This is a genomic window from Methylosinus sp. PW1, from assembly GCF_000745215.1.
Lineage (GTDB): Bacteria > Pseudomonadota > Alphaproteobacteria > Rhizobiales > Beijerinckiaceae > Methylosinus.
This window is the reverse complement of sequence record NZ_JQNK01000004.1, coordinates 2,501-117,843: the sequence shown is the minus strand read 5'-3', so window position 1 is coordinate 117,843 and position 115,343 is coordinate 2,501. Positions and strand designations below refer to the sequence as shown.

General features: G+C 64.9%; 62 protein-coding genes and 2 pseudogenes (1 of these 64 cut by a window edge). 47 read left to right on the top strand and 17 right to left on the bottom strand.

Going from position 1 to position 115,343, the window contains the following annotated elements; translation table 11 throughout:
- Positions 1 to 56, bottom strand: partial view of a glycosyltransferase family 41 protein gene (locus K369_RS03900; protein ID WP_084570459.1) — the 5' end (the start) only. It extends 2,197 nt beyond the left edge of the window; the window shows 56 of its 2,253 coding nt (coding positions 1–56); the start codon lies at positions 54 to 56; its stop codon lies beyond the left edge, outside the window.
- 140 nt (positions 57 to 196) lie between these two features.
- The gene (locus K369_RS25200; protein ID WP_198033014.1) at positions 197 to 1,021 is read right to left on the bottom strand and encodes a substrate-binding domain-containing protein; all 825 of its coding nucleotides are present in this window, start codon (positions 1,019 to 1,021) and stop codon (positions 197 to 199) included.
- A 688-nt stretch (positions 1,022 to 1,709) separates the two neighbouring features.
- Between K369_RS25200 and K369_RS03890 the strand changes: the two genes are divergently transcribed.
- The 10 genes from K369_RS03890 (at position 1,710) to K369_RS03845 (ending at position 43,234) form a co-directional block, all read left to right on the top strand.
- Positions 1,710 to 5,072 (top strand): S-layer family protein, encoded by a 3,363-nt coding sequence (locus K369_RS03890; RefSeq protein ID WP_051948971.1) that lies wholly within the window; start codon positions 1,710 to 1,712, stop codon positions 5,070 to 5,072.
- A 33-nt stretch (positions 5,073 to 5,105) separates the two neighbouring features.
- Complete coding sequence (locus K369_RS03885) at positions 5,106 to 6,833, top strand: ShlB/FhaC/HecB family hemolysin secretion/activation protein (RefSeq protein ID WP_036288037.1); 1,728 nt, start codon at positions 5,106 to 5,108, stop codon at positions 6,831 to 6,833.
- A gap of 68 nt (positions 6,834 to 6,901) precedes the next feature.
- Positions 6,902 to 7,564: a hypothetical protein gene (locus K369_RS03880; RefSeq protein WP_036288034.1), complete on the top strand. Its 663-nt coding sequence runs from the start codon at positions 6,902 to 6,904 to the stop codon at positions 7,562 to 7,564.
- A 349-nt stretch (positions 7,565 to 7,913) separates the two neighbouring features.
- Positions 7,914 to 34,433: a LamG-like jellyroll fold domain-containing protein gene (locus tag K369_RS03875; protein WP_036288031.1), complete on the top strand. Its 26,520-nt coding sequence runs from the start codon at positions 7,914 to 7,916 to the stop codon at positions 34,431 to 34,433.
- A gap of 117 nt (positions 34,434 to 34,550) precedes the next feature.
- Entirely contained in the window at positions 34,551 to 34,871 is a 321-nt protein-coding gene (locus K369_RS03870) for a DUF3467 domain-containing protein (RefSeq protein WP_198033013.1), read from the top strand.
- A 31-nt stretch (positions 34,872 to 34,902) separates the two neighbouring features.
- Positions 34,903 to 36,798, top strand: coding sequence for an efflux RND transporter periplasmic adaptor subunit (locus K369_RS03865; RefSeq protein ID WP_156967679.1), 1,896 nt, complete (start codon positions 34,903 to 34,905; stop codon positions 36,796 to 36,798).
- A 9-nt stretch (positions 36,799 to 36,807) separates the two neighbouring features.
- The gene (locus K369_RS03860) at positions 36,808 to 38,955 is read left to right on the top strand and encodes a PqqD family protein (protein WP_036288028.1); all 2,148 of its coding nucleotides are present in this window, start codon (positions 36,808 to 36,810) and stop codon (positions 38,953 to 38,955) included.
- 85 nt (positions 38,956 to 39,040) lie between these two features.
- Positions 39,041 to 40,945 carry a prepilin peptidase gene (locus tag K369_RS03855; RefSeq protein ID WP_245278084.1) on the top strand — a complete coding sequence of 635 codons (1,905 nt, stop codon included), beginning with the start codon at positions 39,041 to 39,043 and terminating at the stop codon, positions 40,943 to 40,945.
- 7 nt (positions 40,946 to 40,952) lie between these two features.
- Complete coding sequence (locus tag K369_RS03850) at positions 40,953 to 41,795, top strand: efflux RND transporter periplasmic adaptor subunit (RefSeq protein WP_036288021.1); 843 nt, start codon at positions 40,953 to 40,955, stop codon at positions 41,793 to 41,795.
- A complete protein-coding gene (locus K369_RS03845; RefSeq protein WP_051948967.1) occupies positions 41,792 to 43,234 on the top strand; it encodes a TolC family outer membrane protein in 1,443 nt (480 codons plus the stop codon). Before K369_RS03850 ends, K369_RS03845 begins: the two co-directional genes overlap by 4 nt.
- Positions 43,235 to 43,318: 84 nt before the next feature.
- Here K369_RS03845 and K369_RS03840 read toward each other — a convergent pair whose 3' ends face one another.
- Both K369_RS03840 and K369_RS03835 read right to left on the bottom strand, forming a co-directional pair.
- Positions 43,319 to 43,876, bottom strand: coding sequence for an RES family NAD+ phosphorylase (locus K369_RS03840; RefSeq protein ID WP_371033289.1), 558 nt, complete (start codon positions 43,874 to 43,876; stop codon positions 43,319 to 43,321).
- 68 nt (positions 43,877 to 43,944) lie between these two features.
- Positions 43,945 to 44,571: a helix-turn-helix domain-containing protein gene (locus tag K369_RS03835; protein WP_036288198.1), complete on the bottom strand. Its 627-nt coding sequence runs from the start codon at positions 44,569 to 44,571 to the stop codon at positions 43,945 to 43,947.
- A gap of 253 nt (positions 44,572 to 44,824) precedes the next feature.
- Here K369_RS03835 and K369_RS03830 point away from each other — a divergent pair, with 253 nt between their 5' ends.
- The 5 genes from K369_RS03830 (at position 44,825) to repC (ending at position 50,621) form a co-directional block, all read left to right on the top strand.
- On the top strand, positions 44,825 to 45,904 hold the full coding sequence (locus K369_RS03830) for a bifunctional nicotinamide-nucleotide adenylyltransferase/Nudix hydroxylase (protein WP_036288196.1): 1,080 nt from the start codon (positions 44,825 to 44,827) through the stop codon (positions 45,902 to 45,904).
- 2 nt (positions 45,905 to 45,906) lie between these two features.
- Positions 45,907 to 46,539 (top strand): hypothetical protein, encoded by a 633-nt coding sequence (locus K369_RS03825; RefSeq protein ID WP_051948963.1) that lies wholly within the window; start codon positions 45,907 to 45,909, stop codon positions 46,537 to 46,539.
- Between the two features lie 369 nt (positions 46,540 to 46,908).
- Positions 46,909 to 48,102, top strand: a complete 1,194-nt coding sequence (repA, locus tag K369_RS03820; protein WP_036288015.1) for a plasmid partitioning protein RepA — start codon at positions 46,909 to 46,911, stop codon at positions 48,100 to 48,102.
- Complete coding sequence (gene repB, locus K369_RS03815) at positions 48,099 to 49,085, top strand: plasmid partitioning protein RepB (RefSeq protein WP_198033012.1); 987 nt, start codon at positions 48,099 to 48,101, stop codon at positions 49,083 to 49,085. Before repA ends, repB begins: the two co-directional genes overlap by 4 nt.
- A gap of 201 nt (positions 49,086 to 49,286) precedes the next feature.
- Positions 49,287 to 50,621, top strand: a complete 1,335-nt coding sequence (repC, locus tag K369_RS03810) for a plasmid replication protein RepC (protein WP_084570453.1) — start codon at positions 49,287 to 49,289, stop codon at positions 50,619 to 50,621.
- A 43-nt stretch (positions 50,622 to 50,664) separates the two neighbouring features.
- Here the strand turns inward: repC and K369_RS03805 are convergent, their stop codons facing one another.
- Positions 50,665 to 51,579 carry a recombinase family protein gene (locus tag K369_RS03805; RefSeq protein WP_036288008.1) on the bottom strand — a complete coding sequence of 305 codons (915 nt, stop codon included), beginning with the start codon at positions 51,577 to 51,579 and terminating at the stop codon, positions 50,665 to 50,667.
- Between the two features lie 122 nt (positions 51,580 to 51,701).
- Here K369_RS03805 and istA point away from each other — a divergent pair, with 122 nt between their 5' ends.
- Complete coding sequence (istA, locus tag K369_RS03800) at positions 51,702 to 53,231, top strand: IS21 family transposase (RefSeq protein ID WP_156967678.1); 1,530 nt, start codon at positions 51,702 to 51,704, stop codon at positions 53,229 to 53,231.
- Positions 53,221 to 54,003, top strand: coding sequence for an IS21-like element helper ATPase IstB (gene istB, locus K369_RS03795; protein ID WP_036286363.1), 783 nt, complete (start codon positions 53,221 to 53,223; stop codon positions 54,001 to 54,003). Before istA ends, istB begins: the two co-directional genes overlap by 11 nt.
- Before the next feature lie 115 nt (positions 54,004 to 54,118).
- Here the strand turns inward: istB and K369_RS03790 are convergent, their stop codons facing one another.
- Both K369_RS03790 and K369_RS03785 read right to left on the bottom strand, forming a co-directional pair.
- Complete coding sequence (locus K369_RS03790; protein ID WP_036288006.1) at positions 54,119 to 54,394, bottom strand: hypothetical protein; 276 nt, start codon at positions 54,392 to 54,394, stop codon at positions 54,119 to 54,121.
- Positions 54,391 to 54,813 carry a putative toxin-antitoxin system toxin component, PIN family gene (locus K369_RS03785; RefSeq protein WP_036288004.1) on the bottom strand — a complete coding sequence of 141 codons (423 nt, stop codon included), beginning with the start codon at positions 54,811 to 54,813 and terminating at the stop codon, positions 54,391 to 54,393. The genes K369_RS03790 and K369_RS03785 overlap by 4 nt, the downstream gene beginning before the upstream one ends.
- Before the next feature lie 326 nt (positions 54,814 to 55,139).
- Here K369_RS03785 and K369_RS03780 point away from each other — a divergent pair, with 326 nt between their 5' ends.
- The 5 genes from K369_RS03780 (at position 55,140) to K369_RS03760 (ending at position 61,093) form a co-directional block, all read left to right on the top strand.
- A complete protein-coding gene (locus K369_RS03780; RefSeq protein WP_036288002.1) occupies positions 55,140 to 56,258 on the top strand; it encodes an RHE_PE00001 family protein in 1,119 nt (372 codons plus the stop codon).
- A gap of 1,022 nt (positions 56,259 to 57,280) precedes the next feature.
- Entirely contained in the window at positions 57,281 to 58,249 is a 969-nt protein-coding gene (locus K369_RS03775; protein ID WP_036288188.1) for an aliphatic sulfonate ABC transporter substrate-binding protein, read from the top strand.
- 11 nt (positions 58,250 to 58,260) lie between these two features.
- Complete coding sequence (ssuD, locus tag K369_RS03770; protein ID WP_036287999.1) at positions 58,261 to 59,409, top strand: FMNH2-dependent alkanesulfonate monooxygenase; 1,149 nt, start codon at positions 58,261 to 58,263, stop codon at positions 59,407 to 59,409.
- Between the two features lie 8 nt (positions 59,410 to 59,417).
- Positions 59,418 to 60,275, top strand: a complete 858-nt coding sequence (locus K369_RS03765) for an ABC transporter permease subunit (protein WP_084570465.1) — start codon at positions 59,418 to 59,420, stop codon at positions 60,273 to 60,275.
- Positions 60,272 to 61,093: an ATP-binding cassette domain-containing protein gene (locus tag K369_RS03760; RefSeq protein ID WP_051948961.1), complete on the top strand. Its 822-nt coding sequence runs from the start codon at positions 60,272 to 60,274 to the stop codon at positions 61,091 to 61,093. Before K369_RS03765 ends, K369_RS03760 begins: the two co-directional genes overlap by 4 nt.
- A gap of 126 nt (positions 61,094 to 61,219) precedes the next feature.
- On the opposite strand, the gene K369_RS03755 is transcribed toward K369_RS03760, so the two are convergent.
- The 3 genes from K369_RS03755 to K369_RS03745 all read right to left on the bottom strand — a co-directional run bounded on the left by K369_RS03755 (position 61,220) and on the right by K369_RS03745 (position 65,213).
- On the bottom strand, positions 61,220 to 62,443 hold the full coding sequence (locus K369_RS03755; RefSeq protein ID WP_036287996.1) for a PepSY domain-containing protein: 1,224 nt from the start codon (positions 62,441 to 62,443) through the stop codon (positions 61,220 to 61,222).
- A gap of 115 nt (positions 62,444 to 62,558) precedes the next feature.
- Entirely contained in the window at positions 62,559 to 64,814 is a 2,256-nt protein-coding gene (locus K369_RS03750; RefSeq protein WP_036287994.1) for a TonB-dependent siderophore receptor, read from the bottom strand.
- A gap of 72 nt (positions 64,815 to 64,886) precedes the next feature.
- A complete protein-coding gene (locus tag K369_RS03745; protein WP_156967677.1) occupies positions 64,887 to 65,213 on the bottom strand; it encodes a hypothetical protein in 327 nt (108 codons plus the stop codon).
- A 359-nt stretch (positions 65,214 to 65,572) separates the two neighbouring features.
- Between K369_RS03745 and K369_RS03740 the strand changes: the two genes are divergently transcribed.
- The 4 genes from K369_RS03740 (at position 65,573) to K369_RS03725 (ending at position 72,633) form a co-directional block, all read left to right on the top strand.
- On the top strand, positions 65,573 to 66,265 hold the full coding sequence (locus K369_RS03740) for a response regulator transcription factor (RefSeq protein WP_036288179.1): 693 nt from the start codon (positions 65,573 to 65,575) through the stop codon (positions 66,263 to 66,265).
- Complete coding sequence (locus K369_RS03735; protein WP_036287988.1) at positions 66,262 to 67,632, top strand: cell wall metabolism sensor histidine kinase WalK; 1,371 nt, start codon at positions 66,262 to 66,264, stop codon at positions 67,630 to 67,632. The genes K369_RS03740 and K369_RS03735 overlap by 4 nt, the downstream gene beginning before the upstream one ends.
- A gap of 346 nt (positions 67,633 to 67,978) precedes the next feature.
- Positions 67,979 to 71,092, top strand: coding sequence for an efflux RND transporter permease subunit (locus tag K369_RS03730; protein WP_036287986.1), 3,114 nt, complete (start codon positions 67,979 to 67,981; stop codon positions 71,090 to 71,092).
- 170 nt (positions 71,093 to 71,262) lie between these two features.
- Positions 71,263 to 72,633 carry an amidase gene (locus K369_RS03725; protein ID WP_036287983.1) on the top strand — a complete coding sequence of 457 codons (1,371 nt, stop codon included), beginning with the start codon at positions 71,263 to 71,265 and terminating at the stop codon, positions 72,631 to 72,633.
- Between the two features lie 10 nt (positions 72,634 to 72,643).
- On the opposite strand, the gene K369_RS03720 is transcribed toward K369_RS03725, so the two are convergent.
- Genes K369_RS03720 through K369_RS03710 form a run of 3 tightly spaced genes read right to left on the bottom strand, consistent with a single transcriptional unit; the run spans position 72,644 to position 75,599 of the window.
- The gene (locus K369_RS03720) at positions 72,644 to 73,615 is read right to left on the bottom strand and encodes a HEAT repeat domain-containing protein (protein ID WP_051948959.1); all 972 of its coding nucleotides are present in this window, start codon (positions 73,613 to 73,615) and stop codon (positions 72,644 to 72,646) included.
- Between the two features lie 5 nt (positions 73,616 to 73,620).
- Entirely contained in the window at positions 73,621 to 73,854 is a 234-nt protein-coding gene (locus K369_RS03715) for a ferredoxin family protein (protein WP_036287980.1), read from the bottom strand.
- A gap of 8 nt (positions 73,855 to 73,862) precedes the next feature.
- Positions 73,863 to 75,599, bottom strand: a complete 1,737-nt coding sequence (locus K369_RS03710; RefSeq protein WP_036287977.1) for a fumarate reductase/succinate dehydrogenase flavoprotein subunit — start codon at positions 75,597 to 75,599, stop codon at positions 73,863 to 73,865.
- A gap of 76 nt (positions 75,600 to 75,675) precedes the next feature.
- Between K369_RS03710 and K369_RS03705 the strand changes: the two genes are divergently transcribed.
- The 3 genes from K369_RS03705 to K369_RS03695 are packed head-to-tail and all read left to right on the top strand — an operon-like array spanning position 75,676 to position 78,832.
- Positions 75,676 to 76,527, top strand: a complete 852-nt coding sequence (locus tag K369_RS03705) for an ABC transporter ATP-binding protein (RefSeq protein ID WP_036288173.1) — start codon at positions 75,676 to 75,678, stop codon at positions 76,525 to 76,527.
- Positions 76,524 to 77,372, top strand: a complete 849-nt coding sequence (locus tag K369_RS03700) for an ABC transporter permease (protein WP_084570447.1) — start codon at positions 76,524 to 76,526, stop codon at positions 77,370 to 77,372. Before K369_RS03705 ends, K369_RS03700 begins: the two co-directional genes overlap by 4 nt.
- Before the next feature lie 44 nt (positions 77,373 to 77,416).
- Entirely contained in the window at positions 77,417 to 78,832 is a 1,416-nt protein-coding gene (locus K369_RS03695; protein WP_051948991.1) for an ABC transporter substrate-binding protein, read from the top strand.
- Here the strand turns inward: K369_RS03695 and K369_RS03690 are convergent.
- Positions 78,786 to 82,022, bottom strand: a complete 3,237-nt coding sequence (locus K369_RS03690; RefSeq protein WP_245278080.1) for an efflux RND transporter permease subunit — start codon at positions 82,020 to 82,022, stop codon at positions 78,786 to 78,788. The two genes, K369_RS03695 and K369_RS03690, sit on opposite strands and share 47 nt — an antisense overlap.
- An 810-nt stretch (positions 82,023 to 82,832) precedes the next feature.
- Between K369_RS03690 and K369_RS03675 the strand changes: the two genes are divergently transcribed.
- The 5 genes from K369_RS03675 to K369_RS03655 all read left to right on the top strand — a co-directional run bounded on the left by K369_RS03675 (position 82,833) and on the right by K369_RS03655 (position 94,622).
- Positions 82,833 to 84,434 carry an efflux transporter outer membrane subunit gene (locus K369_RS03675; RefSeq protein WP_051948958.1) on the top strand — a complete coding sequence of 534 codons (1,602 nt, stop codon included), beginning with the start codon at positions 82,833 to 82,835 and terminating at the stop codon, positions 84,432 to 84,434.
- Between the two features lie 2 nt (positions 84,435 to 84,436).
- Positions 84,437 to 85,777: an efflux RND transporter periplasmic adaptor subunit gene (locus K369_RS03670; protein ID WP_036287968.1), complete on the top strand. Its 1,341-nt coding sequence runs from the start codon at positions 84,437 to 84,439 to the stop codon at positions 85,775 to 85,777.
- A gap of 44 nt (positions 85,778 to 85,821) precedes the next feature.
- Complete coding sequence (locus tag K369_RS03665) at positions 85,822 to 88,944, top strand: multidrug efflux RND transporter permease subunit (protein WP_036287965.1); 3,123 nt, start codon at positions 85,822 to 85,824, stop codon at positions 88,942 to 88,944.
- Positions 88,941 to 92,204 carry an efflux RND transporter permease subunit gene (locus K369_RS03660; protein WP_036287962.1) on the top strand — a complete coding sequence of 1,088 codons (3,264 nt, stop codon included), beginning with the start codon at positions 88,941 to 88,943 and terminating at the stop codon, positions 92,202 to 92,204. Before K369_RS03665 ends, K369_RS03660 begins: the two co-directional genes overlap by 4 nt.
- Positions 92,205 to 92,486: 282 nt before the next feature.
- Positions 92,487 to 94,622: a DNA topoisomerase gene (locus K369_RS03655; RefSeq protein WP_036287960.1), complete on the top strand. Its 2,136-nt coding sequence runs from the start codon at positions 92,487 to 92,489 to the stop codon at positions 94,620 to 94,622.
- Positions 94,623 to 94,639: 17 nt separating this feature from the next.
- On the opposite strand, the gene K369_RS03650 is transcribed toward K369_RS03655, so the two are convergent.
- Together K369_RS03650 and K369_RS03645 are read right to left on the bottom strand one after the other, a co-directional pair.
- Positions 94,640 to 95,137, bottom strand: a complete 498-nt coding sequence (locus K369_RS03650) for an RES family NAD+ phosphorylase (protein ID WP_036287957.1) — start codon at positions 95,135 to 95,137, stop codon at positions 94,640 to 94,642.
- An 8-nt stretch (positions 95,138 to 95,145) separates the two neighbouring features.
- A complete protein-coding gene (locus K369_RS03645) occupies positions 95,146 to 95,496 on the bottom strand; it encodes an antitoxin Xre/MbcA/ParS toxin-binding domain-containing protein (protein WP_018268367.1) in 351 nt (116 codons plus the stop codon).
- Between the two features lie 141 nt (positions 95,497 to 95,637).
- Between K369_RS03645 and K369_RS03640 the strand changes: the two genes are divergently transcribed.
- From K369_RS03640 to K369_RS03575, 13 genes and pseudogenes are all read left to right on the top strand, one after another.
- Complete coding sequence (locus K369_RS03640) at positions 95,638 to 96,057, top strand: hypothetical protein (protein ID WP_156967676.1); 420 nt, start codon at positions 95,638 to 95,640, stop codon at positions 96,055 to 96,057.
- 201 nt (positions 96,058 to 96,258) lie between these two features.
- The gene (locus K369_RS03635) at positions 96,259 to 98,532 is read left to right on the top strand and encodes a TonB-dependent siderophore receptor (protein ID WP_036288158.1); all 2,274 of its coding nucleotides are present in this window, start codon (positions 96,259 to 96,261) and stop codon (positions 98,530 to 98,532) included.
- Between the two features lie 10 nt (positions 98,533 to 98,542).
- A complete protein-coding gene (locus K369_RS03630; protein WP_036287949.1) occupies positions 98,543 to 98,806 on the top strand; it encodes a hypothetical protein in 264 nt (87 codons plus the stop codon).
- A 2-nt stretch (positions 98,807 to 98,808) separates the two neighbouring features.
- Positions 98,809 to 99,093 carry a hypothetical protein gene (locus K369_RS03625; RefSeq protein ID WP_036287946.1) on the top strand — a complete coding sequence of 95 codons (285 nt, stop codon included), beginning with the start codon at positions 98,809 to 98,811 and terminating at the stop codon, positions 99,091 to 99,093.
- Between the two features lie 9 nt (positions 99,094 to 99,102).
- The gene (locus K369_RS03620; protein WP_084570445.1) at positions 99,103 to 100,767 is read left to right on the top strand and encodes a PepSY domain-containing protein; all 1,665 of its coding nucleotides are present in this window, start codon (positions 99,103 to 99,105) and stop codon (positions 100,765 to 100,767) included.
- Positions 100,760 to 100,969, top strand: a complete 210-nt coding sequence (locus K369_RS03615) for an MbtH family protein (protein WP_026597790.1) — start codon at positions 100,760 to 100,762, stop codon at positions 100,967 to 100,969. Before K369_RS03620 ends, K369_RS03615 begins: the two co-directional genes overlap by 8 nt.
- Before the next feature lie 51 nt (positions 100,970 to 101,020).
- Positions 101,021 to 108,202, top strand: coding sequence for a non-ribosomal peptide synthetase (locus K369_RS03610; RefSeq protein ID WP_245278079.1), 7,182 nt, complete (start codon positions 101,021 to 101,023; stop codon positions 108,200 to 108,202).
- A complete protein-coding gene (entS, locus tag K369_RS03605; RefSeq protein WP_156967675.1) occupies positions 108,199 to 109,530 on the top strand; it encodes an enterobactin transporter EntS in 1,332 nt (443 codons plus the stop codon). Before K369_RS03610 ends, entS begins: the two co-directional genes overlap by 4 nt.
- A gap of 123 nt (positions 109,531 to 109,653) precedes the next feature.
- A complete protein-coding gene (locus K369_RS03600; protein ID WP_036287939.1) occupies positions 109,654 to 110,841 on the top strand; it encodes an isochorismate synthase MenF in 1,188 nt (395 codons plus the stop codon).
- The gene (locus tag K369_RS03595) at positions 110,838 to 112,454 is read left to right on the top strand and encodes a (2,3-dihydroxybenzoyl)adenylate synthase (protein ID WP_036287936.1); all 1,617 of its coding nucleotides are present in this window, start codon (positions 110,838 to 110,840) and stop codon (positions 112,452 to 112,454) included. The genes K369_RS03600 and K369_RS03595 overlap by 4 nt, the downstream gene beginning before the upstream one ends.
- A 20-nt stretch (positions 112,455 to 112,474) precedes the next feature.
- Positions 112,475 to 113,344, top strand: coding sequence for an isochorismatase family protein (locus K369_RS03590; protein ID WP_036288148.1), 870 nt, complete (start codon positions 112,475 to 112,477; stop codon positions 113,342 to 113,344).
- A gap of 28 nt (positions 113,345 to 113,372) precedes the next feature.
- Positions 113,373 to 114,143 carry a 2,3-dihydro-2,3-dihydroxybenzoate dehydrogenase gene (dhbA, locus tag K369_RS03585; protein ID WP_198033011.1) on the top strand — a complete coding sequence of 257 codons (771 nt, stop codon included), beginning with the start codon at positions 113,373 to 113,375 and terminating at the stop codon, positions 114,141 to 114,143.
- Positions 114,144 to 114,680: 537 nt separating this feature from the next.
- Positions 114,681 to 115,022 (top strand): annotated as a pseudogene (locus K369_RS03575) (UDP binding domain-containing protein); the annotation flags it as partial.
- A gap of 50 nt (positions 115,023 to 115,072) precedes the next feature.
- On the opposite strand, the pseudogene K369_RS03570 reads toward K369_RS03575, so the two are convergent.
- Positions 115,073 to 115,243: pseudogene (locus tag K369_RS03570) on the bottom strand (ATP-binding protein); the annotation flags it as partial.
- Between the last annotated feature and the right edge of the window lie 100 nt (positions 115,244 to 115,343).

The following is a 115,343-nucleotide window of genomic DNA, read 5'->3' as shown; positions in this document are numbered from 1 at the left end:
TAGGAAATCTGCGGATAGATCGACCGAGGCCGCGACAAGCCGGTTTTCCTGGCCATTTCGACAATTCCGATTATCTAGAAAAACGCGAGCGAGCGAAAGAACCATTATTGTCGAACCCGTGCGCCTCGGATGATTTCGGGGCGTGCTCACACTATGTCCGCGGCGAGAGACAAGCCCTCGCCGCAGACATGTTGCGTCACGGATAAGTGTAGCAATAGCTGCGGATTATGCTCTGCGCTGTCGAATTGTTCAGAATAAAGTCGACGAGCTTGTCGAGCTCATCTTGCTGATCCGGCGTGCGCGACGAGATGGCGATTTCGACGCCATATTGCGAAATCGGATCATATCCGGTCGTATACGAATGATGAGAATTGCCGGTGAAGGTGTACGTTGTTCCGTCAAAGCTACAGATCTGCGATTTCGCGACGAAACCGTACGCATAGGTGTGAGCTTGAATTGCAGCGTATGTGTTGTCGATATTCGAAGCGGTATGGACATAGCCGCCCGGTATCGCTGACGTGTAATACCAAGGAGATCCCGCCAGCAATTGCTGCGCTGCATGTCCATATGGCGCATTCGTCGGGTCGGCGATCACGAAATCCGTATTGAACGGGTTGGGGAGCCCCGAAGACACATTCGTGTTGTCCGAGTATAGCTCCAAGGCGCCAGAAGCATAGTGGAACTCGTAAAGACTGCTTGGAGACGTCGTATAGGGATATACGAGACTCGAGTGAGTTGTGACCAGGTCGTCGACATGCGACTTGTCCGCGGCGAGAAACAAGTCATAAGGTCCGGTCGTGCCACCGCTGATAATATCCGACTCGAGCGCTCCAGTCGACTTTGATATCGTATTGACCGCAAAATCGTATGACGGATAGTAGTAGTTGTGGAACGCCGTAATGATGGAACTGAGCGGTCCGGAAAAGTTCGCTGCAACTCCGACCGTGATTGTCGTGGTGGCCTGAGCTGGCGAATGCATCGCCAGCACCGCTGCCGACACGCCGGCCGCGAGCACGCTCATTCTGTGATGTGACATTTCTGTACCTCGCTTTAAAAAAGAGCCCAATATAGGCTACGGAGGTGTGCGTCGAAAAAGCGGCAAATCGCATGGCGATCCACCAGAACCACTCGGGCTGGTTCGAATACATAGAATAGCAGGCATGAAAAGGAGTCAAGACTCAAATATGTACAAAAAATATATGACGTAGGCATCGGGTCGCGCATAGCGCGCCTTCGCCAGAGGGAATATGCGTCACGCGACAAGATCACGTCAGAAAGGCGTCGAATCGGCAGGAAATAGTTGCGGCCCTCGTGGAAGCGCCGCCGCTGCAGCGCGCCTCGCTCGAACCCTGATGAATTTCGGGTCGAGCGCTCACCTCGCCGTCGAGGCCGTCTAACTTAGAGCCCTGTCGATATTTGTGATGGTTTTATATGATCTTTACTCGATGCCGCAAATTTATCCCATTTGCACCATTTTTTTGCACCTTCTTTTGTAAATTGCGATATAAACAAGATACATAGCTCGGGCCTCGCAGAGCGAACGCCCGAGAGGAAAGCGCCGTCGCCAGCCGGCTTGTGGACCTCGCGGTTCATCTCGGCGCTATTTGGACAAAAGGTTTATGGATATGAGCGGCCCCAGGATCGAGAAGCAGAGAGTCGAGACCCTCTCGATTGTCGATAAAGCAATCCGCAGGCGGAATGCTCCCGCGATGACGGCGATCGCGGCAGTGCTGGGCCTGCCCGGCTTCGCGCTCGCGAATCCGACGGGAGGCGTCGTCGTCGACGGGGCCGCGACGATCTCCGCCGCTGGCAGCGTCACCAATGTCGCGCAGTCGACCAGTCGCGCCATCATCAATTGGCAGAGCTTTTCCATCGGCCTCGGCCAGACGGTCAATTTCTACCAGCCCTCGGCGCTTTCCGTCACGCTCAACCGCGTGGTCGGCAATGAGCAGAGCGTCATCGCCGGCGCGCTCAACGCCAATGGCAAAGTCTTCATCGTCAACTCCAACGGCATCCTCTTCACCAAGGACGCGCAGGTGAATGTCGGCGGCCTCGTCGCCTCGACTCTGGATATCTCCAATTCCAACTTCATGGCCGGGAATTACACTTTCTCCGGCTCCTCCGCCGCCGCAGTCGTCAATAAGGGCGCGATCGACGCCGCCGACGGCGGCTATGTCGCTCTGCTCGGCAAGACGGTTTCGAATGAGGGGACGATCGACGCCAAGCTCGGGACCATCGCCCTCGCTTCGGGCGAGGCGATCACGCTCGATTTCGGCGGAGACTCGCTGCTCGACGTGACGATCGACAAGGGCGCTTATAATGCGCTGGTCGCGAATAAGGGGCTGATCAAGGCCGACGGCGGCCAAGTGGTGATGACGGCGAAGGCCGCCGATGCGGTCCTTTCCGCGCAGGTGAACAATAGCGGCGTCATCCAGGCTCGCACGCTCGCCGATCTGACCGGCGGCTCCTCTTCGAGCGGCGGAACGGTGCGGGTCGGCAAGATCAAGCTGGTGGCCTCGGGCGGCACGACGAAAGTTGCCGGCGCGCTGGACGCCTCGGCGCCCAATGGCGGCAAGGGTGGAACGATCGAGACGTCTGGAAACAAGGTGACGATCGCCGACAGCGCCGTCGTGACGACCGCTTCTTCGACAGGCGAGACGGGAACATGGATCATCGACCCAGACGGCTTCACCATCGGGCCGAATGGCGACATCACCGGAACTCTTCTCGGCAGCCTGCTCGCGAACAACAATATCACTTTGGCGTCGACGAGCGGCAGCGGGTCGGATGGCAATATCGATGTCGACAGCGCGGTGAGCTGGTCTGCCAATACGATTCTGACGTTGAATGCGACAAGCAACATCAACATCAACGCGCCGATCACGGCGACGGGCGCTAGCGCCGGCCTCGTGATGAGCTATGGCGGCTTCGCGACGACGGGCGGCGCGACGTCCGGAACGAATTACAACATCAGCACCGCCAATGGCGCCGAGGTCACGCTGAGCGGCGCGAGCGCCAGCCTCGAGATCAATGGCGCCCGCTACACCCTGCTTCAGAGCATGAGCGCGCTGAACGCGTTCGCCAGCGTGACGGCGACCGGACTTTACGCGCTAGGGCAAGACCTCGACGCCAGCGGCGCGACCTATGCGAAACCCGTCATCGGCACGCTCACCGGCACGTTCGCGGGCCTCGGCCACACGATCAGCAATCTGACGGGCTCGGGAGGAAAGAGCACTGCGGTCTCGCTCATCGGAACGATCGGCTCCGCGACGGCGCGAACGGCCACTGTCCGCGATATCGGGCTGGTCAATGTCGCATTGACAGGCGTCGGCACCATGGGCGCTCTCGTCAATTTGAACTGGGGCTCGATCAACAACGCCTATGTCTCCGGGGGAACCGTGACAGGCGCCTCCGGCGTCGGCGGCCTGGCGGGGTTCAACTTCGGTGGGACGATCGCCAATTCCTGGACCAATGTGACGGTCGCCGGCATAAGCACGGTCGGTGGACTGGTCGGCACGAATTCCGCCATGAACGCTTCCGGCGGCGCTCCCGGAGCCCAAGGCGTCATCACGAATTCCTATGCCTTGGGGACCGTGAAGCCTGTCTCGCCGTCCACCGTTACCCGCAACATTTTCGGCGGCCTAGTAGGCATCAACAATGGCGGCCTCATCCAGAACTCCTACGCCGCTGGAACGCTGAATTTCGGAGCGCCCAACACCTCTTCGGGCGACGGCAACTATATCGGCGGATTGGTCGGGGAAAACGTCTACAACCCGAACTCCTCGACTGTCGGCACGATTCTCAACTCCCACGCGGCAGTAGATGTGACCGCGCCGGGCTCCTACATCGGCGGTCTCGTCGGATACAACAATGGCGGCAATATCGACGGCTCCTACGCGACCGGAAATGTCTCCAATCCTTATGCCACCACGACGTCGACCTTCCAATATGTCGGCGGTTTGGTCGGATACAATATACCGATGTCGACGTCGACGAGAGTGAATGGCGTGCTGGTCTTCACAAACCACGGTGGAACTATCGGCAATAGCTATGCGACCGGCAATGTGAACGCCCCTAACGTGAGCTATGTCGGCGGGCTGGTCGGGGCCAATATCGGCGGCGCGATAAGTGGTTCTTATACCACAGGGAACGTGACTGGCTTCAACGGCGTCGGTGGGTTGGTGGGAACGAGCAGCGGCACGATAAGCAACAGTCGCGCGTCAGGAGACGTGACCGGCCGTTTCTGGACTGGCGGATTTATCGGCTCCAACGGAGGGACAATTACAAGCTCTTCCGCCACCGGCGCTGTCTTTGGTGGAGATAGGACCGGCGGTTTCGCCGGCGGCAATGCCGGGACCATCGACAGTTCGAGCGCCAGCGGCAATGTCTCGGGAACCACCAATGTCGGCGGCTTGGTCGGGTTCAATCAAGGCGGCCAAGGAGCGTCCGGCGCCGGCGCGATCTCCAATTCCGCCGCGTCCGGCGATGTGAGCGGCTCCAGCAACGTCGGCGGACTCGTCGGAAACAACGCTGCGGCCAGCGATTGCTGTAATGCCGGCTCGGTGACGGGCTCTTCCGCGACCGGTTCCGTTTCGGGATCAGGCGACAACTCTGGTGGCCTTGTCGGACTGAACGCCGGGACCCTCGCCAATAGCAGCTATCACGATGTGAAGGCGGAGGCGCGCGCCGCGGCGCAGCTCGCGCAGACGCGCCAAGCGGCGTTCTCGGCCGGCAATGTGATCTCCAACACCGCGGAGGTCTCCGCGGCGAAGCCTCCGAATGCGGCAGCCTCGACAGCCGGCGGAAGAGCGGCGGTCGCCGCAGCCAATTCCTCGACAGACGTCGAGGATAATGTGACTGGCCAGCAACCTTCGCAGACGCCGTTGCCGGCCGCCCGCGCCCGCGTGCCTCACGCATCCGCGACGACCGCCGGCGGCGGAACGCATAAGGTCCATGCCTCGTCACCCGGCGCCCACTACCGCGCCCGCATTCGCAGCATCGATGTCGACGGCCAACATTTCGATCTGGGGACAGACGGCAAGAACTCCGCGCCCTCCCCGAAGGCCCAATAAAGACGCACCCGGACCAGAAAGGTCGATCCTCAGATGAATTCCCGCCGTCTGCTCCTCTCCTGCGCCGCCGCCCACGCGCTCCTGCTCGCCGCGCCGCAGGCCTTCGCGCAGAGCGCGCCTACCCCTGTGCTGCCTTATAATGTCGGCGCCGCCGTCCGCGAGGCGGATGACGCGCGCCAGGCGCCGCCGCCGCGTGAGAGAGCGGCGCCCGTGCTGCCGCAATTCGCCGAGGCGCACTTCACTCTCGCCAGCAAGGAGACGCTCTTCGTCAAGCATTTCATCGTCGAAGGCCCGATCCTCGTCGACGAAACGGAGCTGCGCGAGATTCTCGCGCCCTATGAAGGGCGCAAGCTCACGCTCGGCGACATTTACGCCGCCGCCGACAAGGTCACTCTGCTCTATCGCGCCAAGGGATATCTCGTCGCCAAGGCCTATGTGCCCGCGCAGGACGCGCGCCACGGCTCTTTGAAGATCGAGCTCGTGGTCGGCAAATATGGCAGCGTGCTCGTCAAAAGCTCTTCCGCTATCGACACGCCCTTCCTGCAAGGCGTCGTCGATACTGCGCTCGAGGACGAAGGGCTCATCCACAAAGACGCGCTCGAGCGCGCCTTGCTGCTCGTCTCCGATCTGCCCGCCGCCGGCGTGCCGCGCATCATCGTCTCGCCCGGCAAAGGCCAGGAGACCTCCGATTTCCAATTCGCCGTGCCGGAGGGAAAGCTGGTCGCGGGCTATCTGCTGGGCGACAATTTCGGCTCGCCCTATACCGGCCGCGACCGCCTGAACGGCGGCTTCAACATCAACTCGCCGCTCGGCTTCGGCGATCGCCTGACGGGCTCCGCCATCGTCTCGGAGCGCGCCGCGCTCGCCAATGGCCGCGTCGCCTATTCGTTCCCTCTCGGTTATGACGGGCTGCGCGCCGAGATCGGCGCCTATCGCACGACATATGCGCTCGGCGGCGTCTATAAGGACCTCGACGCTACCGGCAGCGCCTATGCGGTCGCCGGAACGCTGAGCTATGCGCTGATACGCCAGCGCGAGGAAAGCGTTTCGCTCTGGGCGAATTTCACCCACAAATGGCTGAACGACGAGATCGCGGGGACGTCGACCGCCAATCGCAACATCGCGCTCGGCACTTTGGGCGTGACGCGCGACACGGCGCAGGATCTGTTCGGCCTGCCGCTGGCGACGAGCTCGACACTCTCCTTCACCTCGGGCTATGTCGATTATCTCGACCTCACACAGAAGATTCAGAACCGCGCCGGCGCCGATACGGTGGGCAATTTCTACCGCATCAACCTCTCGGTGAACGCGACGATCGCGCTCGACGAGAAATTCTCGCTGTCGACCTATCTTCGCGCGCAGAAGTCGCTCAACGGCAATCTCGACACCAGCGAACAATTCAGCCTCGGCGGCTTCTGGGGGGTGCGCTCCTTCGACGAAGGCCTCGCGGGCGACAGTGGCTATATCGTGACGCCCGAATTGAAATATGCGCTGCCGCAGATCGAGAATTACCGCCATGCGCTGGGCGTCTTCACCGACATAGGCGCCGTGTGGCTGGAGAACGGCTCCTATACGACGACGCAGCGCAGCTATACGGGTGTGAACGATCTCGGCGTCGGCTATTATGCGACCTATGACATAGGCGGCGGCAGCCTTCTGGTGCTGAAGGCGCAAGCCGCGCATACCTATGGCGCGAACAGCGGCGCGACCGCCTATGACCGGCATACGAAGGGCTTGCTGCAGGTCGGATTCACCTTCTGAAGGACGGCCGCGTCGGACGCGAGACGAACAAGGGAAGATCGGCGCCCGACAAGAGAAATGGGTGAAGCGTGGCGTATCTCCTCGGTCAGCATAGCGAACGAGTCGATCGGAGCTTTCTCGCCGCGAGCGAGCAAAAGCTCGCCGACGTGATCCTCGCGGCGCTGCCAGACTCGGTCACGCCTCTGCGCCTGACCAAGGTCGGAGTCATAGGCGCCGTCATCGCCGCAGCGGCGCTGGTCGGCTGCCGCTGGTCGCCCGCGTGGCTGCTGGTCTTCGTCGCCGGAATATTCCTCAATTGGCTCGGCATGGCGCTCGACGGCCCGCTCTCCCGACGCCGCAAGCTGACGCATCCTCGGCTCGATGTCATCGGCCAGTCCAATGATATGATGTCGCAAGTCCTGCTGATCGTGATGTTCGGCGCGTCGCCATTTCTATCGCTTCAGTCGGCCTTGGTCATTCTCGCCTGCTATCTGCTGTTCTCGGCCTATAATTACGTGCGCACGATCGCGCTTCACGCGCGGCCGATGACCTATATAGGTCTCGGCCCGACCGAGTTCCGCATTCTCATGGCCGCCTGGCCTTTCATCGCTCACGCCAGCGGAATCGATGCGACGGCGCCAGGCGGCGCGGCCCGGCTGGACGCCGCGATACTGATCCTCGCCGCAATCGGAGTCGCAGGCCTCGCCGTCAAGGCTTTTTCCGACGCCCGGCAGGTCGCGGCGGAGGAGTGACTCCGGAGGGCCGCCGGGTCGAGGTAGCCAGTGCCGTCGAGCGCGGAGACTTGCGTCCGCGAGCTCCAGGGAATCCGGCGCGGTTCACCCTCGCGCCGCAAAAGATCGCGCAGCATTCGCGCCCCCGCAAAGGGATGTTCGAGATGCAATTCGTCGAGGCATGACGGAGGCCGGCGATCCGGGTCGCCAAAGCGAGCGCCCGAAGGGCCGGGCCATTCGGCGGAATGGCGGCGTTCCACCGTCAAAAACCTGCAATATGAATGACGCAAAGCGAAGCTAAGCTATTCCCGTTTTCATGCGGGGTCGGCTGATGTCTATGGCGGAGTCATTTCAAGATCGCGGGCGGCGTATGTTCCTTCGGCTGCTTCGGCCGCAAGCGCCCGCCAGTCGAAAATCGCAGCTCGAGAGCTCGACCGCTCTCGTCCCCCCGCCGCCGAGCCGGCGCGCGAAAATCATCTTCGACACGCTCGAGCCGCGCGTTCTGCTGAACGCCGACGTCCTCGCCGTGAATCTGGCGGCGGCGGCCCCGCAGCAGCAGGCCCATGACATCGTCGTTCAGATGGTCGATCCGGGAAGCGCTCCGCAGACGGCCGCGTCGCAATCGTCATCGACCCCCGCCTCGCCGGCCGGCCCGCAAGTCCAGGTCGTGGATCGAAGCAATTCCGTCATCCTCGCCCGGGCCGATCTTCTCGGCCTCGATCAGGTGACGATCATCGGCGGCCTCGGCGCGGACAAGGTGACGATCGACGCCCGGTCCTTCGCCGGCCATGACGCGCCGCATTTCACCTTCCTGGGCGGCGAAGGCGCCGACACGTTGGCGCTGGCTTCCGGCGATCCGGCGACCTGGACGCTTCACGCCGATGGCTCCGGCGCCGTCGCCGGCGCGGCGAATGTGAGCTTCGACGGCGTCCAAAATCTCATCGGCGGCGGCGCGGACACGCTGATCGGCGCCGTGACGGATACGAATTGGCGGATCGATGGCGCGGGCGCGGGCTCGGTCGGCGCATTCGCCTTCAGCGGTTTCGCCAATCTCACGGGCGCCGCGGATAATAGCGACACCTTCTCCTTCTCCGCCAGCGGCAGTCTCGCCGGCGCAGTGGATGGCGGAGCGGGCGGGTTCGACACTCTGGTTCTCGACGTCGGCGTGGCGCAGAGCCTCGTTTCGACGGCCACGGGGCCGGACAGCGGCACGATCGTCTATGACGGTCGTATCGTCGCCTATCGAGGCCTCGAGCCCGTCACCATCAGCGGCCAGGTGGCCGATCTTTCCTTCGATCTTGGATCGCTGGCGGGCGGCGCGAGCGGCGTGCAGGCGCGGCTGAAGGACACGGGGACGGCGATCGACGGCGTCATGACGCTCGAGAGCCTCAATGGCAAATTCGAGAGCCAGACCTTCAACGCCCCGACGCATTCGCTCGAAGTGAAAGGCGGCTCGGGGACGGACAGCGTCGACATCGCCTCGCTCGACAGCGCCTTCCATGCGGCGCTGTCGGTGAACACGCTGCTCTCGGGCTATGATCCGTTCGACGAGGGCGGCCTGCTGCCCGGAGACAATCATCTGACGCATAAGAGCGTCGTCAGCGTCTCGGGCGATATTTCGCTGCATGGCGGCGCGCTGACGCTGCAGGCCGACACGATCTATGTCGGCACGGTCGCCGATCAGACCGGCTCCAGCGGCTCCTGGACCGCCGGCGCGAGCTATGCGCATGTGGCGGCGACCGGCGGCGCCGGAGCGGGCGCCGAGGCCGCCATTATCGTCGATGCGGACGGCGTGGCGACGGCGCGGCTCAGCTCCGCAGGTGCGGGATACCGCGTCGGCGACGTGCTGACCTTCGCGCCGAGCGGCGGCGGCTCCGTGACGATGACGCTGCGCAATGTCGCGAGCTCCGCGATCGTCTCGACAGAGCTCGCGGGCGGCAACGCCGGCGAGATTCTCTTCGGGCGTCAGAAGACCAACGCCGACGGCACGACGAGTCTCGCCGGCGGCGCCCGCATCGCGCTCGGACCCGATGCGCAATTGCTCGCAGAGGCCGATACGGCGCATGGACGCAAAGCCGGCAAGATTTCGCTCGCGACCTCCGATGTCGCGACGCGTCTCGTCAGCTGGCCGGGCGATTTCACGGCGAAGGACGCCGCCATCGATATTAGAGGCGCGACCCTGCGCGGCGGCTCGATCAAGGTGAACGCCACCGCAAAGGACGTAAATCTCAACAGCGACGCGCCGGCGTCGGCCGCCGGCTTCACCGGCTCGCTGACGAGCTTGCTGGGGCAGATTCCGGGCGTCGTGCTCAGCGCCGCGACGGGCATCGATCTCTCGGTGATTCTGCGCGGCGCCGACGCCAAGATCAATGTCGACGACGCGACGATCGTCGCCGAGGGAACCGTCGACATAAAGGCGGAAACCAAGGTCGACACGCAGGTGTTCGCGATCGCTTCGGCGCTCGGCGGCGGCGGCCTCGCGAAATATACTGGCCTCGAATTCGCCGGCGGCTATGGCCTCGCGCAGAGCGACGTCGAGGCGAATATCGGCGGCTCCACCACCATCGACGCCAGTGGCAGCGTCACCATCACGGCCAAGGGCTCGACCGCGACAAAGACGGTCGCGCGCGCCTCCTCCAATATCGTCAGCACGGTCGATCCGAACGCCTCGTCCATCGCCATCGCCATAGCGCATACGGATCTGACGGCGTTGGCGACCGTGGGCGTCGATGCGGCGATCACCTCGCATAGCGGCAATGTCAATGTCATCGCCAATGGCGCGACCAAGACGACCCCGGACGCCAGCACGATCAGCGCCATCGACGGCCGCGCCGGCGTCGGCGTGGCGCTCGCCTTCGAATTCGGGACGGTGAAGGCCTCGCTCGACGGAACGATCAAGGCGGCGGGCACGGCCGCGAGCGAAAGCGAAGACACGAAGACCTTCGATCCGGTCGGCGGCGTCGACCCTTCCACCGACATCATCACGCTTCCCAAGCATGGCTTCGCCAATGGCCAGGCCGTCGTCTACACGCCCTATCTCGTCAACACATCGGTCGCCGGCTCCACCGTTCTCGCCGTGCAGGGCCAGCAGAGCGATGCGGTCGGCGGGCTCGAGAAGGGCAAGACCTATTACGTCATCGTCGTCGATCAGGACCATATCCAGCTCTCCAAGGAGCCCTCGATCGATCTCGACCCGACGGGCGTCGATCCCACCGCGACGCAGACGCTGAACGCGGTCAAAGCCAAGCTGTTCGACATAGACGCGATCGATGCGAGCGCGGATGCGATTCATATCGCCGCGCACGGCTTCGAGACGGGCGATCAGGTCTCCTATGACGCCGGCGGCGCCACGGCGATCACCGGCCTCGCCGATAAAGCTGTCTATACGGTCGACAGGGTCGATGATGCGAGCTTCCGTCTGAAGGACAGTTCCGGCAATGTCATTCAGATCGCCCAGGGCTCGGCGCTGGGAAAGCAGAGCTTCACGCGCGCGTCGGACAATAAGAAGGCCGAGGTCACGCTCGCCAGCGTGGACGCCAATGGCCGCATTCACGTCAAAAATCACGGCTTCGCGATCGGAACGCCGGTCGACGTGACCTATGATTCGCTCTCTGAAGACGATGTGACGCTCGGCGGCGTGCGGGCGGCGCATCAATATAAGCTGGTCGCCACCGACGCCGATACGTTCGAATTGCGCGACGCGCAGACGAATGCCCGGATCACGCTGACCGATCCCGGCTCCGCGGCCACACATGCGCTCGCCTATATCGGCGCCGTGAAGAGCTTCGACCCGAGCACGGCTGTCGATGGCTCGCTCGACACGATCGCCATCGCCAATCATGGCTTCAAGAGCGGCGACGCCGTCATCTATGCCGTCGACCCGACCAAATCGACGACGCTGTCGCGCGCCTTCGAGCTCGACGCGATCGACGCCACGGCGAAGACGATTCATATCGCCGGACACGGCTTCTCGAGCGGCGATCAAGTCACCTATGACGCAGGCGGAAGCACGCCGATCGGCGGACTGACGAGTGGCGCTGTCTATACGGTGCAGAAGGTCAGCGACGATCTGTTTCAGCTGAAGGATACGAACGGCGTCCTCGTCTCCGTGGCGCAAGGCGCGGCGCTCGGCGCGCACAGCTTCGCAAACGCCGCGACGCAAACGACGGCGAGCGTCACCCTGGCGCGCATCGACACGACGACAAATCGGATCTACCTGCAGAGCCACGGATTCGTCGCGACTGCGGCCGATCCGCTGCTCGTCGACTACGCCTCGCTGGAGTCGCTCGGCGCCCACGCCGTCGGCGGATTGCAGAGCGGTCATCAGTATAAGCTCGTCGTCGTCGACGCCAATTCCTTCGAGCTGCGCGACGCCACCACCGGCGCGCTGGTCACGCTGGCCGATCCGGGCGCGGCGTCCATGCATGTCATAGCCGATGATCGCGTCTATCGAGCGTCGCAAGGCAATGTGCGCGACCTCACCGCCGGCGACCGCGAGATCCGCGGCCTCACCGCGGGCGAGCAATATTACGTCGTCAAGGTCGACGACAATCACATCCGTCTCGTCGAGGACGCGAGCGAGGTCTCCGCGGTCAAGCCGATCGATCTGACCAGCGATGGCAAGGGCGACGGTCACGCTCTGGCGGCGAGCACGAACACGATCGGCATAGGCGTTCAGGCGATCCTCGACTCGCAGACGCGCGGCAAGGCCAAGCCGGAAGTCGGCGGAAAGTTCAATCCGACGAAATATAAGGACATCCTCTCCAAGCCCGACATCGCGCTCGCGACGATCTTCGGACAGGCGTCTGCGACGAGCGGCAAGAAGACGGTCACTGATCCGAACACGGGCAAGGACGTCACCAAGGACATCACCAATGACGGGCTGAGCGCCGGCGGCGCCATCGCCGTCAATGTCGTCATCAATGATGTCGAAGCGACGATCGGCAAGAACGCGACCGCAGCCAAGCCGACGACGCTGCAGACCGATCACAATGTCGAAGCGCTGGCGACGAGCACGCAGCGCACGCAGCTGATCTCGCAATCGGACGTCTCGAAATCGAAGACGAAATCGACGACCGCCAAAGCGGTCGATCTCTCCTTCGCTGTCGGCGTCTATCTCAACGACGCCAATGCGATCATCGCTGGAAACACGATCATCGACGCTGGCGAGACGGTGAAGGTCGCCTCCTCGCTCTCTTATCCCTTCCTCATCAATCCGCTCGATCTCGTTCTCGGCATTCCGCAGGATATCGTCACGCGCGGCGTCAGCGGAGTGACCGATCTTCTGGACGGCACTTTCGGCGTCAGCTCGAAATTCATGAACACTTGGGTGATGGCGCGCGCCAAGGCCCAGGACACGCAAGCGACCTCCGTCTCCGGCTCCATCGCCGTCAACGCCTATATCGATCACAGCACGGCGGTCATTCAGTCGGGCGCCCGCATCAATCAGGCGCCTCCTTCCACGACATTCAATCCATCCGCGACGCAATCGGTCACTGTCACGGCCGATGTGATGATGCAATTCGCCGAAATGGCGGGCATAGGCAAATGGTCGCTGAGCGAAAGCCCGTTCGGCAAGGCGAAATATGAGAATAAGAAAGCCGGCGAGCTGCTGCGCGGCGGCGATGTCGTCGATGTCTTCGGCCGCTCCGGCTCCAAGGCGATCGGCGGCTCCATTCTCGTCGACGATATCGAGAACACCGTCTATGCGCGTATAGAAGGCGATGCGAAAGTCGGCATCGGCGCGAGCGGCGCGCTGACCATTCATGCGACCGAGGATATTTTCCGCCTCGCCATTGCGCAATCGGGCGGCAAGACCGATGACGGCGGCCAATTCGCCTTCGCCGGCAGCGGGCTCGCACTGCGCCAACGCAGCGACGTCGAGGCCGGGCTGGTCGCGACGGCGAGCTTCGGGCCGACGATCACAGGCGGCGGCGCCGTGGACATCTCGGCGACGACCGGCGGAACCGAGGTGGAGATCGCGGGAACGATCATCGTCGCCGGCAAGGGCTCGAACGGGCTCGGCATGTCGGCGCTCGTCAATGACGTCGAGCGCAAGGTCTATGCTTTCATCGGCTCCGATCCGAGCAATGGCGGCGATCCGAATGCGACGCCGGCCGGCGCCGTGTCGATGAATGTCGGCGACACGTCTCTTTCGGCGACGACGACCGGCGTCGTCGTCGGCGTCGTCGGCACGGCGACGGTGCTGACCGGTCCGCAGGGCGCGCCGCAGAACCTCGGCTCCTCGGCGAATGATCCGCTCGACGGCATTTCGCTTCCCGCGCTGTTCGAGGAAGCGCCCAAGCCCAAGAGCGGCTATGGCGTCGCTGGAAGCGCCGGGATCAATTTCATTCGCGACACCGATCTCGCCTACATCAATGCGCGCGGCGCCATGTCGGTCGGAACTTTGTCGCTCACCGCCGATGACACGCAGACGATCGTCGCCATCGTCGGCGGCGTCGCTGTTTCGGTCAACGCCGGCACAGGGCTCGGCGGCGGAACGACGATCGGCGGCGCTTTCGCGCTCAATCAGCTCACGGCGGATACGGAAGCTTTCATCGCCGATCGGCTTGATGCATCCGGCTCGCCGGACGCCAATGGACTCGTCATCGCCAGCCATGCGGCGGCGCTCTCGACGCGCGATGAAATCTCGTTGAAGGCGACGCGCGGCGGCACGCTGGCCAGCTTCTCGGCGGCGGTCTCGGCCAATACCAATGAGCAGGGCGACGCTTTCGCCGGCTCGGTCTCGGTCAATCGCATCGTCGACACCACAAAGGCGACGATCGACGGCGCCAAGGTCAGCGCCAATGGCGATGCGGCGCTCACCGCGCGGGACGAGGCGCAGCTCATCGCCATCGGCGGCGGCGCCAGCTATACGGCGGGCGCCAAGGGCGTCGGCGCCTCGCTCGGCTTCAATCAGCTCAGCGTCAGCACGGTGGCCGGCGTGCTCGGCGAGAAGCGTCGCAGCTCGCTGACGCTCGGCGATAATCTTTCAATTCTCGCGATCGATGATCAGAAATTATGGGCTTTCGCCGTGTCGCTCGGAATTGCGACCGGCGGCGGCGTCGACAGCAAGGCGGTGGCGTTCACGCTCGGCATAAATGTCATCTCGACCGATCAGAAAATCTTCACGCGCGACAATTCCGCGCCGATTCTCGCGACGATCCAGAACGCCGATGTGATCGCCTCGGGCGTCTCGCTCGAAGCCAAGGACAATTCGGTCATCTATGCGGTCGCCGGCGCGCTCGGCGTCGGAGCGCAGGGGCAGGCCTATGGCGTCGGCCTCGGCTGGAATCAGGTCGCGCTGCAAGTGCGCGCCACGGTCGACAATTCCTCCATCACCGCAGGCGCGGGCGGTATCAGCCTGACGGCGCATTCGACGCAGGACGGGCCGATTTCCATCGCAGGCAAGATCGCGGCCGCCGCATTGGGCGGCTCGAAAGGCAATGGCGCGACGGTCGGCGCGAGCCTTTCGGTCAATGGCGTCTACAACACCATCGAGGCGATCGTCTCCAACAGCTCCACGCTGCGCACGACGGCCGGGTCCGGCGGCTCGGTGAGCCTGCGCGCGAGCGACGAGTCGACGATCAATGCGCTGACCGGCGGCGTCGCCATTTCCAGCTCTGGAAGCGCCGTCGGCGCGGCGATCAGCGCCAATTACATCGCCAATCAGGTGACGGCGAAGGTCGACGGCTCGACCATCGACTCGAATGGCGACGCCATTATTCGCGCCGAGGAGACGGCCGCGATCCATTCGCTCACGCTCGGCGGCGCCGGCGGCGACAATGTTTCCTTCGCCGGCTCGCTGTCGATCAACGTCATCGACAATAGGGTGACGGCGGCGGTCGTCGGCGCGACGTCCAATCTCTCCTCGCGCAATAATCTGCGCGTGATCGCCGATGACACGGCCAATATCGTCGCCATCGCCGGCGGACTCGCCGTCGGCGGCGACGCGGGCGTCGGCCTCGCGGCGACCAATGTCACCATTCTCGACACGACCAAGGCCTATGTCGACGGCGCCGCGACGCTGCAGGCCGGCGGCGCCGGCAACGCCTTCACCGATGCGCTGGGCCAGTCGCGACATGGCCTCTCGATAGAAGCGAACGCTGGAGAATCCGTCGTCATCATCGGCGTCGGCGGCGCCTTCGCGGGTGACGGCGCCGGCGCTGGAGCGCTCACCCTCACCTATATCGACGTGAGCGCCCTCGCCTTCGAGGATGCGCCGAGCGTGACGCCGGCGGCGGGCGCCGCGGGCCTGCATTCGGATCACGATGTCGATATCGTCTCGCATGGACATTTGTCATTGGTCGGAGTCGCCGGCGCCATCGCCGGCAGCGAGGTCGGCATTGGCGCGGGCGCGGACGCCGGCTATGTGAAGCGCCGTCTCGAGGCCTATGTCGGCGCGGGCGCGACGGCCAAGGGCGGCGACAATGTGATCGTCAATGCCCAGGGCGATATGACGATCACTTCGGTTTCGGCGGCTGTCGCCGGCGCCAGCACGGGCGCGGGCGGGCTGACCACGGGCGTCTCCGTTCTCGATCTCGTCGCCAAGGCGCATATAGACGCGGGCGCCGTCGTGCGCTCGGACGGCAATGTTCTGGTTTCCGCCGAGGACGACACCACGCTCGATCAAGTCTCCGGCAATATCGCCGCCGCGGGCACGGGCGCCGGCGGAATCGCCGCGGGCGTCGGCTATGTGAAGAAGACGACCGAGGCCTATATCGCCACCGGCGCTTCGGTGACAGCGCTGGCGAAATCCGGCAAGAGCGGAATCGTCGCCGATACGGGCGAGTTCGGCGCTCCGCCGGCGACCGCCAATGCGCAGCAGCAAGGCGTCTCCAAGGATTTCGCGACCTCCGCCGTCGACTACGGCGCCGATGCGATGAATGTCGCCGGGCATGGCTTCAGCACCGGCCAGGAGGTGATCTACACCGGCCAGTCGCTGGCGCTCGGCGGTCTGCAGACGGGCGGGCATTATTTCGTCATTCGCATCGACGACAATCATTTCGCGCTGGCGGCGGACAAGAGCGCCGCGCTGAACGGTCAGAAGATCGATCTCCTCGACACGGGCGTCGCATCGACGGCCCGCCATGTCGTGCAGACGCTGAACAGCACCGGCGTTCCGTCGGTCAGCAATAAGAATTTCAACGATCCGACGCTGGCGAATAATCGTGACCGCAAGCCGCTCGTCGCCACGCAATCGGGCGTGATCATCGTCGCGGTCAGCGTCAATGATCTGACCAGCGCCGGCGTCGGCGTCGCCATCGCAGGCGAAGGATCGGGCGCGCTCGCCGGCTCGGTGAGCGTGCACGAGATCGACACGCTCGCGCATATCGACCAGGGCGCGCGCATAAATGCGGATGAGGATGCGGGCGCGGGCGCGGGGCAAAATGTGCTGGTCGCGGCGGGCCGCGCCTATAATGGCCTCGCGATCGGCGGCGGCCTCGCGGGCTCGGGAGGCGTCTCCGTGGCGCCGGCCTTCGCCGCGCCGGTGCTCAAAGGCGCGACGGAAGCCTTCGTGCAGGGTGCGACTACCGGCAATGCTTATGACACGATCGTCAACGCCGCGGGCGATGTCGCCGTCGTCTCCCATGCGGTGACGGATGTGCTCAGCATCGCCGCGGGCATTGCCGCTTCGGGAGAAGTCGGCCTCGCCGGCTCGGCCGCGGTGATCGTCATCGACACATCGACGATCGCCTCCATCTCCGGCCGCGTGCGCGTGTCGGCGACAGGCGATGTTCTGGTCGCCGCCAAGGACGACACGACGACCTACGCCATCGGCGGCGCCGTGGGCGTCGGCATAGGCTCGGGCGGCGGCGCAGGCGCCGTCGACGTCACCTCGATCGAGAAGACGACGCTGGCGACCATCGGCGATCATGCGATCGTCGACGCCTACGCCAATAGCGCCTCCTTCATCTCCGACGCGCCGGACGGGACCTATTCGAGCAATGGCGGCTTCTCGCAGAAGACCGCGCGCGGGGTCGCCGTTCTCGCGACGACATCGGAAAAAATCGTGTCGGTCGGCGCGAGCCTCGGCGCCGGCGCCTATGCCGGCATAGCCGGCGCGGTGACGGTGGAGCTCGTCGACTCCGACACGCTCGCGACGATAGGCGACGGCGCGCAGATCAATCAGAACACGGCCGCGACCGCCGCCAATTCGCAGAGCGTCATCGTCGCCGCCACCAACAAGCTCGATCTGCTCACTTTCGCGGGCGGTCTCGGCGCCAGCCTCGGCGCCGGCGTCGGCGCCTCTGTGGATGTCGGCGTGCTGCGCAATGACACGCAAGCGCTGATCGGCGCGGCGAGCGTGCGCGCCAAGGGCGACACGGATGTGTTCGCGCTGTCGCGCTGGACCGTGAACGCCAACGCCATCAGCGCCGGCGCCGGCCTCGTCGGTCTCGGCGGCGGCATCATCGTCTATTCGATCGGCGGCAATTTTACCGACAGCTATTCGACCTCGGACGGCTCCTCCTCGGCCCTCAGCAGCGACAAATCCACCGTGCTGACTTTCGTCGAGAGCACGGTCGGCACATTGTCCGGCCGCATGCAGACGAGCGACGCCGCGTCGCCTGCGTTCGATCCGGCGCAGAAGGTGAACGGCGCCGCCGAGACGATCGATCTTGGCGCCGATCGCGGGCTGAAGACCGGCGACGCCGTCGTCTATGACGCGGGCGGCGGCAAGGCGATCAAAGGGCTGAAGGACGGCGAGGTCTATTTCGTCATCGTCGACAGCGCGCATCCGCAGCTGGTGAAGCTGGCCGCCTCTTATGAGGACGCGCAGGCGGGCCATGCGATCGATATAGACGCGGCCGGCGCCACGGGCGCGCAGCATCGTCTCGCCGCGGGCAATGCGCAGATCGCCAATATGGCGCGGAGCGCTTCGTCGGCGAACACGCCGGCGGGCCGGGTGAATTCGGCGACCAAGGCGACGAGTGGCGTCACCAGCGGCACGACCGCCGGCATATTGCAACATGCGGACATAGCGACCGGCAATCTCGATGTGATCTCGCGTGAGGCGCTCGATCTCACGGCGCGCGCCGGCGGCGTGGCGGGCGGCGCGGCGGCGCTCGGCGTCGGTCTCGCCATTGTGAGCATAGACGCGGATTCGACGGCTTTCGTCGCGCCGCAGACGACGATCACCGGAACGAATCCCGCTTCCGGCGTGCTCACCGTCTCCGCCAATCTCGACTCCAATGCGCATGTGCTGGGCTTTGCCGGCGCCATCAGCGGCTTCGTGTCGCTCGGCGGCGCGGTGTCGCTCATCGACGACACGAGCTCCGCGCGCGCCATGCTCGGCGCGACGCCCGGCGCCTCGCATGACGATTCCTCGACGATCGAGGCCTCCGCGCTGTCGGATGCGACGATCGTCACCGGCTTCCACGACGTCAGCGTCAAATCCGTCGCCAATGTGAATCATTTGCTCGCCGACGGCGCCTGGTCGGTGTCCGGCGTCGCCGGTCTCGGTGCGGCGGTGAGCAAGCTCACCATAGCGGGGACATCGCAGGCGATCGTCGGCAAGTTCACGCAGATCGGCTCCACTGCGGCGCAGATCGCCGGCGATGTGAAGATCGACGCGCAGCGCACCGTCACGGTCAATCCCTTCGACGCCAATCAGCCCATGGGCGTCGCCATTGGCGGCGGCATTGTCGGCGCGGCCGCGGGCGTGACGCTCATCACTGTCAATGGCGCGGTCGCCGCGCGCATCGGCGATGATGCGGCGGTCTACGCCGGCGGCGAGGTCGATGTTCACGGAACCAGCACGACGACCGCGAACAGTCTCGAGATCGACGGCGGCGCCATAGGCGGCATTGCGGTCGGCGCCGTGATCGCGCAGGCGAAATTCGCGCCCGTCATGGCGGTCGGCGTCGGCAAGCGCGCAATCATCCGCAGCCGCACGACGGATGTCAAAGCAACGCAGACGACCTCCGTCAAGCTGCTCGGCTATGCCGCCGGCGGCGGCTTGGCGAGCGGACAGGGGCTCGACATAGAGCTCGAGATCGATCCGACGACGACGACGACCATCGACGACGGCGCCGATATCGCCGCCACGCAATCGGCCTCGGTGCAGTCGGTGACGAATACGACCTCCTTCGCGACCGGCGACGCCGGCAATTATGGCGGCGTCACCGTCATCGAGGGCGGAAGCACGAGCACGCTGAAGAACGCCAACAGCCTGAGCGTCGGAACCGGCGCGCATATAGCGGCGGGAACGGGCCTGACAGTGCTCGCCGACACCACCAATAATGCGAAGGCCGATGGCGACGGCGGCGCCGGCGCGGTGGTCTCCATCATCGGCGCGACCTCGACGGTGAAAGCTTCCGATGCGACGACGACGACGATCGGCGGCGGCGCGCTGCTCTCCGCGGGCGGCGATCTCTCGGTCGAATCGCGCACCTCCAGCACGGCCAAATCCGCGCCGCACGCCTCGGCCGGCGGTCTCGGCGCCGATACGCGCGTCACCGGAAATCTCACCTATGGCGGCGCGACCAAGACGGATGTCGGCGCCTCGACGCTGACCGCAGGCGGCAAGCTCGACGTTCTCGCGCGCGTCACGACGCTCGATCTCAAAATCGACGCCGTCGCGGAATCGAGCGCGCTCGGCGCCAATTCCGAAGCGCATGCGACGCTGAGCCGTCCAGAGTCGGCGCCGGGCTCGTCCAGCCCCACATCCGATGCGCTGGTCGATCTGCACAGCGGCGCCACGCTGAATGGCGGCGGCTCCGTCAATGTGAAAGCGCGCCAGGAATCCGTCACCAGCCTCGCGAGCGCCGACGCCACCACCAATGGCCTCGGCGCCTCGACCAACAGCTATGCGAAGAATGATTTCGATGTGACGACGCGCGTCGTGGCGGAGAGCGGCAGCGCCGTCCATACGCGCGCGCTGACGGTCGAAGCCTATGGCTCGCCCAATGTGTCGGGCTTCGTCGATGCGAGCTCGCATGGCGCTCTCATCGACACGGGCTCCGAGCATCCGTCGCAGACGATCGCCTATCGGCGCACGATCGATTTCAACGCCGATGTGTTCCTGTCCGGGCCGCCGGCGCCCGAGCTCGTCATCGACGCCGCCGGAAATATCGTCAAGCAGCAGGGCATAGGGACGGTCACATTCCAGAACGGCGTCTTCATCGTGCCGGATATCGTCAACACTTCGACCGCCGCCGGCACGGCGACCTTCTCCATTCCGAGCTGGGGGCAAGATCCGACGCCTGCAGGCTATGGCGTGACGCCGGGCGAGGATTCGATCAAGGGCTCGCCCAAGATCACCTTCCTCACCGCTTTCGATCATGTCCTCATTCAGAATGCGTCGAATTTCGATGTTCGGATCGGGCTCATCAATCCGCTGGCGGCGACGCCCAATTTCGCGCAGAACGTCGTCGTCGATGTGACCTATAAGAAGGACTTCCTGCCGGTCACGACGGCCGATCCGGGCCACACAGCCGTCACCATCGCCAACACCTCGACCGCCGCGCGCACCAAGGTGACGCTGAACGACGCCATTCTCGACGCGCTCGGCCCGGTGTCGATCACGACCGCGAATGGCGATATCGTCGCGAATGCGAATGGCCGCATAGAGGCGACCACTCTGTCGCTCTCGGCGCCGAAGGGCGCGGTCGGCGCTTCGGCCGCGCCGATCCGCGTCGCTTCGACGCGCCTCGACGCGCTGGCGCGCGATGGAATCGTCATCAGCGAGACGGGCGATCTAGAGGTCGGCTCGGCGAGCTCGACGGGCGGGACCGTGAGCCTTTCGGCGACCGGCTCCATTCTCGACGCCGACGCCAGTGTCGCGGTCAATGTGAGCGCGCCCAATCTCATCCTCAACGCCGGCGGCGGATCGATCGGCGCGAAGGCGGATGCGCTGCGCATAGACGCGGCGCGCGCGGCCGGCTCCTTCATCGGCTCGGCCAAGGGCGATGTGGTCGCGACGGATGTCGCGGGCGGCCTCGGAATCGGGACCGTCGCCTCGACGACGGGCGACATCGTCGTCGCGACGCGCGACAGCAATGCGGTCGGCGAGGACATCATCTTCGGCGCGACCTCCTTCATGAGCGCGACATTGGGCGCTGCGTCGCTCGCCGCCGGCGACAATATCGTCATGGCCGTCGGCGCGACGTTGAACGCCGCCAAGACCGCGACATTGACCGGCGACGTCGGCGACTCCGATTCCGGGGTCGGCGCGCTGATCGATCTCGAGGGCGCGATCACAGCGGCGGCCGTGTCGGTCGTCGGCGGCGCCGATCGCGACACCATCGTCATTCGTGGCGTGTCGGCCAATGCGCCCACGACGGTGACGACCGGCGGCGCGGAGAATGTCATCCTCATCGGCAGCCGCGCGAGCGCGACGACCAATGCGAGCGGCGAGCTGATTGCAACGAGCAATGCCGGCGGCAATCTCACGACGATCGTCGGAACGCTGACCGTGACCGGCGCGAATGACAAGCTGGCGTCGCTGGATCTCGACAATTCCGGCTTCGCGCAGGGCGTGACGGGAACCGTCTCCGATAGCGAGGTCGCCGGCTTCGGCATGACCGGCAAGGTCGTCTATAGCGATCTTCGCTCGCTCGCGCTGCATCTCGGCGCCGGCGCCGACACGGCGACAGTGCGCTCCACTGCTGCGGCGACCATCACCTCGCTGTTCCTCGGCGATGGCGCCGATTCCGTCATCGTGTCGGGCGCCGACGCGACGGTGAACAAGCTCGCGGGAACACTCATTCTCGACGGCGGCGCCGGCGCCGACACGCTGCTCGTCGACGACAGCGGCGATACGGGGGCCAATGCGGGCGTCATCGGCGGCGCCAATGGCAATCAGATCTTCGGCTTCGGCATGGGCGGAACCGATCAGACCGTGGTCGATCCGAACAAGGGCGTCACCTATGGCGATTTCGCCACTGTGACGGTGAAGGCCGGCTCCGGCGCGGACTCCATCTCGATCGCGGCCAGCTCGACGGATACGATCGTCGATGCGGGCGCCGGCGCGGACGCCATCACGCTGGGGCCGAACCTCGCCAATATTCGTGGCCATGTGCTCGTGCGCGGCGGCGGCGATGCGGGCGACGCTTTCTCGGTGAGCCCGACGGTCGACTCCAATCTGACGCTCGACGCCGCCTCGGCGACGCGCAGCCGCATCACCGCGGTCGGAATGGCGCAATCGGTCGAATTCGAAGGCGTCGCGGCGACCACGATCGCGCTCAGCGGCGCGACGATGAACAATGTCACGATCAATGGTTCGGCGACGCCGATCATCGTCGACTCCAATGGCGCGGTGGACAAGATTTTCGTTCATGGCGCGGGCAAGGCGACGACGATCAATCTCGGCGCGGGCGACGATCAGGCGATCGTCTATGGAACGAGCGCGCCGCTGCTGGTCACCGGCGCTGGCGCCGCCGACAAGCTCACTGTCGATCTCTCCGGCGCGCCGGCCGCCACGACGACAGGCGTGATCCATGACGGCGCCGCCGTCGGCGAGGGAATCGTCTCCGGTCTCACCGCCGGCGACGTCGCCTTCCGCTCTCTGGCCGAGGTCGATGTGAAGCTCGGCGACGGCAATGACACATTCACGCTCGACGTCCATGCGGCGACTCTTCCGGCGACCATCGTCGGCTTGTTCGGCGGCGGCGGCGATGATCTGATCGAGGCGCGCAGCGTCAGCACGGCGCGCACGATCGTCGATGGCCAGTCGGGCAAGGATACGCTGCAGGTCGAGATCGCGGCGCAGCCGATCGCCAATCAGTTCACCTCCATCGACAAGACGGTGGAGCAGCTCATCGTCGATAATTCGGCCAATTCGACGGTCGCGATCGCTTGGACTCTGCTCGACACCGACCTTCAGGCCGCGGCGCTCCCTTCCGGGTCGCCGGTCTCGGTGATCTCGACGGCCGGCGCGGATTTGACGCGCATTCTCGGCGGCAAGACGGGAACGGACACGCTCGATGTCGTGTCCACCAGCACGGCCAATGTGAATGTGGCGATCGACAATAATCGCATCACGCTGCAATCGGGCCTCGTCGTCGTGACTCAGCCTGATCCCGCGAATGATTTCGACACTTATCGCAATTACGACAAGGCGCTGAATTTCGATGGGCTGAACCAGGGCGACATCGCCTATGCGTCGAACGGCTTCCGACTGTCGACCTCCAACGCGCTCGGCCTCATTCGGTCGGACGCCATCAGCCCGGCGGCGCAAGCGCGCACAAATAGCGATGTGCTGACGTTGCAGGCGGCGCGCGCCGACGGAACGCCGAATGGCGACGGCTTCACGCTCTATTCGCTCGAGCTCGCCAATACGGCGGCGAGCGGAACGGCGGTCGTCGTTCTGACGGGCCATACGCTCGGCGGACAGTCGGTGAGCGCCGAGCTGAGCCTCGCCGCCGGCGCTGGCTTCCAGCGCTTCGACACTTCGCTCGCGAGCTTCTATGGGCTCGACAGAGTGACGCTGACGGCGAAGGACGCCTCGACGCCCTTCGGCTCGATCCTCGTCGACAATATCGTCGCGGTGGACGATCTGCCCAATGCGGCCGCGACCGTCGCGCCGGCGACCGTGCCGACCTATACGATCTCGAATGATTTCTCGATCGACACGACGGTCTATTCGGGCCAGTGGGTCTGGATCCACTCGGGTAAGATCGAGGTCAATTACAATAATGGCGGAGCGTCGGTCGACGACACGCTCGATTTCACCAATGGCGGCTGGTGGTATCTGGGCTATAGCCAGTCCGGCTTCTCGATCACCGCCGACGCGAGCGCCACGGGCGCGAACAATGGCATGGTGTCGGTGAATTTCGCCGGCGATCTCAGCCTGCCCGCCGGGCTGAAAGTATCCGCGGCGGGCGCCAATGCGCTGTCGCTCAATGTCGCGAACAATGTGCAGCTCGCCGACAATGTGACCTTCGATCTCTCGGCGCATAATCAGACCGCGGGCGCCGGCGGCGGCGCGGCGGGCGGCTTCGGCGGCGCCGGGTCGGGCGCGGTCGGCGGCTATGGCGGCGGCGGCGGATCCAATGGCAGCCTTCCGTCCAACTTCACTTTCCAGGGAACGACCGCCGCGGGACAGGGCGTCGGCGGTCCCTATGGCACGGGCGACAACCATGGCGGCAGCGGCGGCTATGGCTCCCCGAGCTATTACGGCGGCGGCGGTGGCGGCGGCGGCGGCGGCGGCGCCTGGGATGGCTTCGGCCGCGGCGGCGGCATAGGCGGCGACGGCGGCTGGGGCTATTACGGCAATTGGGGCGGGTCCGGCGGCGCGGGCGGGCTCGGCGTCGGCAATCAGTATAATGGTTCGGCCGGGGGTGGCGGCGCCCAGGGCTATGCCGGCTATGGCGGCTCGGGCGGCGGCGGCGCCTATGGCGCCTATGACATCGTCAATGGCCAACGCCTGCGCGACGGCGACGGCTATGACGGCCAGGGCGGCGGAACCGGCGGGACCGGCGGAACCGGCGGCGATGGCGTCGGCGGCGCCAATTCGGCGACCGGCCTCGCTATCTCCGGCGGCATGGGCGGCGGCGGCGGCGGTGGCGGCGGCGGCGGCGGCTCGGGCGGCGGCGGCGGCGGCGGCGGCGGCGGCAATGGCCGCCATTGGACGAGCGGCTTCCTCGGCCTCACCGATAATTACATCGGCGGCGGCGGCGGCGATGGCGGCGGCGGCGGCGGAGTCGGCGGCAATGGCGCTGCGGGCGGCCTGGGCGGCGCGGGCGGCGGCGCATTCCAGCTGGTCGCGCAGGGTCAAATTCGGGTCGGCAATAGTGACGCCTTCACAGCGGTCGGTGGCGCGGGCGCGACCGGCGGCTCCGGACAGAGCCCCGATCCGAATCGCGGGCCGACCTCGAGCGGCGGCGGCGGCGGCGACGATTCCGACGCTCATCACGGCGGCAATGGCGGCCCCGGCGGCGCCGGCGGCCCCGGCGGCGACGGCGGCGACGGCGCGGGCGGCTCTGGCGGAACCATCAAGCTCTATGCGACCGATCTCACCAATGGCGGCGCGACGCTGAAGACCTCCGTCACGACGTCCGGCGGCGTCGGCGGCGGAACCGCGCCGAAAGGCGGCGAGGGACGCTTCATTGTCGGCAGCAACACCTCGCTCACCTTCTCGAGCGGCGGCGCGGTGTCCGGCAATGGCGGCCAGACGGCTTTCGCCGCGACCGATCCGGGCGTCGAGCATTTCACCGGCCCGCGTCAGTCGAACGCCTATATCGCCGGCGCGCCGCTGACGCCGACCATCGTCGGTCTCGCGGGCGGCGCGGACATATATGGCGTCGTCTCCGGGCTCGACGCCGCCTCGATCGACTTCAACACCACGACGCCGCAGCTCGATCATGCGCCGTCGGACGCGCTGCTCGCGGTCATGCTGCTCGACAAGGGCGTCGGCTCGCTGAGCCAGGATTACACTGGCTTCGATGTCCTGCTCGTCGCCAATGTGTCGACGATCAATGTCGCCAATCCGACGCTCAGCATCGACGGCGCCACGGCGCAAGCGCTGAAGACCAATGGCGTCGGCGCCGATCAGGCGCTGACGAGCCTCGCTCCGGGCCAGGTGTGGGCGACGCTGGTTCCGGAAGGCAGCGCGCATAATCACACATTCACGGCGTCGATCGGCGTGAACGCCTCCGGCGCGACGACGCTCACCGGCAATACGCTGTCGCTCGGCGGCAATGTCCAATATCTCTCCATTGCGCGCCCATCGGCGCCGACCGTCGCGCAGCTCACCGGCTTCGACGCCATAGCGGCCGATCCGGGCGCCGATCACATCTTCGGCGTCTCCACCGCGACCAGCTCGCTCGTCGTCGTGAATGCGCACGATGGATCGCAGCGCCAATTGTTCAAGGAGGCGCAGAACGGCGTCTCCGGCCTCTCGAGCGTCTCCAATGTGCTCGTCACCGGAGCCGACGGTTTCGTCATCACCGAGAGCGCGACGACCGGCAGGCTGGCGACATTCAAGCTCGCCTCGGCGACCGGCGATCTTACCTTCGCGCAATCGCAATCGGATGGCGGCGCCTATTACGACTCGATGCGCTATGACGCATCGACAAAGGTGCTGACGACGACGGGCTCGGCCGGCCTGCGCAGCTATTCGCTGAACACGACGACCGGCGCGCTCACTTTGATCTCCACTCAGTCCGGCGCGAGCAGCGCCGCGACGGAAACGATCGCGCAGAATGGCTTCACCTATTCGGTGAACGCTTCGACCGGCAGCCTCACCGCTTCCAATGCGACGACCGGCGCCTCGCAGACGCTCTCCGGCGCGGCCAATGGACTCGTCGGCGTCTCCGATGTGGCGGCGAGCCCGGACGGCGGCTTCGTCTATGTTACGAGCCAGAGCGGCAATACGCTCTCTGTCTTCCAGGTCACGAATTCCAAGACGCAGCCGCTCGTCTTCGTCGAGACTCTGCGCAATGGCGCCAATGGCGTGCGCGGGCTCGACGCGCCGACCGATGTCGCCGTCACCGCCGATGGCCAATATGTGCTGGTGACGGCGCGCGGAGCCAATGACATCTCCGTGTTCCAGCGCGACCAGCAAACGGGCGCGCTCGGCTTCGTCCAAGTCGTGCGCGACGCCGTAGGCGGCGTGCGCGGCCTGCTGACGCCGACCTCGCTGATCCTCGGGCCGCAGAACGGCTCTTCGCTCACAGCCTATGTCGGCAGCCTCGGCTCGGCGACGCAGCAGGGCGGTCTCGCGACATTCAATGTCGATCTCTCGCCCAAGGCGCCGCCGATCGCATTCGCGACGGAGCACACGGATATAGAGTCGATCGGCGTCACGACGGGCGTCGGCGACGACACTGTGTCGCTCGTCTCCGCGCCGCCGGCGATCGTCGGCGCGACCAAGGTGAGCACGGGCGAAGGCTCCGACCATGTCGTCGTCGCCGATTATCGCGGCGCGACCAGCGTCGATCTCGGCGCCGGCGCGGACAGTCTCGATCTGCGCGTCGTCAACGCCAAGACGGCGGCCGACACGCTCGCCATTCATGGCCGAGCGGACGCCGACACGATCGATGTGCAGAACACGGGCGCAGGCGCGACGACGACGATCGACGGCGACGCCGGCTCCGATGTGATCACGATCGAGAAGGTGGGCGCCGCGACGCATACCACCGTCTCCGGCGACGCCGATGCGGATATTGTGCGCATCTCGCTTTCCAATCTGCCCGCCGATGCGGCGACGACGCTGCATGGCGACGCGCCGGGCGTCGCGCCCGGCGACACGCTGATCGTCGATCCGCAGGATCCGAACGCCTCCATACTCGTCGGCGGAGTCGCCGGCCTGCCGATCCCGCAGACCAATGGCTCGATCAGCCTCGCCGGCAAGGGGGCGGTCGCCTATGACACTTTCGAGGGACTGACGGTTCTGTCGTCGCCGATCGTGTCCTTCTCCGCGCCGAGCTACTCGACCTCGGAAGGTTCGAGCGTGACGCTCACCGCCAATGTTCAGGCGCTAGGCTCCACCAATTCGTTGTCCGGTCCGGTCGCCTTCGACATAGACGGCGACGGACAGTTCGGCGAAGTGACTGGAACCGCTCTCGGCGGCGGCGTCTATCGCGTGACGCTGCCTTGGGATCGCCTCGTCGATCTCGGCCTCGCGGACAATGGCGTCTATACGATCGCCGTGCGCGCGACCAATTCCGACGGGCTCTCCACGACGGCCGTGTCGAATATCCAGATCGCCGACACGCCGCCGGCGGTCGTCGTTTCCGGAGCATCGCATTCCGCATCGGTCGGAACGCCCTTCACCATCGGCTTCACCGCCACCGATCCGTCGCCGATCGATCGCGTGCTCGAATGGCGCGTCGATTGGGGCGATGGTTCCGCTGTCGAGACTTTCGGCGCCGACGCCACACAGGCGAGCCATGTCTATGTCGCGCCCGGCAATGTCGCGATCCGCGCCACTGCGGTGGACAAGGACACGGTTCCGACCGGGGCGACCTCCGCCGCCTATGCGGTGACGGTCGGTCTCACGGCGAATAATATCGATACGGGCGGCCCCTATCGCATCGCGGAGGGTCAGTCGCTCACGCTGACCGCGCAAGCGACCGGCGCGCCGCTCTCCTATGGTTGGGACATCAATAATGATGGGACGATCGACAAGAGCGGCGCGACGGCGAGCTTCTCCTGGAGCGAGCTGACGGCGCTCGGCGTCAATGACAGCGGCGTCTATTCCAACCCGCATGTGATCGTCGGCTATGCGACGATCGGCTCGGCGACGCCGACGACGATCTCCAAGGCGGTCGGCGTGACGGTGGACAATGCGCCGCCGAGCTTCGTCTCATTCGTCAATAGCGGCCCGGTGAGCGAAGGCGCGGCCTCCGCGACAGTGACATTCTCCGGCGTGACCGATCCGTCGCCGGTGGACGCGGCGTCGCTGACCTATCGCTATGATTTCGACAATAATGGAACCTTCGATCTCGTGCAGGGCGCGGGGCCGGCGACGGTTCCCGGCCAATATTTGCGGCAGAGCGGCGCGCTGCTCGTTCACGGCCAGATCGTCGACAAGGATGGCGGCGTCGCCGACGCCTATACGACGATCACCATCAATGAGGTTGCGCCGACGCTGACAGTCGCCGGCGCCACGACGGCGGATGAGGGCGCGATATACAGCTTGTCGCTGTCCGCGACCGATCCGGGCGCCGATAAGATCAAATGGTGGGATGTGAATTGGGGCGATGGCGCGCAGGATCACATTCTGATCGATGCGGCCGCCGCCAATGGCAATGTCGTCGCCACGCATAGCTATGCGGATAATGGCGCCTATACGATCAAGACCGGCGCGACCGACAATGACGGCGCCTATGTCGCCGCCGACAAAATCGTGACCGTGCTCAATGTGGCGCCGACGCTGCAAAATGTCGTCGTCGCGCCGGCCGCGGGGCCGGGATCGGCCGAGATCGCCGAGAACGCGTTCGCGCGCCTCAGCGGCCGCATCGTCGATCCGGGAACGCTCGACAGCTTCCGGCTCAATGTCGCCTGGGGCGACGGGCAGAGCGAGATCGTCGATCTTGCCGCCGGGGCGCTCAATTTCGATGTCGCTCATCGCTATGTTCAGGACGGCGTCTATACGATCACGACCAATATCGTCGACAAGGATCAGGGCGCCAGCGCGCCGACGGTTCTGAGCCTGACGGTCGACAATGTCGCGCCCGTCGCCGGCGCATTGAGCGTCGTTCCGAGCACATCGCAAGAGGGCTCCTCCGTCACCGTCTCTGGCGTCTACACGGACGCGGGACCGCTCGATCTCCATACGATCGCGATCGATTGGGGCGATGGCTCGAGCTCCGCGAGCGCGGGCGCCGGCGCGACGATTATCGTCGATGCGGTCAATCGCGCCTTCACCGCGACCCATGTCTATCTCGACAATCCGGCCGCGGGCGGCAACTACACGATCTCCGCGATCGTGACCGACGACGCCGGGGCCAAGAGCAATGTCTCGACCGCCGCTGTCATCGTGACGAATGCGGCGCCGATCATCGCCGATCTCACGCTGAACAGCGTCGCCGCGCAAAAGCAGACGATCGGCGGCGCGCTCGCTTCCAGCCTCACTATCGACGAGAATGGGACCGTGACCTTGCTGGGCCGCTTCGCCGACGCCGGCGTCCTCGACACGCATTCGGGCGCTGTGGTCTGGGGCGACGGCGGCGCCTCTGCGCTGACGATCGACGAGGCGAGCCATACATTCACGGCGACGCATCGCTATCTCGACGACAATCCGACGGGAACCGCGGCCGATGATTATCGCATCGATCTGACGCTTTCCGACAAGGATGGCGCCTCGGCGACGATCAGCGCGGCGGTCACTGTGGCGAATGTCGCGCCGGTCTTCGCCACCTTCACCAACAATGCGGCGGAAGTCGGCAATGTGCTGCCGGGCGAGCCGGTCGTGCTCACCGGCGTCTTCGCCGATCCGGGAACGCAGGACAGCTATACGCTCATCGTCGATTGGGGCGATGGGACGGCGGCCGAGACGCTCGCCTATGCCGCGGGAACGCGCGACGTCCAGCTGACGCATAATTATCGCGATCCGGGCTTCTGGGCGATCTCGGCGCATCTTTCCGATGATGATCTCGGCGTCGCGACCGCGACCACCGAGGCGCGGCTCACCGGCGTCGCTCTGCTCGACGGCGTGCTGCGCATCGCCGGCACGCCACAGGACGACACGGTGATCGTGCGCAAGCCGCTCGAGCCCGTCGCCTATTGGAACTTCAACGAGACGAGCGGAACCGCCGTCGCCGACAGCGCCGGAGCGCCGCAGAATGGAACGCTCTATACGAATCGCGCGCCGGATCGCGCCGATCCGGGGCCGTCCGCCGCTTTCGCGCCCTTCGGCGCGGCCAATTCGATCGAGTTCCACGACGACAAGAAGGAATATGTCGCCGTCGCCGACGATGCGGTCTTCAATCTCGCGAGCGGCGCGGTGCAGCTCTGGTTCGACGCCAATGATCAGGATCATGGCTGGGGCGACACGCAGGTCTTGTTCTCGAAGAGCAAGAGCGGGCTCGGCGCCGGCCAGCTGACCATCGGCCTCGATCATGGGACGCTGTTCGCCGAGCTCGAGGGCGTCGATGCGACCGGGCGGCTCGACGTCTTCCGCGTCGAGGGCTGCGACGACGTCGCCTGCGGCGATTGGCATAATGTCGCCTTCACCTTCGGCGAAGCCGGCATGAAGCTCTATCTCGACGGCGCGCTGGTCGGCGAGAACGCCTATACGGGCGGATTGCAGGGCAATCACGAGGCGATCGTCATCGGCGCCTCCAACGCCGATAATCGCAACACCTCTGGCAATCTCTCCAAGCTGACGATCAGCGATCCTTTCTCCGGTCACATAGACGAGGTCTCCGTCTATGGCCGCCAGCTGAGCGATCAGCAGGTTCGAGATGTGATGCAGAAGGGCGCGCGCGGCGCCAATGATCCCAATGGCGCGACCATCGAGGTCTATGCGAGCTTCCTGCCGATCATCGGGCAGAATGTGATCAAGACGTTCAACGCCGCCGATGTGAAGTCTATCATCATCGCCACGGGCGGCGGAAACGACATTGTGACTGTCGATGCGAGCGTCGATGCGCCGCTGACGGTGAAGGCCGGCGACGGCAATGACACGGTTCGGGCGGGCTCGGGCGCCTCGGCGCTGCTCGGCGGCCTCGGCGACGACACGCTGGTCGGCGGCGCCGCCAGCGACGTCATTCTGGGCGGCGACGGCGCCGATTATATCGTCGGCGACGGAGGGAATGATTTCATCGACGGCGGCGACGGAATCGACACGGTGTCCATGCCGATCGTGCAGCCGACCGCCTATTGGTCCTTCGACAATGTCGCGAATGGCGTCGTCGCCGACGCGGTCGGAACGCCGCAGAACGGGACCTTCTATGGCGCGTCCCTGCACGGATCGGACGACGGCGGCGCCGGCGCGACATTCCATGGCGATGCGCGGCAATATGTGGCGGTCGCCGACGATGCGGCGCTGCATTCGGTGAATGGGACGATCGCCTTCCTGTTCGACGCCGGCGACGATGGACGCCACAGCGATCAGGTGCTGTTCGCCAAGAACGGCTATGGCAATAATGAGGGCGATCTCACCATCGGAATCGCCGACGGCCGCGTCTATGCGCGGCTCGAGACGGGGACGACCTCCTATACCGTCGCCAGCTGCGACGATATCGGCTGCGGCTGGCGTCAGCTCGCCTTCAGCTTCGGCGCCGACGGCATGAAGCTCTATATCGACGGCGCGCTGGTCGACGCCAATTCCTACAGCGGCGGCCTCGCGAATAATCGCCAGGCGATCGTGATCGGCGCCTCCGACGAAGCGAACAAGAGCCAGACTGGCGATCTCTCCAAGCTGAGCATCACCAAGGCGTTCCGCGGCTCCCTCGACGAGGTGGCGGTGTTCGGCCAGGCGCTGAACGGCGACCAGATCCGGCGTCTCGTCGTCTCGGGTCCGCGGCTGGCCAGCGCCGGCCCCGGCCTCAGCGGCGCGCTTTCGGATTATCAGCTGTCCTTCGTCGGCGGCGCGCTTCAAGTCGCCGACACGCGGCCGGCGCTGCCGCAAGGCGTCGCCTATTGGTCGCTCAATGAGGCGCGCGGCTCTACCACGCTGGCGGATAGCGCCGGCGCGCCGCAGAACGCCACTTTCGTGACGAAGCTCGCTTCGGACCTCGGCAACGCCGGGCCTTCCGCGAGCGCGGCGCCGTTCGGCGCGAGAACATCGGCGGCCTTCCACAAGGATCCGCGCGGCTATATCGCCGTCGCCAATTCCGACGATTTCGCGCTCGACAATGGCGCGATCCAGCTCTGGTTCGACGCGAGCAGGACGCAGGGAACGCAGACCTTGTTCTCGAAGGACGGCGCGCGGGCGGAGGACGGGCTCACCATCAGCCTCGTCGGGCAGCGCCTCGAGGCGAGGCTCGACGGCCATGTCGTCGACACGCTCAATATCGTCTCGGCCAACACGTGGAACCAGCTCGCCTTCACCTTCGGTCAGGGCGGGATGAAGCTCTATCTCAATGGCGTGCTCGTCGGCGAGGATTCCTACACCGGCGGCCTCGCCGGCAATCATGATGCCATTGTGATCGGCGGCTCCAACGCCAGCAATTCCGACGCCTCCGGCGATCTCGCCAAGCTGCGTGTGACCAACGCCTTCGGCGGGCTCATCGACGAGGTGGCGATCTTCGGCGGTTCCGTCGATCAGGCCTTCGTGCGTCGGCTGATGAAGGAGGGCGCGCAAAAGCTGATCGTAGAAGGCGCGGCCGGGCCGACGATCGACGGCACGGATCAGCTCGAAGGCGTCGAGCGTCTCGTCTTCGGCGATGGAACGTCCGCCTATGTGCTCGGCGGCGCCAACCCCGCGACGCTGAGCGCGGCGGATGTGCAGGCGCTCGCCGGCAATGGCCAGCTGGTCGTGCTCGGCGACGGCGGCCAGCCGCTGCATCTCTCCGGCGCCTGGGGCGATATCGGCCAGCGCGCCATCGGCAATGTTCTCTACGACGTCTATCACAACAGCGGCGCGCAGCTGCTCGTGCAGTCCGGCGTGCAGGTGACGGCCGATCAGCAATTGCTGACGCCGATCGCCTATTGGACCTTCGACGGCGCCGGCTCCACCGTCGCGGACAGCGCTGGCGCTGCGCAGAACGGCGTGTTCTACGCCAATGGCCGGCCCGATCGTGACGACGCCGGCCCATCGACGGCCATCGCGCCCTTCGGCGCGGGAATGTCGGCCGACTTCCACGACTCCAGTCGCGAATATGTGGCGGTCGCGAATGATCCGGCTTTCGCCGTCGCCAATGGCGCGATCACCTTCTGGTTCGACGCGCGCTCGACCTTCGGGCAACAGACGCTGTTCGCCAAGGACGGCGCCGGTCTCGGCGGCGGCCTGACGATCGGCCTCGATGGAAATCATCTGGTCGTGCAAATGGAAGGGCCGAGCGGCGTCTACTCGATCCGCTCGACCGCGACGGTGGCCGCCGGGGCGTGGCGCAATCTCGCTTTTACCTTCGGCGCCGGCGGCATGAAGCTCTATCTCGATGGCGCGCTCGTCGGCTCGAACGCCTATGCCGGCGGTCTGACCGCGAACCAATCCGCGATTGTGATCGGCGGTTCAGACGAGGCCAATGTCGGGGCGGCGAGCGATCTCTCCAAGCTGAAGATCACCAAGTCCTTCGACGGCCATATCGACGAGGTCGCCTTCTTCGGGCAGGCGCTCACCGCCAATCAAATCCAGCAGGCCGCCGTCGCGGGGGCCTTCGGCGTGGCGAGCGTCGATGTTCCGATCACTTTCGTTCCCCCGCCGCCGCCGCCCGCCCCTGGTCCCCATTGCTCGGACCTCGACGATTGGCTGTGGCTCGAAGCCGAGCACAAGCGCAATCACGCCGATCACGGCGGACACGCGCTGGCGGACGATGGCTGGCGGTTCGATTGGTAGCGGCGTGGGAGGGCCGCGCAGCGCTGTAATATGACCGTCATACAATGATGCGAATCGTGACCTGCGCTTTAGAAGCATGAAGTAGAGCGTGCTGGTTTTCAAAACGGAGTGGTGGTTATGGATCAGGTCGAGTCGAATGTGCAGCCCGCCGCCGATATTGTAGACGGCGTCCGCCAGTCGGCGGTGCTCTGGGACGACCGCAACATGGTCACGCATTTCGCCAATGTCGTGAACATTCAGAGCACGCTCGAGCAAGTGGACCTGTTCTTCGGCACCAATAAGACCTGGAACATCGGCAACGAACGTCAGGTGCATGTCGAATTGACCGATCGCGTCATCCTCAGCCCTCATGCGGCCAAGCGTCTCAGCGTCGCGCTGGCCGGCGTTCTCAAGGAATATGAGAGCCGTCACGGCGCGTTGAAAATCGACGGGCGCTGAGCGCGCCGCACCTTTGGCGCGGTGGTGACGCGTGACATTGCTCGCGAGCGCAGAGGGGGCCGGCGGTCCGCGGCCCCCTGAGAGAGCGCGGCTGCTCGACGAGGAGCGCGTCTCCGTCCTCGAGCAGGCGCTGTGGAAGCGCCTGGACGACGCGGCCGATCTGGATGCTGTTCTCGCCGCATGGCTGGCCCTGCAATGCGGAATGATCTCCTTTGCGACCTGCGGCGCGGTCGCCCTGCGGGATCATAGCGGCAATCGCAAGATCGCCTCATGGCCCGAAGGCGTCGACGCCGTCTCGCGCCTTCATTCGACGATCGACCTCGCTGTCACGCAGCGCCGCGGCGTGGTGAGCAAGCCCGCCCTCGAATCCGGCGCGCCGTCGCCGGTCGCGCAAATCGCTTTTCCGATCATCATCGACGATAAAGCGCTCGGCGCCGCGGCCATCGAGATCCAAGGCGATGCCCCTGCGCAAGCGCGGCTCGCGGCGCGGCAGCTGCAATGGGGCGTCGCGCGGGTCCGCGAACGTCTGCGCATGGACGCCGCTGCGGAATCGACGCATCGGCTGCGCCGCGTGAGCGGAGTTCTCGACATGCTCGCCGTGGCGCTCGAGGAGGAGGGTTTCGCGCTCGCCTGTCGCGCCTGCGTCACCGAGCTCGCGTCGCTCTATGCTTGCGAACGCGTGAGCGTCGGCTTCGCACAAGAGTCGGGCGTGCGCGTCGTCGCGATCTCCCACAGCGCTCATTTCGGAAAAGACCTCAATCTCGTCCGGCTCTTGAACGGCGCGATGAACGAGGCGGTCGATCAGCACGCGATCGTCCTCTACCCGACGCGCGCGGACGAATCGACGATCGTCCGCGCGCATGCCGAATTGGCGGAGGCGCATGGCTGCGCCGCCATTCTGACGATGCCGATGTTCGCCAAGGACCAATTCATCGGGGCCTTGAGCTTCGAGCGCGGCAAGGACCGGCCGTTTCAGCCGGACGAAATCGCTTTTCTCGAATGTCTCGCCTCCGCTCTCGGTCCCGTGCTCGACATTCGCCGCCGCGATGACCGCTGGCTGATCGTCAAAGCGTGGGAATCGCTTCGCGCGCAGGCGCATGATCTCGTCGGGCCGGGTCATGTCGGACGCAAGCTCGTCGCTCTCGCGCTGATCGCGTCCACCATGCTTCTCTATCTCGTGACCGACGTCTACCGCGTGAACGCCAACGCCGTTATCGAGGGCCGGGTGCAGCGCGCGATCGTCGCGCCCTTCAACGGGTTCATCGAGGAAGCGCATGTGCGCGCCGGCGACGAGGTTCGCAGCGGAGAGGCGCTGGCGACGCTCGACGATCGCGAATTCGCGCTCGAGCGCTTGCGCTGGGTCACGGAGAGACAGAAGAAGCAATATGAATTCGAGCGCGCCGGCGGCGCGCGCAATCGCGCCGACGCGCGCGTGCTCGGCGCCGAGATGCAGGAGTCCGAGGCGCAGATCAAGCTCGCCGACGAGCAGCTCGCGCGCACGAAATTGCGGGCGCCTTTCGACGGCCTCGTCGTCTCCGGCGACCTCAGCCAGTCTGTCGGAGCCGCGGTGCAGCGCGGTCAGCTTCTGTTCGAGATCGCTCCGCTCGATGATTGGCGGGTCGTTCTGGATGTCGACGAATCGCAGGTGAACGAGATCGTGAAAGGGGCGCCCGGCGAGTTGCTGATCGCGGCGCTCCCCAACGAGACGTTTCCGCTCATCGTCGAAAAAATCACCCCTGTCGCAAAGGCCGATGAAGGCGCGAACACGTTCCGCATCGAGGCCGCGCTGCGGGCGAGCTCGCCGAAGCTGCGGCCCGGCATGAGAGGCGTCGGAAAAGTGGAGGCGGGCCGAAGACGCATAGGCTGGATCTGGACCCGATCGCTGGCCGATTGGCTGAAGGTCTGGTCATGGCGATGGCTGGATTAGGAGCGCCGCATGGTCGCGCCCCTGCGCAGCTCCTCCTGGTATCGCGTCGCCGATCTCAAGCCGCGATTGCGCTCGCATGCGCGAATCCATCGCCAGCGCCATAGAGGCCAGCTGTGGTACGTTCTGCAGGACCGGCAGAATGGGCAGTTTCATCGACTGTCGCCCTTGGCGCATCATATCGTCTGCCTCATGGACGGTCGCCGCACCATCGACCAGATTTGGGAGATGATGGGCGAGCGCTATGGCGACGATCAGCCCACGCAGGACGAAACCATTCGTCTTCTCGCCCAGGTTCATGCCGCGGATCTGCTGATCGGCGACGTTCCGCCGGACATGGACGAATTGGCGCATCGGGCGGACAGGCACAGTCGCCGAAGCTTCGTGCAGAACATTCGCAATCCGCTGGCGATCCGCATTCCGCTCATCGATCCCGAGCGATTCCTCGCCGCGACGGCGCCGCTCGGCCGACTCTTGTTCAGCTGGTGGGGCTTCGGCTTCTGGCTCGCGACGATCGCCATCGGGCTCGCGCTCGCCGGCATGCGATGGACCGCGCTCACGCATAATGTCGCCGATCGCGTCCTGTCCGCGGAGAACATCGTTCTTCTGCTGCTGGTCTATCCGCTCGTCAAAGCGCTGCATGAGATCGGCCATGGCATGGCGACGGCGCGCTGGGGCGGCGAGGTGCATGAGCTCGGCGTCATGCTGCTCGTGCTGATGCCGGTCCCCTATGTCGACGCCTCCGCCTCGGCCGCATTTCAGGAAAAGCGGCGCCGCGTCATCGTCGGCGCGGCGGGAATCATGGTCGAAATGTTCCTCGCGGCCGTGGCGATGATGGTCTGGGCGCTCGTCGAGAAAGGCTTCGTGCGCGCCGCGGCGTTCGACGTCATGCTGATCGGCAGCGCCTCGACATTGCTCGTCAACGGCAATCCGCTGCTGCGCTTCGACGGCTATTACATTCTCGCCGATCTGATCGAGATTCCCAATCTCGGCGCGCGCGCCAACGCCTATGCGCTCTATCTGCTGCAGCGCCACGCCTTCGGCCTCGCGCATCTTCCATCGCCGGCGACCTCGCCGGGCGAGGCGCGCTGGCTTCTCGCCTATGCCGCGGCCTCGTTCCTCTACCGAATGACAGTGACCTTCGGCATCGCTCTGTTCATCGGCTCGCGATTCTTCATCCTCGGCATTCTGCTCGCGCTATGGGGAGTCGTGACCGGCGTCGCGCTGCCGCTCGCGAAAGGCTTCAATCGCCTCCTCACCGATCCGCAGCTGCGGAGCGTGCGCGGACGAGCGATCCTCGTCTCCGGTCTGGCGACGGCGGCGCTCATCGTCCTCGCCACTGTGGTTCCTGTTCCTTATGCGACCATGGCCCAGGGCGTCGTCGTCGTCCCGGAGAAGTCCACGCTTCGCGTGCGCGCCGACGGCGAGGTGATCGACGCGCTTCTCGCCGACGATCTCTATGTCGAAGCCGGAACCCGCGTCGCGACGCTGGCGGACCCGATCCTCGCCGGCGAGACCGCTGTTCTGGAGGCGCAGACGGAGGCCTATCGCCTGCGGCTCGAAGCCGTCGCCAACTCCGATCTCGTGCAGGCCAATATTTTTCGCGAGGAGCTGCGTCGCCTCGAAGGAGCCTTGGCGCTGAACCGGCGCCGCATGGCCGATCTTTCGATCCTCGCCGAGACTTCCGGCCGTCTCATCTTGCCGCGCGCGTCGGATCTTCCCGGAAAATTTCTGAAGAAGGGCGATCTTCTCGGCTATGTCATCGCCGAAGGCGATCCGGTCGTGCGCGTCGTGGTTCCGCAATCGGATATCGATCTCGTGCGCAGCCGGACGATGAAGGTGGAGATTCGATTCGTCGGCCGCGTCGATCGCGTGATTCCCGCCGTCGTCGCGCGCGAGGCCCCGGCGGCTCTGGACGAATTGCCGAGTCTCGCGCTCAGCAAGCGCGGCGGCGGCGACATTGCGATCGATCCGACCAAGACCGATGCGCCGCGCGCGCTCGAAACGCAGTTCCATCTCGACCTTCATGTCGCGCCGCAAGAGGAGCGAATGAACATAGGCGAGCGTGTCTATGTGCGTTTCGATCACGGCGCCGAGCCCGTCGCCTGGCGTATCTGGCGCGCCGCGCGCCAACTGCTGTTGAGGCAGTTCGGTGTCTGACGCGCTGGCGCAGGCGCGCCCTCCCCTGCCCCGACCGCGGATCTATCCCGAGCGCCGCTGGCCACGATCCGGCGCGTTCGAACGCATGGCGGAAGCGGCGGTGGCGCGATTTGCGCCAGCGATCGGATGGCTCGCGGGGCGCGGCGCCGGCGGCATTGTGGAACGTGTCGCCGAGCATGAGGCGGAGCTGCGCGCGCTGTCCGACGCCGAGCTGCGCCTGCGTGGCCGAGCGCTGCGCGGAACGCTGTATCGCTGTCGCGCGCGCGACCCGAAGGCGATCGCGGAAGCATTCGCGGTGATCCGCGAGGCGTCGGATCGCGTGCTGGGAATGCGACATTTCGACGTGCAGCTGATCGGCGGCGATATTCTTCTCGGCGGCATGATCGCCGAGATGGACACGGGCGAAGGCAAGACGCTCACGGCGACATTGGCGGCCGCGACCGCGGCGCTGGCCGGAGTCCCGACCCATGTCGTCACGGTAAATGACTATCTCGCGCGCCGCGACGCCGATCTGATGCGGCCGCTCTATGAATTTCTCGGACTGCGCGTCGGCGTCGTCACGCAGGAGATGGCGCCCGAGCAAAAAGCGGCCGCCTACGCCTGCGACATCGCCTATTGCACGAACAAGACTCTCGCCTTCGATTATTTGCGGGACCGCTTGGCGCTCGGGCGGCGGAGCGGCGATCTCCGGCACAAGCTCGCGCGGCTCGCGGCGCCGGCGGTGCCGGAGCGCGATCTCCTGCTGCGGGGCTTGCACTTCGCCATCGTCGACGAGGCGGACAGCATACTCATCGACGAGGCGCGCACGCCGCTCATTCTCTCGCGCGAGCTGCAATCGACCTCCGAGCAGGAGGATTTCGTTCGAGCGCTCAAGATCGCGGAGCGGATGAGTGAGGGACGTGACTATCTGATCCGTCTCGACGAGCGTCGTGTCGAGCTGACCGCCTCCGGCCGCGCATTGCTCGCCGAATTCGCGCAGCCGCTCAAAAGCCGTTGGCGCATGACGGCGCAGCGCGAGGAATGGGCGGTTCAAGCGATCACGGCGATGCGCCTCTTCCACCGCGACGAGCATTATATCGTGCGCGGCGGGAAGGTGGAGATCGTGGACGAGCATACTGGACGCGTCATGGCCGACCGCTTCTGGAGCGATGGGCTCCATCAGATGATCGAGGTCAAGGAAGGATGCGCGATCTCGGGCGTGCGGGCGACGATCGCCAGAATGACCTATCAGCGCTTCTTCCGACGCTATCAGCGTCTCGCTGGAATGACGGGCACGGCCGCCGAGGTCGCGGGCGAGCTGTGGAGCGTCTATCGGCTCGCCGTCGCGCGCGCGCCGACCAACAGGCCCTCGCGACGCGAGCTGCTTCGAGATCGCATCGTCGCGACGGAGTCGGAAAAATGGCGCGCCATCGTGGAGACGATCGCGGAGCATCATCGGCGGGGCGCGCCGGTTCTGCTCGGCGCAAGGTCGGTGGCTTCTTCGCGCAGAGCGAGCGAATGTCTCGCTACGGCGGATTTGGCGCATGTCGTTCTCAACGCCGCGCAGGACGCCGCCGAGGCGGAGATCGTGGCCGCCGCCGGGCGGCGCGGCCGCATCACCGTCGCGACGAACATGGCCGGCCGCGGGACCGACATCAAGCTCGACGACGATGTGAGCGAATTGGGCGGATTGCACGTCATAATGTCGGAGCTTCATGACGCTCGCAGAATCGATCGACAGCTCGCTGGACGATGCGCGCGGCAAGGGCAGCCCGGTCGCTTCCAATCGATCTTATCGCTCGAGGACGGCCTGACGGACACCAACGTTTTACCCTTCGAACGGCACCTAATGTACGTAATGATTCGTGCCGGCTGGTCATGGCCTGCGCGTTTCGCTCTTCGCGCTGCGCAGCGTCGCGCGGAACGGCTTCATGCTCATATGCGTCGCGAATTATTGGATAGAGACGAGACTCTCGATCATGCGCTCGCCTTCACAGGAAAAGCCGAATAATCCCCGAATGTCGATCGCGCGAACCGTCATCGCCGCGGCTCTGGCGATGTGCAGCGCTTCGTCGGCCGGCGCGGCGCGCGCCGAAAATCGTCGGATCGATTGCGTCATCGATCCGACGATGACGGTCAAGCTCGGCAGCCCGACTGCGGGATTGGTGTCCGAGGTGCTCGTCGATCGCGGAGACGTCGTCGTCGCTGGCCAAGTGGTCGCGCGGCTCGAGTCGAGCGTCGAAGCCGCGACGCTCGAATTGAATAGAGCCCGCGCTGCGAGCGCGGCGCGCGTCGAGGCTCAAGCCGCGCGGCTGACGCTCAGCCGAGCGCGCATGGGCCGCGCGCGAGAGCTGCTCGCGCGCAACAGCTTCACGCGTGACAAATTCGACGAGCAGAGAGCGGATACGCGCGTCGCGGAAGAAGATCTGGCGCGTGAGAAGGTCGAATTGCGGCTTGCCGAGCTCGAGGTCGAGCGCTCTCGCGCCGTGCTCGAGCAGAGGACCATTCGCAGCCCTATCGCGGGGGTGATCGGCGAGCGCAAGCTATCGCCGGGCGAGTTCGTCCATCAGGACACTTTCATCATGAGCGTCGTGCATCTCGATCCGCTGCATGTCGAAGCGTTTCTTCCGGTCGCCATGTATCCGAAGATCAAGCTCGGCGAGGCCGTCATGGTGTCGCCGGACGAGCCCGTCGGCGGGAGCCGTCTCGCGACGGTCTCGGTGATCGATCGCGTATTCGATCCGGCGAGCGCGACATTCGGCGTTCGCCTTCTCTTGCCGAATCCGGACAATCGGCTGCCGGGCGGCCAACGCTGCAAGCTCGATTTCGACGAGGCGGCGCGTGAGAGGGACGCGCAATGAACGCGGCGCGCGCGCGGCGCCTTTGCGCATTCATGTCGTGCTTCGTGGCGCTCGCGGCGCAAGAGAGCCGTTCGGAGACGTTGAAGAGCGCTCTGGCTTCGGCCTACGCCAATAATCCGGACCTCGAGGAACAGCGCGCGGTCGTGCGGATTCGTGATGAGGACGTGTCCAAAGCTGCGGCGGGACATCGGCCGAAGGCTGGCGCGTCCTTCAGCGCGGGGCCGCAAAAGTCGAGCGTCCGTCAACCGGGCGGTCGCGATCAGCTGAGGAACCGCCTCTACACCGATGATGAGAATTTCGGCCATCCGCGCAGCGGCACGCTGAATCTGTCGTTGACGGTGTTCGACGGCTGGCGTTCGGATAATTCCATGCGTCAGGCGGAGTCCGGCGTGCTCGCGGCGCGCGCGATTCTGTCGGCCGCGGAGCAGGAAGTGCTGCTGCATGCGGCGACCGTCTATATGGATGTGCTGCGCGACACTGCGGCGCTGGGTCTGCGCAAGCACAATCGGGCCGTTCTCATGGAGCAGCTGCGCGTGGCGCGCGATCGGGCCGAAATGGGAATGGCGACGATCGCCGATGTCGCGCAGGCCGAAGCGGCGCTGGCGCAAGCCGAGGCCGACCATGTCGGGGCGCGCGAATCCTTGCGGGCGAGCGTCGTCGAATATAGGGAGGTGATCGGCCATGCGCCCGAGCGGCTCGAGCCTGCGAAAGGCTGCGAGCGTGATCTGCCGACGACGGCCGAGCAGGCTGTCGAACGGGCCGTCGCCGCGCATCCGCAGGTGATCTCGTCACTTCATCAAGTGGATGTCGCGACGATGGCGGTGAAGGTCGCCGAGGGCGCGCTCATGCCGTCGCTTTCCGTAGGCGGGCAAGTCTTCCAGCAATATGATTCCTATCTCGGCTATCCCGGCACGCGGCAGTTTTCGGCGCAGGTGACGGGAACGCTCAATGTGCCATTGTATGATGGCGGCGCCGAATATTCCGCGGTCAGGCAGGCCAAGCGGCAGCTCGGTCAGGCGCAGGCGCATGTCTCGGCTCAGCGCAGCGTCGTTCGCGCCAAGCTCGCCGCGAGCTACAGCCGTCTTGCGACCGCCAATGCGGCGCTGCATTACGGCGGAACGGTGGTGAGATCCTCGGAAAGGGCTCTCCAGCAAATTCGCAACGAGGCGGAATTCGGCCAAAGAACTTTTCTCGATGTGCTGAATGCGCAGCAGGCGCTATTCGACGCTCGGGTGAAAATGGTCTCGGCGCAGCATGATCGTGTCGTCGCCTCCTGCTCCGTTCTCGCCGGGATCGGCGGCCTATCCGCCGAGAGCTTGAATCTCGACGTCGAACGATATGATCCGGCGAAGAATCTGGAGCAGATACGTGAGCTTTGGATCGGCCTGGACACGCCGGAGGCTGCTGCGTCGCCGTCGACTCCGCGAATCTCGAATTAGGCGGATCATCCTCCGCTTTTCTTAGGACCAAAAATCGACCCCGTGGAACAGCCGCGCTTCTTTCTGCAGCTGGCGGCGTCTTTGTCAGAGCGGAGTCGGCGCGAGCGATTTTCCGTAGGCGCCGAGTATTTTGGCGACCTCTGGAAGCTGGTCGACGAGACGCACGGCTGGTTCGGCGTCGAAGGAGTCCCCTGCCCTCTCGAAAATCGCCAGGCACAGCTGGTCGGGATCGTGCCGGGAGCGGAAGGCGAGGCCATCCGGCGCCTCAGGATGCGCCCACAGCGCGTCGGCCCAGGCGCCGCAAGGCGCATAAGGTCCGGTCGAGATGGAATTGTCGAGGCCGAGAATCTGTAGCCCGGCGCCGTGCAATTGAACGATACGCAGCGCGCGCCGACAGCGCAGGACGCTCGAAGCGCGCGCTTCGATGTCGGCTTGAGCGACCATTTTCCTGCGTGGATTGCGCAGCAAGGTCTCGACCAGCGCGCCGGCGAAGCGAAACGCGACATACAGCACGCCAAATGAGGCGGAAGCGCTATCGAAACGATAGGTCGGCGGCGCTTCGGGACCCGGACCGAAGAATATCGGCTGATGCTCCGTCCGATGCACGCGATGGAGCTCCGTCCGAGCTGGCAAAATCTCGATCGGTAGCGCCGCAGTGGCGAGCGCGGTTGGAGGGAAAGTTGCGACGCCCGAAGGGCCTCGGACCGGGCTCACGCGAAGCCGTCGCCTTGTTCGATCCGGGCGAGTCGCTCCAGCTCCGGCGTCAGTCCCTCGCGCCGCAGCCTCTGCATCGGCGTCTCGCCTCCGAGAGCGTCGTCGGGCGCCAACAGAAAATCCATCGCGACCCAAGGACCGGCTTTGGCGAAGACGTCGAGTATCGTCGCCAGCCCGGCGACGACCGTCCCCTCGGCCTCGTCGAGCTGGCAACGCGGATAGCGCCAATCGCCGCCCATGCGCACGGCCAGCAGCCTATTGGCGCGACGCCGCTTTTCGATCGCCTGCCGGCTGACGCCGAGCTGTTGCGCGACCTCGGTCGAGGAAAGCGCGCCTCCAGCGGCGTCGAGGAGCTGGACGCGATGTTCCGCATTCCGCGCCACGAGCGGGGCGAGCGGGTCCAGATCGACAAGCGAGGCTTCGGCGGTCGCGGCGTCCGCCAGCACGCGCGCGAGGGCGCCGAAACCTGTGGAGGCGGCGAGCGCTTCGGAGAGTATTTTCAGATCGGCATGCGCGGCAATCCGCGTGATGGTGTCCATGGAGCGACGGAGAAACGCCTCGCGCAAAGGGTCGGCGCTCGCGGCGTCGCGGAAGGCGGTCTCGTGCGAAGATGGGGCTTTCATCGGCGCCTCGGTTGTCTTCAGAAGAATATAGCGTAGCGCATACATGGTCAACCACGGCTCGGCCGACAGCGACCGAACCGACGATGCGCCCGCGATGGAATTCGTTCGCCAGAGCTGCGCCGTCGCTTTGCCGCGCGACGATCGAGCCGAGACGACGGTCGCGACAAGGCCATTGACCGTCGCCCTAGTCTTCGCTAAGTTGGGCATGTCTCGGGGAGTCCGAGACAGCAAATCGTTCAGGGGAGACCTGAATATGAGCGCATCGGCGCAAAAGCACGATTATCTCGTGTTCATCGGGCGTTTTCAGCCCCTTCACAATGGCCATCTCCATGTCATGCGTCAGGCGCTCGCCGCCGGGCGCAAGCTCATCGTGCTGGTCGGCTCGTCGAATGCGGCGCGGTCGCCGCGCAACCCTTTCACCTATGAGGAGCGGCGCGACACGATCCTGGCCGCCCGTGGCGCGATCGAGGCTGCGCCCGATCGCATTCTCGTGCGGCCGCTGCCGGATTTTCTCTACAATGATCGCGCCTGGATCGCCCATGTTCAGCGCAGCGTCGACGAGGCCATCGCCGCGGACGGCGGCTCGGAACGCGCTTCGGTCGGCCTCATCGGCCACAGCAAGGACAAGTCCTCCTATTATCTGCGCATGTTTCCCAATTGGGATGCGGTCGATGTGCGGACGCAGCATGGCACGCTCAATTCGACCGATCTGCGCGAGGATTATTTGCGCCGCGCGCCGCGCATTCCCGACGCGCCGCTCTGTCCTGCGGAGACCAGCGAGTTTCTCACCCGCTTCATGCTGACCGACGCTTTCAAATGGCTGGTCGGGGAGACGGAGTTCTATCGCGACTACAAGGCCGCCTGGGGCAAGACGCCCTACCCTGTCTTCATCAATTGTGTCGATGCGGTCGTCGTTCAGTCGGGCCATATTCTTCTGGTGGAGCGCGCTCGCCGTCCCGGCGCCGGGCTGCTCGCCCTGCCCGGCGGCCATGTCGATCCCAATGAAAGCTTTCGCGACGCGGCCGTGCGGGAATTGAAGGAGGAGACCAAAATCTCCGACCAGAAGGGCGAGATCCCTCCGGCCATGCTCGCCTCCTTCATCGACGAGACCAAGACGCGGCTATTCGACCATCCCGACCGCTCCGAGCGCGGCCGCGTCGTGACCCAGGCCTTTCTCTTCGACCTTCCGGCGCGCAAGCCCATGTTCTCGGTGCGCGGCGACGACGACGCCGCGAGCGCCTGCTGGCATGAGCTCGGCCGTCTGAGCGCCGACCAGCTTTTCGAGGACCATGCGGCCATCATCCGCGAGATGACGGGCGCGTTGATCGACTGATTTTGGGGCCGGGAAAGGTCGTCGCGGTCGTCTCCGACAGCTATGACATCTATCGCGCGACGGCGGAGATTTGGGGCGGCAGCCTCGCCTCGCAGCTTCGCGAAACGGGCGGAACGCTGGTCGTGCGGCCCGACTCCGGCGATCCGACGACGACGCCGGTGGAGATTGTCGAAATCCTCGCCGAGAAATTCGGCGCCGTGACGAACTCCAAAGGGTTTCGCGTGCTGCCGGATTGCGTCCGCGTCATTCAGGGCGACGGCGTCGATGAAAGCTCGATCACGGCGATCCTCGTCAATCTGCGCGGGAAAGGTTTCGCGGCCGACAATATCGCATTCGGCATGGGCGGCGCGCTGCTGCAGAAGCTCGATCGGGACACGCTCGAATTCGCGATGAAGACGAGCGCCATCCGCATCGGCGGTGAGTGGATCGACGTGTTCAAGCAGCCGATCGGCGATCCGGGCAAGGCCTCGAAGAAGGGCCGCCTTGCGCTGGTTCTCAGGGACGGCGCGCCGCGCACCATTCGCGCGGAGGAGCGTCGGGACGGCGAGGAGAATCTGCTCGAGGAGGTTTTCGTCGGCGGCCATTTGATTCGTGACGAACGCCTCGAGGATATTCGTCGTCGATCCTGGCGGTGAGCTCGGGACAGCTCATGGATGTTGCGAGCTAGCAACATTCATGAGCCTCTTGGGCGCGCTTCTCGATCAGTCTCGTTGATGCGTCATGAGCACGTTGCCTCCAAATGTTGTGAGCTCGCAACACTCCTAATCCAGTCCTCAGGCAACCTAGCTCGAAAATCACCACGACAATCCTGCGATCCGCGGAGATGGCGTCAACATCACTCACGGGCCGCGACGACAGGCGAAACATGCTCGGCTTCCAAGGGCGCGGCTTACTTCTCAATTTTCGTTAATTCTTTTTTTCTTGCCCTTCGCGACAGAATCGTCGACGCTGACGGTATTCCTCATCGAAGGACGTCAAATCCGTCATACGGGAATTTAGGCCACATGGACGCTATGTCGGATACGACGGCAAAAATCGATCGCTTCACAGCCGCTCTCTCTCAGGAGCTGCTGTCGCTGCGAACTCGGCTATACCCTCCGTCGTCCCAAAAAGCGTTCGGGCGGACGTTCTCGACAAACGACCTCGTGCGCCTCCTCAAGGTTCCCGAATCGACCCTCCGATCGCTCACACTGGAAGGCAAGGGACCTCAACCCGCGCGCCTCGATAACAATCGGCGCGTCTACACACTTCAACAGGTCTCCGAGCTGCGGACCTACCTCGCTGAGGTCAGGCCAGAGGACGCCCTGGCTCTCAAACCATGGAGGCGGCCGAGCGAGCCACTCCAAGTCGTGACCTGCACGAACTTCAAAGGCGGATCGTCCAAGACCACCTCGAGCATCCATCTCGCCCATTACCTCGCAATCCAGGGCTATCGCGTGCTCTGCGTGGACCTCGATCCGCAGGCCTCGCTCACGAGTCTCTTCGGACTGCAGCCCGAATTCGACGTTGGCCATGACGAAACCGCTTACGCCGCCATTCGATACAATGGCCATAAGCCCTTTCGCGCAGTCATTCGGGATACCTACATCCCCGGCGTCTCGATCGTGCCGGGCAATCTCGAGCTGATGGAGTTCGAGCATGACACCGCACGGGCTCTCGCATCGCGTGAACGCGATGACCTCGGCTTGTTTTTTATGCGACTGAAAAAATCGATCGACCAAGTCGCTCGTGACTTCGATATCGCGATTCTCGACACGCCGCCCAATCTCGGGTTCGGCACTCTCGCTGGTCTCTTTGCCGCTACAATCCTCATCATCACGGTCCACCCGGCGATGCTGGACGTTGCGAGCATGAATCAATATCTGATTATGCTTCGAGATCTCACAGATGAGCTCGCGCGCTATGGCGCCCGGCTCGAGCAGAATTGGATACGTTTTCTCGTCACGCGCCATACGCCCAGCGACGGGCCGCAAGCACATATCGTCGGGCTACTGAGGCACCTCTTCGAGGAGCACGTCTTCGTTTCGACGGCGCTCGAAAGCACAGCCGTCGCAGCGGCGGGTCTCGCGAAGAAATCGCTCTACGAGCTCGAGCCCGGCGAGGTGCCACGAGAATCCTGGAAGAGGGCGCTCGAGAGCATGGATAGCGTGAACGCAGAAATTCTGGCGCTCATCCACAAATCATGGGGGAGAGCTTGAAAAGACCGTCCATTCTGAGCAAGCTCGGATCCACGGAAGCCGCCATCGATCCGCCACAGCTGCACAGTGTGGCGTCGCAGCCACGTCAGCGTGTCGTTTCCACGGCGATCACCGGGCTGAGCCGCAGCCTCGACGATCTCACAGCGGATTCCGTCACGACTCTCGACGCTGGCCTTATCGATCCGTCTCCCTTCGGCGATCGCCTCGAGCAGGATCAAGAGGCGCTCAATCTGCTCGTCGCTTCGATCGAAGCAGAAGGTCAAAAAATCCCTGTTCTCGTCCGACCGCACCCGAAAATGGACGGCCGGTATCAGCTCGCATACGGCCATCGTCGCCTTCAGGCTCTCAAGTCCCTGGACCGGAAGGTTCGGGCCTTCATTCGACCGCTGACCGACGCCGAGCTGATCCTAGAGCAAGGGGCGGAAAACGGTAGCCGAGAAGCGCTGACATGGATCGAGCGAGCGCTTTTTGCAAAGGAAATGGAAGCGCAGGGGCTCACTTCGAAAGCGGTTTGGACGACGCTCGGCGTCGATAGAACGGGGCTTTCGAAAATGAGATCCGTCGTCGAAGCCGTCCCCAGAGACGTCATTCGTGCGATCGGACGCGCTCCCGGCGTCGGGCAGCCCCGATGGCAAGACCTCGCGACCGCTTTTTCGACGGACGGCGCTCTCGATAGAGCCGCCGCGATCATGGCGGGAAGCAGTTTCGCCAGCATGGCGTCCGACCAGAGATTTCTCGCGGTCCTGAAGGTTTTCGAAGAGGACCGGGCCTCCGCGGCATATGCCGAGCGCAAGGAGATCACGAGTACGAACGGCAGACAAATCGCCTATGTTTCTTGGACAGCCAAGGGGCACACCTTCGCAATTCACAAAAGCGAACGGCGGTTCTCGACCTGGCTGACCGAGAACTTGCCGGACCTGTACAAACGGTTTCAGGAAGGGAGCGGGTCGGAATCCCCCGATGTTGAGAGCTCGCAACATTGAGGTGTCGCCCCTGACTGACGAGTTCGAGCTCGACTGAAACATCGGAGATATCGCAAAAGAAAAAGGCCCCCGAAACGTCACCGTCCCGGAAGCCCTTCTCAAAGTCTGACACCTTAGAGAATCACACTTCCGCGAATCGCTGTCAAGAGTCGGCGCCGTTTCGGCGAGCGGATTTCTTTTGCCTGAACGAGGCAAAGGAACATGCAGACACGTCCAACGACGCCCTTCGGGCGGCGGCCACTGTCGCTCGCCATGGTAGCGAGCCAGGCCGCGACCGAGAATTTCGCCGCAAAGCCGGGCGCGTCCGAAACCGTCGTCCACAAATGGCGATTGTTTCGCGCGCTCACCGAAGCCAAGGAGCCGCTCGGCGTCACTGAGCGTGCGCTATCCGTGCTGCACGCACTGCTGAGCTTCCATCAGGAGACAGCGCTCAGTCTGCCGGAGATCGATTCGATGTCCGCCGAGGCGGGCTCGGCCGGCGCCGGCATCGTCGTGTTTCCTTCGAATCGGGAACTCTCGATTCGCGCCCATGGCATGGCGCCGGCGACGCTCCGCCGGCATCTCGCCTGTCTCGTCGACGCCGGCCTCATCATCCGCCGTGACTCTCCGAACGGCAAACGCTTCGCCCGGAAAGGGCAGGGCGGAGCCATTGAGGACGCTTTCGGCTTCGACCTCGCGCCGCTCGTCGCGCGCTCGAGCGAAATCGAGAACCTCGCCGAGGAGGTGCGGGCGGAGAACCGCGCGATCGCGCTGCTGCGCGAAAAGATCACGCTCACGCGGCGCGACATCGTCAAGATGATCGAGACCGGACTGGGCGAAGGCGTTTCCGGCGATTGGGATGGCGCGCACCAGCGCTACGCCGCGCTTTCGGGACGCTATGGCCGAGGGCTTTCCCGCGCGGATCTGGAGGCTTTGGCGGCTGAACTCGCCACGCTGGCGGCCGAAATCCACAAGTCGCTGGAAACGCACATAAAAGCTCAGAATATGAGCGGCAATGAGTCTCAATCTGAGCGTCACATACAGAATCAAACCACAAACTCTTCTGATCTTGAACCTAGCCTTCAAGAAGGCAGGGCCGATCCGCCCCAGCCAAACCTCGAACAGGGCAGGGGGCCGATCGATCGAGCGTCGGAAACATCCTCGGAACGCTCTCGGACTGTCGACCCGAAGCAGTCGCTTCGAGCCTATCCGCTCGGAATGGTGCTGGAGGCCTGTCCAGACATCGTCGATTACGGCAGGAGCGGCGAAATTTCCTCATGGCGGGATTTGGCTACTGCGGCGGCGACAGTGCGCTCGGCGCTCGGCGTGTCGCCAGACGCCTGGGCGCAAGCCCTGGAGGTCCTGGGCGAGCATGACGCCGCGATCGTCATCGCCGCGATCCTGCAACGCGGCGATGAGATCAAGAGCGCCGGCGGCTATCTCCGCGTCCTGACCGAAAAGGCGAGGGCAGGGGAATTCTCGCTCGGACCCGTGCTGATGGCCCTGTTGCGTGGCAGGGCCGCGAAGGCGGCGCGCGAACGAAAGAAAACAGGGTGACGCGGGGATGGATTATCGGACCGAGCCTCGGCGGTCCGGTCACTCACAGCGTTTCGGCGTCGAGCAATCGGAGCTTTTCGGCGCGATCGAGCAGGCTTTTGACGGAGGAGGGCGCCCAGCGGGCTCCTCCGCGCGGCGTGCGCTCATACATGGCCTCGAGCTGCGCGCCGATTTGCGCGAGCGTCAAATCGGGATTGGCCCGTTTGATCCCGGCGACGAGCGTGACGAGGCGCTCGCTGCTGACCTTTCGGCTGGCGGCTTGATGGAGGAGGCGGGGCTCGATCAAACCCTCGGCGACGAAACATTTGACCGCGCGCTTCAAGCGCTCGACGGTCCATTGGGGCAGGGGAGCGCCGCTGACGCCATCGCGCTTGGCGTTGAGCACGCGCACGACGTCCTGCCAGCGGTGATCCGGGCGCATTTGCCGGACGACTGGAAGCCAATGTTCGGCCGTTCGATTGACGCGCTCGAAATAATTCGCCGCCTTGGCGTCGACGATGCGCTGGATGGCGTCGCGGTCGCCGGCGCGGAGCTTTGGATTGCCGGCGATACGGCCGCGCTTCTTGGCGGCGCGCAACCCGTCTTTGGTGCGCTCCCGGATCAGGGCGCGCTCCAGCTCGGCCACGGCGCCGAGAACCTGCAGGGCGAAACGGCCTTGCGGCGTCGTCGTGTCGATGGGATCGGCCAGCGATTTGAAATGCGCGCCCTTGGCGTCGAGCTCGGCGATCACGGCCAGGAGATGCGACAGCGAACGGGCCAAACGGTCGAGCCGCGCGACCACCAGCACGTCGCCGCGGCGCACCCGCGAAAGGGCCTTGGCCAGCTCCGGCCGCGATGCCTTTGCGCCAGACATATGCTCACGAAAAATCTCGACGCAGCCGGCGGCCTTCAGCACATCGGTCTGGGCGTCCGTGACCTGCTCCTCGGTCGAGACGCGGGCGTAGCCGATCAGGGGCATTCGCCCTGGTTGTTGATTTCCACTGAGAGCTGACCCAGGCAGCACGAGTTTTTCCACCGAGAACTGACCCATGTTCGAACCTTTCCCCCTCGACCGTCGTGGGGGACCTTGGAGTGATCGACATGGAGTTATTGAGCGTCATCCGACGCTGGCGATATCGGCAGGAGTTTTCGATCCGGGAGATTGCGCGACGCACGGGGCTGTCGCGCAATACGGTGCGCAAATACCTGCGCTCGGACAGCGTGGAGCCGGGGTTCGCCACGCCCGATCGACCGAGCCGGCTCGATCCGTTCGCCGACAAGCTGGCGCACATGCTGCGTCAGGAGGCCGCAAAATCGCGCAAGCAGAAGCGGACGGTCAAGCAGTTGCACGCGGATCTGGTCGCCCTCGGCTACGACGGCTCCTACAATCGCGTGGCGGCGTTCGCGCGCGAGTGGAAGGCGGCGCGGCATCGGGAGCAGCAGACCTGCGGGCGCGGCGCGTTCGTGCCGCTGACGTTTCTGCCCGGCGAGGCGTTCCAGTTCGACTGGTCGGAGGATTGGGCGATCATCGCGGGCGAGCGGACGAAGTTGCAGGTCGCCCAGTTCAAGCTCTCCTACAGCCGTGCGTTCTTCCTTCGCGCCTACCCGCAGCAGACGCATGAGATGCTCTTCGACGCCCACAACCACGCCTTCCGCGTGCTGGGCGGCGTGCCCCGGCGAGGCGTCTACGACAACATGCGCACCGCGATCGACAAGATCGGGCGTGGCAAAGAACGCCAGGTCAACGCCCGCTTCGCCGCGATGGTCAGCCACTTCCTGTTCGAGGCCGCATTCTGCAATCCGGCCTCCGGCTGGGAAAAGGGGCAAATCGAGAAGAACGTTCAGGATGCTCGTCATCGCCTCTGGCAGCCAATCCCGAGCTTTCCGTCGCTGGCGGCGCTCAACGACTGGCTGGAGGCGCGATGCCGCGAGCTGTGGGCCGAGATTCCGCACAGCGCGCAGCCGGGGACGATCGCGGAGGCTTGGCGCGAGGAGGTTCCGCAACTGATGCAGCCTCCGCGGCCATTCGACGGCTTCGTCGAACACACCAAGCGGGTCACGCCGACGTGCCTGATCCATCTGGACCGCAATCGCTACAGCGTGCCGGCTTCATTCGCCAATCGCCCCGTCAGCGTGCGGGTCTACCCTGAGCGCGTCGTCGTCGCCGCCGAGGGGCAGATCGTGTGCGAGCACGCCCGCGTCTTCGCCCGGTCGCATGACGACAAGAGCGTGACGGTCTACGACTGGCGGCATTATCTCTCCGTCATCCAGCGCAAGCCGGGCGCGCTGCGCAATGGCGCGCCCTTCGCGGAACTGCCGGTCGCCTTACGGACGCTGCAACAGCGCATGCTCGAGAAGCCGGGAGGCGACCGTGAGATGGTCGAGATTTTGGCTCTGGTCCTACAGCACGACGAGCAGGCCGTGCTGACCGCCGTCCAATTGGCGCTGGAGGCCGGCGCGCCGACCAAGACGCACATCTTGAACCTGTTGCATCGCTTGGTGGACGGCAAGCCGGTCGACGCGCCGCCCGTGAAACCGCCCAACGCGCTGACGCTCACCACCGAGCCGCAGGCCAATGTCGAGCGTTACGACGCGCTGCGCAAGGGTCGGGAGGCGCGCCATGCGTCATAATCCCGCCGCCGGCGCCATCGTCATCATGCTGCGCAGTCTCAAAATGCACGGCATGGCGCAAGCCGTCAGCGAGCTGACCGAGCAAGGCTCCCCGGCCTTCGAGGCCGCGCTGCCGATCCTGTCGCAACTCTTGAAGGCGGAAACCGCCGACCGGGAGGTGAGATCGATCGCCTACCAGCTCAAGTCCGCGCGGTTCCCGAACTATCGCGATCTCGCCGGCTTCGACTTCGCCAGCAGTGAGGTCAACGAGGCGCTCGCGCGCCAGCTTCATCGCTGCGAGTTCCTCGAGGATGCGCATAACGCCGTCCTGGTCGGGGGACCTGGCACGGGCAAGACGCATCTGGCGACAGCGATCGGCGTCCAGGCGATCGAGCATCACAGAAAGCGTGTGCGGTTCTTCTCCACCGTCGAGCTCGTAAACGCGCTCGAAGCCGAAAAGCACCAAGGCAAGTCGGGCCAAGTCGCGGCGCGGCTCGTTCATTCCGATCTCGTCATCCTCGATGAGCTCGGCTACCTGCCGTTCAGCGGCTCCGGCGGGGCGTTGCTGTTCCATCTGCTGAGCAAGCTCTACGAGCGAACCAGCGTCATCATCACGACGAATCTGAGCTTCGGCGAATGGGCCGCCGTCTTCGGGGACGCCAAGATGACGACGGCTCTGCTCGATCGCCTCACTCACCGCTGCCATATCCTCGAAACTGGAAACGACAGCTTCCGGTTCAAGGACAGCTCGGCGAAGGCGGACAAACCTGCAAAGGAAAAGACCAAAACTTGACGACCGACTGAGCCGCAAGCCATCTTCAACCCGGGTCACTTCTCAATGGAAATCCCGGGTCAAATCTCGACGGAAATCTACACCCTGGTCTCCTTCCGACGAAATCAGCAACGGACTATTTGCGAGCCGCTCGATAAGCTTCAGGAATCTCGTCGTCCGCGACCGGCGGCTCGCCACCCTCGCGGCGCATGATCTGGTCGAAGGCGCTCCAATCGGTCCGGCCTTTCTTTTCCGCGAAATAGCGAGCCGTGCGCAGCGCCGAAACCTTTTCGGCCACCGCCGAAGCGACGAACTGGTTGAGGCTCGTGCCATCCTCGGCGGCGATCTTTTCGGCTTCCGCCTTCATCGAAGCGGGGAGCCGAAGGGCATAAGCGGCAGTTTTGGTTTTCATCGCACTATCCTCATCAGCGTATCTCTCGGCGTGAGAACGTCGATCCCAAAGCGCTCTCGCACAAGTCCGAAGTCGCGCAAATTGAACGTAACGATCGTCGCAGCCCGCCCATTCACGGCCGCCTCGAGCACCAGCTCGTCGCCCGGATCTCGCAATTGCGGCCGCCAAAGGAACCAGATTTCGACCGGTTCGATCAAATCGATGATCGCATCGAGAAACTGACCGACCTCTTTCGTCGACAGGCCGGCGGCTTTTCGGTGTTCGTCACGCTGACACACGGCCTCATATTCGATCGCGAGGGCGGCGCTGGCCAAAAGCTGGACCTGTCCTCGACGCGCGAGCTTGAGAAGCTCGGCGGAGGCTCCGCTTGGGCTTCGAAGTGCTGCGATCAGGGCGTTCGTATCCAGAACCAATCTCATTGCACCGAGAATATCATATCGCCGATGATGTGATCAATGGGCAAAATTTCAATTACGATTAATACCATAAACTGGTCGTTTGGATGCGCATCCGATGGCCGAGGTTCGGCGCCGCCACAAAGGAGCGAGCAGGAAAAAGGCCCAAAAAGCAGCCCTCTTCGTCGATTTGCGGGCCAAAGATCGCCGTCGGAGCCGTTCCGAGGCTTGCTTTCGGCTGCCCCGACGACGCATTTCGATCCGGTCGGTGAATGAGAAAAAAGTATCGTCTATCACTCAAGTAAAATTCGAGATAACTTGCTAAATGTCTTGATTCGCACGGAATTAAAATGGGATTAAATCTTCCCGGCTCGGTTTCATTCGAGCTTCTGCAAGCGCCCTTCGAGAGCGCGTCGGACGCCCTCGCGCGTTTCGACGAGCGGCTTCGCTCCAGTCCCGTCGCCGAGGCGTTCGTTCTTCGCGCGCATTTCCACGACGCCTGCGCCGCCTTGTGGCGCGCGGGTGAATTCGTGCAGCTCGAAGACCTCGTGCTTCATGACGCCGGAACGGATGTGCGCACGCCGACGCATGAGCTCGTGCGAGCCCATGCCGTTCTGCTGACGCGCCGTCGCATTGCCGATCGTGAACCGGCATGGGCGCTGACGACCGATGGCCTCGCCAGTCTGCGTGGCGCAGGGAGATCGCACGATGCGGCGCCCGAGCCAACCACTGGTTCGGGCGCCATGGATGAAGACGCGGCGGATGGGGAGTTGAATGAGGAGGACAGCGAGACGATCCTTACAGGAGAGTTCGACGAGATCGATGCATTGTTGGCGCGAACGTCACGTGTAATAGCGCGAAGCGAGCCGGCTCCGCTGAAGCGGGACGATTCTGGTTTGGTGTACGACGAAGATTGGGACGATGAGGCCCGTCTCGCGGAGTGGCGCGAGCGTCTGGGTCGCACCCAGAACCTTCCGCCTTTGATGGCGGCGAGCGTCGCGCTCGATGCTTGGGAGGAGCTCGAGCCGCTACAGCGCAGCGCTTGGCTCGGCCCCTTGCTCGCCGCGGCCTTGCTCCGTTGCCGTGGAAAGACCCGACATCATCTCACCGCGCTGCATTCGGGATTTCGACAGGCCAAATATCGTCGAGTCGGCCGGGATGATTTGGAAACTCGATTGAACGCATTCGCATGTGCGATCGAATCGATGGCGAAGGCGGACTCGAAGGAACTCGACAGATTGACGCTCGCGCGCGAGCTCCTGCTCAGAAAATGCAAAGGCCGAAGAACGAATTCGAGGATGCCGCAGCTCGTCGATTTGTGTCTGGCTTCGCCGATCGTCACCGTCCCTTTCGCCGCCAAGGAGCTTCGGGTCTCTCAACAAGCCGCCACCACGATGATCGGCGAGCTCTCGTCGAACCTTCGCGAGCTGACTGGACGCGGTCGATACAGGGCTTGGGCTGTTGTCTGATGGAATTCGTGTTGATGGCGAGATCAAGCCGTTGAATGTTTCTCCATACTCTTGTGGCCTCGACGCCGATCGGGGATTGCTTATACACAGTGATCTTGGAGCCGTCGTAACGACCGACCAGAGGATGACCCTACGATCCGTGAGCCATGACATCGCGGGACGCGGCCCGCGCTCGCTTTTACGGTCACCGCTCTGGAGCCGATCGGCTTGCGCGCCAGCGTGGAGTTTCGGCCCGTCGCGATCGGCGTCGATCCCCGACGCAGCCTCGCGGCGATGCGGATCCCAACCGAAGGCTCCTTCAGGAGCGGTTGTCGAAGGGATTCTCGCCCAAGGCAGGCTGCCTTCGTTTTCACCTGTTTTCAGGCCGACGCCGGCGTCGAGCGTCACGCATCACATAGTTCGGTTGCGAATATTGACTGGTCGAATGCGATGGGCGAGCGCTGCCTCGTCGAAACCAAGCAGCGGTCAGATAAGTGAAAGCCCTCACACGCAATCCATCACCCGCGAAGATGTTTCCGAGTAGGCGATCGTAGTTGTAGCCGCGATTGACCAGACATTTCGGCGGTGCTGGCATTGCTGGGCGAAGTCGTCGAGGGTCCTCCAGCGAGTTCCCGGTCCGCAGGTCGGCGCTTTCGCTTCGAGCCGATCCCCTGGGACAGGCGTAATTTGCCTTCACCGGTGAGGCATATTCATACTATGAAAATAGCATTAATGATAGGCCGAATGTGAGCGGCGGCACGAGATCGGGGCATCGCCATTGGCTCTGAATATCTTCATAGCGGTTCGCGAGGGCTGCCCATTCGGGCTGTCGCCGCTATTCATTGCATCGAATGGTAATAGTTGATAATATCGGTATGCTAAAGTGATTGTGCGTCGAGCGCGGGCCGCGACCTTGTAGAGCGCCCTGATGAGGAGAGCGGCATGTTCCCACCGTCCGAATTCCGTGACGAGCGGAGGTGGTCGCCAGTTCGAAGAATCCGGCGACGATCGGATCGTTTTGCTCGATTGTCTCAGAGGTCGTGATGGAACGGCCGTTTTTCAATCGCCGGGCCGTTCTCTTCGCAGCGGCCGCCACCGTTGTCGCTCCCAGCTCTCTCACGGCGGCGACGGCCGAACAGCCGAAGACGCTCGTGATCGGCTATCAGAAATTTAGCGTGCTCCTTGTTGCCAAAGCACTGAAGCTATTGGAGAGGCGGTTCGAATCGAGAGGCGTCGCCGTCAAATGGGTCGAATTCGCCTTTGGGCCGCCCATGCTGGAGGCGCTCGGCGCCGGCGCCATCGATTATGGCTATACGGGCGATGCTCCTCCCGTGTTTGCGCAAGCTGCGCATGGGCGGCTGGTCTATGCGGCGGCTATTCCCGCGAAAGCTTATGGTCAGGGCGTCATCGCGCCGCGTCGCTCGGCAATCGAGCACGTCGCCGATCTGAAAGGAAAGAGGATAGGCGTCGCCAAGGCCTCCAGCGCACATAATCTGCTGATCGCAACGCTCGAAAGCGCTGGTCTCGAATGGGAGAGCGTCTCGCCTGTCTATCTCGCGCCGGCGGACGCCGCTGCGGCTTTCACGCGGGGCGCGATCGACGCTTGGTCGATCTGGGACCCTTATCTCGCGATCGCCGAGCTGAACGCCGACGCTCGCCAGCTCGAGATCGACTCGGACGCCGTCACTCAGAGCAGCTTTTTTCTCGCCAACGCCGACTTCGCCGCACGATATCCCGCGATCGTCGACGACATTAACGACGAGATTGCGAGAGCCGCCGAATGGGCGGTCGTGCATCGCGACGAAGTCGCCGCCCTCTACGCCGAGGCGAGCGGCGTGCCGCTCGCGGCGCAGCGCAAATCGGTCGATCGGGCCGAATTTGCGCTCGTCTCGCTCGACGACGCCATTATCGCCCGGCAGCAGCGAGTCGCAGATCGCTTTCTTCGTCTCGGACTGATCCCGGCGCGAGTCGATATTCGCGATATCGTCTGGAAACGCCGGCCGGCCGGCTGAAAGAACGCGTCATGACCGACAGACCTCTCGATATGTTCTGGTTCATCCCCGTCAGCGGAGACGGCTCCTATCTCGGCTCGGACAAGGGCATTCGCTACGCCGAGTTCGATTATATGAAGGAGATCGCGCAAGCCGCCGATCGTCTGGGATTCGCCGGCGCGCTCGTGCCGGTCGGCAGCCATTGCGAGGATCCGTGGATCACCGCCGCGGCGCTCGCCACGCACACCAAGCGGCTGCGCTTTCTCGTAGCGCTGCGGCCGGGGCTCGCGACGCCCACCCATTGGGCGCGCCAGACCGCGGCGCTCGATCGCATCAGCGAGGGGCGCTGCCTCGTCAATGTCGTCTCCGGGGGCGATCCGGTGGAGCTCGCCGGCGACGGAATTTTTCTCTCGCACGACCAACGCTATGCGCACGCCGCCGAATTTCTCACTGTGTTCCGCAGGCTGCTGGACGGCGAAACGGTCGATTTCGCCGGCGAGCATATTCGCGTCGAGGGCGCGCGGCTGCTGTTTCCGACCGTGCAGAAGCCTTTGCCGATCTGGTTCGGCGGCTCGTCCGACGCCGGGCTCGACGTGGCCGGGGAACATGCCGACGTCTATCTGACTTGGGGCGAGCCGCCGGCCGAGGTCGCCGAGAAGATCGACGCGGCGAGAAAGCGCGCGGCGACGCACGGGCGGAAGCTGAAATTCGGGCTGCGCATCCACATCATCGTGCGCGAGACGGCGCGCGAGGCTTGGGAGGCCGCCGACAGGCTCATCGCCCATCTTTCGGATGACGCGATCGCCGCCGCCCAGCGCAAGTTCGAGCTCGAATCGGACTCCGTCGGCCAAAAGCGAATGAGCGCGCTGCATGGCGGCAGGCGCGACCGGCTCGAGATTTCTCCGAATCTCTGGGCGGGCGTCGGTCTCGTGCGGCGCGGCGCGGGCACGGCGCTGGTCGGCGATCCCGAGACGGTCGCCGCGCGCCTGCGTGAATATCAGGCGCTCGGCGTCGACACGGTGATCGCCTCCGGCTATCCGCATCTGGAAGAAGCCTATAAGGTCGCCGAGCTGCTGTTTCCGATCCTCGGAATCGAAACCGGGCGCAAATTGTCGCATGGCACCGCGGTCGGCGAATATGGCGTCGGCTCCGGCGCGCCGCCGCGCGCCGCCGCGGAATGAAGCGCGCGATGACCAATCCGCAGGAAGCGCTGATCTCCGTCGGCGGCGCCGTCCGCCGCGGCGTTTCGAGGCGCATTCGCTGGAGGGCGATCCTCGAGTCGAGGGCGGCGGCCTGGATCGTTCCGCTCTCGATCGTCGCGATCTGGCAGACTGTCTGCGTCCTGGAGCTCACGCCGTCCACGCTGCTGCCTTCGCCGCTCGCCGTCATTGACGCCGCCTGGCGACTGACGCTCACAGGGGAGCTGCCGCGCAATCTCGGCGTGAGCTTTCTGCGGGCGATCGGCGGCCTCGCGATCGGCGGGGCAATCGGCTTTATTTTCGGCTTGGCCAATGGCGTCTCCAAAATCAGCGAAGTCCTCGCCGACTCGACTCTGCAGATGGCGCGCAATATTCCGCATCTCGCGCTGATCCCGCTCGTCATCCTCTGGCTCGGCATCGACGAGGAGGCGAAGCTCTTCCTCGTCTCGATCGGCGTGTTCTTTCCGATCTACGTCAACACGCTGCACGGCGTTCGCTCCGTCGATCCACAGCTCGTCGAAATGGCGCGCAGCTACGGCATGCCGCGTCGCGAGCTGTTTCGACTGGTGGTGTTGCCGGGCGCTCTGCCGTCGATCTTCGTCGGGCTGCGCTATGCGCTCGGCGTCATGTGGCTGACGCTCATCGTCGCCGAGACCATCGCCGCGCAATCGGGGCTCGGCTATATGGCCATGCAGGCGCGCGAGTTCATGCAGGTCGATGTGGTCGTGCTATCGATTCTGATCTACGCCTTGCTCGGCAAGCTCGCCGATTCCGTCGCGCGAGCCCTCGAGCGTGTCTGTCTTTCCTGGCATCCCGCCTTTCAGCGCGAGCGAGGGGATGCGCCATGACGATCATGCAAACGGCGATCGATGCGCGGCTTCCGCCTGGAGTGTCGCTGAGAGCGCGCAGCCTCGACAAGTCCTTCGGCTCCAAGCGCGTGCTGAACGGGCTCGACCTCGACGTTCCGGCCGGCCAGTTCTTGGCGATCGTCGGACGCAGCGGTTGCGGAAAGAGCACGCTGCTGCGCCTCGTCGCCGGCCTCGACGAGAAGACCCGCGGCGCCGTCTCGTTCGGAGAGCATGCGGCCTCGCCAGCGCGCGACATTGTCCGGGTGATGTTCCAGGAGCCGCGTCTGCTGCCTTGGGCGCGCGTGCTCGCCAATGTCGAAGTCGGGCTCGGCGAGCGCCGCGGCGGCGCGAACGGCCGCGAGCAGGCGCTCGAGGCGCTGCGCTCCGTCGGCCTGGAAGATCGCGCGAAGGATTGGCCGTCGACGCTCTCCGGCGGACAGAAGCAGCGCGTCGCTTTCGCGCGCGCGCTCGTCAGCCGTCCTCGGCTGTTGGCCTTCGATGAGCCGCTCGGCGCGCTCGACGCTCTCACGCGCGTCGAGATGCAGCGACTGCTGGAGACGGCGTGGCTACGCGACGGCTTCACCGCTCTGCTGGTGACGCATGACGTCGCCGAGGCGGTCGCGCTCGCCGACCGCATCGTGATCATCGAGAATGGCGCGATCTCGCGGGACATCGCCGTCGACCTGCCGCGCCCGCGTCGGCGCGGCGCCGTCGAGGTCGCCGAGCTCGAGGAGCAGATATTGGATTATTTGCTGGCGGAAGGCGCAGGGCTTTGTCGCAAATTTTCGTTTGAGAACGCGATGAGCGTGCGAGAATGACGTGGCTCACGCGGCGAGAGCCACGTCATTCTCGTGTCGCTCCGTAGACAAAATTTGCGATGCGATCCGAAATTCTGCGGCGGAGCAGTTCCATATCGATTTTGCGAGGGGCGCATAAAAGCCGGCTCAACCAAGGGTCTCCTGCGCGAGCGCGCCCGGAACCGCTCGTTCCGCCGTGTGGCGACGCCGTGCGCGCCGCTTCCGCGACCAAATGTAGACGCCCGTGCCGGACAGTATCGCTATGACAACGCCCAGGATGCAGACAAAAACCTTATAAGTAACGCCGAACAGATTTGCGGTATGAAGCTGTATGAGCCAGGTGGTCACGGTCATCCCGCTCCGCTCTCCCGTCGGGATTTTGACGCCGCCCAATTTTCCGTCGAAGGCGTCGAAGTAGACGGATGTCGATCCATAGCGGTCGCCGATGTCGGCGGAGGAACGCACGCGGTATTCCCAGCCGCCGAGGCCCCTCGAAAGATAGAGCGCGAGAACTCGCTCGATCGTCAGCCCGCGCTTTCCGGCCTCGACCGCCATCAGGCTCTCTCCGGTCGCCTGCGCCTTTTCCCAGGACATCGGCTCTCGCCCTGAGGTCCCCGGCCGCCCATGGTCGCCATGTCCGCGGATCGGCTTCTCGTAGTCGAGCACGAGCTGCGTCACGCGCGTGTAAACCGAATTGAGATCCATATAGACGCTGGACCAAGCGAAGATCAGCAGCATCGCCCAGAGCCAGAGCCCACATGCGCGGTGAAGATCGAAATTGACACGGTAGGCGGAGCCCCGCCATTTGACGAGCCACGCCGGCCGCCATCGCGCGAGAAATCCTTTGCGCGCCCGGTCGGTCGGCGTGGGAAAAGTCAGGTAGAAGCCGACAAAGCAGTCCAGCGTCCAGACCAGCGCGACAACGCCCAGAATCCAGTCGCCGACGCCGCTGATCGCAAGATGCATGTGCAGGGCGTAGACGAAGGGCATGATATCGTTCTTCGCCTTCGGCAGCCCGGACCAGCTTGCCCGTCCTCGTTCGCGGCCGTCGATGGGATCGAGATGGATGTAGTCGAAGTCGAGCGGCGCGGCGCCCTCGCGCGGCTCCATGCCGATCATGACCGAGCCTGGATAGCCGAGATAGACCGTGGTCGTTCGCGCTCGAGGCACGATGGCCTCGGCGCGATGCGCGAGCGTCGCGGCGTCGAGCGCGATACCGGGCCGCTCGCCCGGATACATCTCCGGCGTCAGCCAGTGATTGAGCTCGAGCCAGAATGCGAGCAGGCTTCCGGTAAGTCCGACGATGACGAGAAAGCCCGCCATGGCGAGGCCTGCCCAACGATGAAGCCAAACCCAGAAATTGCGGGTCATTTTTGCCTCCGCGCTTACCGTCGCGGCCCGCGCCCGTTCGGGTATGCGGTCGCGACGGCTGTGCATTCAGTCGCGGCCGCCAGCGCGCCGCCGAGTGGACCTCACGAGTATAAGATCAGAATTCCGCGCGCAGCGATGCGAGGAACGAGCGTGGCGCGCCAGGAGCGATGCTGAACCGGTCGTTCGAGCTTTCGTAATAGGTCGTGCCCGCCAAATTCCGCACATTGACCTGAAAGGTCATATTCGGCGCGTTCGCCATCAGCCAGCTGGGCTTGAATTTGTAGGACGCCATCCCGTCGATGCGCGCATAGGCGGGCAGCACGAAGGTGTTGATGTCGTCTCCGGGACGCTGGTCGACATAAGAGACGCCGCCGGCGACGCTCAGCCCCGCGAGGTCGCCGTCGGCGTCATATTTCACCCAGAGATTGGCCTGATTGCGGGGGACGGCCGCAAGACGCTTGCCGACGAGGTAGTTGGAATAGACGTCGTTCCCCACTGTCGTGGTCCTGCCGATCAAACCCTCGTCGTCCTTGGTGAACCGGACGTCGATGTGGCTATAATTGGCGATGATGCTCCAATTGTCGTCGATGCGTCCGTTGATGTCGAGCTCGACGCCCCTGCTTTCGGCCTCGCCGGCAAGGCGCGTAAATTGCCTTCCGGGCACCGGCCGCGCGATATTCTTCTTGATTATGTCGAAATAGGCGAAGGTCGCGACAAGCCGCTTGTCGAGCAGCTCCGCTTTCACGCCGCCCTCGTATTGCACGCCGATTTCCGGCGGCAGGGGCGTGTTGGTGCGACCATCCACATTTGAGCTGCCATAGGAGCGCGTGTAGTTTCCATAGATCGAAAGCCACGGCAGAGGCTGGATCAGAACGCCAGCCATAGGGCTGTTGGGACTGTTGTAGGAAACCACGCGCTGCAATTCGGTCAGGGCGAAGGCCTCGTCATAGGCAGACCGAGTGCCGCCCTCGGCCCAGTCGTGCCTGCCGCCGAGCAAAATGTGAATCCTGTCGTCCCAGAAGGAAACCTGGTCCTGCAGGTACAATCCTTTCCATTTGTCTTTCCTCAGACCGGTCCAGTTATTTGTCGCGGCGTAGAACGGGACGAGATTGAGCGGACTGTAGAGCGGGGCGTAGATATTTATCGACGAAATCTCGAAAAAGTCGGAGCCCGCCGAGGGAGATGTAAAACTGTAGTAGTCGAATCCCGCGAGAATCCGATGCGTGAACGGCCCGGTGACCACTTTCCCCTTGATATCGACATTCGTCGACAGATTCTGGCGATGAAAATAGCCGCCGTTGAGGCCGCCCATGATCCAGAGCGCGCGCGACAGTTGGCCTGTGTTCTCGTCGAAATCCCAGCCATAGGGTATGCGCTGGCGGTAGTCGGTGTTCTGATAGCTGAAACGGTTCGTCACGCTCCAGTCGTCGAGAAACTCGAACGTCCAGTCATAGGCGAAAAGCGCGCGCTCGTTGGCGTTGCGGAATTTTGTCGTGATGCTCGGTTCTTCGAGATAGCGGGTGATCGGGATATTCGCCGGTCGCCGTCCAACGGCGGGAAGGCCGAGATCGCCCAGATCATCCACCCAATAGGTGGCGTTATACTCCCCGTCGACATTCAGAGTGAAGCGCTCCGTCGGCCGCCAGCTGATCGTCGGCGCGAACATATAGGTTTCCCTATTGCCGAAATCCCGGAACGTGTCGGTTCGGAAGTAGGAGAAATTGGCGCGGTAGAGCAGCGTCTTGTCCGCGGTGAGCGGGCCGGTGACGTCGAGCGAGGACCGCGCCGTTCCGAAATTGCCGCCCTGCTGCTGAAAGGAGTAGTAGGGAATGGGTTGTGGGCGCTTGGGAGCGAGATTGACGATTCCGCCGGGCTGCACGCGGCCGTAGAGCATCGCCGCCGGTCCCTTGAGAACCTCGATCGACTGAAGATTGACCGTTTCTATATTCGACGATTGCGCCTGGCGAAGGCCATTGCGGTAGAATGCGCCGCCCGCATCGAAGCCGCGAATCTTGAAGTTGTCGTAGAACTGATAGCCGAGCGAGACTCCGCTGACGCTCGTCGTCAGCGAGTCCTTGATGTCGATCGCCTGCCGGTCGTCCATGGTCTCGCGGGTCACCACCTGCACGGAGAGGGGCGTCTGCAGCAGCGGCGTATCGGTCTTCAGCGTCGATTTGGCGGAGGCGGCGGCGTAGCCCGTGCGCCGCCCGCCTGGCCCGAAGGGGCCGTCGCCATTCCGATTGTCGGCTTGGCGTCGGCCGTCGCCGGCGATGTCGATCGTCGGCAGCGCCTCCTGGGCATGGGCGACGGCGATGAGAACGAGTGTGGCCGCGCCGGCCGAGAGGCCGCGCGAAAATATTGCACAAGACATGGATATTTCTCCTGATATGGCGCGCGACCGCTCATTGTTTCGACAAGTGAGCGGTCGTTTCTGACCGTGGCTTCAGGACGCCAACGGCGGCGCCTGCGCCGACCAGGAGCTGCGCCAGCCGCTCGCCGCGAGCACGAGGCGCAGGGAAAGGCCTTCACGCCGCGAGAGGCGCCGCGACGACAGGCGCGAGGCCGCGCCAGCCCGTTCGGGCGCCGGCGGAGCGAATTTCGGGCAGTCGGAGAAGACGCAGCAGGCGTCGGCCGGCGCATGGTCGTGTCCGAGCGGAGCCTTGCCGGTCGAAGGCGCGCAGACGCCGTCGGATCCGACCACGAACGCCGCCTCGCTGCGAGCATCCGTCGGCGTCGACGCGACGTCGCGCGACAGAAACAGCTGGAGCATGGCAAAGAGCGCCACGAGGCCGAGCGCGAGCGGCCGCCGCGACCTCGGCCGCCGAAAACAATGGTCATTTCGGTCGGTTTTCATGGGCGCCCGCGCCGCCTTTGGAACTCGTCGTCTCGCGCCTGGCCGCCGCCACGTCCGCAAGGACGCGAATTCTACAAAGGAAATGTCGCGGGAACCTCGCAGGACGTTCGGCGGGCCGAAAAGCCCGAGGCTGTTGCAGATATGCAACAGCTGCGGCTCAGCCCGCCGGGAGGCCCGGCCGGCTTGCCAATCGGGCCTCGCGACTGAGAAAATGGCGCGAGCGACGCCGGGGCGAGGCGCCCTTGTCGCGCGACATTCTGCAGGGAGCGGCGCCCATGCGTATCTTGTTGGTCGAGGATCATTGGGCTCTCGCGCGGGAGGTGGCCGAGAAGATTCGATGCGCGGGCTACAGCGTCGATCGCTGCCGGTCGATCGACGACGCGGGCCGGGCTCTCGGCCGCCGCGCCTATTCTCTGGCGCTGATCGACCGCCGTCTGCCGGATGGAGACGGCATCTCGCTCGTCGCCGAAATGCGCAAGAGACAGCCGGACATCCGCATTCTCATGCTGACGGCGCTCGACGCGGTCGACGATCGCATCGAGGGGCTCGAGGCCGGCGCCGACGATTATCTGACCAAGCCCTTCAATCTCGACGAGATGATCGCCCGCATCCGCGCGAATCTGCGCAAGCCGGGCGGCGGCCGGACGCCGCCCGTTACGGTCGGCGCGCTCACCGTCGATCTCGACCAGCGCGCGGCGTCCGTCGCCGGGCGGCAGATCGTGCTGGCGCGTCGGGAGCTCATATTGCTCGAGGCGCTCGCTCGGCGCGCCAATTGCGTCGTCTCGCGCGAGACGCTGTGCGCCGAGCTCTACGGCTATGGGGAGGAGGTTCAGGATCACGCGCTGACATCCGCGGTCTCGCGCCTGCGCGGGCGGCTCGCCTCCGCCGCCGCCGGGACGGAAATCTACTCGGCGCGGTCGCTCGGCTATATTCTGCGCGAGACGGGGGAGCGCGAGGCGTCGGCATGACGCGCGCCTCGTCGCTGGCGCGGAGGACGGTCTCCTATCTCATCTTCGCTCAGATATTGGCGTTCATATTGGCCTGGGTTCTCACTCTCGGCCTCGGGCTCGCCGGCGTCGAGAGATTCACGCAATCCTGGGACGAGCTCGCCGCCTATCGGACCGCCGATCTCGTCGCCGACTCGCTGACGCGCGACGCGGAAGGAAATGCGCGGATCGTTCCGACGCCGGAGCTCGAGGCCGAGACGCGCCGCTTTCCGAGCTTCAAATTCGCCGCTTTCGAATTCAAGACCAAGGCGCCCGTCGCCGGATCGTCGCCCGAGCTCGTGGCGACGCTCGCCAGGGTGATCGAGGTGAATTCGACGCATACACATTTCGTCCTGCCGGGCGACCCGGAGGCGCCGGCGCTCGGCTTCATGGCGCGCCCCGTATGGACGCCTCACGGCCGCTTCCAGATCGCCGCCTATCGCGCCAGATTCCAATGGACGGATATTTTCCACTCGATGCGGGACGATTTCGTCTCGCTCGCCGCCTATGTCGTCGTCGTGCTGCTGATCACCGGATCAACGGCCTGGTTCGCTGTGAGCCGAGGCCTCGCGCCTCTGCGAGAAGCGGCGAGGCAAGTGGCGCAGATCGACGTCGATACGCTGAACAGGCGTCTGCTGCAGCATGACGTTCCCATAGAGGTCGTCCCATTCGTGGATGCGGTCAATGACGCATTGACGCGGCTCGACGCCTGGGCGGCGCGGCAGCGGCGCTTCACCGCCAATGCCGCGCATGAATTGCGCACGCCGCTCGCGGTCATGCGCGCGCGGCTCGAGAACGCCAAGATCTCGGCTCTCAGGTCGGAGCTCTCCAGCGACGCCAGCCAGCTGCGCTCGATCGTCGAGCAGATGCTGATCGCGACGCGGCTCTTCGAAGGCCAGGCCCCACTCGATCAGACGATCGATCTCGCCGACACGCTCGGGCGCGTCGTTTCCGACCTCCTGCCGCTGGCGTTGGACTGCGAGCGATACATCGACTTCGAATCCGACGCGCCCGACGCCGCAATTCGCGGCAATCGGCGAGCCGTCGAATGCGTCGTCGCCAACCTCATCGACAATGCGATCCGCGCGGAGGCGGCGCAGGGCACGATTTTCGTCCGTCTCGGCCGGGACGCCGTCGTGTCGATCATCGATCACGGCGAGGGCGTCGCGACCGCTCATCGCGAGATGGTCTTCGAGCCGTTCTGGCGCGAGAGCGAGAAGGCGTCCGGAACCGGCCTCGGTCTCGCGATCGCCAAAGAGATCATGGACGCGCATCGCGGCCGCATATGGGTCGAGGACACGCCCGGCGGCGGCGCGACGTTCAAATTGGCGTTTCCTCCGGCCGGATAGGCCGGGTGCGTTCGAAATCAGGCGGATTCGGGCGCTCTTTGGTTCAGGCGGCAAGCAGGAGCATCGCGCTGCGACGCCACTCGCTGGATCGCCGATCGCTGAGCAGTCGACCCTGAGCGCGAAGAGAGCTTGCGCGCGATCAGTTCAGCCGGCGATGTCGAGGACGCGCGCAATGGTCCGGCCGATCCCGCCGACCGGCTCGGTCCGATCCTTGCCAAGCCCCCGGGTCGGGACTATGTATACAACTCTACTAGATTTTGGGGTCGGCTCAGCGGCCCGCTGAGAAGCACGAGCGGCGAAATGCCATAAGTCTTCACAGTTCGCCGCCGCGTTTCTGTTTTCGACAATGGATTTTCTTCAAAAAGCGATCACCCGGCCCGTGGCGACGACGCTCCTGACCCTCGGCTGCATGCTGCTGGGTCTGAGCGCATATTTCTATTTGTCGATCGCGCCCTTCCCGCAGGTCGACTATCCGACGATCTATGTCACAGCGACCCTGCCGGGCGCGGGGCCGGAGACGATGGCCTCCTCCGTGGCGACGCCGCTCGAACGTCACTTGGGCCGGATCGCCGACGTTCGGGAAATTTCATCGTCCAGCATCTCCGGCATGTCATCGGTCTTCCTCGAATTCGGGCTCGCCCGCAGCGTGGACGGCGCCGCGCGCGACGTTCAGGCCGCGATCAATTCGGCGCGAGTCGATTTGCCGACGACGTTGCGAGCCAATCCGACTTACACCAAGGCCAATCCGGGCGAGAATCCGATCTTTATCCTGGCCTTGACCTCGTCCAAGCTGTCCCAGAGCGCGATCTACGACGCCGCGACTGTCGTTCTGCGGCAGAAGCTCGCGCAGGTGGACGGCGTCGGGCGCGTCCTGATCGTCGGCGCCTCTCTTCCCGGCGTTCGCATCGAGCTCAACCCAAGTCTCACCGCGAAATATGGAGTAGCGCTCGAAGACGTTCGAGCGGCGATCGCCGCTGCGAATGTCAGCCATCCGAAGGGGGCGTTGGACTCCAATGAGAGCCGGCTGCAGATCTACGCGAACGACCAGATTTTCAAGGCTGCCGATTACCGAGACATCATTGTCGCGACCCGCAATGGCGGACCGGTTCGTCTCGCGGACATCGCCGACGTCGCCGATTCGGTCGAGGATCTGCGCACCATGGGCCTTTGCAACGGCGCGCCCGCGGTCCAGATCATTCTCTATCGCCAGCCGGGCGCGAATATGGTCGAGACCGTCGATCGCGTGCGCGCGCTGCTGCCCGCCCTCTCCCATGCGCTGCCGAGCGATCTGCAGATCGACGTCGTTCAAGACAGGACGCTCACGATCCGCAATTCGCTGTACGAGCTCGAGCTCGCCCTGCTGATCGCCATCGTCCTCGTCGTCGTGGTCGTCTTCCTGTTTCTGCGCGATGTGAAGGTGACGCTGATCTCCACCATCACGATCCCGGCGACATTGTCGACGACCTTCGCGCTCATGTACGCTTTCGGCTATTCGATCAACAATTTGTCGCTGATGGCGCTCACCATCGCGACAGGCGTGATCGTCGATGACGCGATCGTCGTCGTCGAATGCGCGATGCGCCGCATCGAGGCCGGGGCGCGTCCGTTCGACGCAGCGATGGAGAGCGTGCGAGAGGCGGCCTTCACGATCATTGCGATGAGCCTCTCGCTCGTCGCGGTCTTTCTGCCAGTGTCGTTTCTCGACGGCGTCATCGGACGCATGTTGCGTGAATTCGCAATCGTGCTGACGGTTGCGATCGTCGTCTCGATGGTTCTGTCCCTCACGACGACCCCGATGTTATGCGGCCATGTTCTCCGCATGCGCGCGCAGGACGCCAGAACCAGCGAGCGTCTGTGGGGTTGCTTGACGAAGGCCTATTCATATTCGCTTTCCGCGATGATCGCGCGTCCGGCGTCGACAATGGCGGCGTTGAGCAGCGTCATCCTGCTCAACCTCTACCTCTTCGCGGCAATCCCGAAGAGCCTGTTTCCCTTCCAGGACACGGGACGCGTGCGCGGCACGATCATCGCCGATCAGAGCGCCTCCTACGCAGTGATGACGCGCAAGCTCGAGCAGACGATCGGAGTCCTGCAGAAAGATCCGGACGTCTTCGCTGCGACTGGAACGATCGGCGGAAATCTCAATGGGCCGACGTCCAACAATCGCGCGGACCTTCTGGTCTGGCTGAAGCCACGCGGGACGCGACGCGTGTCGGCCGATGAGGTGATCGCACGATTGCGCGCTCCCTTGCGGCAAATAAGCGGAGCGACCATCGCGCTTCGATCCGTTCAGGATCTCGCTTTCACCGTCGCGTCGGGAACGGCGAATTACACCTATATTTTGAAGTCCGACGATCTCGGCGCGCTACGCTTTTGGGCGTCACGGCTGACAGAGGCTCTCGCGGCCAGCGGTCGGCTGCTCGATGTCGTCTCCGATCAGCAAGACAAGAGCCTTCAGACGCGGCTCGAGATCGACCGCGTCGCCGCCGCGCGCCTCAATCTCACTGCCGCCGATATCGACAATGAGCTCTACGACGCCTTCGGCCAGCGTCATGTGTCGACACTCTATGCGGCGCACAATCAATATCACGTGGTCATGGAGCTCGCTCCCCAATTCGCCGCTCGGCCGCGATCGCTCGAGAATTTCTTTTTCGTTCCTCCTGGCTCGGGATCGGGCGTCGAGAGCCGTGGCGCGACGCCGGCGGCCCGAGCGCCCGCCCGCGCGGCCCCGCTCGCGCAGCTCGGACGGCTCACTCCGGTCCTCGCGCCGATCGCCGTCAATCACTGGGCGGGATCGGCGTCGGTCGGGATCTCATTCAGCCTTCCTCCGACCGAATCTGTCGCCGGCGCGGCGTCCTTCATTCGTGAGACTTTGGCGAGCATCGGGGCTCCGCTATCGGTTCATGGCGAGCTGTACACGCCGACAGGCCCGTTCGAAGGGATATTTGGAAGCTACGGATTTCTGATCTTCGGAGCAATCGCGACGGTGTACATCATCCTCGGCGTGCTCTACGAGAGCTACCTCCATCCGATAACGATCTTGTCGACGCTTCCATCCGCTGGCGTCGGCGCCGCGCTCGCGCTCATGTCGACGAAGACCGAGCTGTCGCTATTCGCCATGATCGGGCTGCTCATGTTGACCGGCGTGGCGATGAAGAACGCGATCATGATGATCGACGTCGCGCTCGCGACGCAGCGCTCTACCGGCCTCGACGCGGCGCGAGCAATAGAGCTCGCCTGCGTGGAACGTCTTCGGCCGATCATGATGACGACGGCAATCGCCTTTTTCAGCGCTCTGCCCCTGGCGCTCGGCAATGGGGAGGGCGCCGAAATTCGCCAGCCGCTGGGAATATCGATCGCCGGGGGCATTCTTTCGAGCTTGCTGCTCACTTTATACACCACCCCGGTCGTCTATGTCCTCATCGACCGGCTGTCGCGAAGCCGTGCTGGCAAATCCTGAATGTCGCATGTCCACGCATCGGGACGCGGCCGAGTCTTTGCGGCATTGGGGCCTGCCGCCGTCGCGGCGAGGAGGGGGAGCCCGGATTTATCGATCGACGGCGCGCGTTCGGATTGACCCGCTTCACAATCTACAAATAAGATAGACTGAATGGATGGAGTCGTGGTTCCGTGCCGCAAGATCTGACGCAGGTTTCAGCGAGCGAGCTGATCGCCGCCTATCGTTCGAAGGCCATCTCGCCCGTCGAGGTCGCGGCGGCGACGTTGAGGCGGATCGCCGAGCTGCAGCCGCATTTCAACGCCTATCGCGCTGTCGACGCAGAAGGGGCGCTGGCGCAGGCCAAGGCCTCCGAGGCGCGCTGGGCGAAGGGGGCGCCGCTCGGGCTCCTCGACGGAATTCCCGTCGGCTTCAAGGATCTGCTCAATGTGAAGGGCTTTCCGACACGCAAGGGCAGCCTCGCGACGCCGGACACGGTGCAACAGGCCGATTCCCCGCCCGCGGCGCGCCTTCGCGAATCGGGCGCCGTCATACTGGGCAAGACCCAGACGGCCGAGTTCGGCCTCAAAGGCCTCACGGAGACCAAGCTCGCGGGCGTGACGCCCAACGCCTGGGATCGGCAATATGTGAGCGGCGGCAGCAGCGGCGGCGCCGGCGTCGCGGCCGCTCTCGGCCTCGGGCCGTTGCAGGTGGCGACGGATGGCGGCGGCTCCATCCGCAATCCCGCGGCGATCAATGGCGTTTTCGGCTTCAAGCCGACCTTCGGCCGCGTCGCCGGCTATCCGCACAATGGCTCGCTGTTCCATATCGGCCCCATCACGCGCACCGTGACCGACGCCGCCCTGCTGCTGAACGTCATCGCCCAGCCGGATGCGCGCGACTGGACGAGCCTGCCGAGCGACGGGCGCGATTGGACCGCCGGCCTCGACGGCGGCGTGAAGGGACTGCGGGTCGCCTATAGCCGCACGCTCGGCTATATCCAGGTCGATCCGGGCGTGGCGGCTGTCGTCGACCGCGCAGTGGCGCGCCTCGCCGAGCTCGGCGTCATCGTCGAGGAGGCCGATCCAGGCTTCTCGGACCCGTCGGCGATCATCGACGCGATCAACGCCGAGCGGGCGATCCGCCTGCGCCGCGACATCGGCGACGCCGGACTGGACCTCATCGATCCGGGGATACGCAAGCGCGTCGAGCGGCTGGAGCGCCAAACGCTCGCGGAGGTCGTCGAGGCCAATGAGCGGCGCACAGAGCTCGGCATTCAGTTGCGCCGGTTCCACGAGAAATACGATCTGCTGGTCACGCCCGTGCAGTCCAAGCCCGTTCCGCGCGTCGGAACGGCGCCGGAGACGCCCTTCGCCTTCCCCTTCAACATCACGCAGCAGCCGGCCGCCTCCGCGCCCGCGGGCTTCGACAATAATGGCCTGCCGGTCGGGATCCATATCGTGGGGCCGCAATTCGGCGACGCGACGGTGCTGCGTCTCGCGAGGGCGTTCGAAAAGCTCCAGCCTTTCCCGACGCCGCATCTCGAATCGTTGAGCCGTCTCTGAGGCGGACGCCTCAGCGCGCGGAGGAGTCGATGAGATGGATCGACCAACGGGCGATCTTGCGCACGTCGGGGTCCGGATCTTCGGCCAGGCGCCCGAGGATGGGCAGAGCGTCGGCGTGGCGGATTTCGCCGAGCGCGGCGGCGACTTCCTTGCGCAGATTGCTCACGGCATGCGTCGCCAGCGCGCCGAGCGCCGCAATCGCTCCGACCGCCGCCGTGCGTCCGAGAGAGCGGGCCGCCTCGAGGGCGACCTGCCAGCTCTCGTCCGACAGCGCCTGAATGAGGCCCGCCTCGGCGCCCGTGGCCCGCGCCTTTCCGGCGAGAACGGCGGCCGCCTCGCGCACGCGCCAATGCGAGTCGTCGAGACCGATGAGTATCGCCTCGAGAATGGCCGGCGCCGGCGCGAAGGCGAGGGCCGCCAGAGCGGCCCGCCTCACGTCGAAATGATCGTCGCGGACGGCGTGGATCAGCGCCGGCGTCGTCGTCTCGTCCTTCAAATAGGCCAGCGCGCCGATCGCCTCCCGCCGCACCTGGGCGTCCTCATCCTCGAGCGCTCGTAGGGCGGGCGTCAGCGTCGCCGCGACGCGCAGACCGCGCAAGCCCCGCCAGGCTGCAGCACGAACGGCCGCCCGCTCATGACCGACGAGCGCGAGAAGGGGCGGCGCCGTCTCCGGCGTACGAAACTGACGGAGGCTGGCGTCGGCCGCGGCGGCGACCTCGGCGTCCGCGTCGAGAAGGGCGGCCGCCAGAGCGTGCGCCGCCGGCGCCCCGTCGAATTGCTCGAGCCCCCCGGCCGCCGCCCGCCTCACGCCCGGATGCGGATCGCGCAACGCCTGGATGAGCAGCGCTTCGCCCGCCGGCTCGCCGCTCTCGGCGAGATCCATGATCGCAATGCGTCGCTCATCCGCATCCTCGCTTCCGAAACGCTCGGCGATGTCGGTGAGATCGATTCCTTGTTCTTCGAAAATGCCGTCGCGCGCCATCGCCGTCACCGCAGAAGATAGGGAATCGACACGGTGATCGCCTTCGTCGGGCAGTCGAGCTCGCAGGGCAGGCAATACCAGCATTCGTCATATTTCATATGCGCTTTTCCCGTCGCCGGATCGATGCGCAGAACGTCGAGCGGACAGACGTCGACGCAGATGGTGCAGCCCTTGTCGGCGATGCACTTCTCGAGGTCGACCTTCACGGGAAATTCGGAAGGGTTCTCGGCGAAAGACATGGAAGGCCTCAGCTTCGCGCTTCTATGCGCAGACGGTTATAGGCGTCGCGCTCCGTCGCCTCCACCGGCACGATATAAGGATCGACCGCACGCCTGCGACAAGCGATGGCGCCCTTCGCATCCTTATAGAGCTGCACATGGCAGAACCAATCCTCGTCGTTGCGATCCGGATAGTCGAGACGATAATGATACAGGCCCCAGCGGCTCTCCTTGCGATAGAGCGAGGCGGCCGCCGCCATCTCCGCGCAATCGAGGATCGAATGCACCTCGAGCGCCCGCATGAGCTCATGTGCGTCGCGCGCGACGAGGCGTTGCAAATCCGCGCGAATTTCGGCGAAGCGCTTCTGCGCGATCTCATATTTGCGTGGGGACTTCGGGGGCTGGAGATAATCATTGACGAAGCGCCGTATCTTATATTCGACCTGATTCGCCGGCAGGCCCTTCTCATTGCGCAGCGGCGCCCGCGTCCGTGCGCGCTCGGCTTCGATCTGCGCCGGATCGCAATCGGCGAGATCGACCTCGCGCGCATATCCCGCGGCATGTTCTCCCGCGATCGCGCCATTGACGAAGGCCCCGAGCATATAATTATGCGGGACGCTCGCCATGTCGCCGGCCGCATAGAGGCCCTGGACCGTCGTGCGCGCGAATTCGTCGACCCACACGCCCGAGGCGCTGTGGCCGGAGCAGAATCCGATCTCCGATATGTGCATCTCGACCATGTCGCGGCGATAGTCGGCGCCGCGCCCCGCGTGAAATTGCTTGCGCGAGGGACGTTCGACCTCGTGCAGAATCCCTTCGATCTCGGCGATGGTCTCGGGCGCGAGATGATCGAATTTGAGAAACACCGGGCCGCTCCCGCTCTGCAGCTCGCGGTAGAACTCCAGCATCATCTGTCCCGACCAATAGTCGGATTCGATGAAGCGCTCGCCATGGCTGTTCGCCGTATAGGCGCCGAATGGTCCGCCGACATAGGCGCAGGCCGGGCCATTATAGTCCTTGATGAGCGGATTGATCTGGAAGCATTCGAGATTGGTCAATTCGGCGCCCGCGTGGAACGCCATCGCATAGCCATCGCCGGAATTGGCGGGGTTCTCATAGGTTCCCCAGAGATAGCCGGAGGCCGGCAGGCCGAGACGCCCCGCGGCGCCGGCCGCGAGAATCACCGCCTTGGCGCGAATGACCAGCAGTTCCGCGCTGCGGCTGTTGACGGCGATCGCGCCCGCGACGCGTCCGTCCTTCGCCGTGAGCAGGCGCGTCGCCATGAAGCGGTTGGAGATCAGCACCTGCGCCTTGCGCAATTGCCTGTAGAGAATTTTCTTGACCGAGCCGCCTTCCGGCATCGGCAGCACATAGGTCCCCAGATGATGGACCTTCTTCACGTCGTAATCGCCGTTCTCGTCCTTCAGGAATTTGACGCCCCAACGGTCGAGCTCGCAGATCATGTCGAAGGAGCGCTCGGCATAGGCGAGCAGCGCCTTCTGATAGACGATCCCGTCGTTCGCTATGGTGATCTCGCGGACATATTGCTCGGGGCTGGCGAAACCCGGGATGACGGCGTTGTTGAGTCCGTCCATGCCGATCGCGATCGCGCCGGAACGCTTCACATTGGCCTTCTCCAGCAGAACGACCTTCAGCGCCGGATTCGCCGCCTTCGCCTTATAGGCGGCGAGCGGGCCGGCGGTTCCGCCCCCTATGACGAGCACATCGGCGTCATAGACAGCGTCGGCGTCGTCGATATGGCTCACTCGGCCCCCTTCTCGTTTTTTGCGGGCCGCGCCGGGCGCGTTGCCTTTTCTCCGCCTTTTAGTCTATATTTTTTATATGCTTCAGACCAGCGGCAATCCGAGCCCGGCCGACGACGCTCGACTTTCATCGCCGCAGCCAGGGGCGGGAAGGGGGCGCATCGAATTAAAAGGAGTCTCGGTTTCTTTTGGAGAGGGTGCCGGTCTCTTTGAGCTGAGCCTCACGATCGAGCCCGGCGAATTCCTCTGCCTGCTCGGCCCTTCGGGCTGCGGCAAATCGACGGCGCTCAACGCGATCGGCGGCTTCGTCGCTCCCTCCGCCGGCAAGGTCGCGGTCGACGGCGCGACCGTGCGCGGGCCAGGACCCGACCGAGGCATAGTGTTTCAGCACTATTCGCTTTTTCCGTGGAAGACGGCGCAGGACAATGTCGCCTTCGGCCTGCGCATGCAGGGCGCCTCGCGCGCCGAAGCGCGCCGCGCCGCCCGCGACTATCTGGCCACGGTCGGGCTCGCGCGCTTCGCGCAGGACTATCCGGCGAAGCTCTCCGGCGGCATGCAGCAACGCGTCGCCATCGCTCGTGCGCTCGTCAATCGCCCGGCCGTGCTGCTGATGGACGAGCCCTTCGGCGCCCTCGACGCGCAAACGAGAGCGCTGATGCAGGAACATCTCCTCGAGCAATGGCGCGAGGTCGGCAACACGGTCGTTTTCGTCACGCATGATGTGGACGAGGCCTTGTTTCTCGGCGATCGGGTCGTCGTCCTGAGCGCAGCGCCGGGGCGAGTCCTGCTCGATCTGAGGGTCGAGCTGCCGCGCCCCCGGCCACGGGAGATCTATGCGAGCGCGGACTTCATCGAGGCCAAGGCGCGCTGTCTCGAGCTGATCCGGCGGGAAAGCCGCCGCGCCTTCGAGAAATCGGACGCGCTCCCATGACCGATGCGCGCACACTGTCGCACAGCGCGCCGAAGGATGGCGGCGAGGCCGGCGCAGCCGTGTCTTCTCGCGCGTCTCCTCCCTCGCGCCGATGGGCCTTGCGCGTCTTTTCGATCGGCGCTCTCATCCTGCTCTGGCAATTCGCGTCGGCCGCCAAGCTCCGGCTACCCTTCGTTTCCTTCGCCTTCCTTCCCGCGCCCACCGAGGTCGCGGAGGCGTTCCTCGAGCTTATTTCCTCGGGAAAGCTCCTGTCGCATATCGAGGCGAGCGTCGCCCGCGTGCTCGCCGGCTATCTGCTGGCGGCGGTCGTCGGAGTGGCGCTGGGCGTGGCGATCGCGCGCAAACGCTTGCTCGAAGACCTCTTGCTGCCGGCGTTGGAGCTGGCGCGGCCCATTCCCGCCGTCGCCTGGATACCGCTCGCTATTCTGATGTTTCCGTCGTCGGAAGCCTCGATGATCTTCATCACCTTCACCGGCGCATTGTTCCCGATCCTGCTCAATTCCATAGATGCGATCCGCGAGGTGGATGGCCGGCTGATCGCTTCGGCGCGCTCGCTCGGCGCGCGCGAAGCGACGATCATCCGCGAGGTCATTCTACCAGGCGCTCTGCCCGGCGTCTTCACCGGGCTCTCGATCGGCATGGGAACATCCTGGTTTTGTCTGGTGACTGCGGAAATGATCTCGGGACAGCTCGGGGTCGGCTACTACACTTGGGAATCCTACACGCTTCAAAATTACCCGGACATCGTGGTCGGGATGCTGATCATCGGCGCTCTCGGCTGGGCGAGCAGCGCCGCCGTGCGAGTCCTCGGCGCGCTCGTCATGCCGTGGCGGCGCGAGCATTGAGAAACGCGAGGCGCGCGGGCGCGCAAACGAAGGACGAGACCGACATGCGGATATTGCGCCTGTGGCTGCTGCCGACTTTCCTCGTGGCGCTGTCGAATCCGTTGGCCGCGGAGACGATCCGCATCGCGATCGGCGTGCAGGATACGACGATCAATTGCGCGGCCGGCGGACTGCTCATTCGCGAGCTCGGCCTTCTGGATCGCTATCTGCCGCGCGACGGAAAGTACAAGGGCGCGACCTATGACGTTCAGTGGAGGAACTTCACGAGCGGCGCGCCCATCACCAATGAGATGGTCGCGGGCAAGCTCGACTTCGGCGTGATGGCGGATTTCCCCGGAGCGCTCAACGGCGTCGCCTTCAAGAAGGCCGGCAAGCGCAGCAAGTTCATCGCCGTCTTGTCGGGCAGCGTGCGCGGCAGCGGCAATGGCGTCGTCGTGCCGACCGGGTCCCACGCGCAATCTCTCTCCGATCTGAAGGGAAAGACGATATCGGTTCCCTTCGCCTCGACCGCGCATGGCATGTTGTTGCGCGCGATCGCCGATCTCGGCTGGAATCCGGACAAGGATGTGAAGATCATCGCGCAGGCGCCCGAGGTGGCGGGCTCGGCGTTGCAGAGCGGGCAGATCGACGCCCACGCCGATTTCGCGCCTTTTGCCGAGCTGTTTCCCTATCGCGGCGTGGCGCGAAAAATCTTCGACGGCGCGCAGGCGGGCGTGCCGACGTTTCACGGCGCGCTCGTCGACGCCGAATACGCCGATCGATATCCCGAAGTCGTGGTCGCCTATCTCCGCGCCGTGATCGAAGCGACGCGGCTGCTCACGGCGGAACCGGAGAGATACAGCGAATTGATCGCCAAGGTGACGGGCGTGGACGCGCCGGTCGTCTATCTTTTCCATGGTCCCTTCGGATTGCAGACGCGCGCCCTCGCATGGAAAGCAGAGTTTCGACAGGATGTCGCGACGTCGATCGACACGCTGCGCCTGCTCAAGCGCGCCGACACGGGGCTCGATCTCGACGCATTCATCGACGACGCCTTTATCCGGCGAGCGTCGAAAGAAGCCGGTCTCGATTATGAAGCTCTGCTCGCGGCAGACGCCCCTCCGCCGGTCGTCACGGACGCGTCCACGGGACAGCAGATCGAAGACGTCTCGCAGTCCGCCGAGCTGTGGCTGAAAGACGAAGGCCGAGCGCGCAGATACGCCTCCCTCGCGAGCGCTTTGCGCGCGCTCGCCGAGCTCGAGCGCCAAGGCCGGGCAGCGCGCGCGATCTACGCCTTCGATCGTGTAAGCGGCGTCGAGATATTTGCCGATCGCGCATGGTTCGTCTCGGACAGCAATGGACGATTGAGCGCCTATCTTTCCAAGGACGCAGCCTTTCGCTTCGGCGATGGCGCGAATGGCGGCGTGCTGGATTTCACGGAGGCGAAGTCGAAAGCCGGCGGCGTCGCGAACGCCCGGTGAAGCTCGGGACATTCGGCTCTGAGCTACACGTCTCCGGATCAACCTCTCGCAGCTTTTTGCCTTGTGGAGCTTCGCGGCGAGCGGCGCCTGCGTTCGGCGAACTGGCGCGGCCTGGCGGCGGAAAGGCGCGCTCGCGCTTTCTATGAAACCGGCTCATGAGAAGATAGATGACCGGCGTCGTATAGAGCGTCAGAATCTGGCTGAGCGCCAGCCCTCCGACGATCGTCACCCCGAGAGGTCGGCGCATCTCCGCGCCAATTCCGGTGGCCATGGCGAGAGGCAGCGCGCCGAGCATGGCGGCGAATGTCGTCATCAGAATCGGCCGTAAACGCTCCTTCGCTGCGAGCAGCACGGCCTCCTCGCGGCTCAGTCTCTTCTCTCTCTCGGCCTGTAGCGCGAAATCGACGAGCATGATGCCGTTCTTCTTGACGACGCCGATCAGCAGCAGAATCCCGATGAAGGCGATGACGGTGAACTCGATGTCGAAGGCTCGGAGCGCCAGCAGCGCTCCGAGACCGGCGGACGGCAATGTGGATATGATCGTGATCGGATGTATGAAGCTCTCGTAGAGAACGCCGAGTATGGTATAGACGCACAATAGCGACAGCAGAATGAGCTTGGCCATGCCGTTCGCGACCGTCCGAAAATCGGCTGCGTCACCGGAAAAATCTGCTCTCAGCCCATTCGGGAGCTGCATTTCGTCGGCGGCGCGCCGCACCGCCGATGTCGCCGCGTCGAGAGTGTGCCCCGGCGCGATATTATAAGAGATCGTTACAGCTGGAACGACGCCCTGATGGTTCACGACCAGAGGCGTCGATCCCCGCTCTATTCGCGCGACCGCGGTGAGCGGCGCCTGCGTCCCATTCGCGCTCGATACATAAATCTGCGAGAGATCGCTCGGATCACGTTGCCGTGCGGGCAGCGCCTCCATGATCACGCGATACTGATTGCGCTGCGTATAGATCAGATTGTCCTGCCTCTGGCCGAAATAGCTGTTGAGCGCCGCATCGATCGCGGAAATCGAAATGCCGAGCCGCGACGCCGCCACGCGATCGATAATAATGTCGCCCTTCAAGGCTCCGGATTGCCTGTCGGTCGAAACGTCGACGATCTCCGGAATGGCGCGCAGCCGTTGGACGACTTTCGGCGTCCATTCGTTCAATTCATCGACAGCCGAGTCCCAGAGGGTGAATTGATATTGGCCTTTGCTCTGCCGTCCGCCAACTCTTATGTCCTGCGCCGGGACCAGGAAAACGCTCATCCCCGTGACTTCGGTCAGCTGGCGCCTCAATCGCGCGATCACCTCGAAAGTCGTGACATTGCGCTCGCTCGCCGGTCTCAGGCCGATATACATCCGTCCCTGATTGGTCGACGAGGTGAGACCAGAGGAGCCTCCGATCGACGAGCCGACAGTGACGACATCTGGATCGGACGCCACGATCTCGGCCACGACCTTTTGTAGCCGCGCCATTTCGACGAATGAGGTGTCGGCGGAGACCTCCGTCGTCGCATTGATTAGCCCTGTGTCGTCCGGCGGCAGGTTTCCCTTTGGGATGACGCCGTACAGATAAATCGTCGCGACGATGCTGACGACCACCGCCGCCGGTCCGAGCCAGGGATGCGCGATCATCGACCGCAGGCTCTGGAGATAGAACGCTTCTGTCCGTGCGAGGAACCCTTTCCGCTCGCCGCTTCTCGAAGGTCGAGCATGCGTCGCGCCGGGGAACCATGCGCAGACCATAGGCGTGACCGTCAACGAGACAATGGTCGATATCGCGATTGCGAAACTGAGCGTGAACGCGAATTCGGCCAATATGCGGCCCGTGGGACCATCCAAGAACTTGAGCGGAATGAACACAGTGACGAGCGACAGGCTGATGGCGATCACGGTGAAGCCGATCTGCCGCGCTCCCGCGAGAGCCGCCTCCAAGCGGCCCATGCCCTTCTCGGAGCAGCTCGCGATATTCTCGATCATGACGATTGCGTCGTCGACGACAAAGCCGACAGAAATCGTCAGCGCCATCAACGAAATATTGTCGAGAGAAAAGCCTGCGAGCCACATGGCCGCGCCGGTTCCGACGAGCGACAGGGGAACAGTGACGCCGGCGGCGACAACGGGCGTCGCGCGCTTCAGAAAGACGAACACCACGAGCATGACGAGCGCGACGGATATGCCGAGCGTGTGCTGGACGTCGTTCACGCTCGCTCGAATGGAGACGGTGCGGTCAGATTGAATGGCTATCGAAATTCCCGCCGGGACCCATCTCTCGAGCTCCGGCAGCAAGGCTTTGATGCGATCGGCGACTTGCACGACATTGGCGTTGGCCTGCTTGGTGATGACGAGCAAGACGGCCGGCTTGCCGTTGAACCAGCCGGCGGTCGTCCGGCTACGTGTGCCGCGTTCGACAGTCGCGACATCGCGCAGCTTCACGACAGCGCCATTTTCCGCGCGCAGGACGATGTCGCGAAATTCTTCGGGGCTCGATAATTCATCGCTCGCTCCGAGCGTCGTCGACATCGTCGCTCCATCGAAAGCCCCGAGAGGCGATCGAACATTGGCGGAGAGAATGGCGCTCGCGACCGCATCGACGCCCAATCCCATCGTCGCGAGGCGCGCCGGATCGATCTGCACCCGGATGGCCGGCTGCTCTGCGCCGGCGACCTTGACTTCGGCGACGCCGGGAACCCGAGATATTCTTTGCGCGATCACCGTATCGGCGACATCGTAGAGGGATGTCGTCGGCAGCGTGTCGGATGTCAGCGCGAGAATGAGAATGGGCGAGGCGGCCGCGTTGGCTTTGCGGAATGACGGCAAGGCCGACAGATCGGCGGGCAGGTCGGTCGCTGCGGCGTTGAGCGCCGCCTGAACGTCGCGCGCTGCAGCGTCGATATTGCGATTCATGTCGAATTGCAGCGTGATCTGCGTCGAGCTGGGCGAGCTAGACGAAGTAAGCTCGGTGAGGCCGGAAATCGTCGCCAGTCGACGCTCCAAGGGCGCCGCGACCGACGCGGCCATTGTGGAAGAATCGGCGCCCGGCCGAAAGGCGCCGACGCCGATTATCGGCATGTCGACCGCCGGCAGGCTGGCCACCGGAAGAAATGCATAGCCGACAGCGCCGACGAGGAAGAGCGCCGCTGCGAGCAGCGTCGTCGCGACCGGGCGGTGTATGAAAAGAGCCGAGAAGTTCATGTGAGCCGGTTGAGAGGCGAGCCCATACGCCGTCACGCTCGAGCTCGCGAGGCGCCGGGAGCAAGAAGCTATAAATACGATCAATTTAATATGATTACAAGGCCGCGAATGCCTCGAGCGATCATGTGGAGCGCGGCCGCACTTCGAATGATATTTGAACTCGGGCGCCGCTTTGAGCTGATCCTTGGTCGCATTGGCGGTCGCGCGCCACTTCTTCCCGGACTCGTCGTATTTGATCGAGATGGACGAGGGCTGCACCGCGACATAGCGCTCCCCCATTCCGAGCAAGCCGCCGACGGATAGAACATGCGGCCGCGGGGCCTATATCCGCGTTCGAGCGCCGCCCCGATCGGAACGAAAGGCAGAGCAAACTGTAATGCTTCGCCACGGAAAAGGCTCCTTCGAACGGCCTCTTGCTCGAACCCGAGCGCGCATCGCCGTATTTCATGCCGAGCGGCTGCGTCCGGGCGCAGCTGATGGATGCGGAGCTGGCCCAGCGGCTGTTCGCGGAACGCGGCGCCGAGCCTCGGAGCGGGGCGGTCTACCGAACCGGCGCGAAGCCAGTCCAATCGACGAGCGCTAATTCCGACGCCCGAACTCGACTTTCGCGGGCTGTCCAGCCATGAGACGGGACCGAAACGTTTGGAATTCCAGGGCGCTCGAATCATCTCCGCGCAAGACGGATGAAGAGCGCGGAACCGGTCTGTGGATAAATTAAGTAATTTTAACTCGACCGTCTCTGCCGTCCTGTCTAGCTTCTGGCGGCGAGTTCAGGGGACGAAGGGCGGGTCGTCGGTGATCGAGTCGAGGATGAATTGGCGATCGACGCGATCGGTCGAGAGCGGCGTCGATGCGCTCTCCCCTCCGAAACGTCGAACGGCGCAGCGCTTGCGACGTCTCGCGGGAGCGGGCGCCGCGGGAGCGTTGATCGCCTCGCTCGCGGGATGCATGGCGGGGCCGGATTATGCGCCGCCGACGGACGTCGCGCCCGTCAAGTTCAAAGAAAGCGATCGAAAGAGCGCGGCCGTCGGCGCGCGTGAGCGCTGGAAGCCGATCTCGCCGCTCGACATCGCCGATCGCGGCGACTGGTGGCTCGTCTTCAAGGACGAGGATCTCACCAAGCTCGTCGCGCAGGTCGAAATCTCCAATCAGACGGTGGCGGCCGCCGCCGCCGCTTACGATCAGTCGCGGCAGCTCGTGCGGGAAGGCCAGGCCGGCCTCTTTCCGACGGTCACGACCGGCTACACGCCATCGAGAAGCCGTTCCGTCTCGAGCGGCTCGGCCGTCTATTCTAGCAATGTGTCGGTCGCGACCAATCTCGATTGGGAGATCGACGTTTGGGGCCGCATTCGCCGCACAGTGGAGGCCGACGCCGCCGCGGCGCAGGTCAGCGCCGCCGATCTCGCCAATGCGAAGCTCTCCGCGCAAATCCAGCTCGCCGTCGCCTATTTCAGCCTTCGCACTTCCGACGAGCTGCTGGCTTCGATCGAGAGCACGCTCGTGCTGTTTCGCCGCACGCGCGACATTCTGAAGAACCAATATACGATCGGCACCACCTCGCGCGCGGATTTCGTCACCGCCGACAATCAGGTTCTGTCGACCGAGGCGACCGCGATCAATGTCGGATTGCAGCGCGCGCAATATGAGCATGCGATCGCGGTTCTGATCGGGCGCAGCCCGTCGGAGCTATCGATTCGCAAGCGCCGCTGGTCGGGCAAGACGCCGCCCGTCGCGCCCGCGGGCCTTCCCTCGGAGCTGCTGGAGCGCCGACCCGACATCGCTTCGGCGGAGCGGCGGCTGCAGCAGCAGAATGCGCTGATCGGCGTCGCGATCGCCAATTTCTATCCGCGCGTGAGCCTGTCTCCGGCGCTGAATTTCGCGGCCGCCAAGCCCTGGCCGGTGACGGCCGCGCATGAGGCCTGGTCGCTGGCCGGAAGCGCCACGCAGACCTTGTTCGACGGCGGCCTGCTCGACGCGCAGCGCAAGGCGGCCGAGGCGTCTTATCGCCAGGCGGTCGCGACCTATCGTCAGACCGTGCTCACCGCCTTTCAGCAGGTCGAGGACGATCTCGCGTCGATCCGCGCGCTCTCCGCGCAAGTCACGCGACTGGATAAGGCGGTCGCCGAGGCGCGCGAGGCGGTCGACGTCTATTTCAACCAATATCGGGTCGGCACGGTCGCCTTCACATCGGTCGTCACCGCGCAGGCGACTCTGCTCTCCGGCATCGAATCGGCTTTGACGGCGCGGCAGAATCTGTTCATCGCGACCGTCAATCTGATCGGGGCGCTCGGCGGCGGATGGGACGCCTCGCGTCTGCCCGCCATCGACGCGCTCTCGGCGATCGAGCCGCCGCTCCCGGTTCCCGTGAGCGCGCTTCCGGCCGCATTCGAGACCGCGCAGTCAGCGAGATGAAAATGGACGAGAAAGCCCTTCCCCTCGCGTCCGACGCGGCGCCGTCCGGCAGACGCAAGACCGCGAGTCTCGCCGGGCTGGCCGCCTTGCGTCGTTCGCGGATCTTTTATGGCGTGGCGGCGTTGCTCGTCCTCGCCGCATGCTATGCCGCCTATCGTGTGATCGGAACGAAGGAGTCTGTGTCGCCGCGGTCCGCGCGGCGCGCCCTCGGCGGACCGCAGCCGGTCGCCGTGGCCGATGCGGCGCGGCTCGACGTGAAGATCGTTCGCCATGGCCTCCTCGGAACCGTGACGCCAATCGCCAATGTCTCTGTGAAGACACAGCTCGGCGGCTATCTGACCGATATCGGCTTCAAGGAAGGCCAGCTCGTTCAAAAAGGCGATTTTCTCGCGCAGATCGATCCGCGTCCCTATGAGGCGCTGAAGGCGCAATATGAGGGGCAGCTGCTCCGCGACCAGGGCCTTCTCGATCAGGCGCGCGACGATCTGCGCCGCTACCAATCGCTGAAGAAGCTCGATTCGATCGCGCGCCAGCAGGCGGACAATCAGAACTGGGTCGTCAAGCAATATGAAGGCAGCGTCAAAGCGGATCAGGCTCTGGTCGATAATCAGAGCTTGAATTTGACCTATGCGCGCATCGTCTCGCCGATCCGCGGACGCGTCGGCTTGAGGAAGATCGACGCGGGCAGCTATGTGTCGACGGGCGACGCCATCGCCCTCGTCGCGCAGATCGATCCGATCTCGGTGATCTTCGGCGTTCCCGAAGATTATATTCCCGAGATCGCGAGCGCGCAGAAGAAGCGCGGCGCGCTCGAGGTGACAGTCTTCGACCGCTCCGATGCCAAGCAGATCGCGGTGGGGCGGCTGCAGACGCTCGACAACTCCATCGATCCGACGACCGGCATGGTCAGCGGCCGCGCCGAGCTCGAGAACGCCGATGAAAAGCTCTATCCCAATCAATTCGTCAATGTTCACTTGCTGGTCGATATTCACGAAAAGGCGCTGGTCGTTCCGAAGACGGCGATCCGATCGGGCGCCTCCGGCCTCTTCGTCTATAAGGTGACGAATGAAAATCGCGTCGTGATGCAGCAGATCACGCCGTCCGCCGGCGAGCATTACGACGATTTCGCCGGATACAACAATGGCATGGTCGAGATCGCGCAGGGGTTGGCGGAGGGCGAGCGCGTCGTCACCGACGGAGCGGATCGTCTGCGTGACGGCGCGGAGGTCAGGATCGTCGCCGGCGGCGACGGCGTGGCCGCGCCGCCGCCAGAGAAGCGCCGCTCCGACCCAGAACGCGCGCGCGAGCGCCGCCCGCCACGGCCGCCGTCGGAGACGCAGTGAGCGCGCTTCGACGCGCATCCTTTCGGCGAAGCCGGGGCTGAGACATGAATCCCTCGAAGATCTTCATCCTGCGTCCGGTCGCCACGACCCTGCTGATGGCGGCCATCCTGCTCGCGGGATTGTTCGCCTATCGGCAATTGCCGCTCTCCGCTCTGCCGGCCGTCGATTATCCGACGATCCAGGTGCAGACCTTCTATCCGGGCGCGAGCCCGGAAGTGATGACGTCCGCCGTGACCGCGCCGCTCGAGCGGCAGTTCGGCCAGATGCCCGGGCTGAAGCAGATGACCTCGGCGAGCTCCGCCGGCGCCTCGATGATCACATTGCAATTCGATCTCTCTTTGAGCCTCGACGTGGCCGAGCAGCAGGTGCAGGCGGCGATCAACGCCGGCGGCAATCTTCTGCCGCAAGATCTGCCGACGCCGCCGGTCTACGCCAAGATCAATCCCGCCGACGCGCCGATCATGACGCTCGCCGTCACATCGAAGTCGCTGCCGCTGATCGAGGTGGAGGACCTCATCGAGACGCGGCTCGCGCAAAAGCTCTCGCAGCTGCCGGGCGTGGGGCTCGTGGCGATCGGTCATGGCCAGCGTCGCGCGATCCGCGTCGGCTTCAATCCGACGGCGCTCGCCAAATATGGGCTGAACATCGACGATCTGCGCACCGTCATCGCCAACACCAACACCAATGCGCCAAAGGGCGGCTTCGACGGGCCAAAGCAATCCTCGACGATCAACGCCAATGATCAGATCAACGATCCGAAGCAATTCGGCAAGACCATCATCGCCTTTCGCAACGGCAATCCGGTTCGCCTCTCCGATGTGGCGGAGGTGCGCAATGGCCCAGAGAATGACCGCATCGCGTCCTGGGCCAATTCCACTCCGGCGATCATTCTCGACATCCGCCGCCAGCCGGGCGCCAATGTCATCGAGGTCGTCGAGAACGTCAAAGCCATGCTGCCGCAGCTGCGGGCCTCGCTTCCCGCGGCGATCGACATATCGGTGCTGAGCGACCGCACGAACACGATCCGCGCTTCTGTCGAGGATGTCGAATTCGAGCTCGTTCTCGCCGTCGCGCTCGTCGTCCTGGTGATCTTCGCCTTTCTGCGCAATCTGCCGGCGACGCTCATTCCGAGCCTATCGGTCCCCTTGTCGCTCGTCGGCTCCTTTGTCGCCATGTATTTCTTCGGCTTCAGCCTCGACAATCTCTCGCTCATGGCGCTCACCATCTCGACCGGCTTCGTCGTGGACGACGCGATCGTCGTGATCGAGAACATTGCGCGGCACATGGAGGCGGGCGCCACGCCGCTGCAAGCGGCGCTGCGCGGCTCGGCGCAGATCGCCTTCACCATCGTCTCGCTCACCGTCTCGCTCGTCGCTGTGCTGGTCCCTCTGCTGTTCATGGGCGATATCGTCGGACGGCTCTTTCACGAGTTCGCCGTCACGCTGGCCGTGACCATCGTCATCTCCGCCTTCGTCGCTCTCTCGCTCGCGCCAATGCTCTGCGCCAAGCTGCTGCGTCACCGGCCCGACGCGCAACGCGGGCGTTTCGATCGCGCGGCGGAGCGCGCGATCGACGCAATGATCCGCGTCTATGGACGGGGGCTCGACATCGTGCTCGAGCGTCAGCCGACGATGCTCGCCGTGACGGTGGGGACGCTGGCGCTCACCTGCGTGCTCTATGTCGTCATACCGAAAGGATTTTTCCCGCCGCAGGATACTGGCGCCATCCAGGCGATTTCCGAAGCCGCGCAGGACATTTCCTTCGCCGGCATGGTCGAGAAGCAGCGGGCGCTCGGCGACGTGATCCTCCGCGATCCGGATGTGGAGACCGTCAGCTCCTCGGTCGGCGTCGATGGCGCGAACACGACGCTGAACGCCGGACGCTTCTCTATCTCGCTGAAGCCCCGGCCGCAGCGCAGGGCGAGCGTGAACGAGGTGATCGCGCGGCTGCAGGATGCGGCGTCCCAAATTCCCGGCGTGCAGCTCTATATGCAGCCGGTGCAGGATTTGACGATCGATTCGACGGCCAGCAAGGCGGCCTATCATTTCGTGCTCGAGAACGTCGATCTCGCTTCGTTGCGCGAGTGGACGCCCAAGCTCGTCGAGCGGCTTCGCGAGGCGCCCGAGCTCGCCAATGTCGCGAGCGATCTTCAGAGCCGCGGCAAGGCGCTCGACATTGTGATCGACCGCGCCACCGCGGCGCGATTCGGCGTCACCATGGCGGCGGTCGACAATATGCTCTACGACGCCTTCGGCCAGCGCATCGTCTCGACGATCTATATGCAATCGAACCAATATCGCGTCATTCTCGAGCTCGATCCGAAGTTTCATGCGTCGGACGCCGCGCTCGCCGGCCTCTATCTGCCGTCTTCCTCCTCGTCGTCGAGCGGTCAGGTGCCGCTCACCGCGATCATGCGCCTCCAAGAGCGCGACGGACCGCTCCAGATCACTCATCTCGGGCAATTTCCGGCGACGACGATTTCTTTCGATCTCGCGCCGGGCGTCTCGCTCGGCGCCGCGGTGCGGGCGATCGAGGCGGCGCAGGCGGAGATCGAGCTGCCGGAGAGCTTCACGCTCGCGATGCAGGGCGCCGCAGCGGCGTTCACGGCCTCGTCCACCAATGAGCTGCTGCTGATCCTGGCCGCGATCGTGACCATGTATATCGTTCTCGGCGTTCTCTACGAGAGCTTCGTTCATCCGATCACTATTTTGTCGACGCTTCCGTCCGCCAGCGTCGGGGCGCTGCTCGCCTTGATGATCGCCGGCTATGATCTCGACGTCATGGGCGTCATCGGCATTATTCTGCTCATCGGCATCGTGAAGAAGAACGCCATCATGATGATCGACTTCGCGCTCGACGCGCAGCGCGTCGACGGGCTGGCTCCGCGAGAGGCGATCTATCGGGCGTGCCTGCTCCGCTTCCGTCCGATCCTGATGACGACTCTGGCCGCCATGCTCGGCGCCATCCCGCTCATGGTCGGCTCCGGCGTCGGCTCCGAGCTGCGTCAGCCGCTCGGCGTCTCCATCGTCGGCGGCCTGCTCGTGAGCCAGATGCTCACTCTGTTCTCGACGCCGGTCGTCTATCTCTATTTCGATCGGCTGGCGTCGCGCTTCGCGCGGATCGGCGGCGGAGCCGAGGCGCACGCGCGGGCGGAGGCGACCGAATGAATATTTCGGCGCCTTTCATCGAGCGGCCGATTGCGACCATATTGCTGACGGTCGGCTTGACGCTCGCCGGCGCGCTCGCTTTCGTTCGCTTGCCGGTGGCGCCGCTGCCGCAAGTCGATATGCCGGCGCTCTCGGTCTCCGCCTCGCTGCCGGGCGCCTCGCCCGAGACCGTCGCGACGAGCCTCGCCGGTCCTCTGGAGCGAAGGCTCGGCGCGATCGCCGATGTGACGGAGATGACCTCGACGAGCAAGACCGGCCAGACCAACATTGTGATGGTCTTCGGGCTCGACCGCGATATCAACGGCGCCGCTCGTGACATTCAGGCGGCGATCAACGCCGCGGCGGCGGATCTTCCCACCGGGATCTCGTCGAACCCGACCTATCGCAAGTTCAACCCAGCCGATGCGCCGATCCTGATTCTCGCCCTTACGTCGAAATCGCTCTCCCGCGCGCAGCTCTATGACGCGGCGAGCAATGTTCTTCAGCAGCGGCTGTCGCAATTTCCCGGCGTCGGACAAGTCGCGATCAACGGCGGCGCTTCGCCTGCCGTGCGTGTCGAGCTCAATCCATCGGCGCTGTTCAAATATGGCGTCGGCCTCGAGGATGTGCGCGCGGCTCTGGCTTCCGCCAACGCCAATAGTCCCAAGGGCGATATTATTCGCGGCGGCGCGCGTCGGCAGGTCTACACGAATGATCAGGCGACGCGCGCGGATGATTATCTGCCGCTGATCGTCGCCTATCGCAACGGTAATCCCGTGCGCCTCGCCGATCTCGCAGAGGTGACGGATTCGGTCGCCGATGTGCGCAACGCGGCGATCGTGCAAGGAATGCCCGCGATCGTATTGAGCATTTTCCGCCAGCCGGGCGCGAATATCATCGAGACAGTCGATCAGATCAAGGCCCAGCTTCCCAAGCTCGCGGCGGCGATGCCGAGCGACGTCGAGATTATTCCGACCTCCGATCGCAGCACGACGATTCGCGCCTCTCTGCGAGACACCGAGCTCACATTGCTCGTCGCCGTCGCGCTGGTCATTCTCGTCGTCTTCCTGTTCATCGGCGAGTGGCGCGCCGCGCTGGTGCCGGCCGTCGCTGTGCCAGTGTCGGTCGCCGGCGCATTCGGCGCCATGTATCTTCTCGGCTACAGCCTGGACATTCTGTCGCTGATGGCTTTGACGATCGCAACGGGCTTCGTCGTCGACGACGCAATCGTCGTGCTCGAGAATATCGAGCGTCATCTCGAGGCGGGTCTGTCGCCGCGCGAGGCGGCGCTGCGCGGCGCGCGCGAGGTCGGCTTCACCGTCATTTCGATCAGCCTGTCGCTGATCGCGGTGTTTCTACCCTTGCTGATGATGGGCGGACTGCTCGGACGACTGTTTCGAGAATTTTCGGTCACGCTGTCGATCACGATTCTCATCTCGCTCGTCGTCTCGTTGACGACGACTCCGATGCTCTGTTCGGTGCTATTGCGCGCCGGCCCGCGCCGCGAGCGCCGTCCGATCCGGCCCTTCGCTCTGATCGCGCGCGGCTATGAGAGAAGCCTCGCTGCGGCTTTGCGTCATCGCGGTCCCGTCATGCTTTCGCTCGTCGCCGCGATCGCATTGACCGTCACTCTATTCGTCATCATTCCGAAAGGCTTTTTTCCGGAGCAGGACACGGGTCGCCTGCAAGGATCGATTCAGGCGGATCAGAGCGCATCGTTTCAATCCATGAAGGAGAAGCTGGAAGAGTTCATCGCGATTATCCAAAATGATCCCGCGGTCGAGGTGGTGGCGGGCAACACGGGGGCGGGCAGCGGAGGCGGGCCGCCGGGCTCCGTGAGCTCCGGCTCGGTGTTCGTCACGCTGAAGAAGCTCGCCGAACGCGACGTGACCTCCGCGCAGGTCATCGAGCGGCTGCGGCCCAAGCTCGGCCAGGTCGCCGGCGCGCGGCTCTTTCTCCAGCCGGTGCAGGATTTGCGCGCCGGCGGGCGGCCCGGCGGCGCGCTCTATCAATATACGCTTCTGGCCGACAGCTCGGCCGAGCTCTCCGAATGGGCTCCGAAGCTGATGCGGGCGCTGCAAGGCAGCAGCGTCGTTACGGATGTGAATACGGATCAGCAGGAAAACGGCGTCGAGACTTATATCGACATCGATCGGGACACTATGTCTCGTCTCGGCCTCACGCCGGCGCAGATCGACAATACGCTCAACGACGCGTTCGGGCAGCGGCAAGTGTCGACGATCTACAGCGAGATCAACCAATATCGTGTCGTGATGGAGGTCGCGCCACGCTATTGGCAGGACCCGCAGATTCTGCGCGAGATCTATGTGAGCACGGCGGCCAAGCCGGCGAGCGGCACGGCCTCCTCCGTGCTGCCGGCCGGCTCCGTCACTTCGGCGACGTCATCGGCGACCGCCAATCTTTCGCTCGACTCGGCCCGCAACGCCTCGACCAACGCCATCGCCAATTCCGGCCGCAGCGGCGCCTCGAGCGGCTCGGCCGTGAGCACCGCGGTCGAGACGATGACGCCGCTGGTCGCTTTCACGCGCATGAAGCGAGGCGCGACGCCGCTCGCGATCAATCATCAAGGACCTTTCGTCGCGGCGACGATCTCCTTCAATCTCGCGATCGGCGCGTCGCTCAGCGACGCGGTGGCGGAGCTCGATCGCGTGAGCGCCGAGATCCGCATGCCTGCGAGCGTGCATCGGGGGATGGAAGGAATCGCTCGCGTTTTTCAATCGTCTCAGAATGACATGCCTTTGCTGATCGGGATGGCGCTGGCGGCGGTCTATATCGTGCTGGGCATGCTCTATGAGAGCTATCTGCATCCGATCACGATCCTTTCGACTCTGCCATCCGCCGGGGTCGGCGCGCTTCTCGCGCTGTTCGCCTTCGGCTCGGAGCTCGATGTCATCGCGCTGATCGGCTTGTTTCTGCTTATCGGCATCGTGAAGAAGAACGCCATCATGATGATCGACTTCGCGCTCGACGCCAAGCGTCAGAGAGGGTGGAGCGATCGTGACGCGATCGTCGAGGCCTGCCGTCTACGGTTCCGTCCGATCATGATGACGACGGCGGCGGCTCTGTTCGGCGCCATTCCGCTGGTGGCGAGCTTCGGCGATGGAGCGGAAATTCGGCGTCCGCTCGGCATCGCGATCGTCGGCGGCCTCCTGCTCAGCCAATTGCTGACGCTGTACACGACGCCGGTGCTCTATCTGACATTCGCCGATCTTCGTGGCCGGATCGCGCGTTCGCTTGCGGCTCGCGGACGACGCGCTTGAAAACGGCGGCTCGTTCGCCGCTTTTCCCGTGCGGCGTGGTCATGTCGGCTCTGTTTCAGGCGCTGATCTCGCTGGTGAAATATGTCGCCGATCCGGTCGACACGCTCGCCACCATCACCTTCTGGCCCTCGCCATCGCTATATCAGCTCGATATATATTGGTGGAGCGGGCGCACAACCGATTTTGCGGACGTTCTCGTTCGTGGGCGCGGATGGGCTTTTGTTCTTTGTTCGTTCTCGCGCATGCGCTACGCTGAAACTCTGTTCGATTCGGCATTGGCGCATGGCGACACTGATCATCACGGAAAAGGCCAGTCAGGCGAAAGATCTTCGCGCGGCGCTCGGCGGGCGCTTCGGGCAGATTCTGCCGGCGGAGGGTCATTTGCTTCGCTTGGCCGAGCCCGAAGAGATCAACCCTGTCTGGAAGCGCTGGTCCTGCGTCGTCCTCAAGCCGGACGGGCTCTATCCGACTCGCGAAGCCATGCAAGGCAATAAATCCGCGAAGCTCCGGGCCATAGCGACGGCGCTCTCCGCCTGCGACGATGTGATACTCGCGACCGACTGCGATCGCGAGGGGCAGCTGATCGGCCAGGAAATCCTGGATCATCTCGGCTATCGCGGGCGCGTGCGGCGGGCTCTGTTCACCGCCCAGGACCCGAAGACGCTGCAGCAGGCTTTCGCCCGGCTGAAGCCCAACGCCGACATGCGCCCGCTCTATGAGGCGGCGGTGGCGCGCCAGCAGGCCGATCAAATCTTCAACCTGTCGCTGACGCGGACGGCGACGAAGACATTGCTCTCGCCCGGCGCTCGCGGCGTGATCGGAATCGGTCGGGTCAAGACGCCGACCTTGGCGATCGTCTGCCTTCGCGAATTGGAGATCCGCAATTTCCGGCCGGAGGATTATTTCGAGGTCGTCGCCACAGCGACCGTCGAAGGCGGCGGCTTTTCGATGCGCCATGCTCCGGCGCCCAAGGCGCGGATCAAGACGCGCGCCGAGGCCGAGACGATCGCCAGAGCCGCCAATGGCCATCAGGGGCCTCTCGGCGTCGCCGTCGATGAAAAGCGGCAGGCGCCGCCGCGTCTCTTCGATCTCCCATCCTTGCAGAAGACCTGTGGCCAGCGCTGGGGATGGACCGCCGACAAGACGCTGTCCGTCGCGCAGGCGCTCTATGATGGCGATGGCAAGAAGCTCATCACCTATCCGCGGGCGGAGGCGCGTTATCTGAGCGAAAATCAGATCGGCGACGCGCCGGCGATCGTCGCCGCGCTGACGCGCCTGCGCGGCTTCGCGCGGCTGGAGATCGCCGCTCCGGTGATCCGACGCGGCAAGTCCGGCCATTTCTGCGACAAGGCGCTGGAAGGCGTCTCGCATCATGCGGTCGTGCCCAATGTCAACGTTCTCGACGATCTCGAGGCCCGCTTGGCGCGTCTCGACGAGGATGAGAAGCGGCTGTTCGCTCTCATCTGCCGTTCTTATCTCGCCGCCGTGATGCCCGATTACGAATATCGGCAGACCATCGTCACAATGGCGGTTCCGATCGCGGGCCGAAGCGCGGCCGAATTTCGCGCCGTCGGCCGGATTCCGCTGCGGCTCGGCTGGAAGGCGGTCTATCAGGCGATCGAGCCGGACGCCGAGACAGAGGCCGAGCAGACGCTGCCCGCGCTCCGTGACGGCGAGCGCGCGAGCTTGTCCGAGCCGCGCGTGGAAGCGAAGAGAACGCAGCCGCCGCCTCGATACAATGAAGGCACGCTCGTCGATGCGATGCAGAATGCATGGCGCTTCGTCGATGATGTCGCGCTTCGCGACCGGCTGAAGGAAGCCAAGGGGATCGGCACGCCCGCGACGCGGGCGGAGATCATCAAGGGATTGAAGCGGCAGAATCTGTTGACAGCGGATGGCAAGCTGGTGCTGCCGACGCCTGCCGGGCTGCAATTGTTCGAGCTGCTGCGCGGCGCCGCGCCCGCGCTCGTCGATCCCGCGACGACGGCTCTGTGGGAGATGCGCCTCGATGAGATTCTCACCCGCAAGGCGGATTATCACGCCGTCATCGATGGCGTCGCCACAGCTGCGGGGGAGCTGATCGATGCTCTGGTCGGAAAATCGAATGGAAAAGTCGAGCTGACCACCTCGGCGCCGGCGCGTCGATCGGGACGTCGCCGCCGCAGCGGACCGGCCGATTCTCGCGCCGCGGCGCCGAAGAGCGCGAGCGCTGGTCCGCGTCGTCGCGCGTCGAAGGCGAAATCACCCGCATCGCAAGAGAGCGTCGGCGAAGAGCGCGCCGGTCGCGCCAGAGCGCCGACCGAGAAAATGGTCGCCTATGCGCAAAATCTCTCGCGGGCCAAGAAAGTGAAATTGCCTGAAGGCTATCGTCAGGACTTCGACGCCTGCCGCAAGTTTCTCGACGAGCATGCGCGATAGCGCCCGCGTCTTTCGCGTCACCTCGATAGTCGCCCCTCGTCGTCGATCGGCGACAGATAGGACGGAGGGGCGTTTCCCCATGACCAGAGCGCGAGGTTGAGATCGTCCTCGCTCGTTCCCGGGGCGAAGCTGCGAACCAGCAGCCCGCAATAGCCGGCGCCGATCAGCCGCCGGGCGAAGCTCTGTGTTCTCGCTTCGCCGCTCGCGCGCATCTCGTCGCGCCAGGTCGAGGCCGCCAGCGCGGCGGCGTCCATGCCTTCGCTCGCCAGCGCCGTCGCATCCCGCGTATCGAATATTCGTTCGAGATCGGCGTCGTAGGACACGAGCGTGGTGGGCTGCAGACTGCCGACCTGATTGGCCTCCCGAATGGCGGTCATGATCGAGAGGCAGCAATAGAGCGCGGGAACGCCTTTGGGATTGAATCGACCGCCATACGGCGCGGCCCCGTAGCCCGAGAGCGGCTCGCGCGCATAGACGGGATTGAGCGCGCGATAGAGCTTGCCCCTATAGGCTATGGCCGCGCTCAGGCGTGGACGCCCGCGTCGACGGCGTCGATATAATCGAGCACCTCATCGGCTCGGCCGCTCTTGACGAGCTGCATGGCGGTGAAGCCAGAAAAGCCGGCGAGCGGTTCCGAGCGGTACCAGGCATAGGCCAGAAGCGCCGAGCCGAAGCGCGGCTCGACCTTGTTGAGGATCTCGACCATCTCCCGCAGGCGACGCTGCGTCTTATCGGAGCGAAGCCGGCCGGCCCGCTGCACGGCGTCCTTGCCCAGACCGGCGGTGCGGGCGATCTCCTCGCTCGAGGTGCGGAGCATGTCCGCGATCTTGCGGGGCGCGAAAATCCCATCATCCGCATATCGAGCCAGGCTCATTGTTCCGCCTCCGCTGGATGCCGAATATTATGACGCAATATAGCGTCACAATGAGCGGCATTCAATGGGCATGCTTTCGCCCTTTCTAGAGGCTCGTCGCGTCCTCATGGTTTGCGGCTCGGCCTTCTCCTGCAGGCCGATATGCGCGAGAAAGCCGTCGACCATAGTCTCGGTCGAGAAGCGCGCCGCGACGCGGGGCGCATTGTCGGCGAGCTCGGCGTGCAGCGCGTCGTCGGTCAGCAGGCGTTCGATCTGCCGCGCGAGATCGCCGCTGTCCCAGCATCGAAAGACGCCGAGGCGCTCGACGCAGCGCTGAAGGCGCGCGGCTATCAGGTCTGGCGCGCGCTGATGAACTTCTACGTTCAACCGCTCCGGCGCAGCACGCCGAGCGTGCGGATTTCCAATGATGTGCTCGCGACGCTCTCTTGCTGCGGAATGGATGGGTCGCATCGCGGCTGCGATCTTCTCTGGACGCATCCCACGAGGCGCTGGCGAGCTGCGCTAGTTTGGAAGCATAACAATTCTACATTTGACGGCGACGCAGCCTATATTGTTGTATAATATATATAAATCGCTATTTGTAAATGTTTCAATATAGGCGCCGCCGCGATTGACCTTATGTGTCGCACTTAATACTATAAATATAGTAGCGATATATGAGCAATAAAGGTATATATCGAAATGCGCAGCCCTCGCTGGCCCCGGACATCAAGTCAGTCTCGAGTAAAAACGCGGCCTGATAGCCGCATGGATGGGGGCAGAATGCTGAGCGCCGCCGCGCTTCTGCTTCTCGGCGTCGAGGGCTCCGCGCATGCGGAGCCGGGCGTCACGTCATTGCCCGCCGTCGCAGTCGATGCGCCCAAAGAGAAGCCGCGGCCGGTCGTTCGCCAGAGCGCGGTCGCCGCGCATGTCGGGCGAGCGCGAGCACGTGCTGCGACGACGCCCGCGCAGAGGCGCGCGCCTTCGCCGTCCGTCGGCGCGACGCCATCTGCGGCGCCCGTGCTGTTTCAGGCTCCATCGCAAGCCGAGCTCGGCAATCTGCCGAAGGAATATGCCGGTGGTCAGGCGGCGCGTGGCGCGCGCCTCGGCATGCTCGGCAATCGCGATTTTCTCGACGCGCCCTTCAATGTGACGAGCTACACCTCGAAGCTCATCGAGAACCAGCAGGCGCGCACGCTCTCCGACGTGCTCGAGAATGATCCTTCCGTGCGCTTCACCGTGTCTTCCGGTCAGGTCCGCGAGAATTTCCGCATTCGTGGATTTTCCGTTCTCGTCAGCGAGACGGCGCTCAACGGACTCTATGGCGTCGCGCCGGACGGCCGCGTGCCGACCGAGTTTCTGGAGCGAGTCGAGGTGCTGAAGGGACCGGCTGCGCTGTTGAGCGGCATGGCTCCCTATGGCGCCGTCGGCGGATCGATCAATCTCGTCACCAAGCAGGCCGGCGACACGCCCGTGACGAGCGTCACCGGCGATTATACGTCGAACTCGCAATTCGGAACGCATATCGACGTCGGCCGCCGTTTCGGTCAGGACAACGCCTTCGGCGTTCGCTTCAATGGCGCCTATCGCGGCGGCGACACGACGCTCGACTACCAATCGCGCGAACGTGGGCTCGAGGCGCTCGCGCTCGACTATCGCGGCGAGAAGCTGCGCATCGCGCTCGACGCCTATTTCAACCAGGAGATCGCGCGCGGCGGCGTGCCGATGATGGCGAGCTTCACCGGAACCGGCGTCGCCGCCGCGCCGGATTCCAGCAATAATATTTTCCGCGGTCTCTCCGGCCGAATGAACAACTCCGGCGCCATGGGGCGCGTGGAATATGATCTCGCCGACAATGTCACTCTGTTCGCGAGCGCGGGCGCGATCGATGCGCGCTTCAACGGGCTGACGAACTCGACCGTCGCGACCAATGTCAATGTGCTCGGACGCTACAGCGGTACCTCCGTTGATCTGCGCGGCTATACCGACACGATTTCGTTTCAAGGCGGCTTGCGCGCCGACTTCCGAACCTTCGATATCGGCCATCGGTTGTCCTTGAGCGCGGCCAATCTCGAATCGAAGACCGGCTCGGCCGTTCAGCGTAGCTCGGCCTATGTGTCGAGCATCTACTTCCCCGTCACGCCGCTCATCGCGCGCGATCCGGGAGAAGCGCCGAAATCGACCGATACCACGCTCTCGAGCATCGCCCTCGCTGACACGCTCTCCGCCTTCGACGATCGGGCGCAGCTCATTCTCGGCCTCCGCGCGCAGCGTGTTCAGACCAAGAGCTACAATACGACGACGGGCGCCGAGACGAATTATTACGACGAGAGCGCGGTGACGCCCGCTTTCGGCCTCATCATCAAGCCTCTGCCGATATCCATGTCGCTCTATGCCAATTACATCGAGGGTCTGACCCAGGGCGACCGCGTCACCGACACGGCGGCGGCGAATTATAATCAGATATTTCCGCCCTATAAATCGCGGCAGATCGAGACGGGCGTCAAATGGGACGCCGGAACGATCGCCAACACGCTGAGCTTCTACGAGATCGAGAAGCCGAGCCTCATCAAGAGCGGCAATGTCTACAATTCGGACGGACGCCAGAAAAACCAAGGCATAGAGTGGAATGTGTTCGGCGAGATCGTCGAAGGCGTGCGTATTCTCGGCGGCGCGGCCTATACGATCGGCGTGCTCACCAAGACGGCGAATGGCCAGCTCGACGGCAAGACCGCCTATGGCACGCCGAAATGGCAGGTCAATCTCGGCGGCGAATGGGATACGCCTTTCGTTCCGGGGCTGACGCTCGAGGGGCGCGTCGTCTATACGAGCGCGCAATTCGTCAACTCCGCCAACACGCAGAAAATACCGGAATGGGCGCGGCTCGACGCGGGCCTGCGCTATTCGACGCAGCTCCTCGACAAGAAAGTCACCTTCCGCGCCAATGCGAATAATCTGCTCGATCATAATTATTGGGCGGGATCCTATTTCGCGGACGGCATCGTCATTTTGAGCTCGCCGCGAACGGTTCTCTTATCCGCGACCGTCGACTTCTGAGGAGAGAGAAATGCCGGCGGCGCTCGTCCATTCATCGGCTCTCGCGCTCGTCGTCGCCGGCGCAGCCTGTCTCTATCTCGCCTCGCCGCGCCAATCGCTCTTGCGCCTTCAGTGGCGGAAGGCGGGCCACTTTGCCGCGGCCTTTCTCCTCGCCGCTTGGATGGTCTGGCGGATTCGTCTCGAATCCTCGACCGCCTTCTTCGCGACGCTCGCTGCGCTGATGCCGCTGCTGATCGCATTGCCGAGCCTCATCGCGCTGAATGGGAGGAAGTAGGCATGGGCGAGTTTCGCTCCGATTGGCTGAGCAAAAGCATCGCCGGCTCTGTGCTCGGCTTCACATTGGCGGTCGCTCTCGCCGGCCTCTTCGCCGTCGCCGGCCCCGGCGGCCTCGAGGCGCGCAACAAATATCAGTTCGTGATGTGGCTCGTCGCGCCGATCTGGCTCGGCGTCGCCAGCCTCGTCTTTCTGTTTCGCAGCGGACGCGCCGCCTTTCTGTGGCTCGGCGGCGCAAATCTTCTCGCCTTCGGCGGACTCTATCTCTGTCGGCGACTTCTGCACTGAGGACGACAAATGCGCGGCGAGATTTTGCGGCTCTACAAGAGCGTTCACACATGGACCGGCATCGCGACCGGCATGCTGCTCTTCGTCTGCTTCTACGCCGGCGCGCTCACCATCTTCGCGGAGCCGCTCTCCCATTGGGCTTCGCCTCCGATCGGCGGCTCCATTTCGACCGAGGACGCCGATCGCCTCGTCGAGAAGACATTGGCGGCGCGGCCCGAGGCGGCCAAAGACTTCACGCTCCGGCTCGCGACGGCGAACGAGCCGGCCCGCTTGACTTGGCGCAAGAGCCGCAGCGACGATGTCGTCTGGTCGGCGACGCTCGGCGCGGACGGCGAATTGCGCATCGAGCGCTCGAACGCTTTTGGCGTCGGCGCCTTTGTGGACATGATCCATCGCACCGCCGGCCTTCCTCTCGATCGCGAGACCGGAACGACAGTGATGGGCGTTGTGAGCGCCATCTACGCCGTCGCGCTCGTCTCCGGCCTCATCCTGGTTCTGCCCTCCATCGCCAAGGATTTTCTGGCGCTGCGACTCACCGCGAATTTGAAGCGAATGTGGCTCGATGCGCATAATCTCGTCGGCGTCGCGAGCTTCCCCTTCCATCTCGTCATCGCGTTGACGGCGGTCGTGTTCGGCCTGCACGAGCCGATCTATGACGCTTTGGATCATGTCGTCTATGACGGCAGGCTGCCGATAATCATGCGCTCGACCGGCCCTTTGGGAGGCGCAAAGCGCGACGAGCAGAAGGCGCCGATGAAGCCGGTCGCGGAATTGGCCGCAGCCGTCGAATCCGTCTCGCCGCAGTTCTCGCCGAACAGCCTGCATTATCGCGACGCGGATACGCGTGGCGCGCTCGTGCGCGTCGTCGGAGAGGATCAGCGCTTTCTGTCGCGCGGCGGCGGCTTCGCCGTCGTGCGTGGCGCGACCGGAGAACTCGTCAATGTCGATTACCTCCCGGAGAAGCAGAGCGGCTGGACCGCCGCCGTGTCGCCTTTCTTCGCGCTGCATTTCGGCAGCTATGGCGGCGAGCCCGTGCGCTGGGCCTATTTCTTTCTCGGTCTCGCCGGCGCCTTCCTGTTCTATTCCGGCAATCTCTTGTGGATCGAATCGCGTCGGCGGACCGCGCGCCGCCATGGGGAGCAGGTCGTGCAGACGACGGCCTCGCGCCTCATGGCGGCGGCGTCGATCGGCGTGTGCCTCGGATGCGTCTGCGCGCTCTCCTTCGCCATCGTCTCCACCAAATGGCTCTATGGCCATGTCGAGGACGTCGAGGCGTGGCGACATTGGGTCTATCACGCTGTCTTCTTCGGCGCTGTCGCCTTTGCGTTTCTGCGCGGCGCGGCGCGCGCTGGAGTCGAGCTGGCCTATCTCGCGGCGGTCGGCGCTCTCTCGCTTCCCCTCACCAGCGCGGTCGCTCTGGCGGCGCCCGGCCTCGGGCCGTGGGCGGCGGCCGATCCGATCAGCGCCGGCGTCGATATCGTGGCTTTGTGCGCAGCGCTCTGCTTTGGGGCTCTGGCGCGGGTGACGGCGCGCCGCGTCGAGCTGGGGCCGATCGACAGCGTCTGGTCGACGCGCCGACGGCAGGAGCCGGCCCCAGGCGCCGCAATTCCGGTTTCTTCGAACAGATGCGCCGTTGCGGTCGGCGCTGGTGAAGGAGACGACATCCATGGATGACGCGCAGATCAATCCTTTCGACGACGAGCGGCTGAGCTTCGTCGTTCTCGTCAACGCACGCGCGCAATTCAGCCTGTGGCCGGATTTCTCCGCCGATCCGAAAGGATGGCGCCGTGTCTTCGGTCCGGGAACGCGCCTGCAATGCATGCAATATGTCGACGATCATTGGATCGACATGCGCCCGCGCGCAGAGGCCGGCTGACGCGCCGTTTCACGCCTGTTTCGTGACGTTTCGATTTTCAAAGGACTGATCGTGCTCGCAGACATCGCTCCAGAGCGGCCGCTCGCGGCTGCGCAGACGCTTCCGCTCGTCGCGGCGCAACCCGGCATATGGATGGCGGAGCAGCTCGCCGCCGCCTCCAACGCTTATGTCGTCGCGCAATATGTCGAGCTGAAAGGCAGGCTGGACGTCGCCTGCTTCAGCGCTGCGGTCCGTCTCGGGCTCGCGGAGGCCGATCTCGTCCATGCGCGCTTCGTCGAGACGGAGGAGGGGCCTGCGCAGCTCGTGCCGAACAATGTGCAGGCGGTCGATCTGCCGGAGCCGGAGCTGATCGACCTGACGGGTGAAGCCGATCCGGCCGGCGCCGCGCGGCGGCTGATGCGCGACGATCTGGAGACGCCTCGGACGCTCGCGGGCGAAGCGCCGCTCTACCGGCACATGTTGTTTCGCCTCAGCGCGGAGGGGTCGGCTCCCGGCGGCGCCGAACGTTGGTTCTGGTTTCAACGCTATCACCATCTTTCGGTGGACGGATATGGCTTCACGGCGATCGCGCGACGCGTGAGCGAAATCTACACCGCGCTGCGTCGCGGGCTGGCTCCTTCGCCTTCGCCTTTCGTTTCCTTCGCCGAGGTTGTGAAGGAATATGCGGCCTATGACGGCTCGCCGACGCAAGCCGCCGATCGGCGATTTTGGGCGGAGCATGCGCGCGATCTGCCGCAGGCTGTCACTCTGTCGTCGCGGCGCGCGCCGGCGGACGGAAAATTCACGCTCCCATTGCGCGAGCGGATCGCGCTCGATGCGCAAACGACCGCGCTTCTGTCCGTGCATGCGACGGCCGGGCGCGTTTCCGTCGGCGTGATGGCGATGGCTGCGGTCGCCGTCTATCTGCGCCGCATGACCGGCGCGGCGCGTCTCTCTGTAGGCGCGCATTTCATGCGGCGCATGGGCTCTGTCGCATTGCATGCGATCGGGCCGGTGGTGAATGTCCTGCCGCTGCAGATCGCGATCGACGCCGACATGTCCTTCGTCGACGTCGCCGCCGCGCTCGGGCGCGAATTGGACATGGTGCGTCGCCATCAGCGATACGAGGCCGAGCAGCTGCGGCGCGATCTTAGCTTCCTCGCTTCTGGACGCGCGCTCCATGGGCCGCTGCTGAATTTCAAGGTGTTCGACTATCGCCTCGACTTCGCGGGCGTCGAAGGGATCACGCATCAGCTCGCTTCCGGCCCGGTCGAGGATATCGAATTCGACCTCTATCTCGCCGAGCGCGAGCTCATCGTCGATCTCGTCGCCAATGGCGCGCGTTACGGGGGGCGCGAGCTGGAGCTCCATGCCGAGCGGCTCGCGCGCTTCGCGCGTCGGCTCGCCGAAAGCCCGCAAACGGCGATCGGCGAGATCGCGCTCATGACGGAGAGCGAAACAACGCTGATCGCAGCGGTCAATGACACGCGGCGCGTCATACCGCCAGCCTCTGTGTGCGACCTCTTGCACGCGCAGGCCGAGCGCACGCCGGACGCGCCGGCATTGATCGATCGCCGACATAGGCTGGCCTATCGCGAGATGCGCGCCCAGGTCGCGCGGCTGGCTCTCGCTCTGGCCGCGGCGGGAGTGGTTCGCGGCGATCGCGTCGCCGTGGCGCTTCCGCGCTCGGTGCATCTGAGCCTGGCGCTGATGGCGGCGCTCGAGGCCGGCGCCGCCTATTTGCCGCTCGACACGAGCTATCCCGATGAGCGGCTCGCTTACATGGTCGAGGATGCGTCGCCACGGCTCATTATCACCAATAGCGCTCTGCGCGGGCGCTTCGAGACGATGGCTCCGCTCCTGATCTTCGATGCGCTGGCAATCATCGAAACGGATGCCTCCTACGCGCGTGTCGCCTCGCCTTCGCCAGAAGACGCGGCCTATATCATCTACACGTCCGGCTCGACCGGACGGCCGAAGGGCGTCGTCGTTCCGCATGGGGCGGTGGTCAATCTCCTGCTCTGGCTGCAGCACGAATATCGGCTCGCCAGCGACGATGTCGTGCTGCAGAAGACGCCTTGCAGCTTCGACGTCTCGGTCGGCGAGTTCTTCTGGCCGCTGACGGCGGGCGCGCGCCTCGTGATGGCGCCGCCGGAAGTGGATCGCGATCCGGCAGAACTGCTGCGCGTCATTCGCGAGCATCGCGTCACCACGCTGAATTTCGTGCCCTCGCTGCTCTCCGCCTTTGTGGCGGCCAGGCGCGCGACCCCGGGCGCCGATCCGGAAAAGACCGCGCTGCGGCGCGTCTTCTGCATCGGCGAGCCGCTGTCGCGCGAGCTCGCGGAAGCTTTCGAGCGCACCTTCCATGCGCCGTTGCACAATGTCTACGGCCCGACCGAGGCGACGGTGGAGGTCACTTATCAGCCGGCTTTCGGCGCGGCGTTGGCGACGGCGGAAGGCGTCGGCGTGCCGGTCGGACGGCCGCTCTGGAATTGCGGCTCGCGCGTGCTGGACGCGCGGCTGCGTCCGGTCCCGATCGGCGTCGCCGGCGATCTCTATCTGACTGGGGCGCAGCTCGCCCAATATTATTGGCGGCGGCCGTCGCTCACGGCGAGCCGTTTCGTCGCCGATCCAGAAGGCGACGGCGAACGAATGTATCGCACCGGCGACATCGCCCGTTGGCTGCCGAGCGGCGTTCTCGATTTTCTCGGCCGCAATGACGATCAGCTCAAAATCCGCGGCCAGCGCATCGAATTGGGCGAGATCGAGAGCGCGCTTTTCGAGCAGCCCGGCGTCGGCGGGGCGGCGGCGGTCGCGCGTCTCTTCGGCTCCGCGGCCGGGGAGGGCGACGCGCGCCAGATCGTCGCCTATGCGACGCCGGATGCGCCTGGGCGCGCGCTCGACGCGGATGCGCTGCGCGCCGCTCTGGCGCGTCGCCTGCCGGCCTATATGACGCCGGTCGCCATCGTTGTGCTCGAGGCCTTCCCGCTCGGCGCGAGCGGCAAGCTCGATCGCAAGGCGCTGCCCGATCCGTCCGTAGACGCGCCGACGGCCCGCCCGCCGGCGCCCGGACTGGAGACGCTGCTCGCGGAAGTATTCGTCGAGGTCCTGCGCCTCGAGACGGTCGGCGCGCAGGATGATTTCTTCTTTCTCGGCGGCGACAGCATTTCCGCCATCGGCCTCTGCGCTGCGCTGCGCAAGCGCGGATATAGGCTGCGGCCGCGCGACGTCTTCGAGCGGCGCAACATCGCCGCAATGGCGGCCGCGCTGCGCCGCGCCGACCAGGACGCGAGGACTCTTCTCGACGACGGCGTCGATGCTGCGACGGTCGAGGCGCTGCGGGCGCGCCATGGGGCGCTAGCGGCCGTTCTGCCGGCGCTGCCGCTGCAAGAGGGGCTGCTGTTCCACGCCGGGCTCGGGGAGAGCGCGAGCCGCTACAACGCCGTCTCGCGCTTCACTCTCGACGGGCCGCTCGATGTCGGTCGGCTGCGCGACGCGCTCGAGGCGCTGTTGCGCCGCCATCCGCAGCTCGCGGCGATTTTCGACGTCGAGCAGGGCAGAGCGTTCCAGATGCTGCCGCTCGTCGAGGGACCGCAGGCGCTGCGCCGCTGGCCCTGGAGCGAGCGCTGGCTGGCGGAGCCCGGTCCGCGGGAGCAGGCCGCCGCGCTCGAGAAAATCGAGCGCGAGGAGCTGGCCCGCGACCTTCTGGCCGAGAGCGGCGGCCGCCGCATGCTGGCGCGCGCCGTGCTGGTTCGGCTGGCGGAGGAGCGCCATGCGCTTGTCCTCGTCTGCCATCATCTCATCGGCGACGGCTGGTCCTCCGGCGTGATGCTGCGCGATCTTCTCGCCGCCTACGCCGGCGCCGCGCTCGCGCCGATCCTTCCCGATTACCCGAGCGTCGTCCGCCGCCTCGCCGCGCGCGACCCCGAGCCCGCCCGCGCCGCATGGCGGGAGGCGATCGCCGGCGTCGCGCCGACCTTGCTGTTCGATCCCGCCGCCGCATTCGGCGAGACGCATGAATTGCCGCTCGCTCTGCGGCCCGGCCTGGCGAAGCAGCTGGAGGCGTTCGGACGTCGGCGCGGATCGACCCTCGCCACTCTGCTGCAGGGCGTTTTTGCAGCCTTTCTCGGCGCGATGACGGGGCGCTGCGACATCGTTTTCGGCGCGCCGGTTTCCGGCCGCTCGGAGGCGGAGGCCGGGCTCGACGCGCATATCGGGCTCTTCACCAACACGCTGCCCGTGCGCGTGCGGCTGCGGCCAGATCTGCCGCTCGCCGTGCAGCTCGCCGAGCTTCAGAGCCGGCAGATCGCCCTCATGGAGCATGACGGGCTCGGCCTCGGCGAGATCCAGCGCCTCGCCGGCGCCTCGACGCTGTTCGACGCTCTGCTCGTCGTCGAGAATTATCCAGAGGACGTCGGTCTCTATTCGCAGGATTTCGCTGGCCTGCGCCTCGTCGGCGCGCGCAATCGCAGCTATTCGCATTATCCGCTGACGCTGATGGCGCTGCCGGGCCGGGAGATGGAGCTGCGGCTCGAATATCGCGAGGGCGTCGTCGAGCCGGAGCGTCTCGGCCGCCGCATCGTCCGGCTGCTCGAGCAGCTCGTCGACGCGCCGGAAGCTCCGCTCGCTTCGCTCGATCTGCTGACGCCGGACGAGCGGGAGACGATCGCGGCCGTCAATGATACCGGCGTCGAGACGCCGGCGACGACGCTCTGCGGCTTGCTCGAGGAGCAGGCGCGGCGCACGCCCCACGCGCCCGCGCTGATCGACGCCGATCATGAGCTGAGCTATGCGCAGCTGCGTCGGCAGGTCGCGCGATTGGCGCGGCGCCTCGCCGCGGCCGGAGTCGGGCGCGGCGATCTCGTGGCGATCGCTTTGCCACGCTCGGCGCGGCTGGCGATCGCGCTGATGGCGACGCAGCAGGCCGGCGCCGCCTATCTGCCGCTCGACACGAGCTATCCCGACGAGCGTCTGCGCTATATGGTCGAGGACGGAGCGCCGCGCCTCATCGTCACGGAGGAGGCGTCGCGCGGCCGGTTCGAGGGGCTCGCGCCGCTGCTCGCCTTCGACCGCTCGCCCGAGATCGACGAAGCGGACGAACCGTGCTTCGCCTCTCCCGCCACGCCCGATGATCCGGCCTATGTGATCTACACCTCTGGTTCGACAGGCCGACCGAAGGGCGTCGTCGTCTCGCATCGCGCCATCGTCAACCGGCTGCTGTGGATGCAGCACGAATATGGCCTCGGCGCGGGCGACGTCGTGCTGCAGAAGACGCCGTCGAGCTTCGACGTCTCGGTCTGGGAATTCTTCTGGCCGCTGATGGCCGGCGCGGCTCTCGTCATGGCGCCGCCGGAGGCGCATCGCGATCCGGCGGAGATTTTGCGGCTCATCCGCGCGCATCGTGTCACCACGCTGCATTTCGTTCCCTCCATGCTGGCGGCCTTCGTGTCGGCGACCGACGCCGCGCGCGCCGCCGAGGCGGAGAGTCTGCGCCGCGTCTTCTGCAGCGGCGAGGCGCTGTCGCGGGAGCTGGCGGAAGACTTCGGGGCTCTGTTCGGCGTTCCGCTGCACAATCTCTACGGTCCGACCGAGGCGGCGGTGGACGTGACCTATCAGCCGGCCTTCGGCGCTGCGCTCGAGACGCTCGAGACCGCCGGCGTTCCCATCGGCCGGCCGGTGTGGAACACGGGCGTTCGCGTGCTCGACGCCTGGTTGCGGGAGACGCCGATCGGCGTCGCGGGCGACCTCTATCTGACCGGCGTCCAGCTCGCCGAGGGCTATCTGCGGCGGCCATCGCTGACGGCGAGCCGCTTCGTCGCCGATCCGCAGGCCATGGGCGAGCGAATGTATCGCACCGGCGATATCGTCCGCCGGCGGCCGGACGGCGCGCTCGACTATCTCGGGCGCAGCGACGATCAGATCAAGATTCGCGGCCAGCGCATCGAGCTCGGCGAGATCGAGAGCGTCCTCGCCGAGCAGCCCGGCGTGGAACAGGCGGCGGTCGTCGCGCGAGTCTCCGCGGCGGGCGGCCTCGTCGGCGCGGATGAACGGCGGCTCATTGGATATGTGGTCGCGGGCGCCGAGATCGACGTCGAGGCGCTGCGCCGTGCTGTGGCGCAGAGGCTTCCGGCGCATATGACGCCGACGGCTATTGTGCGCCTGCCGGAATTTCCGCTCTCCGCCAGCGGCAAGCTCGATCGCAAGGCGCTGCCGGAGCCGGAGGCCGCGCCGCGCCGCCACGGACGCAAGCCGACTCCCGGCGTCGAGATGGCGCTCGCCGATCTCTTCGCCCGCGCGCTCGGCGTCGACCAGCTCGACGCGGACGATGATTTCTTCGCGCTCGGCGGACATTCGCTGCTGGCGATGCGCCTCGCCGCAGATATTCAGCGCGAGATGAAGGTCTCCGTCTCGGTCGGCCAGCTGATGGCCGCGCCGAGCGTCGAGAGCCTGGCGCGCGAATTATTCGCGGAGCGGCGCGAGGAGGATCGCCGCGCCGGCTTCGCCGAGACGCTGCGTCTGCGCGCTGGCGAGGGGCCGCCGCTCGTCTGCATCCATCCGGCCTCGGGCTTCTCCTGGCAATTCGGCGCGCTGACGCGCTATCTGCGCAGCGATTGGCCGGTGATCGCGCTGCAATCGCCGCGGCCCTCTGGGCCGATCGCCTCCTGCCGCAATATGGAGGAGGTCTGCGATCGGCATCTCGCGACGCTGCGCGAGAATCAGCCGCATGGTCCCTATCGGCTGCTCGGCTATTCGCTCGGCGGCGTCGTGGCGCAGGCGATCGCGGCGCGACTTTCGGCCGAAGGGGAGGAGATCGCCTTTCTCGGCCTGCTCGACACCTATCCCTCGGAAATCCAGGATTGGACCAAGCCGCTCGACGCGGCGGGCGAAGAGGAGATCGAGCGCGAGAAGGCGCTGTTCATGGACGCTTCGCAAGAGGCGCTCGATTCGACGCTCGCGCGTGAGAAGGCCGAGATGTTCGGCCACATCATGGCCAATTACGAGGACTCGGTCCGGCTGCTCGCCTCCGCGAAGACCCCTCGCTATGAGGGTGAGGCGACGCTCTTCGTCGCGCTGCGCACTCTGCCGGAAGGCATGGACGTCGAGGAGACCTGGCGGCCCTATGTCGGCGCGCTGAAATTCGTCGCCTTCGATTGTCCGCATACCGAGATCATCTCGCCGCGCATGCTGCGGGAGCTCGGCCCTGCGCTGAACGAGATTCTCGTCGCCATCGACGCGAAGCGAGGTCCCGAATGAGCGCTCTCGCACGCTTCGTCCGCAGATTCTCCAGCGATCGGACCAACATGACCCAAGCTCGCATTTTGACCGATTTCAGCCTGTTGCGGGACAATCGCGATTTCCGCGTCGTGTTCGTGGCGCGGACGCTGTCGCTGTTCGCGCTCGGCCTGCTCACCGTCGCGGTTCCCGTGCAGGCGCTGCAGCTGACCGGCTCACCCGCCGCCGCCGGATTCGTCGTCGCTTTCGGCGGCGTCGCGGCTTTCGTCGGGCTCCTCGCCGGAGGGGTGCTGGCGGATCGCCACGACCGCCGCAGGCTCATCCTCTTCGCGCGCGGAACCTGCGGCCTCGGCTTCGTCGCGCTCGCGCTCAACGCCTTCGCGGCCGCGCCCTCGCTCGTCGTCGTCTATGCGCTCGCGGCCTGGGACGGCTTCTTCAGCGCATTGGGCGTGACGGCGCTGCTCGCCGCGACGCCGGCCATCGTCGGACGCGAAAATCTCGCGGCCGCCGGCGCGCTCAATATGATCGCCATGCGGCTCGGCGGCGTCGCCGCGCCGGCGCTCGGCGGCCTGCTCATCACGTCGGCGGGCGTCGGCTGGACCTATGCCTGCGCCGCTGCCGGCGTTCTGCTGACGCTGGCGCCGCTGATGCGCCTGCCGCCGCTGCCGCCCACGGGCGCGAGCCCCGAGACGCCGGCGCGCGCGCTTCTATCGGGCCTGCGCTATCTCCTCGAAAATCGCATCGTCGGCGCCGTGGTCGCGGTGGGGACGCTGGCGAGCCTCGCCGGCGGCGCGCGCGTGCTGTTTCCAGCGCTCGCGAGCGCCTATGGGAACGGCCCGGCCGATGCGGGGCTCATGTATTCCGTCGTTCCGCTCGGCGCGACGCTCGGCGCGACGACGAGCGGCTTCGTCGCGCGCCTCGCGCGTCCGGGCCTCGCTCTGCTCGCCAGCGCCGCCGCCGCATTCGCGGCGCTGGCCGCGCTCGGCGCCGTCCGCGGACTGGTTCCGGCGCTGCTCGTCCTCGTCGTCTACGGCTATCTCGGCTCCATCGTCTCGCTGCTGCAATTCACTCTGGTGCAGAAGAACACGCCGGACCGGCTGCGCGGGCGCGTCAACGGACTCTGGACCGCGCAATTCATCGTTGGCGACGCGCTCGGCGCGCTCCTGCTCGGCCTGCTCGGGGGGATACTTCCACCCGCGCCGGCGGTGGGCGTCTTCGGCCTCGCCGCTCTTCTCTCCTTCTTGCCGATGGCGGCGGCCTTCGGCGCGCTGCGCCGATCGCCGGCCGAACCCGCCGCCGAAGGCGTGGCGATCGAAAAGGAAAAGCAGAGCCTCGCGCCCTCCGGCTGAGGCGCAACGCTCAGAACCAAACGAGGGACCGCTTTCTTTCCAAACGCGACGGCGCCTGCCGCCGCGGCTGGGAGCGCGCGTCCCGCTCGACCGATTTTCATTCGTCCACAAAGGAGCGCTCCGATGGACGCGATTGTCGCAGAAAGGCCTTCCAGAGAGATTTCGGCGCAGGCCGAAACGCCGTCGTTTCTGTTCAGCTCGCCCCATTTCGCCATAGAGGCCTATGGCGTTTTCGAGCGAATACGCACGCCCGCGGTCGGCGGCGGGGGCGCAGACAGCATTCTGCAGGCGGCGGTGGACGCCGCGCTGGCGAGAGCGCGTCGCGCGGGACAGGATCATCCGATCGTCGTCGGCGCGATCCCCTTCGACTCGCGTCAGCCCTCCTTCCTCTTCGCGCCGAAGACGCATCGCATCGGCGCGCCGGGCATGGCGACGAGCGCGCCGGAGGCGAAGGCCAGCGTTCCCGCGCTCTGGTATCGTAGCGTGCCGGGCCAGAGCGGATTCGAGGAGGCCGTCGCCCAGGCCGTCGCCAATTTTCGCGACGGCCTTGCGCGCAAGGCGGTGCTGTCGCGCATTCTCGAGATCGAATTCGCCGAGCGCGTCGACGCCGTCGCGATTCTCGAAATTCTGCGGCGGCAGAATCCCGCCGGCTATCATTTCCACGCGCCGCTGCCCGACGGCGGCGTTCTGCTCGGCGCGAGCCCCGAGCTGCTGATCCGCAAGATCGGCGGCTCCATCCGCTCCAATCCGCTGGCGGGCTCGGCGAAGCGCATCGCAGAGCCGGAAGAGGATGCGCGCGTCGGGCGCCGTCTCCTGCAATCGAGCAAGGACAATTTCGAGCATAGGCTCGTGATCGACGAAATTCGTCGTCTGCTCGAGCCCTTATGCGCCGAGCTGCGGATCCCGGACGAGCCGGCGCTGATGAACACGCCGACCATGTGGCACCTCTCGACCGCTATCTCCGGCGAGCTCGCCGACGGACGTCTCTCCGCGCTGCAGCTCGCGAGCCTGCTGCATCCGACGCCGGCCATATGTGGGTCGCCGACTGCGCAAGCGCGCATGCTGATCGAGCGGCTGGAGCCTTTCGATCGCGGCTTCTTCGCCGGAATCGTCGGCTGGTGCGATGAGAGCGGCGATGGCGAATGGGCGATCGCCATTCGTTGCGGCACGGTGAACGAGATGGTCGTGCGCCTGTTCGCCGGAGCGGGGATCGTCGAGGCCTCCGACCCGCGCGCCGAATGGGCGGAAACCGAAGCCAAGCTCGCCACCATGCTGCGCGCTTTCGGCGTCGAGCGGGAGATCGCGCAATGAGCGTCGATTTCACTCCCTGGCCCGAAGATTTCGCGCGCCGCTATCGCGAGAAGGGCTATTGGCGCGGCGAGCCTCTGACCGCTCTGCTCACGAAGCGGCTGGAGATCGCCCCCGACGCCACGGCGATCATCTGCGGCGAACGCCGCTTCAGCTACGCGGAGCTCGACGCCTGGTCGACGAGCCTCGCCATAGGCTTCTCGCGCCAGGGCCTGCGCGCCGGCGACACGGCGCTCGTGCAGCTCCCCAATGTCGCGGAATTCTACGCGGTGTTGTTCGCTCTGCTGAAAATCGGCGTCGCGCCGGTCAATGCGCTGTTCAGCCACAATCGCCTCGAGCTGTCGGCCTATGCCGAGCAGATACGGCCCGCCCTGCTCATCGCTTGCGCGCGACATCCGCTGTTCGCCAATGGCGCTTATGTCGAAGCCTTGCAGATCGCCATTCCGGCGCTGCGCGTCGTGCAGATTCTCGGCGAGACGTCTTATGCGGAAAGCCTCGCGCCTTTCGCCGAGCGTCGCTACGACGTCTCGGCGCGAGAGCTGCGCGGCTCAGCGCCGCAAGAGGTCGCCTTTCTGCAATTGTCGGGCGGCAGCACGGGAACGCCGAAGCTCATCCCACGCACCCATGACGATTATTATTACAGCCTGCGCCGCAGCGCGGAGATTTGCGGACTGACCGAGAACAGCCGCTATCTCTGCGCGCTGCCGGCGCCGCATAATTTTCCGCTCAGCTCGCCGGGCGCGCTCGGCGTGTTTCACATGGGCGGAACGGTCGTGCTGGCGCCGGACCCGAGCCCATTCGTCTGCTTCGATCTCATCCGTCGACATGGCGTCGACATCGCCGCCGTCGCGCCGCCGATCGCCATGCTCTGGCTGGAGGCCGCGGTCGATGTGGCGCCCCTTTCGAGCCTACGCCTGCTGCAGGTCGGCGGCGCGCGGCTCGCCGAAACGGTCGCGCGGCGCATTCCCGCGACGCTCGGCTGCCGCTTGCAGCAAGTGTTCGGCATGGCCGAAGGGCTGGTGAATTACACGCGCCTCGACGATGACGAGGCGACGATCTTCGCGACGCAGGGTCGGCCCATGTGCGAGGACGATGAGGTGAAGATCGTCGATGCGCAGGGCGCGCCGGTCGGCGCCGGCGAGATCGGCGAATTGCTGACGCGTGGACCTTATACGTTCCGCGGCTATCATCGCGCCGCCGAGGAGAACGCCCGCGCCTTCGACGCCGAAGGCTTTTATCGCTCCGGCGATCTCGTGCGCATGACGGAGACGGGACATATTCAAGTCGTCGGGCGCAAGAAGGATCAGATCAACCGCGGCGGCGAGAAATTCGCGGCCGAGGAGCTCGAGACTCTGCTGCTGACCCACGCCCAAATCGCCGACGCCGCGCTGGTCGCGACGCCTGACGCGCTGATGGGCGAGAAGAGCTGCGCCTGCGTCGTGGCGCGCGGCGACGTGCGACCGCTCGCATTGCGCAAGCATTTGCGCGCGCTCGGCGTCGCCGAATTCAAGTTGCCGGACCGATTCGAATTTCTCGAGCGGTTGCCGGTCACGGCCGCCGGCAAGATCGACAAGCGCGCCTTGCGCGATCTCGTCTCGAGCAGACCCGCTTCCTGATGCGTGGAGAGGACACGACAATGGCCATTCCCCGGCTTCCGACCTATTCGCTGCCGCGGCCCGAGGATTTTCCGAAGAACAAGGTCGGCTGGACTTTCGCGCCGGAGCGCGCCGTGCTGCTCATTCACGACATGCAGGATTATTTCCTGCATTTCTTCGGCGAAGAGAGTCCGCTCGTCGCGCAGCTCGTCGCCAATGTCGCGGCGTTGCGCGCTTTCTGCAAGTCGCGCGGCGTTCCTGTCGTCTACACGGCGCAGCCGATCGACCAGAGCCCGAAGGACCGCGGCCTGCTGAACGATATGTGGGGGCCTGGGCTGAATGCGCATCCGCAGCTGAAGGACATAGCCGCGGCGCTGGCGCCCGAAGGCGACGACATGGTGCTCGTCAAATGGCGCTACAGCGCGTTCCAGCGTACGCCGCTCGAAGCGATGATGAGAGAGTGGGCGCGCGATCAGCTCGTGATCTGCGGCGTCTATGGGCATATCGGATGTCTCACGACAGCGCTCGATTCCTTCATGCGCGATTTCGAGACTTTCGTCGTCGGCGACGCCATCGCCGATTTTTCGCCCGAAGACCACGACATGACCTTGCGCTATGTCGCGGGCCGCTGCGGCGTCGTCGTCGCCGCGGATGCGCTGATCGGCGCGCCGGCGCCGCGCCTGACGCGCGCGCAAGTCGAAGCGCGCGTGCGAACGCTCATCTCGCTCGACGGAGAGATTTTCGATCCAAGCGAAAATCTCATCAACTACGGGCTCGATTCAATTCGCGTCATGACGCTGGTGACCGAGTGGCGCAAGCTCGGCGTCGAGATCGGCTTCGTCGATCTCGCCGACAATCCGACGCTCGACGGCTGGTGGGCGCTGATCGAGCGCAAGCTCGCAGCGGCGTGATCATTCTCGTCACGAAAGGAGGGTCGAGATGAATTCTGCGCAGAGTCCGCAGATGAGCTTCACGGGCAAGCGCGTCTGGGTGACGGGCGCGGGGCAGGGGATCGGCCTTTGCGCCGCGACGACATTCGTCGCGCTCGGCGCGAATGTCGTCGGACTGGACAAGGCATTCGCAGAAGCGCGCTATCCCTTTCGCACGCTCGTCGTCGATATCGCCGATCACGAGCAGGCGGAGCGCGCCTGCGCGCGTCTTCTGGACGAATCGGGGCGGCTGGATGTGCTCGTCAACGCGGCGGGAATTCTGCGTCTCGGCGCGACGGAGGAGGTGAGTCTCGAGGACTGGCGCGCCTCTTTCGACGTCAATGTCTCGGGGGCCTTTCATCTGCTCCGCAACACGATCGCGCAATTCAAGCGCCAGCGCTCCGGCGCCGTGGTTACGGTCGGCTCCAATGCGGCGCATGTTCCGCGCCTGTCGATGGCGGCCTATTGCGCCTCCAAGGCTGCGCTCGCCAGCCTCACGCATTGCGTCGCGCTGGAGCTGGCGCCCTTCGGAGTGCGATGCAATCTCGTTTCTCCCGGCTCGACCGACACGCCCATGCAGCGCTCCCTGTGGCGCGCGCCGGACGCCGAGCAGCGCGTCATTGTCGGCTTTCCAGAGGCGTTCAAGCTCGGCGTTCCGCTCGGCAAGATCGCGACGCCGCAGGAGATCGCCAATGTCATCGCCTTTCTGGCGTCGGATCTCGCGAGCCATATCGTCATGCAGGATATTGTCGTCGACGGCGGCGCCATACTGACGGCCTAGCTCTTCCGCGCCGCTTGCGAAGTTCGGACTGGCTCGAATGGAGTCGCGCAAGGACGTCGCGGAGACTCACGTGATCGACGCAAATCAGAATGTCGCCGCTGTCGCTGGACGACAACCGCTTTATTCGGAGCTGTCGAAGGGGCCTATGTGAGCAGCGCGCCTCCATAGAGCCCGCCCCCATAGGCCAAGCCGCCGGCGCCTCTCGCGCCCGTCGAAGAGACGCTGGAAAGACTCGTCGCCGATCTACGCCGCGTGAACGAAAAAATCTGCGCGCCAGCGACAACACGATCGGACGCGTGCTCAAAAAAACATTCTCAAACCGCATCTTTCGCGGCAATGGGTGATTCCTCCCGACGCCAACGCCGCCTTCGTGGCCGCGATGGAGGACACGCCAAAGCACGGCAGCTGGCTCGACATGGCCGAGTCGGAACTCGGCGTTCTGTCCTCGCAATGTCTCGCTCGCCGTATTGCAGACAAAGCCGCGCTCGGAGCGCCTATACCCTTCGCTTTAGATGACTCAGACCACTAGCTTACAAGAAAAGCGTTTCCGATATTCGCGAGAGCCCGTCCTTCAAGATCATGGAGCTGATCGAGAAGCGCGGCGGCGCCTGCTGCTACGCCGATCCCCATGTGCCGGTCATCCCACCGACGCGCGAGCACGCCGATTTCGTCGGGCGTAAGTCGGTGGATATTACAGCCGAAACTCTAACGGGCTACCATGCCGTTTTGATCTCCACTGACCATGACGCCGTGGATTACACTCTCATTCGCGACAACGCCCGTCTCGTCATCGACACGCGCAACGTGTTCGCCGTCATCGATTGCTTCAAGCTTTCGCCGACACGTTCGGGACGCTGGCTGCGAATGAATGTGCGATGATCGAGGAAGAACTTGAGATAAGGCGCGTCCTTGTCGCGGAGCGCCGATCAGTCGGCCTGATCCTCGGCGACGTAGGCGAGATCGTCGAGGACCCGCAAATGACATTTGTCGAGCTTGTCGATCGCGGCTTCGAGAGTGAGATCGCGTCGCGCGACTTGCAGTCTCTGGACGATATCCCTCGTTCTCGCGAAGAGAACGCGCCAGCCGTTTTCGATGAGCGCCGGGCGCCGCACTCGTTGGCCGGCGAGATTTGTCTCATCCGTTTCGGGGTGAACCGTGGTTCAGTTCGACGGCAGATTCGTGAAAATTTTTGAAAGAAGC

Excerpts from the sequence above, each read along its gene's own strand:
- K369_RS03595 (WP_036287936.1), top strand. The coding sequence starts at position 110,838 with ATGAGCGTCGATTTCACTCCCTGGCCCGAAGATTTCGCGCGCCGCTAT.
- repA (WP_036288015.1), top strand. The coding sequence starts at position 46,909 with ATGGACGCTATGTCGGATACGACGGCAAAAATCGATCGCTTCACAGCC.
- ssuD (WP_036287999.1), top strand. The coding sequence starts at position 58,261 with ATGACCGACAGACCTCTCGATATGTTCTGGTTCATCCCCGTCAGCGGA.
- K369_RS03700 (WP_084570447.1), top strand. The coding sequence starts at position 76,524 with ATGACCGATGCGCGCACACTGTCGCACAGCGCGCCGAAGGATGGCGGC.
- K369_RS03655 (WP_036287960.1), top strand. The coding sequence starts at position 92,487 with ATGGCGACACTGATCATCACGGAAAAGGCCAGTCAGGCGAAAGATCTT.
- K369_RS03790 (WP_036288006.1), bottom strand. The coding sequence starts at position 54,394 with ATGAAAACCAAAACTGCCGCTTATGCCCTTCGGCTCCCCGCTTCGATG.
- K369_RS03600 (WP_036287939.1), top strand. The coding sequence starts at position 109,654 with ATGGACGCGATTGTCGCAGAAAGGCCTTCCAGAGAGATTTCGGCGCAG.
- K369_RS03695 (WP_051948991.1), top strand. The coding sequence starts at position 77,417 with ATGCGGATATTGCGCCTGTGGCTGCTGCCGACTTTCCTCGTGGCGCTG.
- K369_RS03730 (WP_036287986.1), top strand. The coding sequence starts at position 67,979 with ATGGATTTTCTTCAAAAAGCGATCACCCGGCCCGTGGCGACGACGCTC.
- K369_RS03665 (WP_036287965.1), top strand. The coding sequence starts at position 85,822 with ATGAATCCCTCGAAGATCTTCATCCTGCGTCCGGTCGCCACGACCCTG.
- K369_RS25200 (WP_198033014.1), bottom strand. The coding sequence starts at position 1,021 with ATGAGCGTGCTCGCGGCCGGCGTGTCGGCAGCGGTGCTGGCGATGCAT.
- K369_RS03870 (WP_198033013.1), top strand. The coding sequence starts at position 34,551 with ATGGATCAGGTCGAGTCGAATGTGCAGCCCGCCGCCGATATTGTAGAC.
- K369_RS03745 (WP_156967677.1), bottom strand. The coding sequence starts at position 65,213 with ATGCTCCAGCTGTTTCTGTCGCGCGACGTCGCGTCGACGCCGACGGAT.
- K369_RS03720 (WP_051948959.1), bottom strand. The coding sequence starts at position 73,615 with ATGGCGCGCGACGGCATTTTCGAAGAACAAGGAATCGATCTCACCGAC.
- K369_RS03875 (WP_036288031.1), top strand. The coding sequence starts at position 7,914 with ATGTTCCTTCGGCTGCTTCGGCCGCAAGCGCCCGCCAGTCGAAAATCG.
- K369_RS03775 (WP_036288188.1), top strand. The coding sequence starts at position 57,281 with ATGGAACGGCCGTTTTTCAATCGCCGGGCCGTTCTCTTCGCAGCGGCC.
- K369_RS03760 (WP_051948961.1), top strand. The coding sequence starts at position 60,272 with ATGACGATCATGCAAACGGCGATCGATGCGCGGCTTCCGCCTGGAGTG.
- K369_RS03660 (WP_036287962.1), top strand. The coding sequence starts at position 88,941 with ATGAATATTTCGGCGCCTTTCATCGAGCGGCCGATTGCGACCATATTG.
- K369_RS03785 (WP_036288004.1), bottom strand. The coding sequence starts at position 54,813 with ATGAGATTGGTTCTGGATACGAACGCCCTGATCGCAGCACTTCGAAGC.
- K369_RS03735 (WP_036287988.1), top strand. The coding sequence starts at position 66,262 with ATGACGCGCGCCTCGTCGCTGGCGCGGAGGACGGTCTCCTATCTCATC.
- K369_RS03860 (WP_036288028.1), top strand. The coding sequence starts at position 36,808 with ATGGTCGCGCCCCTGCGCAGCTCCTCCTGGTATCGCGTCGCCGATCTC.
- K369_RS03835 (WP_036288198.1), bottom strand. The coding sequence starts at position 44,571 with ATGAAAGCCCCATCTTCGCACGAGACCGCCTTCCGCGACGCCGCGAGC.
- K369_RS03640 (WP_156967676.1), top strand. The coding sequence starts at position 95,638 with ATGCGCGAGAAAGCCGTCGACCATAGTCTCGGTCGAGAAGCGCGCCGC.
- K369_RS03705 (WP_036288173.1), top strand. The coding sequence starts at position 75,676 with ATGCTTCAGACCAGCGGCAATCCGAGCCCGGCCGACGACGCTCGACTT.
- K369_RS03670 (WP_036287968.1), top strand. The coding sequence starts at position 84,437 with ATGGACGAGAAAGCCCTTCCCCTCGCGTCCGACGCGGCGCCGTCCGGC.
- K369_RS03850 (WP_036288021.1), top strand. The coding sequence starts at position 40,953 with ATGTCGATCGCGCGAACCGTCATCGCCGCGGCTCTGGCGATGTGCAGC.
- istB (WP_036286363.1), top strand. The coding sequence starts at position 53,221 with ATGCGTCATAATCCCGCCGCCGGCGCCATCGTCATCATGCTGCGCAGT.
- K369_RS03855 (WP_245278084.1), top strand. The coding sequence starts at position 39,041 with ATGGCGGAAGCGGCGGTGGCGCGATTTGCGCCAGCGATCGGATGGCTC.
- K369_RS03620 (WP_084570445.1), top strand. The coding sequence starts at position 99,103 with ATGCGCGGCGAGATTTTGCGGCTCTACAAGAGCGTTCACACATGGACC.
- K369_RS03830 (WP_036288196.1), top strand. The coding sequence starts at position 44,825 with ATGAGCGCATCGGCGCAAAAGCACGATTATCTCGTGTTCATCGGGCGT.
- repC (WP_084570453.1), top strand. The coding sequence starts at position 49,287 with ATGCAGACACGTCCAACGACGCCCTTCGGGCGGCGGCCACTGTCGCTC.
- K369_RS03765 (WP_084570465.1), top strand. The coding sequence starts at position 59,418 with ATGACCAATCCGCAGGAAGCGCTGATCTCCGTCGGCGGCGCCGTCCGC.
- K369_RS03890 (WP_051948971.1), top strand. The coding sequence starts at position 1,710 with ATGACGGCGATCGCGGCAGTGCTGGGCCTGCCCGGCTTCGCGCTCGCG.
- K369_RS03615 (WP_026597790.1), top strand. The coding sequence starts at position 100,760 with ATGGATGACGCGCAGATCAATCCTTTCGACGACGAGCGGCTGAGCTTC.
- K369_RS03630 (WP_036287949.1), top strand. The coding sequence starts at position 98,543 with ATGCCGGCGGCGCTCGTCCATTCATCGGCTCTCGCGCTCGTCGTCGCC.
- K369_RS03590 (WP_036288148.1), top strand. The coding sequence starts at position 112,475 with ATGGCCATTCCCCGGCTTCCGACCTATTCGCTGCCGCGGCCCGAGGAT.
- K369_RS03625 (WP_036287946.1), top strand. The coding sequence starts at position 98,809 with ATGGGCGAGTTTCGCTCCGATTGGCTGAGCAAAAGCATCGCCGGCTCT.
- K369_RS03635 (WP_036288158.1), top strand. The coding sequence starts at position 96,259 with ATGCTGAGCGCCGCCGCGCTTCTGCTTCTCGGCGTCGAGGGCTCCGCG.
- K369_RS03675 (WP_051948958.1), top strand. The coding sequence starts at position 82,833 with ATGAATTGGCGATCGACGCGATCGGTCGAGAGCGGCGTCGATGCGCTC.
- K369_RS03780 (WP_036288002.1), top strand. The coding sequence starts at position 55,140 with ATGGGATTAAATCTTCCCGGCTCGGTTTCATTCGAGCTTCTGCAAGCG.
- K369_RS03845 (WP_051948967.1), top strand. The coding sequence starts at position 41,792 with ATGAACGCGGCGCGCGCGCGGCGCCTTTGCGCATTCATGTCGTGCTTC.
- K369_RS03750 (WP_036287994.1), bottom strand. The coding sequence starts at position 64,814 with ATGTCTTGTGCAATATTTTCGCGCGGCCTCTCGGCCGGCGCGGCCACA.
- K369_RS03755 (WP_036287996.1), bottom strand. The coding sequence starts at position 62,443 with ATGACCCGCAATTTCTGGGTTTGGCTTCATCGTTGGGCAGGCCTCGCC.
- entS (WP_156967675.1), top strand. The coding sequence starts at position 108,199 with ATGAGCGCTCTCGCACGCTTCGTCCGCAGATTCTCCAGCGATCGGACC.
- K369_RS03690 (WP_245278080.1), bottom strand. The coding sequence starts at position 82,022 with ATGAACTTCTCGGCTCTTTTCATACACCGCCCGGTCGCGACGACGCTG.
- dhbA (WP_198033011.1), top strand. The coding sequence starts at position 113,373 with ATGAATTCTGCGCAGAGTCCGCAGATGAGCTTCACGGGCAAGCGCGTC.
- K369_RS03740 (WP_036288179.1), top strand. The coding sequence starts at position 65,573 with ATGCGTATCTTGTTGGTCGAGGATCATTGGGCTCTCGCGCGGGAGGTG.
- K369_RS03805 (WP_036288008.1), bottom strand. The coding sequence starts at position 51,579 with ATGCCCCTGATCGGCTACGCCCGCGTCTCGACCGAGGAGCAGGTCACG.
- K369_RS03715 (WP_036287980.1), bottom strand. The coding sequence starts at position 73,854 with ATGTCTTTCGCCGAGAACCCTTCCGAATTTCCCGTGAAGGTCGACCTC.
- K369_RS03885 (WP_036288037.1), top strand. The coding sequence starts at position 5,106 with ATGAATTCCCGCCGTCTGCTCCTCTCCTGCGCCGCCGCCCACGCGCTC.
- istA (WP_156967678.1), top strand. The coding sequence starts at position 51,702 with ATGGAGTTATTGAGCGTCATCCGACGCTGGCGATATCGGCAGGAGTTT.
- K369_RS03645 (WP_018268367.1), bottom strand. The coding sequence starts at position 95,496 with ATGAGCCTGGCTCGATATGCGGATGATGGGATTTTCGCGCCCCGCAAG.